The organism is Cyanobium sp. PCC 7001 (assembly GCF_000155635.1).
Classification (GTDB): Bacteria; Cyanobacteriota; Cyanobacteriia; order PCC-6307; family Cyanobiaceae; genus NIES-981.
Genome location: NZ_DS990556.1, coordinates 109,371 through 216,985, shown reverse-complemented (window position 1 = coordinate 216,985; position 107,615 = coordinate 109,371). Strand labels below are relative to the sequence as shown.

Here is a 107,615-nt window from a genome sequence, read left to right as displayed (position 1 = left end):
AGCTGCCAGCAGTGGCTGCAGCGCAGCGGCGCCGAGGAGCGCGGCGAGCGGGTGCTGATGGCCCGCAGCGTCTGGCGGCGCCAGGAGCTCCAGGCCCCGGCCCAGCTGGCCGCGCGGCGGCTCGAGGCCATGCTCGAGCAGTGGCAGCCGAAGCGGCGTCCCCTGCCCACACCGCTGGGGCCCCGCTAGGCATGGCCCGGCCCAGGCCTCGCTCGGTGCTGGCCCTGGATGTGGGCCGCCGGCGCATCGGTCTGGCGGGATGCGATCCCCTGGGCCTCACGGTGCGGCGGTTGCCCGCCCTGGCGCGGGGGCGCTTCCCGGCCGATCTGCAGCGGCTGCAGGAGCTGCTGGCCGAGCGGCGCGTGGAAGCCCTCGTGGTGGGCCTGCCCCTCGATCAGGCCGGGCAACCCACCGAACAGGCCCGCCACTGCCGCCGCTACGGCGAGCGGCTGGCCGTCGGCACCGGTCTGCCCCTGGCCTGGGTGAACGAGCACGGCAGCACCTGGAGCGCAGCGGAACGCCATGGCCTGCATGGCGACCGCTCCGGCGCCCTCGACAGCGCCGCCGCGGCCCTGCTGCTGGAGCAGTGGCTGCAGGAGGGCCCGGAGCCCCAGCTGCTGCCGCAGTCAGGGCCGCTGCCGGTGACGCTGGCGGCCATCGCCTGCGGCGGAACGGCGGGCTCTGCACCATCCTGAAATCATTGCTCCTCCGTTTCCGAGCACCGCTGCTTCTTTCATGACAGGCTCCGGCGAGATCCGTTCCGATGTGCCGACCGTGCTGGTGGGGGACCGGCAGGGCCGGCAGCTGCTCTGTTTTCTGGAGCAGTTGATTCCTCTGGACGGCAGCGACTACGGCTTGCTGACGCCCGTGGACACCCCGGTGTGCCTGTTCCACCTCCAAGACGACGCCGAGCCCGAACTGATCGCCACGGTGGAGGCCAGCGAGCCGATTCTGTCGGTGGCCGATGTGGTGCTGCAGGAGCATGAACTCACCCTGGTGCGCTCCGCGGCCACCCTCACCGTGAGCGGTGAACTCGACGAACCTGAGCCCGACGACTACGACGACGAGGACGACGATGACGACACCGAGTCGTATGAACTTCTGGTGAGTTTTCTGGTGGAAGGCGAGGAATACGGCCTCTACATCCCGCTGGACCCCTTCTTCGTGGTGGCGCGCATGGAGGGCAACGGCGCCGTGCTCGTGGAGGGCGAGGAGTTCGACCGGGTGCAGCCCCGCATCGAGGCCGAGCTGGAGGAGCGGGAGGGCCTGGCGTGAATCTGCGTCAGCTGCTGCGCCCCAACTGGCTGATCGACCGCACCCTGGCGGAGTTGCCCCTGCAGGATCTGCTCGACCAGGGCATCCGCGCCCTGGTGCTGGATGTGGACCGCACCCTGCTGCCACGGGGCAAAGCCGTGCTGCCGGAGAGCGCCGTGCGCTGGCTGGAGGCGGCCCGCGAACAGCTGCCGATCCACCTGCTCAGCAACAACCCCTCGCGCCAGCGGATCGGGGCCGTGGCGCAGCAGCTGGGTCTGCCGTTCACCACCTCGGCCGGCAAGCCGCGCCGCCGGGCCCTGCGGCGGGTGCTGCACCAGTTCGCCCTGCCCTACCACCAGGTGGCCCTGATCGGCGACCGCCTGTTCACCGACGTGATCGCCGGCAACCGGCTGGGGCTGTTCACCGTGCTGGTGAAACCGATCGACCCGCTGGGCCAGCCCTGTCAGCGGGATCGGCTGCAGAAGCTGGAGCTGCGCATGGCCCACTGGCTCGGCACCAGCCTCGGAGGATGACCATCAGACCATGACCACCCGAGGATGACCACCAAGCCCCTGCGCCGGGTTGTGAAGGTGGGCACCAGCCTGCTGCGCGGCACCCCCGAACGCCCCACTGCCGCCGTGATCGCCGATCTGGCCGCCAGCCTCAACCGGGCCAAGCGGCGCGGTGATGCGGTGGCCCTGGTCACCAGCGGCGCCGTGGGCCTGGGCTGCGCCACCCTGGCCATCGAGCGCCGTCCATCCGAGGTGGCCGCCCTCCAGGCGGCGGCCGCCATCGGCCAGGGGCAGCTGATGGCCCTCTACCAGGACGCCTTCGCGGTGCGCGGCCAGACCGTGGCCCAGGTGCTGCTCACCCGGGGGGACCTGGCCTCCCGGCGCCGCTACCAGAACGCCTGCCGCACCCTGGCCCAGCTGCTCGACTGGGGCGTGGTGCCGGTGGTGAACGAGAACGACACCCTGGCCACCGACGAGCTGCGCTTCGGCGACAACGACACCCTCTCGGCCCTGGTGGCGGTGGCGGTGGCGGCCGACGAGCTGATCCTGCTCACCGATGTGGATCGGCTCTACTCCGGCGATCCCCGCCACGACGCCACGGCGCGGCCCATCGACGAGGTGCGCGACCTGGGCGAGCTGGAGCGCCTCAGCGACGGGGCCAAAGGGGGCGGGCAGTGGGGCACCGGCGGCATGACCACCAAGCTGGCGGCGGCGCGGATCGCCACCTCCAGCGGCATCCGCGTGCATCTGGCCGATGGCCGCGATCCGGCCGTGCTCGACGCCCTGCTCGCCGGCGAACGGGTGGGCACCGTGTTCCAGCCCTCTGCCGCCCCCCTGCCCGACCGCAAGCGCTGGCTCGCCCATGCCCTGCTGCCCCAGGGCAGCCTGCGGCTGGATGGGGGAGCCGAACGGGCCCTGATGACGCGGGGCGCTTCCCTGCTGGCGGTGGGCGTGGTGGAGGTGAGCGGCGATTTCCGGCCCCGGGAGCCCGTGCGCCTGCTCAGCAGCGACGGCCGCGAGCTGGGGCGTGGCCTGGCCACCCACGGCAGCGACGAACTGCGGCAGCTGATCGGCCGGGCCGGCGTGGAGGTGGTGCACCGCGACCAGATGGCCCTCACCCCGCCGCCGCCTCAGCCCTGACACTCCTTGCCGGCAGGGCTGGGGCAGCGGCGGCGGCGCCCTCTACGATCCGCCCCAGACCACGGCAGCGGCCATGCGCTTCAGCGACCTGCTCGGCCTCCTGAGCGAAGTGCAGGCCGCCGGTGGGCCCCAGGCGGTGCCCCACGAGCTGGGGGGGGATGCCGAAATCGAGTCCGCCGCCGCCCTCGACCAGGCCGATCCCGGCCAGATCGCTTTTCTCGAGTCCGGCCATGCCCTCGGCAGCGTGCTGGACACCTGCAGGGCCTCCGCCCTGCTGCTGCCCGCCCGCGGCGAGGACAGCGCAGCATTGCAGCAGCTGGCCAGCAGCCGCGGCATGGCCTGGGTGGCCCTCCAGGATCCCCGCCTCGGATTCGCGGAGGTGCTCGAGCACCTGTTTCCCCCCACTCCTCTGCCAGCCGGCGTCCATCCCAGTGCGGTGGTGGATCCCTCCGCGGCCGTGGGCCAGGGCAGCCATCTCGGCGCCCACGTGGTGGTGGGAGCCAACGTGACCATCGCCGAGAACTGCTGCCTGCACCCGGGGGTGGTGCTCTACGACGGAGTGGCGCTGGCGGAGGGCTGCACCCTCCATGCCGGCGCCGTGGTGCACCCCGGCAGCAGCCTCGGCCGTGGCTGCGTGGTGCACTCCAACGCGGTGATCGGCAGCGAGGGCTTCGGCTTCGTGCCCACCGCCAACGGCTGGCGCAAGATGCCCCAGACCGGCCGGGTGGTGCTGGAAGACGGGGTGGAGGTGGGCTGCGGCAGCACCATCGACCGGCCGGCCGTGGGCGAGACCCGCATCGGTGCCGGCACCAAGATCGACAACCTGGTGCACATCGGCCATGGCGTCAGCACCGGCCGCGGCTGCGCCCTGGCGGCCCAGGTGGGCATCGCCGGCGGAGCCCGGCTCGGCAACGGCGTGATCCTTGCCGGCCAGGTGGGTCTGGCCAACCGGGCGGTGATGGGGGACGGGGCGATCGCCTCCTCCAAATCGGGCATCCACGGTGAAGTGGGCGCCGGTGAAGTGGTGAGCGGCTATCCGGCCATCCCCAACCGGCTCTGGCTGCGCTGCTCCGCCGCCTTCAGCAAGCTGCCGGAGCTCACCCGCCAGCTGCGCCAGCTGGAGAAGCGTCAAAACGCCCAGGAACAGCCCGGCTCCGGCGGCAAAGCCGCCACCTAACCTCGCGCTCGCGCCACTCGGTTGCCGCCTCCCCCACCATGACCTCCAGCCACCGGATCACCCTGCTCGCCGGCGACGGCATCGGTCCGGAAATCATGGGCGTGGCCCGCCAGCTGCTCGATGCGGTAGCGGCCCGCCACGGCTTCAGCCTCCACTACGACGAGCAGCCGATGGGGGGAGCGGCGATCGACGCCACCGGCGTTCCCCTGCCGGAAAGCACCCTGCAGGCCTGCCGGGCTTCCGATGCCGTGCTGCTGGCGGCGATCGGCTCACCCCAGTACGACACCCTGCCGCGGGAGCAACGGCCCGAATCGGGCCTGCTGGGGCTGCGGGGGGGCCTGGGCCTGTTCGCCAACCTGCGCCCGGTGAAGATCATCCCGGCCCTGATCGAGGCCAGCACGCTGCGGCGGGAGGTGATCGAAGGGGTGGATCTGATGGTGGTGCGGGAACTCACCGGCGGCATCTACTTCGGCACGCCCAAGGGCCGGGTCGAGACCGCCGACGGGGTGCGGGCCTTCAACACGATGGCCTACAGCGACACGGAGATCGACCGGATCGCCACGGTGGGCTTCGATCTGGCGCGCCAGCGCGGCGGCCGCCTCTGCAGCGTGGACAAGGCCAACGTGCTGGATGTGTCGCAGCTGTGGCGCGACCGGGTGGAGCGCCTCCACGCCAGCAGCTATCCGGACGTGGAGCTCAGCCACCTGTACGTGGACAACGCCGCCATGCAGCTGGTGCGCGATCCCCGCCAGTTCGACGTGCTGCTCACCGGCAACCTCTTCGGCGACATCCTCAGCGACGAGGCGGCGATGCTCAGCGGCTCGATCGGCATGCTGCCCTCCGCCTCGCTCGGGGCCGGCGGCCCCGGCCTGTTCGAGCCGATCCATGGCTCAGCCCCGGACATCGCCGGCCAGGACAAGGCCAACCCGATGGCGATGGTGCTCAGCGCCGCCATGATGCTGCGGGTGGGCCTCAAGCAGGACGCGGCCGCCGCCGACCTGGAGGCCGCCGTGGACCGGGTGCTGGCCAGGGGCTTCCGCACCGGCGATCTGATGGGACCCGGCTGCACCCTGGTGGGCTGCCGGGCCATGGGCGAGCAGCTGCTGGCCGCCCTCGAGGGCTGAGCCCACCGGGGGAAGGAGCCCGGACCGGCGACCTGCCAAACTCGCCCTGAGTTTCCCGAGTCCCCGCGCATGTCGAAGCGTCATCCGGTCGTGGCAGTCACCGGTTCCTCCGGCGCGGGGACCAGCACGGTGAAGCGTGCCTTCGAGCACATCTTCAAGCGCGAGGGCATCACCCCCGCCGTGGTGGAGGGTGACAGCTACCACCGCTACGAGCGTGGCCCCATGAAGGAAGCCATGGCGGCCGCCATGGCCAAGGGCGAGAACTTCTCCCACTTCGGCCCGGAAGCCAACCTGTTCGACAAGCTGGAGGAGCTGTTCCGCACCTACGGCGCGACCGGCGGCGGCCAGAAGCGCTACTACCTCCACTCGGTGGAGGAGGCCGCCGAGCACAACGAACGCCTGGGCACCAGCCTCGATCCCGGCCAGTTCACCCCCTGGGAGGAGATCCCCACCGGCACCGACCTGCTCTTCTACGAGGGCCTGCACGGTGGCGTGAAGGGCGACGGTTACGACGTGGCCGGCCTGGCCGATCTGCTGGTGGGCGTGGTGCCGATCGTGAACCTGGAGTGGATCCAGAAGATCTCCCGCGACAACGCCGAGCGCGGCTACTCGGCCGAAGCCACCGTGGACACGATCCTGCGGCGGATGCCCGATTACATCAACCACATCTGCCCGCAGTTCAGCCGCACCGACATCAACTTCCAGCGGGTGCCCACCGTGGACACCTCCAACCCGTTCATGATCCGGAACATCCCCACGCCGGACGAGAGCTTCGTGATCATTCACTTCCGCAAGGGAGCGCGGGAGAAGTGGGGGATCGACTTCACCTATCTGCTTGACATGATCCACGACTCCTTCATGTCCAGCCCCACCTCCATCGTTGTGAACGGCGGCAAGATGGGCTTCGCCATGGAACTGATCCTCACCCCGATCATCCATCGCATGATCCAGGACAAGAACACCTCCGGCTGAGGGTTACAGCGCCCCGTTCCAAACCACAGCGCCAACCCTTATGGTGGTGCGGTGATTCGGAGGCGGTGAGGCCATCACCAACGGCACACCCGGTCCATCCCATCCCTCCTTCCTGATCGCAGGAGCCTCTCCTTCTCCTGCCTTCAATCTGCGCCTTGATCGCGTCAACAGTCAGGTGGTGTTTCAACTGGCCCGCCAGGCGATGTACGCCTACATGGAGCGCTGCCCGATGGGACCCGATCCCTGCGGGGTGGTGCTGCAGGCGGGCCGGGGGCGGGTGGTGTTCGAACTGCCGGTGCTGCTGCCCGACGAGCAGTTCATCCCCATCGATCTGATCCGGGGGCGGACTCCCCGGGGCGGTTCCGCCCGCGTGCGCTGGGCCCGGCCCAGCTGACGTCCGACCCGGACCCTTCCTTTTCCTCCAGCCGGCCCGATGCCGCCCGACCTCCAGCCCCTCGCAGGCACGGCCGCCGCTCCCGCTGATTCGGCCCTGTGGCTCTGGATGGCCTGTGGGCTGGGCGCCTGCATCGGCAGTTTCCTCAACGTGGTGGCCTGGCGCCTGCCGCGCCAGGAGTCCCTGGTGCGCCCCCCCAGCCACTGCCCGCGCTGCGGCACCCGGCTGCGCTGGCACGAGAACATCCCGGTGCTGGGGTGGCTGCTCATCCGGGGCCGCTGCCGCCACTGCCAGGCGCCCGTCTCCCCGCGCTATCCCCTGGTGGAGCTCCTCACCGCCGGCCTCTGGGTGGCGGCGGTGGCGGCCCTGCCGCAGGCCATGGGGCCGGCCCCCTGGTCTGCGGGACTGGTGCTGGCGGGCTGGCTGCTGCTCAGCTGGCTGATTCCCCTCACCCTCATCGATCTCGACCGGCTGTGGCTGCCGGAGTCCCTCTGCCGGATCGGCCTGATCCTGGGGCTGGCCTGCACGGCCCTGCTGGGCTTTGCCCAGGGGCTTGAGGTGGGCCGGGCCCTGCTCTTCCACCATCTGGTGGCCGCCGGCGTGGGTCTGCTGGGGTTCGAGGCGGTGAGCGCCCTGGCCGAGCGCCTGATCGGCAAACCCGCCCTGGGCCTCGGTGACGCCAAGCTCGCGGCCCTGCTCGGTGCCTGGCTGGGGCTCACCGGACTGGGGCTCACGGTGGTGATCGCCGTGGCCTCCGGCGCCGCGGTGGGCGTGGTCGGGCGGCTGAGCGGCCGGCTGGGACGCCACGACCCGATGCCGTTCGGACCGTTCCTCGCCGCCGGCGGGGCCGGCGTGTGGCTGCTGGGTCACGACCCCTGGCTGCGGCTGCTGGCGTCGCTGGGGCTGCTGCCGGGGAGCTGAGGCGGCCGGGGCAGGCCCCCAGCTGGGCAGGCCCTTAAATGGAGCCGAGCCCGCCGATGTTCCTGCAGCCCAGCGATGTCCCTCTTCGATTGGTTCGCTGATCGCCGCAAGGCCGCACCCGTGGTGCGTGCCACCCAGGAGGTGGAGGAGGGGGATGGGCTCTGGAGCAAGTGTCCCGACTGCGGGCTGGTGGTGTACCGCAAGGACCTCATCGCCAACGCCAGCGTCTGCAAGGGCTGCGGCTACCACCACCGCATCGACAGCGGGGAGCGCATCCGGCTGATCGCCGATCCGGGCAGCTTCGAACCCCTCGACAGCGACGTGGCTCCCACCGATCCGCTGGCCTTCAAGGACCGGCGCAGCTACGCCGACCGCCTGCGCGACAGCCAGCAGAGCACGGGGCTGCGGGATGCGGTGGTCACCGGCCTCTGCCGCACCGGCGGCCTGCCCCTGGCCCTCGGCGTGATGGATTTCCGCTTCATGGGCGGCTCGATGGGCTCGGTCGTGGGGGAGAAACTCACCCGGCTGATCGAGGAGGCCACGGCCCGCCGTTACCCGGTGCTGATCGTGTGCGCCTCCGGCGGCGCCCGCATGCAGGAGGGCATGCTCAGCCTGATGCAGATGGCCAAGATCTCCGGCGCCCTGCAGCGCCACCGGGCCGCGGAGCTGCTCTACATCCCCCTGCTCACGCACCCCACCACCGGCGGGGTCACCGCCAGTTTCGCCATGCTGGGCGACCTGATCCTGGCCGAGCCCAAGGCTCTGATCGGCTTTGCCGGCCGCCGGGTGATCGAGCAGACCCTGCGGGAGAAGCTCCCCGATGGCTTCCAGACCGCCGAATACCTGCAGGACCACGGCTTCGTGGACGCGATCGTGACCCGTCCGGAGTTCCGCGACACCCTCGGCGAGCTGCTGCGGCTGCATGGCTGCCGGGAGCTCGTACCGGCATGACCCGCCCCGCCGGCAGCTCACACCCCGCCGGATGGGCGCCGCCACTGCTGAGCGAGCTGCTGAGCGAGCTGCTGAGCTGGCTGGCGCCCCTGCTGATCGCCTTGCTGCTGCTGGCCCCGGTTCCGGGCTGGCCCACCCCGCCAGCCCTGGCCGGTTCGGTGGACTGGCGGGAGGTGCCCGCCAACCGGGATGGCCGCCAGTGGTGGGATGCCGGCAGCCTCCGCCTGAGCAGGGGCGGCAACCTCTCGGTGCTCAGCCGCTTCCAGGCGGCCGCCGGGGATGACGAGCGTCCCCGGATGGGCGATCTCTATGTGATGGAGATCGACTGCGGCCAGCGGCTCTACCGCGACACCTCCGTGAATGGTCTGCCCCGGCTGGGTGCCGAATGGCAACCTGCCGCGGACGATGACCTGATCAGCGCCGTGATCGACGCCAGCTGTGCAGCGGGCGCGCCGCTGCTGCAGGCGGCCTGAATCTCTTCGCCGATCCTCCACCCTGCCGATCCTCCCCATGGTGCCCAGTGCCCCCTCCCCCAGCCAGCACCCCCTCCGCGTGGCGATCGCCGGGCTCGGCTTCGGCGAGAAGGTGCATCTGCCGGCGCTGCACGCCGCCAGCGGCACTGAGCCGGTGGCCCTCTGGCATCCCCGCCCCGAGCGCCTGGAGAGCGCCTGTGCGGCGGCCGAGCTGCCCGGCCACACCGACTTCACCGCCCTGCTGGAGCAGCCGGATGTGGAGGCGGTGGTGATCGCCACCCCGCCGGAGCCCCGCTTCGAGCTGGCCCGGCAGGCCCTCCTGGCGGACAAGCACCTGATGCTGGAGAAGCCCGTGGCCCTCAACGCCGCCCAGGTGGAGGAGCTGCAGCGGCTGGCCCTGGCCCGTGGACGCACCGTTGCCGTGGACTTCGAGTACCGGGCCGTGCCCCTGTTCCAGCAGCTGGCCGCCCTGCTTCAGAGCGGTGCCCTGGGGGACCTGGCGCTGGTGAAGCTCGACTGGCTGATGGGCAGCCGCGCCGATGCCTCCAGGCCCTGGAGCTGGTATTCCCAGGCGGCGGCCGGCGGGGGCGTGCTCGGGGCCCTCGGCACCCATGCCTTCGACATGCTGCACTGGCTGGTGGGCCCCAGCCACCGGGTGGCCGGACGGCTCGGCACCGCCATCCGCCAGCGTCCGCTGCCCGATGGCAGCGGGCGGATGGGAGCGGTGGATGCGGAGGACACGGCCCTGGTGCAGCTGGAGCTGGAGAGCGCCCATGGCGAGCCCGTACCGGCCCAGGTGTGCCTCTCCTCGGTGACCCGGCGCGGCCGTGGCTGCTGGCTGGAGATCTACGGGCGGGAGGGCACCGCCGTGCTCGGCTCCGACAACCAGAGCGATTACGTGCACGGGTTCCACCTGTGGTGGTCCCAGGCGGGGGAGCCGCTGCGCCGGCTGGAGCCCGAGCCCTCCCTGGCCTTTGCCCGCACCTGGGAGGACGGCCGCATCGCTCCGGTGGCCCGGTTGCACGGGTGGTGGAGCAGCGCCGTGCGGGAGGGGCGGCCGATGGTGCCGGGCCTGGCGGAGGCGGTGAGCAGCCAGCGCTGCTGCGACCAGGCCCGCGCCGAAGGACTGACTCGGATTCGGTAGCAACCGCTACGATTTGGCCACGTTGGCCGAGGGGCTCCGGCCCCGCTGGCGGAAGTAGGGATCCAACGGGGCCTCCCGCACACCCGAAGCAACGCGCCATCCAACCCGAGTCCGACTCTTACCGGAGGCACGTCCATGACCATCACCACAGCCAAGCAACTCGCCCGCCAGGCCGAAACGGCCCGCCGGGCCGCCAAGCAGTACGGGTACACCCTGCAGTCCCTGCGCAAGCAGTACCTGATCGACTGATCAGATCGACTGACCTGATCGATTCATCAGATTGGGCGCACGCTGCCGGCCCCGCGGTCCTCGCGATCGCGGGGCCTTTCTCGTGAGCCTGAGACCCGTGAGGCATCACCTAGACTCCGCCGCAGTCCTTTTCTCTGCCTGCGAGGTTTCCCATGGCGTTGGTTCCGCTTCGGCTGCTGCTCGATCACGCCGCTGAGAACGGTTACGGCATCCCGGCGTTCAACGTGAACAACCTGGAGCAGGTGCAGTCGATCATGGAGGCGGCCTACGAGACCGACTCTCCGGTGATTCTGCAGGCTTCCCGCGGCGCCCGCCAGTACGCCGGCGAAGCCTTCCTGCGCCACCTGATCCTGGCCGCCGTGGAAACCTATCCCGACATCCCGGTGGTGATGCACCAGGACCACGGAAACAGCCCGGCCACCTGCTACGGCGCTGCGGCCAACGGCTTCACCTCGGTGATGATGGACGGCTCCCTGCAGGCCGACGCCAAGACCCCCGCCAGCTACGAGTACAACGTGGCCGTCACCAAGGAAGTGGTGGACGTGGCCCATGCCATCGGCGTGAGCGTGGAGGGCGAACTGGGCTGCCTGGGCTCCCTGGAAACCGGCATGGGTGAGGCCGAGGACGGCCACGGCTTCGAGGGCAAGCTCGACCACAGCCAGCTGCTCACCGATCCCGCCGAGGCCGCCGACTTCGTGGCCAAGACCAAGGTGGACGCCCTGGCCATCGCCATCGGCACCAGCCACGGCGCCTACAAGTTCACCCGCAAGCCCACCGGCGAGGTGCTGGCCATCAGCCGCATCGCCGAGATCCACAAGGCCATCCCCAACACCCACCTGGTGATGCACGGCTCCTCCTCGGTGCCCCAGGAGTGGCTGGACATGATCAACAAGTACGGCGGTGCCATCCCCGAGACCTACGGCGTGCCCGTGGAGGAGATCCAGGAAGGCATCCGCAACGGCGTGCGCAAGGTGAACATCGACACCGACAACCGCCTCGCCTTCACCGCCGCCATCCGCGAGGCCGCCGCCAAGGATCCCGCCAACTTCGATCCCCGCCACTTCAACAAGCCCGCCCGGGCCTACATGAAGCAGGTCTGCCTGGATCGCTACCAGCAGTTCTGGTGCGCCGGCAACGCCAGCAAGATCAAGCAGCGCGACATCAACTACTACGCCACCCTCTACGCCAAGGGCGAGCTCGACCCCAAGACCGCCGTGGCGGCCTGAACCTGTCCGAGCCCCCCACCAGGGGGGCTTTTTTCTTGGCTCAGGTGGTGGCCGCAGGTGCGGCAGGCTCAGGAGCGGCAGGGGCAGGCTGGGTGATGGCCTCCTGGGAACGGCGTGGATCGAGCAGGGCCTCGATCGCCTCCCGCAGGCTCGGCTCCATGGCGATGCGGGAGCTGTCGCTCACCACCACCCGGGTGAGGGTGGGCAGCCCCCCGGCGCGGGCCCGCAGGTACACCGGCTCCACGTAGAGCAGGGCCTCGCCGATCGGCACCACCAGCAGATTGCCCTGGATCACCTGGGAGCCGGCCCGGTCCCACAGCCCGAACTGCTGGCTGATGCGGGGGTTCTGGTTGATCAGGGCCTGCACCTGTTCGGGGCCGTAGATGGGCAGCTGGCTGGGGAAGCGCAGCAGGGTGAGTTCGCCGTAGTGGGGGGCATCGCTGCGGGCCGCCAGCCAGCCCACCAGGTTGGGACGGGCCAGCGGTGTGAGCGGTTGCAGCAGCAGGAACTCCGGCTCCGGCTCGCCAGGCAGCTGGGCACTGATGTGATAGGGCTTCACGGGCACCTGATCCTGGCCGTAGAGCTCCTTGGGCACCTGCCACACGTCATCGCCGCTGTAGAAGATGCGGGGATCGGTCACGTGGTAGCGGAGCAGCTGCGTGGTCTGGATCTCGAACTGCCAGCGCGGGTACATGATGTGGGCCTGCAGCGCCGCGGGCATTGCCGAGAGGGGCTGGAACAGCTCCGGGAACAGGGTCTGCCAGGTGCGGATCAGGGGATCGGCGGGCTCCGCCACGTAGAGTACCATCTGGCCGGTGAAGGCATCCACCACCGCCTTCACGCTGTTGCGCAGGTAGCGGATGTCCGGCCGGCCCGGCACTGAGGCGCTGTAGGGGTAGAAGGCGCTGCTGGTGAAGCCGTCCACGATCCAGAACTGGTGCTGGTCGGATGGGAAGGGGGCTTCCCCCTGGAGGTTCACCGAGACGAGGTAGGGCTCCGCCTCGAAACGCACGAACGGGGCCAGGGTGCGCACCCGGTCGCGCACCTCCCGATGCAGCAGCAGGCGGGTGGAGGCATTGAGTTCCCCCCGCACCAGCAGCTTGGGCTCGCTCAGGTAGATGGCGGCGGCCAGGCGCTGCCAGAACCGGCCCAGGGGCACGCCGGCGCCACCGCTGTAGTGGATGTAGAAGTTGTTGTCCCCCTGCGGATAGTTGAACTCCTCCACCGCCGTGGGGGCCAGGGCATAGGGGGAAGGAAGGGAGCCGAAGTAGAGAAACGGGTCCTGGGTGGGCACCACCTGCTGCACCTCCTCCCGGCTGATCCCCAGCTGGGTATTGCCCTGCACCTTGGTGGAGGGGCCCAGATCGGAGATGAAGTACTCCGGCAGCCCCTCCGGTCCGCTCGTGTTCACCGGCGAGAGGGTGAAGCCGTTGCCGTGGGTGAACACCAGGTGGCGGTTCAGCCAGGTGCGGGCGGTACGGGGGAGGGACCCCTGGTCCAGCTCCCGGGCCGCCATGATCACCTGCTGCCGCCCCAGGCCGGCGTCGGGCTGGAGGGCATAGCGATCCACCGCCGGCTCGGAGAAGCGGTAGTACACCCGCAGCTGCTGCAGCTGGCGGTTGGTGGCCAGCAGGGGTTCGCTGTCCCAGAGGCGCACATTGCTCAAGGTTGCCTCCCCCTCGGCCAGGTCCTGGCGCGAGAGCCGGTCGTTGGGCACCCGATCGATGATCTCCATCGCATCGATCTGGAAGGCGCGCCGCGTGGCGTCGATGGAACGGGCCAGGTAGGGAATCTCCCGCTCCAGCTCCTGGGGGTTGACCAGCAGGTTCTGCAGCAGGGGATTGAGGCCGGCCTCCAGGAGCGGAAGGGCCAGCAGCAGCAGGGAGAGCCCCGCCAGCACCGGAGCGCGGTAGCCCTGCCGCGCCAGGGGCAGGGCCAGCACCACGGCCATCAGCAGCGCCACGGCCGTCGCCGCGGTCCGCAGCGGCAGCGCCAGGTGCACATCGAGCCAGCCGGCACCCGGCACGCTGCCGGTGGTGCTCAGCAGCAGCTGGTGCCGCCCCAGCCAGAAGGCGAGGGCCACCAGCAGCGCCAGAGCCGCCAGGGGCGGGCGCAGGGCCCGGAGCTGGGCGGGAGCGAAGCCGGCGAAGTGGCCGTCGCTGAGCTGGGAGCCACGGGCCATCAGGCCCCACAGGGCCAGGGCCAGGGTGGCCAGCAGCATGGCGATCGCCAGGGTGAGGGCCAGGGCCAGGGCGGGGAAGCGCAGCTGCACGAAACTCACATCCGCCCCCAGCAGGGGCTCCTGCAGCCGGGTGGGCTGGGCCATCACGGCCAGGCTCCACCGCCCCCAGCCACGGCCGAGCACCAGGGCGAGTCCCAATCCAGCCCCACCGTGCAGCCAGCGCGCCCCGCCCCGGGGACGGGCCAGCAGCAGCACCACGGCGGCCGCCATCAGCAACACCCAGGCCCCGGGGGGCAGGCTGGCCAGGGCGATCAGGCCGTGCAGAGGCGCCGGATCGAAGGGCTGGAGCGCCAGGCGCGCCACCACCCCCCAGATCAGGGACAGGGGCAGCAGCGCTGCCGCAAGAAGCCCCAGCAGCACCAGGGCATAGGGGCCGGTGCTGAGGGGACGGCGCCGCGTGCCCTGCTCCGCCGGCAGCGCCCACAGCCAGCGCAGCCAGCGCTGCAGCCCCGCCGTGATCGCCAGGCCCACCCCCAGCCCGAGCAGCTGCAGGGCCCAGCGGCGCGCCAGCACGGAGGTGAGCCTGAACTGGGAGAACCAGCTCCATTCCACCCAGAGGCGGGCCAGCAGCACCACGGCGGCCAGGGCCAGCACCAGCAGGCCCGGCAGCAACAGGGAGGGCCTGGTGGTGAGGCGAGCGCGGGGCAAGGAGCGTTCAAGGCTGCTCAGGCGCCGAGGCTAGACAGCCCCAGCCAGGCCACAAGTCCCGGGCGGGCTGAAACCGCAGCCCCAGCCCTTGAAATCAAATCCCGACCTCCCGAATCGGCTTTTGATCGAGGGTCCGGACAGCGCTGTTAGGGTTCGGGGCAACCCGGGCGATTGCTGTGACGGCCACCCTCTCGCGCTCCACCTTCACCGGCCTGCGCTGCAAGGAATGCGGCCATGCCTACGAAGCCGGAGCCCGCCACGTCTGCGAGGACGTGTGCTTCGGGCCCCTCGAAGTGGTGTACGACTACGAGGCGATCGGCAACCGGGTGAGCCGGGCCACCATCGAGGCCGGCCCCGCCTCGATCTGGCGCTACCGCGACTTCCTGCCCATCGAGGGGGATCCGATCGACGTGGGCACGGGTTTCACGCCCCTGCTCAAGGCCGACAATCTGGCCCGTCGCCTCGGTCTGCGCAGCCTCTACATCAAGAACGACGGGGTCAACATGCCCACCCTCTCCTTCAAGGACAGGGTGGTGTCGGTGGCCCTCACCCGGGCCCGGGAGCTCGGCTTCAAGACGGTGAGCTGCGCCTCCACCGGCAACCTGGCCAACTCCACCGCCGCCATCGCGGCCCACGCCGGCCTCGAGTGCTGCGTGTTCATCCCCAGCGATCTGGAACTGGGCAAGGTGCTCGGCACCCTGATCTACAACCCCACCCTGATGGCGGTGCACGGCAACTACGACCAGGTGAACCGCCTGTGCTCCGAAGTGGCCAACACCTTCGGCTGGGGCTTCGTGAACATCAATCTCCGTCCCTACTACTCCGAGGGTTCGAAGACCCTCGGCTACGAGGTGATCGAGCAGCTGGGCTGGCAGCTTCCCGACCACATCGTGGCGCCGCTGGCCTCCGGCTCCCTGTTCACCAAGATCCGCAAGGGCTTCGACGAGTTCATCAAGGTGGGCCTCGTGGACGAGAAGGCCGTGCGCTTCAGCGGTGCCCAGGCCGAGGGCTGCAGCCCCATCGCCCAGGCCTTCGCCGAAGGGCGTGACTTCATCACTCCGGTGAAGCCGAACACCATCGCCAAATCGATCGCCATCGGCAATCCCGCCGACGGCCCCTATGCCATCGACATCGCCAACCGCACCGGCGGCAGCATCGCCGCGGTGAACGACACCGAGATCGTGGAGGGCATCAAGCTGCTGGCCGAAACCGAGGGCGTGTTCACCGAAACCGCCGGCGGCACCACCATCGCCGTGCTCAAGAAGCTGGCGGAGCAGGGCAAGATCGATCCCCAGGAGACCACCGTGGCCTACATCACCGGCAACGGCCTCAAGACCACCGAGGCCGTGGTCGATGCGATCGGAGCCCCCTACACCATCGAAGCCCAGCTGGACAGCTTCAAGGCCGCCTGGCAGCAGGCCCAGGCCGACCACCGGGACTGAACCCCCAACCCTGGTCACGCCCCACTCCGTTCCCTTTTCCCCAACCCCTTCCCCCCGTCACGCCGATCCATGGGCATTCAGGTTCTGATCCCCACCCCCCTGCAGAAATTCACCAACGACCAGGCCAGCGTGGAGCTGGAGGCCTCCAGCATCGACGCTCTGATCGACGCCCTCGACGGCCAGTTCCCCGGGCTGAAGGCCCGCCTCTGCGATGAGAACGGAAAGCTGCGCCGCTTCCTCAACATCTACGTGAACAGCGAGGACATCCGCTTCCTGGAGAACCAGGCCACCGGCCTCAAGGACGGCGACGAGGTGTCGATCGTGCCGGCCGTGGCCGGTGGCTGAGGCCCCGCCCTGTGCGCGCAGGCACGTCAGCCCAGGCCCGGGCTGCATAGGCTCGGCCACCGATCGTCCGATGGCCTGAGCCATGACCCTTACGCCCGAGGCCCCTGCGCTGGGCACCAGCAAGGCCCAGCTGTTCGATTACCGCCAGGCCGCCAATCCGGTGCGGCGTGGTCTCACCGAGCCGATTCCGGAGGGCCGCTGGGGCCCTGAGCTGCACGGCCAGGGGCCCACGGCCATCCTGCCCCTCGACCTCAGCAGTGAACTGGGCTGCCAGGGGCCAGCCACCAGCCCGGCGCTGAGCGCCAACTTCGTGCGGATCCTGGCCGGCGAAGCGATCAGTGCCGGTGCCAACGCCACCAGTTCGCTGTTCTATGTGTGGCGGGGAGCGGGTCACTGCCTTCAGCCCGCCATCCCCCCGGCCCGCGAATTCCGCCAGAACTGGAGCCAGGGGGACCTCTTCGTGCTGCCCGCCGGCGGGGCCGCCGTGCTGGAGGCCTCCGAGGAGAGTGTTCTCTACTGGGTGCACGACGCGCCCCTGCTCAGCCACCTGGGCGTGCGTGCCGATCGCCCCCGCTTCGAGGCCACCCACTACCCCGGCGAGTGGTTGCGGCGGGAGTTGGCGGCCCTGGCGGCGGATCCGGGCGCCGCCCGCAGCAACAGGCTCAGCCTGCTGCTCGCCAACAGCGATCTGCCGGCCAGCCGCACCGTGACCCACACCCTCTGGGCGATGTACGGCCTGGTGCCGGCCGGGGCCGTGCAGCCTCCTCACCGGCACCAGTCGGTGGCCCTGGATCTGGTGATCGACTGCGCCCCGGGCTGCGCCACGCTCTCCGGCCCCGACCTGAACCCGGACGGGACGATCCGCAACCCGGTGCGGATGGAGTGGGAACCCGGCGCTGCCTTCGTGACGCCGCCGGGCCACTGGCACAGCCATGTGAACGAGAGTGGCCGCGACGCCCTGCTGCTGCCGATTCAGGACGCCGGGCTACACACCTACCTGCGCAGCCTCGACATCCGCTTCAGCAGCGGCCTGGCCGGCTGAGGTGGCTTCGCCACTGGTGGACTGCTCGTGGGCGTCCACCAGGCGGCGGAACTGGTCGCCCTCGATGGTCTCCTCGGCAATCAGGCGTTCCACCAACCGGTCCATCAGCTCGCGCCGGGGCTCCAGAAGAGCCACCGCCTGCTCCAGCGCCGCGCTGGCCAGCTGGCGCACCTGCTGATCGATGCGGGTGCCGGTCTCCTGGGAGTAGGGCGGCTCGGAGCGGAGCCAGTCGCGCCCCAGAAACACCTCCACACCATCGCCCTCCAGAGCCTGGGGACCCAGGCTGGAGAAGCCGTAGCGGGTCACCATCTCGCGGCAGATGCGGGCCACCATCTCCAGGTCGCCGGCGGCGCCCTGGGTCACCTCACTGGGGCCGAACACCACCAGCTCGGCGGCCCTGCCCCCCATCGCCACCACCAGCCGGGCCTGCAGGTAGGCCTTGCTGATCAGGCCGGAATCCAGCACGTCCTCATCCGGCATGGTGCGGGCGAATCCCCCCACGCCGCCGGCCCTGGGCAGCAGGGTCACCTTGTCGAGCCGATCGGCGTGGGGAACCAGGGTGGTGAGCAGGGCATGGCCCACTTCGTGGTAAGCGATCAGCCGCTTCTTGGCCGAATCCTGCAGGGGAGCCACCGCCAGGCCCATGGTGATCCGCTCGAGCGCATCCCCCAGGGCCTCCCCGTCGATGGCGGTGCGATGCCGGCGGGCGGTGAGGATGGCGGCCTCGTTGAGCAGATTGGAGAGATCCGCGCCGGAGAACCCGGGAGTGCGCCGCGCCCAGTCCGCCAGGGACACCCCCTCCGCCAGGGGACGGGTGCGGGCATGGACCGCCAGGATCTCCTCGCGGCCGCGCCGGTCCGGCAGATCCACCGTGATGCGGCGATCGAAGCGGCCGGGCCGCATCAGCGCCCGGTCGAGCACGTCGGGGCGGTTGGTGGCGGCCACCAGGATCACGCCGGAGTTCTCCTCGAAGCCATCCATCTCGGTGAGCAGCTGGTTGAGCGTCTGCTCGCGCTCGTCGTTGCCACCGCCGATGCCCGCCCCCCGCTGACGGCCCACGGCATCGATCTCGTCGATGAAGATGATGCAGGGGGCCTTGGCCTTCGCCTTGCGGAAGAGGTCCCGCACGCGGCTGGCACCCACGCCCACGAACATCTCCACGAATTCGGATGCGGCCATGGAGAAGAACGGCACACCGGCCTCGCCGGCGATGGCACGGGCCAGCAGGGTCTTGCCCGTGCCGGGAGGGCCGATCAGCAGTACCCCCTTGGGAATGCGGGCACCGATGGCGGTGTAGCGCTCCGGCGACTTCAGGAAGGTGACCACCTCCTGAAGTTCCTCCTTCGCCTCCGCGATGCCGGCCACATCCTCGAAGCGCACCGACACGGTGTTCTCGGGGGCGAGCCGGGGTTTGCTGCTGCCGAAGCCCATGGCCCGGTTGGCCACCTTGGCGCTGCGGCGGAGCAGCAGGGCCAGGCCCACCACCAGCATCGCCACCAGCAGACCGTTGGACACCAGCGAGGCCGTGGCCACCTCCCCCCGGTCATCCCGCACCGTGAGGGGCACATTGGCGGCCTCAGCGGTGCGCAGCAGCAGCTGGTCGTTGTTGAACACGGGCACCCGCGCCGTGCGGCCGTCCGTGAAGGTGACCTCCACATCGCGGCGGCGGGTCGAGAGCTCCAGCTCCTTCACCTTGCCGCCGCGCAGATCCGCCAGCAGCTGGCTGTAGGACGGGGCGGGCCGGCTGGCCCCGAGGCCATCCACCAGCGACTCCAGCCGCGGCTCGGCCCGGCTGTCCCGGGGTGCACCCGCCTCGGCCGCCGCAGGCCTGTCCGCGGGGCTGCCGGCGGGTTCAGAAGCGTTGGCAGCCGCCGGTGACGGGCTCTTGCTCACAGGGATCCGGCTTTCGGCCGAGCTTAGCGATTTGACGAAAGGCGAGATGGCAGCGGAAGATCGTTGTTTGGCCGTGAGAGTTCGGGGATGGCTGTTCCCAAGAAGAAAACGTCGAAAGGGAAGCGCAACCAGCGCCATGCCCACTGGAAGGCCAAGGCGGCCACGGCGGCCCAGAAGGCCCTCTCCGTCGGCAAGGCCGTGCTGAGCGGCCGCGCCCAGGGCTTCGTGTATCCCATGGACAGCGACGAGGAAGCGGACGACTGAGTCCGAGACTCCGTCCTTCAGGGCATCTAGAGCACCTAGAGGCAGCGGCGGCGGCTGTCGAGCGTCACCGCCGCCGCAACCCGACGGCCCCAGGACTGCGCCAGAGGCTCCTGGTACAGCATCGGCGGCAGGCTGCAGAGGCTGGCCCGCACCAGAGCCTCGAGCTGCTGGCCATTCAGCCATCCCCCCGCGCCCTCCGTCAGCCGCGCCCTGCGCCGCTGCTTGGCTTCGGCCTGGAACCGCCAGCGGCGCGGCCAGCGCCAGTCCGAGGGGCGCAGCACCGCGATGGCATCGAGCAGCTCCCACACCGGCTCGTAGCGCTTCAGCTCGGCGTCCCAGCGGGGCAGCCAGGCCAGTTCCTGGGCGGTGAGCGCCGGCGTCGCCGTTGCCAGGGCCTGGCGCCACCACGCCAGCTCACCGCTGCCGTCGCGATCGCCCTCGCACCCTTCACCTCGATCCAGGCTGCGGCAGCCCAGCAGCCAGCCCTCCAGCACCAGGGCATCGCAGCGCGCCGTCTCGATGGCCGCGCGATCGCCCTGGCCCTGCCGCAACACCTTGTCGAAACGGGGCCTGCGCCAGGCGTCTCCACCCCGCCAGGTCCGCAGGCTCTCCAGCAGCAGAGGCAGGTCATGGCTGCCGGGCGGCACCCGGCTGACGCCGAAGGGGTTGCCCGCCATCGCCTGCTGCCGCTGGCGCCAGGGCAGATAGAAGTCGTCGATGGAGGCCACGCCGAGCCTCACGCCGTCGCGGCGCGCCAGGGTCTGGAGCACCTGGGTCAGGGTGGTCTTGCCGGCTCCCACCGGACCATTGATGGCCAGCACCGGCCGGCGGCCCGCAGCCAGGAGCTGCTGCAGCCTGGCCAGCAGCGGCAGGGCCACCTGCTCCACCACGCTGGGATGCAGGCCCATCAGGTGCCCAGCTTGAAGGCTTCGAGCACCACCGCGTACACCAGCCCGATCCTGAGGTTGTCCGCCACCGCCCAGCCCAGGCCCGGCTGCTCCCGCACCAGTCGGCCCCGCAGCCGCACCACCACCTCGAGCAGCAGCACGGCCGCCAGCACGACCATCGGGCGCCCGCCCGGGAACACCAGCAGCACATAACTGGTGATGTTGCCTCCGGCGTAGAAGCCCAGCAGCAGCGCCAGCATCACCACGCTGCGGGATCGCCAGCTGCCCCGCAGCGATCCGAAGACAGCCTGGGTCAGGGCGTCGCTGAGCCGTTGGAAGCGCGTGGGCTGCAGGGGGCGCAGGGTCACGACGGGGGGTTCACGGCAGAGGGTTCACGACAGGGGGGTCATGGCAGGAGCGTCACAGCAGCCGCTCCAGGTAGGAGAGCGTGATCCCACCGGACTGGCAAGCCGGCCCCCGCAGCACCGAGGCGGAAGATCCGAGATCGGAGACCACGGCCCGGGCGGCATCGAACGCCGCCAACGGCAGCCCGCGGCTGTAGTGGCTCAGGGTGAGCAGGCAGGGCAACCCGGCCGCCACCGCCGCCGCCAGGCCCTGGGGGGAGTCCTCGAGCACCAGCACCTGGTCCGCCGGCAGGGCGAGACGCGCCAGGGCCAGGTGGTAGGCCTCCGGATCGGGCTTCTTGCAGGCCACGTCCTCGCCGCAGATCCTGAAGGCGAAGGCACTGGTCTGATTCGCCAGCAGCGCCCGCTCCAGGTTGGCCAGGGCCTGCCGCCCGCTGGTGGTCACCACGCCCTGCCGCAGCCCTGCCCGGGCGGCCTCGCCGATCAGCGCCTCCACCCCCGGCCGGAGGTGCAGGAGGCCCGACTCCACGAGCCTGCCGTAGTGGCGCTGCTTGCTCGCCTGCAGCGCCTGCACCCGCGCCGCCGCCGGTTCCTGGCCCTCGCAGGCCCGCAGGCAGGCCCGCAGGCGCTCGTGGCCGCCGCTGATCTCCAGCCAGCGGCCATAGCCATCCGCATCCCAGTGAATGGGCAGCTCATGCTCGCGGAACGCCCGGTTGAAGGCCACGCGGTGCCCATCCCGTTCCGTCTCCGCCAGGGTGCCATCCACATCCCAGAGCAGGGCGCGCAGGGGCATGGCTCCGGTCCAGGGCTCAGGGTGCCCCCAGAATGGCCCGGCCCCCGCCGCTGCAGCCGTTGCTCCCCCCGCTCCACGAGCAACGCTGGCAGCTGCCCGCACCCCTGGGACCGCTGGCCGACCCCGGACAGCTGGCGGCACTCAGCCCCCAGCAGCTCCCCCCCCTGCCCTCCCCGCTGCTGGCGGCGCTGGCGCGCCGCGGCTACGGCAGCCGTGAGGCGGTCGCCGCGCTGCTGCAGCCGCCCGAGGCCCCCGAGGCGTCACTGCACTTCGCCGCCCTCCCTCTGGCCGTGACCCGGCTGGAGCGTGCCTGCCGCCAGGGGGAGGCCGTGGCGATCTGCGGCGACTACGACGCCGACGGCATGACCAGCACGGCGCTGCTGCTGGGTGTGCTCGAACGGCTCGGGGCGCGGCCCGTGGCGGCCATTCCCAGCCGCATGGAGGAGGGGTATGGCCTCAACGCCGCCATGGTGGAGCGGCTGGAGCACCAGGGCGTGAAGCTGCTGGTGACCGTGGACAACGGCATCGCCGCCACGGACGCCCTGCTCCGGGCAGAGGCCCTGGCGGTGGAGGTGATCGTGACCGATCACCACAGCATCCCGGCCCAGCTGCCGCCGCTGCTGGCCCTGCTGCACCCCCAGCGCACCCCGGAGGATTCGCCCTTCCGAGGCCTGGCCGGGGTGGGTCTGGCCTACGTGCTGGCGGCGGCCCTCTGCCAGGCAATGGGACGACCCGACGCCCTGCAGATGGCCCGCGACCTGTTCTGCATCGGCACCATCGCCGACATGGCCCCCCTCAGCGGTGTGAACCGGCGCTGGCTGATCGACGGGCTGCCCCGGCTGGGCCAGTCGGGCCTGGCGGGGCTTCAGGCCCTGCAGCAGGTGGCGGGCGTGGAGGATCGGCCCCTCGATGCCCAGGCCGTGGGCTTTCAGATCGCTCCACGGATCAACGCGGTGGGCCGCCTCGGCGATCCCGCCCTGGTGGTGGAACTGCTCACCACGGCAGATCCCGAGAGAGCCCTGGAGCTGGCGGGGCAGTGCGAGGCGCTCAACCGGCAGCGCCGGGAGCTGTGCGAAGCGATCGAAGCCGAAGCCCTTGCCCTGCTGGAGGCCGATGGACCGCAGCGGCCCCGCTTCCTCCTGCTGGCCCAGGGCCACTGGCACCATGGCGTGATCGGCATCGTGGCCGCCAGGCTGGTGGAGCGGCTGGGCCTGCCCGCCGCCCTCCTGGCCGGGGAAGGCGGGGGCCTGATGCGGGCCTCGGTGCGGGCGCCCCGCGGGTTCGCCGTGGACGAGGCCCTTCACCACTGCGCCGACCTGCTGGAGCGGCACGGCGGCCATCCGGCCGCCGGCGGCTTCACCGTGCGGGCCGAACACGTGGCGCGGCTGCACGAGCGCCTGGATGCGCTGGCCGGCGACTGGCTGGACCGCCACGGAGGAGGCCATCCGGTGGAACCCGAGGCACTGCTGCGGCTCGAGCAGATCGACCGGGACTTCCTGCACCACCTGCAGCGCCTGGAGCCGTTCGGCATCGGCCATCCCCAGCCGGTGTTCTGGAGCGCAGGCTGCCGGGTGAAGCAGCAGAAACTCCTGCGCGGCGGCCACCTGCAGCTGGAGCTGAGCCAGGGCGAGCGCAGCGTTCGGGCCATGGGCTGGCGCTGGCAGGGGGGCGCCGACCTGCCGCTCTGGGTGGATGTGGCCTATCGCGTCAAGCTCGACCGCTGGCAGGGCCGGGAACGGCTGCAGCTGGAGCTGGTGGGGCTGCGCGGCAGCGAGTCCCCCGATGGGGAGCGGGAGGTGCGGCTGCAGCGCCGATCCCGCACCTACTGGTGCCGGCGCCAGGGCGAGGGGCTGGTGGTGCGCAATGCCGCCGGTGAGGAACTGCACAGCAGCAGCGCCCCCGAGCATCCCTACCTGCGGGCTCTGCTGCAGGATGCCGCCACGGCCCTCGGTCTCAGCGCCTGATGCCCCGTTCCCCCCTGCACCGCCGTGACCTGCGCAGCCTCGGCCGCCTGCTGGGACTGGGGGTGGTGGTGGGCCTGGCCTGCTGGCCGCTGAATCTGGTGGACGATGCCCAGGCCTTCCTGCAGACCAGGCTTCCCGGTTTCAGCGGTCAACCCTGGTCCCCGTGGACCGTCGCGATCGCCGCCTCACCGCTGCTGGTGATGCCGATCCTGCTGGTGCTTCAGGCGGGCCGGCTGGGGATCGGAGCCGGCTCCGGCATTCCCCAGACCCTGCGCAGCCTGGAGGAGGCGGATCAGGCCAACCGGCTGCTGGGGGCGGCCCCCACCACCGCCCGGCTGGGGCTCTGGACGGCGGCGAGCCTGGCCCTGATGCCCCTGGGACGGGAGGGTCCGGTGGTGCATCTGGGAGCCGCGATCGCCCAGGCTCTGCAGCGGCTCTTCCCCCGGCTGCTCTCCGGACTGCGCCGGGAGCACCTGGTGGCGATCGGCGCCGGTGCCGGACTGGCCGGCGGCTTCAACAGCCCGCTGATGGGCACCCTGTTCGTGATGGAGGAGCTCACCGGCAGCTACAGCAGCACCCTGGTGTGGCCATCGCTGGTGGCCTGCTCGGCGGCGGCCCTGATCAGCAACCTCGATGGCATTCCCCTCTTCCCCCTGGGCATGGTGCCCGCCACGGAGCCGGAATGGCAGCAGCTGCTGCTCTCCCTGCCGATCGGCGTTGGGGCCGGACTGCTGGGGGGGCTCTTCGCCAGGATCCTGCTGGTGTCGAGCCGCTGGCTGAAGCCGCGGGTGCTGCAACGGCCGTGGGGCTGGGGCCTGGCCCTTGGAGCTGGTCTGGCCCTGATGGCGCTGCTCAGCGGCGGCTGGAGCGGCGGGGACGGCGAGCCGCTGATGGAGCAACTGCTGGAGGGGCGGGGTCCGCTGCCGGTGGCCGGGGCTCCCCTGGGGCTGGTGGGCTGGGCGCTGGTGCTGGCGGCACGGGTGCTGGCGCCGGTGCTCGCCCTGGCGGCCGGTGTGCCGGGGGGCCTGATCGACCCTGCCTTCACCATCGGGGCGGTGTTCGGCAGCGGCGTGCTCACGGCCCTCGGCGGCAGCGCCCAGCTGGGGGTGGCGCTGGGGATGGCGGGTGGGCTGGCCGGCGCCACCCAGCTGCCGTTGATGACGGTGCTGTTCTCGATGCGCCTGGCGGGCGATCAGCAGTGGCTGTTCGGCATTCTCATGAGCGCCGTGATCGGGGCCTATGCCGGCCGCAGACTCCAGGGCGAGCCCATCTACCACGCCCTGTCCGATGTCCACCACGACAACCAGAGTGACAGGCAGAGCGAAAGCCCGGCGGCCCGGGCCTGACGGGAGCAGGCAGCGTCGGCGTGGCCGCGATGGTCCCGGCGTTCCGGATCAGAGGGCGCCGCGCCGGTAGAACAGAATGAAGATCACGGCCGGGCCGGCCAGGGTGATCAGGGCCAGGGCTCCGAAGTTGGCGATCAGGTGGAAATCGATGCCCATGGTGACCGGCGTCAGGGAGGTTCACTGGGCGCGATCGTAGGCGCCGCCCGGAGGCGCACTCCGGCTGCGCCTGCCTCTGTGACGGGTTGTCACAGCGTTTCCCACCCTGTTCTGAAGGGCTTCACGGCGGGCGGGCTGCCCAGGCCGGGGCCGCCAGCGGTCCTCACGAACGGCGGTTTCCCTAGAACGGGCCCGTGGTTCCAACCAGAGCACCCCCGTGGCGACCAGCCGAACGTCCCATTGGCAGTGCATCCAGGGCTGCGGAGCCTGCTGCCGCCTCGATCCGGCCCTGCGGGGTGAGGCGCTCGAGGCCCTCAGCCCCGACCAGCGGCAGCGCTACGTCGCACTGGTGGGAGAGGACGGCTGGTGCATCCACTACGACACCGGCGGCCGCCGCTGCCGCATCTACGACGAGCGGCCCGACTTCTGCCATGTGGAGAACCTGGTCGCCCTGTTCGCCGCTGCTCCTGGCCCCGACGACGAGCCCCTGCAGCAGGACCAGCTGGCCATCGCCTGCTGCCTGCAGCAGATCCGCACCGAATACGGGGGACGTGGCAGGGTGATGCGTCGTTTTCGGCAGGCGATCCGCCGCGCACCATGAGCAGCGCTCCCCAGCCCACGCCTGCCGAGCCAGGCCCGACTGCCGAAACCAGCGCCGACACCAGCGCGCCGCCCAGCCCCGCCGCCGCGGGCGGCAGCGAGGCGCCGGCACCACGGGGCTGGCTGGTGGCCTTCATCACCACCTTCACCACGGTGTTCCTGGCCGAGCTGGGCGACAAGACCCAGCTGGCGGCCCTGCTGCTGTCCGCCCAGTCCGGACGGCCGCTGCTGGTGTTCCTGGGCGCCTCCCTCGCCCTGATCTGCTCCAGCCTGGTGGGGGTCCTGCTGGGACGCTGGCTGGCCCGGGTGATGCCCGCCCAGCAGCTCGAACGGCTGGCCGGCGGTCTGATGGTGGCCCTGGGCCTGTGGCTGGGCCGCCAGGCCGTGCTGAACCTGGCGCCGATGCCGGACCTGCCCCCGCCGGCCTGAGCTGCCTTGACTGCATCCCGATTCCCCCGCCTCGCCCCATGGACCTCGCCCTGCTGGCCTCCACGTTCGCCACGGTGTTTCTGGCCGAGCTGGGTGACAAGACCCAGCTGGCCATCGTGACCATCAGCGGCACCTCCAGCCGCCCAGGGGCCGTGTTCGCCGGCAGTTCCGCGGCCCTGGTGCTGGCCAGCCTGCTGGGGGCCGCCGCCGGCGGGTCCCTCTCGACCGTGATCCCCACCAACACCCTGCAGCTGGCCGCATCGGTGGGGTTTCTGGTGCTGGGCCTGCGGCTCCTGCTCATGGCCCGCGCCGAGGAGGACACCGCAGCCCGGGAAACGGCGAACCTGATGGGCAGCGCGGGCAGCACCGCGGACGATCAGAGCGTCCCTTGAAGCTCCCCTGAGCCCTCACGCAGGCCAGCGGCAGGGCTGGATCGGGGCTGGAGCGGCCTCTGCCCCCCAGCTGCCTAAAGTCCCGATGCGGGATGTCAGGGTGACGCGGGCATCGCTTCGAGCCCGGTGCGCCCCCTTCCGCTGCCGCCGCTGCCGGCCCCCTGGGCTGTCCACGGGCGGACCAAGCCACACAGCTGCTGATTCGATGAAGTTCACGGTCGCCGACCTGCTCGACCAGCTTCCCGCCGGGGAACCTCTGCCGATCGCCAAACTGCAGAAGGCCCTCGGCCTGAGCGGCACGGACGACAAGACCACCCTGCAGATCGGCCTGGAGGCGCTCGGCAAGCTCGGCCTGGTCGCCCACTCCGACGACGGCATCCAGCGCTGCGACGTCCCGGAACTGATCCCGGCCCGGCTGCGCTGTTCGAGCAAGGGCTTCTGCTTCGCCCTGCGGGAGGACGGCGGCGAGGACATCTACATCCGCGACCACCAGCTCAACCACGCCTGGAACGGCGACCGGGTGCTGGTGAAGGTGACGCGGGAAGGGGGCCGGCGCCGCTCGCCGGAAGGGGGCGTGCAGTGCATCCTCGAGCGCCACACCACCTCGCTGCTCGCCCAGGTGGAACACCAGCGGGAACAGCTGGTGGCCCTGCCGCTGGACGATCGCCTGCTCACCGCGGTGCAGCTGCCCGAATCCGACGGGGAGTATCTCGATCCCGAGCACAACTCCGTGGTGGAGGTGGCGATCGACCGCTACCCCGTGGCCCAGTTCGCTCCCCAGGGGCATGTGGCCCGGCGCCTGCCGATCCACGGCGGTGAGGCGGCCGACCTGGATCTGGTGCTCACCAAGCACCGGCTGAACCAGCGGCCCGCGGCGCCCAGGGCCAGCCTCCGCAGCCCCGAGAGCAAGGACCGCACCGACCTCACCGGTCAGAACGCCCTGCTGCTCCGGGGTTGGCAGAGCAAGGAGGCGCCGGACCTGGCCGCCGTCTGCCTGGAGGCCCGCGAGGAGGGATGGACGCTGTGGGTCCATGCCCCGGCCGTGGCCGAACGGCTCCCCTTCGGCGGCAGCCTCGACCAATGGCTGCGCGATCAGGCCGAAGCCCACTGCGTCGGCCGGCAGTGGCTGCCCCTGCTCAGTCCGGCCCTGGGCAAGGCCATGGGCTGGACAACGGGCGAGCCGCAGGCCGCCCTCTCGGTGGCCCTCGAGCTCAGCGCCACCGGGACGCTGGAGCACTACCGCTTCTGCCGGTCGCTGGTGAAACCCGTGGCCGAGGTCGACGGCGCCGCCCTCGCCGCCCTGGCCGAGCGCAAGCCCAAGAGCCGCACCACGCCGGCGGCCCTCAAGCCGCTCAAAGCCCACCTCGAACAGCTGGAGCAGCTGCTCAGCCTCACCGCTCTGCTGCGCGAGCGGCGGCTGGAGCGGGGCTCGATCGATCTGCAGCTGCCGATGCCTCCCATCGAGAGCCTCGGAGATCTGGCAGTGCCCCCGCCGGATGCGGCCACGCAGGGCTGGATGGTGCAGCTGCCGGCCCACGCGCCGATGGCCGTTCTGCGGGAGGCCCTGCTGCTCGCCGATCGCGCCCTCGGAGAACACCTCGCCGCCCTGCAGCTGCCGGCGATCTTCGCGGTGAACCCTCCGGCCGAGGCTTCCGATCTCAACGATGTGGCCAAGGCGGCCCTCGCCCTGGAGATCCCCCTGGAGCTGGGCGAGGAGGGTCACGCCAGTGCCGGGGAACTCGCGGCCGCCTTTGCCGCCACCGATCGCTGCCGGCCCCTGCAGCAACAGCTCAGGGCCGTGCTGAAGCCCGTGAGCCTGGCCACTGAAACCGGCGAACACGCCGTGGCCGGCGTGACCGGGGAGGAGCCAGCCCTGGCGCCCTGGTGCTGCCCCGGCCTGCACTACGCCGACATCTGGAACCAGCACCTGCTCACCCTGCTGCTCACCGAGGGCAAGGACCGGCCCAGCGTGCGCCACAAGATCGGAGTGGACCTGGCCTCCGACGCCTGCCACGGGGCCATTGACTGGCCGCTGCTGCCGAACAGTGCCATCGCCCCCTTCCAGGAGGGGTTGGCCCACGGTCTGGTGCAGCGCCTGAACGGCAGGCGGCGGTTCGGGACCGAACTGGAGGGCGACCTGCTGGCCATGGCCCAGGCCCGCCAGGCCGAGCCCCTGGTGGGCCAGGTGCTGCCGGGCATCATCAGTGGCGTGCAGAGCTACGGCTTCTTCGTGGAGGTGCCGCCCTCCAACGTGGAGGGGCTGGTGCACGTGAGCTCGCTCAAGGACGACTGGTACGAGTACCGCTCCCGCCAGAACCGCCTGGTGGGCCGCAAGAACCGTCGCACCTACATGCTCGGGGATGCGGTGGAGGTGGAGATCCAGAAGGTGGATGCGCTGCGGCACCAGATCGACCTGGCCGTGCAGCTGCCGGAGGGTTACGACGAACTGGCCGGCGACAACGACGCCCCGTCCACCGCAGACGACACCTTCACGCCCGTCGCCGTGCTCAACGAGGCCTGAGGCGATGGATCCGGTGGTTCTGGCCGTTTCCGGAGCCTCGGCTCAACCCCTGGCCCGCCGGGCCCTCCAGCTGCTGCTGGAGGCGGACGAAGCGGTGGAAATGGTCACGAGCCGCGGGGCGATCGGGGTCTGGCAGGCGGAACTCGGGCTGCGGGTGCCCAGCGAGCCGGAGGCGCAGGAGCGGTTCTGGCGCCAGGAGACCGGCTGCGCCACCGGCCAGCTGCGCTGCCATCGCTGGAACGACCAGGCCGCCGGCATCGCCAGCGGCAGCTTCCGCACCCGGGGGATGGTGATCCTGCCGGCCTCGATGGGAACGGTGGGGCGGATCGCCTCCGGGGTGGCCCTCGATCTGGTGGAGCGGGCCGCCGACGTGCATCTCAAGGAGGGGCGCCCCCTGGTGATCTGTCCCCGCGAAACGCCCTGGAGCCTGGTGCACCTCCGCAACCTCACCGCCCTCGCCGAGGCCGGAGCCCGCATCGCGCCCCCGGTGCCGGCCTGGTACCACCAGCCCCGCGACATCGACGACATGGTGGATTTCCTCGTGATCCGCGTCTTTGATGTGCTGGGGTTCGAGCTGGGCGAACTGCGGCGTTGGCGGGGCCCTGTCCAGGCGGATCGGCCCGAACCCGGCCGGGGTTCCGGCATCCTTTCCACCGAATCCTGAGCCTTGCCCCCCCTGGTGCGACAGCTGCTTCTGCTACCGCTGCTGGCACCGCTGCTGGCCGTGGTGCTGATCGGCGCCGTGAACCCGCGGCCGGCCGTGGCCTTGCGCCTGCTCACCTGGACCTCCCCGGCGCTGCCGATCGGGGTGTGGCTGATGCTGGCGGCGGCCGGGGGAGCGGGCATCAGCGCCGTGGGCACCGCCCTTGCCCTCTCCACCGGCGGCGAGCGGGAGCTTCAGCGGCAGGTGCGGCGTCCCGTCACCCCCCGCACCGACGTCGGCCGGCCCGAACCCGGCGCTGACACGGGCACTGACTTTGACCTCGGCTGGGAGCCCCCCAGGCCCGAGCACCGCAGCGCAGCCGGCGCTGGCCCTGCGGCCGCGGGCCCCACCAGGGCCGCCGGCGAGAGCAGCCCCACCGTGGCCGTTCCCTACCGCGTGATCCGCCGGCCCGCAGCCGGTGCCGCTCCGCCTCCTGCCGCCGCGCCCACCGCTGCGCCCCCGACCGCGGCTCCTGCCGAAGCCGGCGTGGCCGCCGGGGAGGGCTGGGGCACTCCGCTGGGCGAGGGCTGGTGAGGGCCGTTGCGGGGAGCTGATCGTTGCGGAGAACTGGGTGTACCCGGCGCACACGCCACCCGGCTTAGAGTCGGCGTGCTGACGGTTCGAGGCCAGAATTTCGGTGAGTGAGGCCACCAATCCAGCTGCGGGCGGCGGCCCAGAGCAGGCTGAAGCATCCAGCCCCGCCAAGGCGGCCGCGACCAAGCCCCCGGCCAAGCCGGCGAAACCGCCGGCCCCGGAGGACCAGCCCTTCGCCACCTTCGTGCCCGAGCTGCTGATCCCCGCCCTGAGCAAGGAGATCCAGGCCTACGGAGGCCCAGCTCCCGAGCTCTCCTTCCAGCAGGCACCGATGCCGGTGATCGGCAACCCCTGCTGGATGGTGGTGGGCGTGCTGCCGGGTGAGCGGCGCTTCTGGCTCTGCTTCACCGAGGAGAGCCTCACGGCGCCCAAGGTGGTGATCGTGGCTGAGGCGGGTGCGGAGCCGAGCCTTGTGGAATCGTTCCTGATCGACGAGCGTAAGATCACCCTGGCCCTGCTGGTGTCCCGGCTGGTGCAGCGGCTCAACGGGCAGAAGTGGCTCGGAGCCAACTGACCCCTCGCGGCCGTTACATCCCGGCCGCCCCAGCGCCCGGGCCACTTACGATGGCTCAACGCTCTGTGCTGCCAGCCTGATGGTGCCTCCAACCGCTGTCGCCAACCCCGCCGCTCCCGGCTCCAGCCTGGACGGGGCTCAGACCATCGGCACCCCGGAGTCCCCCGCCATCAAGGATCCGGTTAAGGACACCATCCTCACGCCGCGGTTCTACACCACCGACTTCGAGGCGATGGCGGCCATGGATCTCCGCCCCAACGAAGTGGAGCTGGAGGCCATCTGCGAGGAATTCCGCAAGGACTACAACCGCCACCACTTCGTGCGGAATGGGGAATTCGAAGGAGCGGCCGACAAGCTGGATCCCGAGACCCGCCGGGTCTTCGTGGAATTCCTGGAGCAGAGCTGCACATCGGAATTCTCCGGCTTCCTCCTCTACAAGGAACTGAGCCGTCGCATCAAGGAGAAGAATCCGCTTCTGGCTGAGTGCTTCGCCCACATGGCCCGGGATGAAGCCCGCCATGCCGGCTTCCTCAACAAGTCCATGGCCGATTTCGGGCTCCAGCTCGACCTGGGCTTCCTCACGGCCAACAAGGCCTACACCTACTTCAAGCCCAAGTTCATCTTCTACGCCACCTATCTGAGCGAAAAGATCGGCTATTGGCGCTACATCGCCATCTACAGGCACCTGGAGAAGAATCCTGAAAGCAAGATCTTCCCGATCTTCAATTTCTTTGAGAACTGGTGTCAGGATGAGAACCGCCACGGCGATTTCTTCGACGCCCTGATGAAGGCCCAGCCCGACACGGTGCGCGGCCTGCAGGCTCGTCTCTGGTGCCGTTTCTTCCTGCTGGCGGTGTTCGCCACCATGTACGTGCGCGATGTGGCCCGCAAGGAGTTCTACGAAGCCCTCGGCCTCGACGCCCGCACCTACGACCGCTACGTGATCGACAAGACCAACGAGACCTCCGCCCGGGTGTTCCCGGTGGTGCTGGATGTGCACAATCCCAAGTTCTGGGAGCGGCTGGAGCGGCTGGTGACCAACAACGCCGCCCTCACCGAGGCTGACCAAAGCGGCGCTCCCGCTGCCGTCAGGGCCCTGCGCAAGCTGCCCTACTGGATCGGCAATGCCGCCGAGATGGCGAAGCTGTTCCTGATGAAGCCCATCCGCAGCGACCGCTTTCAGCCCGCCGTGCGCTGACGGCGCCCGCCCCGCCTGTCCGCAGAGCCCCTGGGCTCCGGCCTCCGGCGCCGGGGCCCTTTTGCTAGGACCTCCCAAGCAACCCCTCCATCCCGTACCTCGTGGTTCTTTCCGCAGCGCCACCAGCGCCCGAGCATCTCGATCAGGGATGGATCCCCCGGCTGGAGCCGCTTCTGGCCGCAGGGCGGGCCGCCGGGGCCGACCTCGTGGAAGTGTTCCTCGAGCGCACCGACCACCTCGGCATGCTGGCCGAGCAGGATGCCATCACCAGCGTCAGCCCCTCCTTCGGCAGGGGGGCGGGCATCCGGGTGTTCCGGGGAGTCCGCGACGGCTTCGTGAGCACGAACGACCTCTCCGAAACCGGACTGCTGCGGGCCCTCGAGCAGGCCCTGGGCATGCTCGGCCTGGAACTCTCGGCCCGGAGCGCCAGCCCGTTCGAGGGACTCGGCAGCCTCAAGGATTACGGCGCCGCCAAGCACGATTGGCTGCCGCGCTGTCCTGCCATGGGCGAGGCCGGAGCCAGGCTCCTCGAGGCCACGGCCCTGTTGCAGCGCCATGGTCGGCACCTGCAGGCCCGCCGCAGCCAGTACGCCCGTGACTGGCAGGAAATCCTGGTTGCGGCGAGCGATGGCACCGTCGCCCGCGACATCCGGCTGCACCAGTCCCTGGGACTGAACGTGCTGGCGGCCGATGGCGACCACCGCGCCGGACTCGGCCGCCGCTACGGCACCTCGGGTCGCCCTGACGATCTGCGCCACTGGGACGCCGACGCCAGCGCCCAGGATGTGTGCGGCAGTGCCGCCACCATGCTCTACGCCGGCTATGTGGAGGCCGGCCAGATGCCGGCGGTGCTCGCCAACCGGTTCGGCGGCGTGATCTTCCACGAGGCCTGCGGCCACCTGCTGGAAACCACCCAGGTGGAGCGGGGCACCACCCCCTTCGCCGAGAAGATCGGCGAGCCGATCGCCCACAGTGCCGTGACGGCCATCGATGAAGGCCTGAGCGATGGCGCCTTCGGCTCCCTGTCGATCGACGACGAGGGGATGGAGGCCCAGCGCACGGTGCTGATCGAGAACGGTGTGCTCAAGCGCTTCCTCAGTGACCGTGCCGGGGAGATGCGCACCGGACATCCGCGCACCGGCAGCGGTCGCCGTCAGAGTCACAGCTTCGCGGCCGCCAGCCGCATGCGGAACACCTACATCGCCCCGGGGCCCCACACCCCGGAGGAGCTGATCGCCTCGGTGGACCGCGGCCTCTACTGCAAATCGATGGGCGGCGGCAGCGTCGGGCCCACCGGGCAGTTCAACTTCGCCGTGGAGGAGGGGTACCTGATCGAGAACGGAGCCCTCACCAAGCCCGTGAAGGGGGCCACCCTGATCGGGGAGGCCAAGGAGGTGATGCCGCGGATCTCCATGTGCGCCAACGACCTCGACCTGGCGGCCGGCTTCTGCGGTTCCGTGAGCGGCAGCATCTTCGTCACCGTGGGCCAGCCCCACATCAAGGTCGACAGCATCACCGTGGGGGGCCGCTGAGCATGACGACCGGAACCGCTCACAATCCCAGGCCCGATTCCGAGCCCAGCCAGGGTCTGGATGCCCCCGCCCTGCAGGAACGTCTCACCTCCCTTGCTGCCCGTCAGGGCATCCGCCAATGGGATCTGGGGGCCTCCTGCAGCACCGACACCTCGGTGCAGGTGGACCGTGGCGAGGCCAAGCAGATGAAGGGGGCCCAGCGCAGCGCCATCACGGTGCGCGTATGGAACAGCGACGGCCTGGTGGGGATCACCAGCACCTCCGACCTCTCCGACTCCGGGCTGCAGAAAGCCCTTGCCGGTGCCCAGGCCGCCTCAGCCTTCGGCAACCCGGAGGACACCCCTGGCTTCTCTCCCCTCGCCACGGCGCCACTGGCGTCGCTGGATCAGCCCAGCCATCCTCCCCAGCCGATCCTCGAGCTGCTCAGCACGCTGCAGCAGGCCGAGCGCACCCTGCTGGACAGCCACCCGGCGATCGGCACCGTGCCTTACAACGGCCTGGCCCAGCGCAGCAGCGAGCGCCTCTACCTCAACAGTGACGGCGCCTGCCGGCACCAACGGCTCACCACAGCCAGCGTCTACCTCTACGCCCGCGCCGAGGAAGAGGGCCGCAAGCCCCGCAGCGCCGGGGCCATGCGCCTGGCCTACGGCGCCAGCGATCTCGACATCGACGGCTGCATCAGCGAAGCGGCCGAACGCACCATCAGCCACCTCCACTACGCCCCCATCCCCACCGGCCGCTACACCTGCGTGTTCAGCCCGGAGGCGTTCCTCGATCTGATCGGCGCCTTCAGCAGCCTGTTCAACGCCCGGGCCGTGCTCGATGGGGTGAGCCTCAGCAACCGCTCGTCCCTGGGCGAAGCCCTGGCCGTGCCCTTTCTCTCCATCCACGACAACGGCCTGCATCCCGGCAACGTCGGCGCTTCGGCCTTCGATGGCGAGGGCACCCCGACCCGGCGCCTCGCCCTGGTGGAGGGCGGCGTGCTGCGCAACTTCCTGCACTCGGAGGCCACGGCCCGGGCCTTCGGGGTGGCGCCCACCGGCCACGCGGGCATGGGGGCCAAGGTGTCGGTCGGTCCCGACTGGTTCGAGATCGGGCCCAGCGCCGGCAGCGACGGCGGCCAGCAGGGGCTGGACCGCTTCAACACCGACGAGCCGCTGGTGTGGATCGATTCCCTCTCCGCTCTCCATGCCGGGGTGAAGGCAAGCCAGGGGGCCTTCTCCCTGCCCTTTGATGGCTGGCTGGTGCGCAACGGCCAGGCACGCTCGATCGAGGCCGCCACGGTGGCCGGCGACATCCGCCAGGTGCTCCAGGGGATCATCGGCTTCGAAGGGGAGGCCAAGGTCACCCCTGACGGTCTCTGCCCGCACGTGTGGGTCGAAGGGCTGTCCATCACCGGCGACGCCTGACCGCTCGCCGAGCCTGCTGCCATGCGGATTCTGTTCTGGGGGACACCGGCCTATGCCGTTCCCAGCCTCGAGGCCCTGGTGGAGGCCGGCCACACCGTGGTGGGGGTGGTGAGCCAGCCCGACCGGCGCCGGGGCCGCGGCAGCCAGCTGGTGGCCTCACCGGTGAAACAGCGGGCCGAAGCCCTCGGACTGCCCGTGTTCACCCCAGGCCGGATCCGACAGGATCCCGGCACCCAGGCGGAGCTGGCCGCCCTCGATGCTGAGATGTCGGTGGTGGTGGCCTTCGGCCAGATCCTGCCGCCGGAGGTGCTGGCCCAGCCCCCGCTGGGCTGCTGGAACGGCCATGGCTCGCTGCTGCCGCGCTGGCGCGGTGCCGCCCCGATCCAGTGGAGCCTGCTGGCCGGCGATCCGGAGACCGGCGTGGGCATCATGGCGATGGAGGCCGGGCTGGACACGGGGCCGGTGCTGCTGGAGCGCAGGCTGACCATCGGGCTGCTCGAGAACGCCGAGGATCTGGCAGGTCGGCTGGCCGCCCTCACCGCCGACCTGCTGCTGGAGGCCCTGCCGCGCATCGCCGCCGCGGGCCCTGGCCCCGAAGCCGAGCGCTGGCGGCGCCTGGGGGTCCGGCCCCAGAGCGAGGACGGCATGACCTACGCCCGCCAGCTGCGCAAGGAGGATGCGGTGGTCGACTGGAGCCTCCCTGCCCTGGAGATCCACCGGCGGGTGATGGCCCTCTACCCCGGAGCCCACACCCTCTGGAATGGTCGGCGTCTGAAGCTGCTGGCCACGGAACCGCTTGTGGAGCGCCTGCGGGGCGAGCTGTCTCCCGAGGCGGCGGCCCTGTGTGGTCGCTGGGGCGCTGGCGGCGGCGGTGCAGAAGCGGGAGAGGTGCTGGCGGTGGCCCCCGGCGAGGGACTGGTGCTCGCCACCGGCGGCTGTCCCCTGCTGCTGCGGGACGCCCAGCTTGAGGGCAAACGCCCCTGCCAGGGGCAGGCGCTGATCCAGCAGTTGAACGCCCGACCGGGCGACCGGATGGGTCTGGGCGCAAGCAGCTGAGCCTTGGCCGTGGGCACCGCCGGGACCGCAGCGCGACCGCGTCGGTCGGGGCGGCTCAGGACGGACATCAGCGCAGAGGTCCGTGCAGAGGTGCCTGCTGGGATGCGTGCGGAGATGCGTGCGGAGCTGGTTGCGGATAAGTTGTGTGTGGTTAGGAAATGCTCACGCCTGCGCTCCCGGCGAAGACGCTAGATCGGAGGAAGCGGTCGAGGCAGGTCCATGGGCATCAGCGTGCCAGCTGGCAGGCCATCACGCCCTTCGGGTGGCCCTGAGGCCGGGGTGGCCTCAGCCACCACCCTCACCTTCGTGGCCGAAGCGGGGGTCCACTGTCAGATCTTCCGCGACACGGCCGGCGGCTATCTGGTGGGCCACCGGGCCGTTGTCGGCGACGGGGGCAACAGAGAACTGAGGAGGGTGGCCACCCTGCCCTGCGCCTACAGCCTCTGCCGCGAACTGGAGGAACAGCGCACCCGGCCCTAGGGGTTGCTGCGCTACGGGTTGCTGCGGCGGTAGAGCGCGTGCAGTCCCTCCAGCTGGTTGTGCACCGAGCGCAGCTGGTCGCGGATGTGGGCGCTGTTCTCAATGCGATCCAGGGCCAGCAGCATCGACTCGATCTGGCTCTTGCAGTCGATCAGCACTCGGCATTCGGGGGATCCGGGCTCGTAGGGCATGGGGACGTTCGTTGCGGCCCTATCCGAGCCGAGGGCCGCGTCCGCGGTTGTGTCGCTTGTTGCCGTTTGCCGACCCCCGCGCCTCCGGCCTGGATGGCCGGCTGCTGCCGCCGCGGCCGGCACTGCCACGGCCCGGGCCGCTTCGCCCTCCCCGGCCCCGGCCGCCGCTGAGGTCGAGCGCCGCGGCGCGCAGCACCGTGGGCTCGAAGCCCGGCACGGTCTCAGAGGGCAGGGAGGTGCCGATCAGACGCTCGATGGCACCCAGCAGCTCGTGCTCCTCAGCGGCCACCAGGGAGATCGCGTGGCCGGGATGGCCCGCCCGGCCGGTGCGACCGATGCGGTGCACGTAGTCCTCCGCCTGATTGGGCAGATCCAGATTCACCACATGGGGAAGCTGATGAATGTCGATGCCCCGGGCCGCCAGGTCGGTGGCCACGAGCACGCGCACCTCACCGGTCTTGAAGCCGGCGAGCGCCCGGGTGCGGGCCCCCTGGCTCTTGTTGCCATGGATGGCAGCAGCCTCCAGGCCGGCCGCACAGAGCCGATCCGCCATCCGGTTGGCCCCGTGCTTGGTGCGCGAGAACACGAGCACCTGCTGCCAGTCGTTGCTGGCGATCAGGTGGGTGAGCAGCTCCGGCTTGCGCGCCATGTCGCAGGGATGGAGCAGATGCTCCACGGTGGGGGCGGCCTGGTTCTCAGGGGTGGCCTGCAGCTGCACCGGCTGGTGCAGCAGGCCGTGGGCCAGCTTGCGGATCGAGGGGCTGAAGGTGGCAGAGAACAGTAGGTTCTGGCGCTTCGGCGGCAGCAGTGCCAGCAGCTTCTGGATGTCGCGGATGAAGCCCATGTCGAGCATCCGGTCCGCCTCATCCAGCACCAGCACCTCCACGCGATCCAGCCGGATGGCCCGCTGCTGCTGCAGATCCAGCAGCCGTCCGGGTGTGGCCACCAGGATGTCGGCACCGGCCCGCAGCCGGTTGATCTGGGGGTTGATCTTGACCCCGCCGAACACCACGTCACTGCGCAGGTCGAGGTAACGGCCGTAAGCCGCCACGTTCTCGGCCACCTGGGCGGCCAGCTCCCGGGTGGGCGTGAGCACGAGGGCCCGCACCACGCCGCCACGGGCATGGGGCCCGTGCCGCAGCCGCTCCAGCATTGGCAGAGTGAAGCCGGCGGTCTTGCCGGTGCCGGTCTGGGCGGCCGCCATCACATCGTGACCCGCCAGCACGGTGGGGATGCACTCCAGTTGGATGGGGGATGGGGTGGTGTAGCCCTTCTCCGCCACGGCCTTGAGGATCGGCAGACCGAGGCCCAGGGCCGCGAACCCGGATGGCACGGGCTCCTGCGCCTCCCCGCGGACCGAGCGCGTGGGAACCGGTTGGGGAGCCGAACGGGGGGAGGGAGTGATGGGAAAACGGGTGGAGCGGTAGCCCCTTCACCCTACGGGCGCCGCCCCGGGCCCGCTCAATCCACGTAGAGCCGACGGGCCGTGGCCAGCACGGCCAGCAGATCGTCGTCATCCAGGCGATCGAACTCCCTCACCCCGAGGCCATGGAGCCATTCCCGCAGCCGGGCGGCGGCGGGGCCGACCGGTTTGGCGGCGTTGGCTTCGGCGGTGGGGTCGTGGTTGGCGGGTGCTTCATTGGCAGGCTGCCCTTCCCCGAAGCCGGTGAAGAACGCCTCCTGGGCGGCCAGCACCCGGAACTTGAGGAACTCGAGCAGGCGGCCCCGCAGGCGACTCCGCTCAGCAGCGCCGCGCTCGGGCCCAGGCGCCGCGGGACACGCTGCCATCAGCCGGCGGGTTCGAAGTGGGCGCAGCGGTCACAGGGGCCTTCGGGGAGCACGGCGCAGCGCAGCAGGGGGCTGCGGGCGTTGTAGCGGCAGAGGGGATCGCCGATCACCCAGCCCGAACCCCAGCGCCTGGCATCGCTGGGCCGCTCCTCGGCCTTCACCTGCAGCGCCACGGCCGCCAGCGCATAGCGCCCGTTGCGGAGGCGGTAACGATGGCGACGCTGCAGCACCAGGAAGCTGCGCTGGCCGATCTCCAGCCAGCGGCCGGGCTGGGGGATCTGGGTCGGCTGCTCCACCGTGAAGGTGTCGAGCAGGTCATCACTGCCGATGTCCCGAAGTTCCACCTGCATCGCCCCTCCGCCCTCAATCCATCTGAGCCGCCGCATCAGCCGGGGGCTGACGGACGGAAAAGCCCCAGAGGAACAGCCCCGCCACCAGGGCCAGCAGGAACCATTCCGGTGGCACCAGCGCGGGCCAGGCCAGCCGCAGCACCAGCCGCAGACCCACCAGGCCCACGGCCAGGTAACCGGCGGTCTCCAGGTGCCGGAAGATCTCCAGCCAGCGGATGAACAGTTCGGCGGTGAGCCGCAGGGCGATCACCCCGATCACGCCACCCGCCATCACCAGCACGAGCCGATCACTCACCGCCACCGCCGCCGCCACGCTGTCGATCGAGAAGGCCAGATCGGTGATCGCCAGGGTGGCCACCACACTCGCGAGCTTCACCTCGGGATGGGGACCGGCGGCGGAGAGACCCCCCGGGTGATGGATCCCGGAGCCGGACGCTGAACCGGGATCCAGGGAGTGGGCATCGGCTGGGTCATCCAGGCCGGACTCCGCCTGAAGCAGGCCGGCCAGATGGCGGCCGCACAGCCAGAGCAGGTAGGCCGCCGCGGCCAGCTGCAGCGGCCAGAAGTTGAGAACCCACTGGGCGGCCAGGATCAGGCCGAGGCGGAACACCAGGGCCAGCAGCAGGCCGAGGTTGAGGGCCGTCTCCTGGCGGGCGCGATCGTGCAGACGCCGGGAGATGGCCGCCAGGGCGATGGCGTTGTCGGCCGAAAGGACCGCTTCGAGGGCCACCAGCAGCGGCAGCAGCAGCAGGGCTTCATGCCAGCGGTCCACCTCCTGGAGCAGAGGCGTGAGGGACTGAATCGACTCGGCTTCCATCGAACCCCGCGGAGGCATCACTCTAGGAAGGCCATTCCCGGCTCCGACTCCACCGATGCAGCTGCAGGCCCGCCTGGTTCATGCGGAGCCCGGATCCCGGGTGGTGGAGGTGTCGGCCCACCGCGATGGCGCGCTGCTGGCCAGCGCCCTGGGCGAAGGTCCCACCGCCGAGGCGGCGGAGGACCGGGCCCTCGAACGGCTGCAGCGGCGGCTCCGAGAGGCTCCGCTCGCGCCCACCCGGGCCAGCTCAGCCGAAGGGCCGGCGGCAGAGGCGAGGCCAGGGGGTGCCTCAGAGGGGCGGCCAGAGGGGCGGCGAGAGGGGCGGCCAGAGGCGCGCCCGAGGGAGTCCGATGTGCCGAAATCACCGCCACAGCGGCCGGAGGCGGGGGCACCGGTGCTGCCCAACGTGGCGGCTCCAGGTCATGACCCAGGCCATGGGGCCGGCCAGGAAGCACCGCCGGAACCGCCGCCCGATCCCGAGGATTGGAGCGGTGAACTGGCCCAGATCGATCTGCAGCTGCGCCGTCTGGACTGGCAGCGGGAGCAGGAGGGCCAGTACCTCCTGCGGGCCTTCGGTCATCCCAGCCGCAGCCGGCTCACCACCTATGCCGATCTGCTGGCCTACCTGCAGGCCCTCACGGCCCTGCCCGGCGGCAGCAATCCCGATGAAGCACCCGTGCCCCTCCGCCGCCGCGACCTGCTGGCCCAGTGCGACCAGCTGCTGGCCCAGCTGGGCTGGGACGCCCAGCGCGGACGGCGCTGCCTGGAGGAGCACTTCGGCCAGAGCAGCCGTCAGCAGTTGAGCGATGCCCAGCTGCTGCAGTTCAACATGGTGCTGGAGGAGGCCGTGCTGGCCCTCAGCGGGAGCCGCGGGGGGTAAGGCTCACGGACCTGGACCTGGCGGATTCCGCCAGCCGGCAGTGCTGCCGCACCAGCCGGGCACCCAGGTCGAGCTGATGCTGGTTGGCGTAGGCCTCGCGCTCCAGCAGCTTCACCTCGGGGCTGGCGCTGGCATACACCGCCTCGGCAAGCACCCGGTTGAGATGGGGCGGCAGGCTGGTGTTCAGACCCAGCAGCCGGGGCGCGGCCCGCACGTTGCCACGGCTGCAGCTCTGGGCCACATGGATGGCCTCGTGGTTGAGCACCTGGGCGAACTCGCTGCTGCCTGAGGCCATCACCTTGGGCTTGATCCGCAGGGTGCGTGCCCCGGGATCCCACTCGGCCGCGGCTCCGCTCTTGCGGGGCTGGGCCAGCTGGATGCGCACCCCGGCCTGGCCCAACACGCCGATGAGCTGGCTGATGGCCGCCTGCTCGGAGTGGAAGCGGGGGGGATCGGCGATCCGTCGGCGGATCTCCGCCAGGGAGAGCTGGGGCTCCCCCACCCGCCGCTGGTAGTGGTAGCGGGTGCGTCCGTCGGGGAGCCGCTCGGCCCGGGGAATCCAGGCCGCATCGGCCACCTCGAGCTCCCGCAGCAGGCTGGCCTCGTCGATGCCCACCAGCCCGGTCGGCCCCTGCCGTGCCGTGAGCGGTTCCGTGGCCTGCAGCAGCCGCGCAGGCACCCCGGCGGCCAGCGGCTCCGGGATGAGACGCCGCAGCGGCAGCAGCGCGACCCCCAGCCCCACCGCCACGGCGAGACCGGCGATGGCGGAGAGCGGGCGCACCAGCGGCACCCGCTGCAGGGGGTCACCGCAGCGGGCGCAGATCCACACCCCGTCGCTGCGGCGGAACATCGCCAGCGGCCGGGGACGGCAGTAGGGGCAGACGTAGCGCGCCACCTCCGCATTGTGGCAACGTCCACCGCCCCGGTGGACCGGTTGGCAAGATCAGGGATTCTGGAAGTACGGCCGCCATGCCCCTCTCCGCCCTGGTGCGCCAGCTGCAGCAGGCCTCCCTGACCGGAGAGGTGCTGGAGCGCAGCCGCCGTGGCGATCGTCTGCGCTTGAGCGGCGCGGGACGGGCGGCACGGGCCCTGATCAGCAGTGCCCTGGCCGGAGCTGCCCATGCCCCGCTGCTGGTGATCGTGCCCACCCTCGAGGAGGCCGGGCGCTGGGCGGCGCTGCTCGAGCTGATGGGCTGGCCGAGCAGCCAGCTCTATCCCACCAGTGAGGGCAGTCCCTACGAGGGGTTCGATCCCACCAGCGAGATCACCTGGGGCCAGCTGCAGGTGCTCAGCGAGCTGCTCGATCGGAGCGAGGACGGCGCCTCCCGGAACCGGCTGGCGATCGTGGCCACCGAACGGGCGCTGCAGCCCCATCTCCCCCCGCCCGCAGCCCTGGAGGCCCGCTGCCTCAGCCTCCGCAAGGGCCAGAGCGTCGATCTGGAGGAGCTGGCCGGCACCCTCACCCAGCTGGGCTACGCCCGTGTGCCCAGCATCGATCAGGAGGGAACCTGGAGCCGCCGCGGCGACATCGTGGATGTGTTCCCGGTGAGCGCCGAGCTGCCGGTGCGGCTGGAGTTCTTCGGGGAGGAGCTCGAGAAGCTGCGGGAGTTCGACCCCACCAGCCAGCGCTCCCTCGATGCCACCGAGGTGGTGCGCCTCACCCCCACCGGCTACACCCCCCTGATCGCTGACGCCCTGCGGGAGTCGATGCCCGAGGGGCTGGAGCAGCTGCTCAGCCCCGAGGCCCAGGAGCAGCTGCTGGAGGGCGGCACGCCGGAAGGCCTGCGGCGGCTGATGGGCCTGGCCTGGGCCGAGCCGGCCTCCCTGCTGGACTACCTGCCGGCCGGCACCGTGATCGCGGTGGACGAGCGCCGCCACTGCCTGGCCCACGGCCAGCAGTGGTATGAGCACGCCGTCGAGCACCATGCCGAGGTGACACGGGAGCTTGGCGCCGCCCTGCCTGCCGTGCTGCACCGCCCCGCCAGCGCGGTGCTCGCGGCGGTCGAGGCGTTCCCGGGCTTCGATCTGGCCGAACTGCACGAGAGCGACAGCCACCCCAACAGCTTCGATCTGGCCTCCCGCTCCGTGCCGGCCCACCCCAACGCCTTCGGCAAGCTGGCCGCCCTGATCAAGGGGTTCCAGCAGGAGAGGGCACGGGTGTGGCTGCTCTCCGCCCAGCCGTCGCGGGCCGTGGCCCTGCTCGAGGAGCACGACTGCATCACCCGCTTCGTGCCCAACCCGGCGGACACCCCGGCGATCGAGCGGCTGATCGAGCAGAACACCCCGGTGGCCCTGAAAACCAGGGGCACCGCCGAGCTGGAGGGCCTGCAGCTGCCGGCCTGGAAGCTGGTGCTGATCACCGACCGGGAATTCTTCGGTCAGCACAGCCTCGCCGCCACGGGCTACGTGCGCCGCCGCCGCAAGGCGGCCAGTCGCACGGTGGATCCGAACAAGATGCAGCCGGGTGACTTCGTGGTGCACCGCAACCACGGCATCGGCCGCTTCCTCAGGCTCGAGAAGCTCGCCATCGGCGGCGAGGAGCGCGACTACCTGGTGGTGCAGTACGCCGATGGGCTGCTGCGGGTGGCCGCCGACCAGCTGGGCAGCCTGGGCCGCTACCGCGCCACCAGCGACAGCCCGCCGGACCTCAACCGCATGGGCGGCACGGCCTGGAGCAAGGCCAAGGAGCGGGCCCGCAAGGCGGTGCGCAGGGTGGCGCTCGACCTGGTGAAGCTCTACGCCGAGCGGCACAAGACGCCTGGCTTCCCGTTCCCCCCCGATGGCCCCTGGCAGAACGAGCTGGAGGACTCCTTCCCCTATGAGCCCACCCCGGATCAGGTGAAGGCGATCGCCGACGTGAAGCGCGACATGGAACAGGCCCAGCCCATGGACCGGCTGGTGTGCGGCGACGTGGGCTTCGGCAAGACCGAGGTGGCCATCCGCGCCATCTTCAAGGCCGTCACCGCCGGCCGGCAGGTGGCGATGCTCGCCCCCACCACCGTGCTGGCCCAGCAGCACTGGCGCTCCCTCTCCGAGCGCTTCGCGCCCTACCCGGTGAAGGTGAGCCTGCTGAACCGCTTCCGCACCGCGGCGGAGCGCAAGCTGATCCAGGAGGGCCTGGCGGCGGGCACGGTGGACGTGGTGGTGGGCACCCACCAGCTGCTGGGCAAGGGCACCCGCTTCAAACAGCTGGGCCTGCTGGTGGTGGACGAGGAGCAGCGCTTCGGCGTGAACCAGAAGGAGAAGATCAAGGCCCTGCGCAAGGACGTGGACGTGCTGACCCTCAGCGCCACGCCGATTCCCCGCACCCTCTACATGAGCCTTTCGGGGGTGCGGGAGATGAGCCTGATCACCACGCCGCCTCCCCTGCGCCGGCCGATCAAGACCCACCTGGCGGCCCTGGATGAGGAGGCGGTGCGCAGCGCCATCCGCCAGGAGCTCGACCGGGGTGGCCAGATCTTCTATGTGGTGCCTCGGGTTGAGGGGATCGAGGAGGTGGCCGAGCGCCTGCGGCAGATGTTGCCGGGGCTGCAGCTGCTGGTGGCCCACGGGCAGATGGCCGAGGGCGAGCTGGAGAGCGCCATGGTGGCTTTCAACGCCGGTGAGGCCGACCTGATGCTCTGCACCACGATCGTGGAGAGCGGCCTCGACATCCCCCGGGTGAACACGATCCTGATCGAGGACGCCCACAGGTTCGGTCTGGCCCAGCTCTACCAGCTGCGCGGCCGGGTGGGCCGCAGCGGCATCCAGGCCCACGCCTGGCTCTTCTATCCGGGTGATGCCTCCCTGAGCGAGGCGGCACGGCAGCGGCTGCGGGCGATCCAGGAGTTCGCCCAGCTGGGCAGCGGCTACCAGCTGGCCATGCGCGACATGGAGATCCGCGGCGTGGGCAACCTGCTGGGGGTGGAGCAGAGCGGCCAGATGGAGGCCATCGGCTTCGACCTCTACATGGAGATGCTGCAGGAATCGCTGGCCGAGATCCAGGGTCAGGACATCCCCAAGGTGGACGACACCCAGATCGACCTGCCGATCACCGCCTTCATCCCCGGCGACTGGATCACCGAGAACGACGAGAAGATGGCCGCCTACCGGGCCGCCGCCGACTGCACCAGCAAGGAGGCCCTGGTGGAGCTGGCCGCGGCCTGGGTGGATCGCTACGGCGCCATCCCCGCCCCCGTGACGGCCCTGCTGCAGCTGATGGAGCTGAAGCTGGTGGCCAGGCGCTGCGGCTTCTCACGGATCAAACCGGAGAAACCCAACATCGCCCTGGACACCCCCATGGAGGAACCCGCCTTCCGGCTGCTGCGCCAGGGCCTGCCCCAGCATCTGCACGGCCGGCTCGTGTACCAGGCCGGCAGCGGCAGCACCGCCAAGGTGCTGGCCCGGGGCCTGGGGGTGCTGCCGGTGGAGCGGCAGCTGGAGGAGCTGATGGGGTGGCTGAACCAGATGGCCGATCAGATCCCCGGCGCCGACGGCCTCACCGAGGCCCAGCGGGCCGAAGCGCAGCGGGCCCGGAATGCCGAGGTGCTCAGGGTCTGAGGCCCTGCGGGTCTGCGACGGGGCGGGGGCGGGAGGCAGGGCCTGGCTGCCGGAAACGGCCCACACCCGCAAAACCTTGTTACGATACTGAGAGTTTTGTAAATAAGGTCGGAGCTGCATGGGGGACGTGATGAGTGTCGGGACTGGCGCTGGCGCCGATCTGAGCCTGATGTCGGCCGTCATCAGTGCCGCCGCCCTCGGCCTCTTCGCCGTGCTCCAGGCCCCCAACGAGAACAACGACGACGACGACTCCGGTCCCGGTGGCGGCCTGATGCAGCCGGTCGCCTGATCGCAGCGCCGTCGTCAGCTCTGCCCGGAAGTTCCCGCAGCGATCCTGCAGCCATCCCCTGAAAGGCCCTGAACTCCCCTGTCAGCCGGCGTCATCGGGTGGCGGTGCAGTGCGAGGCGGATCAGTGCTGCGTGGCGGCTCCACTGTTCCAGCTGCCTCCTGCGCCACGACCGACTGTGTGTAGCCGGCCGGTACCAGCACCAGGAACAGCCACCACCACGCCAGCACCGCGGCCGCCACCGGCGCCGTGATCCACCAGCGGTGCAGCAGCCACCAGGAGCCGATGGACACAGCCACTCCCGTGAGCACGATGCTCCAGGGCTGACACCACCACGGCTTGAGCGCCCAGATCGAGGCGGGTGGAGTCACGCTGTGGGGGGGGATCCGCAGGGGTGGCGATCAGGGACGGGAGCCCGCCGAAGCGCCCAGGGCCGCCGGCACGTTGGCGCTGCCGGGGTTGAAGGTGCCTCCCACGGAATTCGCCATCTGCAGGCGCTTGCGCAGGGTGGACTCCGCGACCCGGTACTGGCTGTCCTTGGCCGTGCCGAGATCCTGCAGCTGCAGGCGCTGGGCTTCCTGCTCGGTCATCTTGGCCTGCACGTCCGGATCGATGCCGTACTTGTGAATGTCGCGCCCCTTGGGCGTCATGTACTTGGCGATGGTCACGGTCATGCCGGAACCGTCGGAGAGGCCCCGCACCGACTGCACAAGCCCCTTGCCGAAGGTCTTCTGGCCCACCAGCACGGCACGGTTGTTGTCCTGGAGGGCGCCGGAGAGGATCTCGCTGGCACTGGCCGAACCCTCGTTCACCATCACCACCAGGGGTTTGTCGGTGAGGGCGCGGCCGGTGGCCTTCTTCACATCGGTGATGCCGTTGCGGGTCTTGGTGGACACGATCGTGCCCTCATTGAGCCACTGGCGGGCAATCTCCACGCTGGCCCCCAGCAGCCCGCCCGGATTGCTGCGCAGGTCGAGCACGTAGCCCTGAACGTTCTGCCCTTCCAGCTCGCGCAGGGCGACGCGCATGTCCTTGGTGGCGTTGGCGTTGAACTGCTTCAGCCGGATGTAACCCACCTTCACCCCGTCGGGGGTGACGTTGATCTGGTGATCCACGGCGTGCAGTTCGATCCGATCCCGCACCAGGGGCACATCCAGGCTCTGTCCCTTGCGGCGCAGGGTGAGGGTCACCGTGGTGCCGGCCTGGCCGCGGATCAGCTTCACCGCATCCTCGGTGGTCATGCCCTTGGTGCTCTTGCCGTCGATGGCGGTGATCACGTCCTTGGGCAGCACCCCGGCCCGCGAGGCCGGAGACCCCTCGATCGGCGCCACCACCACCAGGTCCTTGGTGTCCTTGTCGAGACTCAGCTGAATGCCCACCCCGGAGAGTTCACCGGAGGTGTCGATCTGCATCTCCTTGAACTCACGGGGGTCCAGGAAACGGGTGTAGGGATCATCCAGAGTGGCGAGCATGCCCCGGATCGCCTCATAGGCTTCCTTCGGGGTGCCATAGCTCTTGGCCAGCACATCGCGACGCAGCTGTCTCCACTGCTCCGGGGTGTACTTGCCGTTGATATCCAGATAGTCGCGGAAGACGATCTGCCAGGTCTGGTCGATCACCTCCTTGGGACTGTCGGTGATGCTCCCCGCCCCTCCCGGCGGGGTGACGGCTTCACGGGCCATGACCGCCGTTGCCGCACAGGCACCCACGCTGACCAGCACGATCAGACTGGTGCGTGCGCTGCCCATGGAAGGAACCCTGCGGGGGCGGGATACAGATCGTCAACCTAGCGCCGAACCACGGTCAGGCCGGGGACGGATGACCGGATCGTGAAGGGGCATCCAAAGGGGCATCCAGCTGAGCGGCCGGGCCGCTCAGGGATCCACCCAGCGACCGTCCTCCTTGATCAGGGCAATCAGGGCATCCACACCCTCGGCCTCCGGAACACGGCGGATCTCTTCACGGCCGCGGTACAGGGAGATGGTGCCGGGGGTCTTGCCCACGTAGCCGTAGTCGGCATCGGCCATCTCGCCCGGGCCGTTGACGATGCAGCCCATCACGGCGATGTCCAGACCGGTGAGGTGGGCGGTGGCGGAGCGCACCGTGTGAAGCACCTCCTCCAGGTTGAACAGCGTGCGGCCGCAGCTGGGGCAGGCCACGTACTCCACCATCGTCTTGCGCAGCCCCAGGGCCTGCAGGATCGAGTAGCACACAGGAATCTCTTTCTCCGGTGCCTCGGTGAGCGACACCCGGATCGTGTCCCCCAGGCCCTCGGCCAGCAGGGTGGCGATGCCGGCGGTGCTCTTGATGCGGCCGTAGTCGCCGTCGCCCGCCTCGGTCACCCCCAGATGCAGGGGGTAAGGGAAGCCATCCGCGTCCATGCGGTCGGCCATCATCCTGTAGGCAGCCAGCATCACCGGCGCCCGCGAGGCCTTCATCGACACCACGATGTTGTGGAAGTCGAGGCGGTCGCAGATGTGGATGAACTCCATGGCGCTCTCCACCATCCCCAGGGGGGTGTCGCCGTAGGTGAACAGCATGCGCTCCGCCAGGGAACCGTGGTTCACGCCGATGCGCAGGCCCTTGTCCTGCTCCTTCAGCAGGCTCACCAGCGGCTCGAGCGTGGTCTGGATCCGCTCCCCGATCGCCGCCACCTCCTCGGCGGTGAACTCGGTGCGGTTCGGATCGGGCTTGTCGAACACATACAGGCCCGGATTGATGCGCACCTTGTCCACGTGCTGCGCCACCTCCAGGGCGATCTTCATGCCATTGTGGTGCACGTCGGCCACCAGCGGCACCGGGCGGTAGGTGTCCTCCAGACGCCTGCGGATCTCGCCCACCGCCTTCGCATGGGCCAGGCTCGGCACCGTGAGCCGCACGATCTCGCAGCCGGCCTCATGCAGACGGCGGATGCCCGCCGTGGCCCCCTCCACGTCCAGGGTGTCCTCGTTGATCATCGACTGCACCACCACCGGGTGGTCGCTGCCCACCCACACATCGCCCACCCGCACGCTGCGGGTCTTGCGGCGCCGGATGACGGTGTCGTAGCGGGGGTTGCTGGCCCAGTCGGCGGGGAGCCCCGCTGGAGAGCTGGCGGCGGAGTCGGGGCGAGCCAGGGTACCGGTCATGGCAGGGGGCCGGAGATTGGCCAAAGCCTGTCACAAACCGCCGCCGGATCGGCGGGTTCCGCCCTGGTCCAGCCGGCGCCGCACATCCTGGAGGTCCTGCCAGGTGAGCCACTTGGGACTGCCGGACTGGCGCGAGGGATTGCGCAGCAGATAGGAGGGGTGAAAGATCGGCATCAGCCAGCGACCGGCCAGCACCGGGCCGGACCCCTGACGCCACTGGCCGCGCAGTCGGGTGATGCCGCCCTTCACCCCCAGCACGCCCTCCATGGCCGTGGCACCCGCCAGCAGGATCACGGCGGGATCATTCAGCTGGATCTGACGGTCCAGCCAGGGGCGGCAGGCCGCCATCTCCGCCGGGGTGGGCTTGCGGTTCTCCGGCGGACGGCACTTCACCACGTTGCAGATGTAGGCATCGCGGTTGGAGTCGATCCCCACGCTGGCCAGCATCTGATCCAGCAGCTGGCCGGCCCGGCCCACGAAGGGCTGGCCGCTGGCATCCTCCTGGGCACCAGGCCCCTCGCCGATCACCATCAGGCGGGCGGCGGGGTCGCCGCGGCTCACCACCACGTGCTGCCGGGTCGCCGCCAGCCCGCAGCGGCGGCAGGCGGCGCAGGCCGCCGCCACGCCGGCGAGGTCGAGATCGGGCTCCACAGCTGGCAACCCGGAGCCTGAAGCGGGCCCAGCGGAAGGCCCTGCAGAAGGGGTGAGGGGGCCGAACAGATCGGGCTGCCCGGTCTCGCCGGTGGTGGGCGGCGGCGGCATCGGAGGGGAATGGACGGCAACGCAGTGCGCCATCCTGTGACAGAGCTGGGCGGAACGGCGGCTTTCGTGCCAGTCGAACCCCGTCAGGGGCCAGGCGTGGTGCAGGATGGCGAAGACGCCTGAGCCGCGCTGTCTCCACGCCGGCCCCCTGCCAATGCCGGATCTAGGGATGGTGGCCACTGCCGCAACCACCAGCGCAAGCCACGACATCAGTGCCATGGCGAGCGGGAACAGCCTGCCGACGGCCAAGCCGGTCCTGATGGGCGCGGGAGGATCCGGCCAGCCCCAGCCCCGGTGCGGGGCCGATCTCCTCTCCCAGCGGGCCCGGGCTCTGCGCCCCTCCCTCACCCTGGGGATCGCCGCCCGCGCCAAGCAGCTGAAGGCCGAGGGCCGCGACATCTGCAGCCTCAGCGCCGGGGAACCGGATTTCGACACCCCCGCCTTCATCCGCCAGGCCGCCACGGCGGCGCTGGAGGCGGGGCACACCCGCTACGGCCCGGCCGCGGGCGAGCCGGCCCTGCGCGATGCGATCGCCGCCAAGCTCTCGCTGGAGAACGGGGTGCCCACCAGCCGCGAGCAGGTGGTGGTGACCAACGGGGGCAAGCAGGCCCTCTACAACCTCTTCCAGGTGCTGCTCGACCCGGGCGACACCGTGCTGCTGCCGGCCCCCTACTGGCTGAGCTATCCGGAGATCGCCCGCCTGGCGGGCGCTTCGGTGACCCTGCTGCCCTGTGAGGCCTCCCGGGGATTCCGCCTCGACGCGGATCAGCTGGAGCGGGCGATCACCCCGGCCACCAAGCTGCTGGTGCTGAACAGCCCCAGCAATCCCACCGGCATCGTGCTCTCCCGCCGCGAGTTGGAGGCCGTGGCCGCGGTGCTCCGCCGCCACCCGCACGTGGCCGTGGTGTGCGACGAGATCTACGAGTTCCTGCTCGCCCCCGGCCATCAGCACCACAGCCTGGCCGCTGTCGCGCCAGACCTCGCCGGGCGGGTGTTCACGGTCAACGGCTTCGCCAAGGGCTGGGCGATGACCGGCTGGCGCATCGGCTGGCTGACGGGTGCCGAACCGGTGATGGCGGCGGCGGCGGCGCTGCAGAGCCAGTCCACCAGCAACGTCTGCAGCTTTGCCCAGTACGGCGCGGTGGCGGCCCTGGAGGGGTCGCGCGACTGCGTGCGGGCCATGGCCGGAGAGTTCAACCACCGGCGGGCGCTGCTGAGCGCCGGGTTGCAGGCAATTCCAGGCGTCGCCCTGCCCACGCCGGAGGGGGCCTTCTACGCCTTCCCGGATGTGAGTGCCTACGGACTCGACTCCATGACCCTGTGTGAGCGCCTGATCGATGAGGTGGGCCTGGCGGTGGTGCCCGGCGTGGCCTTCGGCGACGACCGCTGCATCCGCCTGTCCTGCGCCGCCGCGCCGCCCACGATCGAAGACGGCCTGGCGCGCCTGGGGCGGTTCCTCGCTTCGCTCTGAGAACCGTTCGGGCAGGATCGTCGGGTCGTCAGTTTCCGGACCCTTGACCCCACGAGAACGCTGGGCCGTTGCGCTCGCCGGCCTGCTCCTGATCGGCCTGCTGCCAACGGCCTGTTCCCCCCGCCCCGACGGTGCCTCGGCCCCGGATGGCAGCAGCAGCGAGGCCGCCCGACCCAACGAGAAGCGGGTGCTGCGCCTGGGTGCCATCCCCGACCAGAACCCCGAGAAACTCAACCGCCTCTACGGCCTGGTGGCCGAGGAGCTGAGCGAGCAGCTGAAGGTGCCCGTGCGCTTCGTGCCGGTCACCGACTACACCGCCGCCGTGAGCGCCTTCCGCACCGGCGATCTTGACCTGGTGTGGTTCGGCGGCCTCACCGGCGTGCAGGCCTGGCTGCAGAAACCCGGTGCCCGCGCCCTGGCCCAGCGGGACATCGACCGCTCCTTCCACAGCGTGTTCATCGCCAACCCGAAGAGCGGCCTCAAGCCCATCAGCGATCAGGACGGGCTGCGACAGTTGAAGGGCAAGCGCTTCACCTTCGGCTCGGAGAGTTCCACCTCCGGCCGCCTCATGCCCCAGTACTACCTCAACCAGGCCGGCGTGCAGCTGCGCGATTTCGCCGGCGGCAATCCGGGATTCAGCGGCAGCCACGATGCCCTCATCGCCCTGGTGGAGAGCGGCACCTACGACGCCGGAGTGGTGAACGAGCAGGTGTGGCGCAGCCGGATCGAGGAGGGCAAGGTGGACACCACCAAGGTGGTGGAGCTGTGGCGCACGCCCGGCTACGCCAACTACACCTGGGTGGTGCAGCCCGGCCTGGACAAGGACTACGGCCAGGGGTTCACCCAACGGCTGGAACAGGCCTTCACCGGGCTGACGTCCAGCGATCCGCGCCAGGCCCAGATCCTGGAGCTCTTCGGCGCCGACAGCTTCGTGCCCGCCAGCAACAAGCAGTACGAGGCGATCGAGGCGGTGGGGCGCCAGGTGGGCAAGATCCGCTGATGGATCCGGCCTCGGTGCTGGAGCTGGAGGAGATCCACGTGCGCGGCCGCGGCCAGCCCCGCCTGGACGGGGTGAGCCTGCGGCTGCGGGCGGGAGAGCGGGTGGCCCTGCTCGGTCCGAGCGGCGCCGGCAAGAGCACCCTGCTGGCGGTGGCCAACGGGGTGATCACGCCGGAGCGGGGGCGGCTGCGCTGGCAGGGTCGCGAGCGGGCCCGCTCCGCGCGGGCCCGGCGGCGCCAGCAGGCGCGCATCGGCACCCTCTGGCAGGACCTCCGCCTGATCGAGGAGCTGAGCGTGCAGCAGAACCTCAATGCCGGCCTGCTCGGCCGGTGGGGATGGCCGCGGGCCCTGCTCAACCTGCTGCTGCCGCTCGAGAGCGACGCCTGCACCGCCATCCTGCGACGGCTCGATCTGGATCCGGCCCTGCTCGATCGGCCCGTGGCCGCCCTCTCGGGCGGTCAGCGCCAGCGGGTGGCCCTGGGCCGGCTGCTGCGCCAGGAGCCCGTGCTGCTGCTGGCCGATGAACCCCTGGCGAGCCTGGATCCCCGCCTGGCCGCCGAGCTGCTGCAGCTGCTGCTGGAGGAGGGCCGTGCCCCCCGGGCCCTGCTGCTGAGCCTGCACCGGCCCGACCTGCTCGACGGCTTCGACCGGGTGGTGGGGCTGCGGGGCGGCCGGCTGCAGTTCGACCGGCCCCGCCAGGAGGTGGACAGCGGCCTGCTGGCATCCCTCTACGCCGGCTCGGAGCCCATGGCGTCAGAGGCGTGAGGACCCTGTGAGAGCCCGGCGATGATCGACACGGCGGCCAACGGAGCCTGGTGGTGGCGCTGCAGGCCGGCGGCTCCCCTGTGGGTGCTGCTGCCGGCCCTGGTGCTGCTGCCCCTGGCAATGCTGCTGCCTGCCATCGGCCACGGCGGCGGCTGGAGCCTGGTGGGGCGGTTCGCCCTGGCGGTGCTGCGCCCATCGCTGGATCCGCTGGTGGTGAGTTCTGTGCTCGCCGGCCTGGGGGTCACCGTGGGCATGGCCCTGCTGGGGTGGGCCCTGAGCCTGGCGCTGGGACTGGTGCTGGGGGTGCTGAGCTCGCGCCTGGTGTGGCAGCGCTGCAGCGGCCGAGAGTGGCCGGCGGAGCTGATCCGTCGCCTGCTGGCCCTGCCCCGCTCCATCCACGAGCTGCTCTGGGGCCTGCTGCTGCTGCAGGTGGTGGGCCTGCAGCCGGCGGTGGCCGTGCTGGCGATCGCCATCCCCTTCGGAGCCCTGGTGGCCCGGGTGGTGAGCGATCAGCTCGACGCCCTGCCCACCGTGAGCCTGGAGGCCCTCACGGCCGCCGGCGTCGGGGCACCGGCGGCCCTGCTCACCGCCATGGGGCCGCCGCTGCTGCCCCAGCTGCTGAGCTACGGCGGTTACCGGCTGGAATGCGCCCTGCGCAGCGCCACCCTGCTGGGGGTGTTCGGCCTGGGGGGGCTGGGAACGGAGCTGCGGCTCACCCTGCAGTCGCTGGCCTTCAGGGACCTGTGGACCGGCCTGTGGCTGTTGCTGGCGGCCATGCTGCTGCTGGAGTGGCTGGTGGGCCTGTTGCGACGGCGCTGGACGATGCCGTCGCGGCTCAACCTCATTCCGCAGGTCGATGCGAGACCGGGTGACGGCAGCGTGGGCCGCAGCGGGCGGGAACTGGTGCTGGCGGGCACCCTGCTGCTGCCCGTGCTCGCGTTGGTGGCCTGGGCCCTGCAGGTGGATCCCCGCGGCCTGCTGCGCTGGCAACCGCTGCCGCCCATGCCCCCCGCCGACTGGGCCGCCGTGGCGGCGCTTCCATGGCCGAGCCTGGTGGGCCACACGCTCGGGCTCACCCTGCTGGCCGCGGCCCTCGCGGTGGGGCTGGCGCCGCTGCTGCTGCTGATGGTGCGGCCCTGGCCCCTGGGGCAGATCGCCGTGCGGGGTGTGTGGGCCCTGGGCCGGCTATGGCCACCACCGCTGATCGCGCTGCTGCTGCTGTTCGTGCTCGAGCCGGGCGTGGTCACCGGCGCCCTCGCCCTGGGACTGCACAACCTGGGGGTGCTGGGCCGGCTGCTGCTGGAGAGTGCCGAGCACCGCGGCGAGGGGGCGGAGCAGGCCCTGGCCGGTGCCGGCAGCGGGCCGCGTCTGGCCTTGCTCTACGGGCGTTTCAGCGCCCTGGCGCGGCCCTACCTGGCCTACGGCGCCTACCGGGCCGATGTGATCCTGCGCGAATCCGTGGTGGTGGGTCTGGTGGGAGCCACGGGCCTGGGCAGCCAGCTGCTGGAGGCGCTCAGCAGCTTCGCCTACGACGAACTGGCGGCGCTGATGCTGGCCTACGCCGGGCTCACCCTGCTGGGTGAAGACCTCAGCGACCGCCTGCGCCGCCGCATGCTGGCTGGCTGAGGGCAGCGCCGCCTGCGGAGGACGCCCGTTGCACCAGCCCCCGCTGCAGCAGCAGCTCGGCCGCGGCAGCGGCCGGGAGGTCCTCCAGCTCCACCGGCCGGCTGCTGTGGCCATCCAGCTCATGGTCGTAGCAGCGGTCGTAGTACTCGAGCATCTGCAGGCAGGCGGAGGGCCAGTCGCCGGCGGCAATGGCCTCCAGGGCCACGGCGGTGCGCTGGGGGCCGAGCCGGCGGCCGATGCGGCGGGTGGCCTCCGCCAGCGCTTCCGGCTCCTGTACCCCGTAGATCCGCACCAGCTGGTTCACCCGTTCCTCGAGCGGACGGCGCACCTCCAGCACGGGTGCCTGTTGCATCTGGCGCCAGAGGGCTCCGGGGATGCGGCAGCGGCCCACCTGGGCGCTTTCGGCCTCCAGCCAGATCTGGACAGCCCCCTGCCGGGCGGTGAGGGCGGTGGCCAGGCGGTTCTCGAAGTGTTCGCTGCTGGGCTGGGGCGGCAGCCCCAGCCCCCCGAAACTGCTGCCGCGGTGATGTGCCAGCCCCTCCAGATCCACCACGGCCGCACCCCGCCGCTCCAGCTCCAGCAACAGGTCGGTCTTGCCGGTGCCGGTGCGGCCGCCCAGCAGGCGCAGGGGCCAGGGGCGCTCGAAGCGGCTGAGCACCCAGTGGCGGAAGGCCTTGTAGCCGCCTTCCAGCAGCAGGGTGGGCAGGGCGAGCTGCTCGGCCAGCCAGGCCACGCTGGCACTGCGCATGCCGCCCCGCCAGCAGGTGAGGCGCAGGGGCAGTCCCGGCGAGACCGTGGCGACGGCGGCCAGCTCCCGGGCCATGGCCTCCAGCCGTGGACCCACCAGGGCCAGGCCCCTCAGCACGGCGGCCTCGCGGCCGGCCTCCTTGTAGAGGGTGCCGATCTCGGCCCGCTCCTCATCGCTGAACAGGGGCAGGTTGCGGGCGCCGGGGATGTGCCCCTGCCGGAATTCCGCCGGGCTGCGCACATCGAGCAGGGGCCCCGGCTCGGCCAGGAAGGCATCGACCGGCTGCCGCAGGGCCATGGTGCTCGGAGATCGCATCTGGCCAATCCTCCCTGGCCGGCCGGGATCGGGCGTGCAGCAGGATCGCGTCGGTTCAGCTCCCGGCAACCGCCCATGGGTCTTCAGGTTCCGCGCAAGTTGATCGTGATCGGCGACAGCGGGGTGTACGGCTGGGGCGATCACGAACAGGGCGGCTGGTGCGAGCGGCTGCGGCGCCACTGGATGGCCCTTGGCGATGGCCCGGTGGTGTACGGCCTGGGCGTGCGCGGCGATGGCCTGGCCCGGGTGGCGGCACGCCTGGAGCGGGAGGTGGGGTGCCGCGGCGAACTGCGCCGCCAGAGCCCCCAGGGCATCCTGCTGGCGGTGGGGGTGAACGACACCGCCCGGGTGGGGCGCCCGGACGGTCGCCCCCAGCTCGATGCCGATGGCTTCCTGTTCGGCCTGCAGCAGCTGCTGCAGCGGGCCGGGGCGCTGGCACCGGTGCTGGTGCTGGGGCTGACCCCCGTGCTGGAGGAGCGCATGCCCTTCGCGGAGGTGCTCTGGTACTCCCTCGACCAGCTCCGCCGCTACGAGGCCCTGCTGGAGCAGGCCTGCCTCGAGGCCGATGTGCCCTTCCTGCCCCTGCTGCGGCCGATGCTGGCCGATCCCGGCTGGCGGCACTGGCTGTGCCCGGATGGCCTGCACCTCAACAGCGGCGGCCACGGCGAGGTCTACCGCAGGGTCCGGAGCTGGCCCGCCCTGTGCGCCTGGGCAGGCCAGTGCCCGCCGGGCTCACCCGATCGGGTGAACGCGGCTCACCCAAGGGAGTGAGGGTGCGGCCGGGCGGCCCGCAGAGCGTGGAAGTGGATCCCCATCCCCGTCCATGCACCCCCGTTCGGTTCCCCCTGCCCCGCCCCCACCCGGTGATCCAGGCCCCGATCCCGGCCCTGATCCCGGCCGGATCCGCTCCAGGAACCGGGCCCTGCTCAACCGGCTGGACCGGTCCCGCCAGAAGCAGGCGCGGCTGCGCTGGCGCAACGCCCTGGTGGAGAACAACCTGGCCCTGGTGCGCATGGTGGCCCAGCGGGAGAGCCGTCGCACCGGGCAGCCCTTCGATGAGCTCTGCTCGGTGGGGTTCGAGGCCCTGGTCCACGCCGTGGAGGGCTTCGACATCCGCCGCGGGGTGAGCCTGAGCAGCTATGTCGTGCCGTGCGTTCGCGGAGCGATGCTGCAGGACCGCCGGGATCGCCAGCAGCCTCTCCAGACGCCTCGACGGCTGCGGGAGCTGCACCAGAGGGCCGAGCGCTGGCTGGAGCAGCGCCGGGCCGCGGGTCTGTCCGCCCCGGATGGCCCGCGGCTGGCCCGGGCCCTGGGCTGCAGCCTCAGCCAGCTGGAGGAGTCGGGACGGGTGCACCGCGCCCTCCAGCTCTGCAGCCTCGATGCACCAGCAGCCGCTGGGGACGGCGGGGAGGCCGGCAGCCGTCTGGACCAGCTCGCCGATCCCGCCACGGCCCTGCGCGGCCAGGCCGAAGCCGGCCAGGATCCCCATCTGGCCTGGTTGCGCGAGCAGCTTGACCAGCTCGATGCCCACGACCGTCGCCTGGTGGAGGGCCACTGGCTGGACGGCCTCGGCTGGAGCGAGCTGGCGCGGGAGCTGGCCAGGCCTGCCCACCTCTGCCGGCTGCAGGGGGTTGCCCTGCTGGCGCAGCTTCAGGCGGCGGCGATGGCCAGCCGGGTCGCCATGGCCAGCGCCGCGGCGAGCACGGTCTGAACGCCGTTCACCATCTCGTTGGTCAGCCAGCCGCAACGGGGCTGCACCGTGGCACCGATCACGCTCTCCAGCAGGGTGGCCACCAGGCCCACGCCGGTCACCAGCAGCCCATCCCCCCAGCCCTGCAGCAGCCCCAGACCCGCCATCCAGGCCGCCATCAGGGCACTGCCGGCCAGGCTGGCGGCCGTGCCCTCCAGGCTCACGGCCCCTTCGGTGCCTGGAGGCACGGGGCGCAGGCTGGTGATCAGCAGGGTGTGGCGGCCCCAGCGCTTGCCGATCTCGCTGCCGAAGGTGTCAGCCAGCTTGGCGGCGAAGCTGGCCGCGAAGCCCACCAGCAGCAGCGGCCGCCACACCGGGGCCACCAGCACGCTCAGCACGGCCAGCGCTGCACCCGCGGCGGCGGACCCCCACACGTTCTCCGGTCCGCGCCGTCCGCCGCGCGCCTCCGCCAGCCCCGCCTCCTGTTTCCGCCGGAAGCCCAGCCGCGTGACCAGGGAGCCCAGGGCCAGGTAGCCCACCACCGCCAGCCACCCCCGGGCACCCAACGTCCCCCACAGGAGCGTGCCCAGGGCACCGGCATGGGCCCATCCCGCGGCGGTGAGCAGGGGAAGCCGCTGGGCCGCGCCGATCAGCACGGCATTGAGAGCCAGGGCGATCAGCCAGGTGGACAGGAGCTGCGGGGGCGGGGCGAACACGGGCGGCTCCGGCCTGGAACGGCCCTCCCAGTGTGTTGCACTGCCCTAAGGCCAGCGCCCCTGGAGCCTCTGCCGGCGGATAATCACCCCACGACGTTGCCGCCACAGCCGCGATGGTGTTCAAGCGCAAGGGCTTCTTTCTCGACCTGAGTGGGGGCGACGGCGGCAAGGAGTCCAAGCCGGCCAAGGTGGCGATCGCCCAGCAAGCCGCACCGGAAGCGGCCCCAGCGCCCGCCAAGGGCAAGGCCGGAGCCAATGCGGCCAGCAAGGCTCAGGCGCCGGCACCCGCCGCCACAGAAGCCGCCACAGAAGCCGTGACGCCGGTGGTCGCGGCGGCCGTGGCCCTCACCACCGCCGAGGCGATCGCCGCGGAGCTGCGGGCGGCCCAGGAAGCCCTGCCGCCCCCGTCCCAGGTGACCTTCGCGCCGGACTGCCTCAACCCCGCCAATGCCCTGCCGATGAAGCGGCGGCGTCCGGGCGCCAACCTCGGCGCCTTCAAGGCGATGGCCGACCAGATGTTCCGGAGCTGAGCGGCCGCTGCCGGCCCTGGCGCCATGCACTCAGCAGGGTGACGCCGGCCACCGCTGCCGTGGAGGTGCGCAGGATTCCGTCCCCCAGGGACACGGCCAGCCAGCCCCGTTCCAGCGCCTGCTCCTGCTCCAGGGGCGACCACCCCCCCTCCGGTCCCACCGCCAGGGTGACGGTGCTCGAATCCGGCGAAGCGACCTTGGAGCCCTCACGCTCGAGCACCTCCAGCAGCGGAGCGGCGTCGCTGCAGCGGGTGGTGGCCAGCAGCAGCAACTGATCCTCCGGCTGGCGGGCGAACCAGGCAGCCGCCGGCTCGGGCCCAGAACTCCGGGGCAACCAGAGCCGCTCGCACTGCTCCAGGGCCTCCCGCAGCACCGACCGCTGCCGTTCTTCCCGGGGCGGCGCATCGACCACGCTGCGCTCGGCACTGAGCCACTGGATCTGATCGATGCCCAGCTCGCAGGCCATCCGCAGCAGCACCTCCCCATCCCGCCTCGGCGGGGCGATGGCTAGGCGCAGGGGCGGGGCGGGGCGGGGCCCCTGCTCCAGGGGTCGCTCGAAAGGCTGCTCCAGCAGCGCCGCCCCCTCCTGCCGCGCCGGATCGGTCTGGAGGTTCGCCGACCACAGCCTGCCCAGGCCATCCACCACGGCAAAGCGATCGCCCTGCCGCAGCCGCAGCACGCGGCGCAGGTAGTGCAGTTCCCCGCGCTCCAGCGGCAGCAGCCCACCGGCCTCCGTCAGCCGCAGCGGATCCACCAGCAACCGGCGCAGCTCCCGGCCCACTGCGACGCTCAGCTCTCCGAGAGGCCGCCCAGCATCGGCAGCATCGCCTCAGGCTGTTCCTCGATCGGCCAGTCCTCGTTGAGCCCCCCCACCAGCAGCTCGGTGATCTCCACCACGTCGTTGTCCAGCTGGCGCAGGGTGTTGATCAGCACGTCGAGGCCGAAGGCGTCGCTGGTGCCGAGATCCACCCAGCAGCGGGCCCACTCCCCCTGGTATTCCATCGGACCCATGTTGTGCATCAGGGCCGGCAGAGCGCCGTCGGCGGCTTCGGTGTCGTAGGCCATCCAGCTGAGCTCCGCCCCCTCCTCGTGGGCCTGGAGGTTCTCGGCATTGAAGCCGCCGAGCTTGCCCAGAAAGAACCAGCTGTCGAAGGCCGTCTCCACGTAGCCCCGCTCCCCCTGGCCGGGTGGATGGGAAAAGCGCAGCCAGATCCAGCAGTTGAAGGGATCGAAGTCGCGGAAGCGCACCTCCATGGCAGACCGTGCGGCCAGGCCGCAGCGCGAACGTCACGCCACTATCCGACACGGCCCCCTCCAGGCATGCTGGGGCGATGCTCGAACTGCGCGGCATCCGCTACCAACCGGCCACGGCCAGCAGTCCGGTGCTGCGCGAGGTGGACCTGCAGCTCGCGCCCGGAGCCATCGGCCTGGTGGCCGGCCGCAGCGGCGGGGGCAAGACCACCCTGCTGGAGGTGATCAGTGGTCTGGCGGAACCCGACCGCGGCTCGATCCACTGGAATGGCGATCCCCTCTCATCCCGCCAGCGCCGCTGGCTGTGCGGCCTGGTGTTTCAGTTTCCCGAGCGCCACTTCCTCGGGCTCACCGTGGGCCAGGAGCTGCGGCTGGGCCACCGCCGACTGGACCAGGACAAGGTGGCGGCGGTAATGGAGCTGGTGGGACTGGCGGGCCTGAGCCTGCAGCACCTGCCCGAGCAACTGAGTGGCGGCCAGCAGCGGCGCCTGGCGCTGGCGGTGCAGCTGCTGCGCAACCCCGGGGTGCTGCTGCTGGACGAGCCCACCGCCGGTCTGGACTGGGCCGTGCGCGACGACATCGTGGCCCTCCTGCAGGCCCTGGCCCGGGACCGGGCCGTGCTGGTGGTGACCCACGAACCCGAACTGTTCCAGGGGGCGGCGGCCAGTCGCTGGCGCCTGCAGAACGGCAGCCTGACGGACCTGTCGGCAGAGGCGACGCCGCCAGCCGCGCTCCTTACGATGCGCTGAGCCGAAGCCTCCCCCCGTGCCTGTCCAGCCTGGAGGCGACCAGTTGGTGCGGGCCACCGCCGCCGGCGGCGGCATCCGGCTGGTGGCGGTGTCCACCACCGGGGCCAGCCGGGCCGCGGCCAGCCGCCACCAGCTCTCCTTTCTCACCACGGCCCTGCTGGGGCGGGCGATGGGGGCGGGGCTGCTGCTGGCCAGTTCGATGAAGATCGCCCATGGACGGGTGAATCTGCGCATTTCCTCCGACAGCGCCCTGCGGGGGCTGATGGTGGATGCGGGCCGCGACGGCACCGTGCGGGGGTACGTGGGAAACCCCGGCCTGGAACTCGATCTGGTGCAGGATTCCGGCGGCGCCTGCCAGTTCGACTTCCGCACGGCCACCGGCACGGGCTATCTGCACGTGGTGCGCGACTGGGGACGCGGCGAACCGTTCAGTTCCACGGTGGAGCTGGTGAGCGGTGGGATCGGCGATGACGTGGCCTCTTACCTGCTGCACTCGGAGCAGACCCCTTCGGCGGTGTTCGTGGGCGAGCGGATCGACAGCCAGGGCGTCCATTGCAGTGGCGGCGTGCTCGTTCAGGTGCTGCCCAAGGCGGCCCGGGAGCCGGCGCTGGTGGCCCTGCTGGAGGAGCGCTGCCGCGAGGTGGAATCGTTCAGCGCGGAGCTGGAGGCCTGCGAGGGCGACCTGATCAGCCTGTTGCAGGCCATCTTTCCCGATCTCGACCCCCTGCCCATCGGCGAGCGCGCCGAGGCGCAGCCGGTGGATTTCCGCTGCCGCTGCAGCCGTGACCGCAGCCTGGCCGCCCTGAAACTGCTGGGGCGCGAGGAACTCAGCGCGATGCTGGAGGAGGACGGGGCAGCTGAACTCACCTGCCACTTCTGCAGCACGGTGTATGGGGTGAGCGGCGTTGAACTCGGCGATCTGATCGCCGAGTTCCCGGCGCCCTGATTCAGGCGACGAACAGGGCAGCCAGAAGCAGCAGGAGCAGGGTGGGGATGCTCTGCAGCTGTTGCGCGTTGAGCGGCAGACCCGCAGGTGCGCCGGAGGCCAGGGCACCCATCAGCAGTCCGCCGATCACCAGGCCCAGGGTGAGCAGGCCGAACCCCCAGCCCACGGCAGCCAGAAAGCGGCGGCGGCGGCGCTGCAGGCACACCACCGTGAGGCCCGTGGCCAGGGCGAGGAGAAACTCCGGGGCCACCGAAGGCACCAGCAGCAACAGGCCCAGCAGGAGGCCGAAGCCCCCGAGGGCAAGGGCCAGGTCGCTGCCCTGGGCCAGCTCCAGGGTGGGGAGGCCCAGGGCGGGCCTGGCCACCTTGGGCAGGGAGAGCTGGGGCAGGGCCGGCATCGCCACCCGCGGCGGCGGCGGGGCCAACTGTTCACGGGCGGAGGCGGTGCGGGCCGCCGTGCTCACCCGGCCCTGCTGACGCTGCTTCAGGCGTTCCATCAGCAGGGCGTCGTAAGCCGCCTCGATCCTCGAGCGGGCCATGGGGTCGTCGCCGGCTTCATCGAGGCGCAGCTGCTTGGCGGCCTGCACCTCCTCGAAGCTGGATTCCGGGGTCACCCCCAGACGCTCATAGGGTCCGAGGGGCTCAGCCGCCGGGGGTTGGGGATCGGAAGGATCTGGCATCACCATCGCCGGCGAACAGCACGCCTGCAGAGAGCGTATCGAGGCCAGGCCGCAAGAGGGGAAAGCGACACCTAGAAGAGGGGATCGCTGAAACGGAATCCACCTTCCTGCTCCAGCCGCACACGGCAGCGCTCCGCCTCGTCGGGATCGAGCCGGTGGCGCCGCTTCAGCAGGGGCATCTGGGGGGGGAGATGGCTGCCCTCGCGCATCTCCACACAGCCGGTCAGGGCAGAGCCGCTGACCCCATCGAATTGAAAGCTGACGTAGTCGCAGCCCCCGTCCGGGCGGGGACGCACCAGCCAGAGCGGCTTGAGCATCGCCGTGATGGTTCGTTACACGAAGTCTGGCTCGGCCGGCGGGCGAGTGTGGCTGCCGGCCTAATGGGCGCCGGCCGGCTCTCCGCCCCGGCCGCCCGCTTCCTCCGCCACCCCGATGCGGGAGAAGAGATCGGTGCTGGCGGGGTTGAGGTGCACCACCTCCACCGTGCTGCCGCCCAGCTTGATGCGGCGGATCACCTGGTCGAGGGCCGTGACGCCGCTCTGATCCCAGATGTGGGCCTCGCCCATGTCGATGGTCACCCGGGGCGGGTGTTCGTGCACGTCGAAGCCCTGGCGGAAGTAGATGCTGCTCACGAAGAAGAGCTGGCCCCGCACGGTGTACACGCGGTGGTCGTCGCTCACCAGGCGGGATTCCACCGCGATCACCTTGGCCACCTTGCGGCTGAACAGGATGCCGGCGAGGGCCACCCCGGCCAGCAGGCCGATCGCCAGGTTGTGGGTGAGCACCGTGATCACCACGGTGACGAGCATCACGGCGGTGTCGCTGCGGGGGATGCGGCGAATGGCGCTGATGGAGCGGCGGTTGGCGGTGTTGATCGCGATCATGATCATCACCCCCACCAGCGTGGCCATGGGGATCCGGTTCACCCAGTCACGGGCCAGGAGAATCATCCCCAGCAGGCTCACCCCGGAGATCAGGGTGGAGAGGCGGGTGCTGCCGCCGTAGCCCACGTTCATCACCGACTGGCCCACCAGGGCACAACCGGGCATCCCCCCGAACAGGGAGCTCACGATGTTGCCGATGCCCTGGCCGCGGGCCTCCACGTTCTTGTGGCTGGTCTGGTCGGTGAGGTCATCGAGGATGTCCTGGGTGAGGAAGGTCTCCATCAACCCCACCAGGGAGATGGCCAGCGCCGTGGGCAGGATCAACCCCAGGGTGTTGAGATCGAAGGGCACCTGGGGCAGGCCGAACGCCGGCAGACCCGCAGGCAACGTCCCCAGGGAGGCCACGGTGGGCACATCCAGCTGCAGCCCGATCGCCAGTGCGGTTGTGAGCACGATGGCCACCAGGGCGGAGGGAATCGCCCGGGTCAGCCGCGGCAGCAGGTAGATCACCGCCAGGGTGAGCAGGGTGAGCAGCCACACCGCCGGCACCTGGTCGGCACGCACCGCCACCTTCTCCGGATGGAACACATCGAGGCCGAGCTGGGGCAGCTGGGCCAGCAGGATCAGGATGGCCAGCGCATTGACGAATCCCGCCATCACCGGCTGGGGCACGAACCGCATCTGGTGCGCCAGGCGCAGATAGCCCCAGGCGATCTGGAACAGACCGGTGAGCACCCCCGCCGCCAGCAGGTACTGCAGTCCCAGGCCCTGCCCCAGGGCCTCGCCCTGGGCCACCAGGCCCGTCATCAGCAGCGCGGTGGAGCCGGTGGCGGAGGTGATCATCGCGACGCGGCCGCCCACGATCGCCAGGGTCACGGCCAGGCAGAAGGCGCCGAACAGGCCCACCTGCGGGTCCACCCCGGCGATGCCCGAGAAGGCGATGGCCTCCGGGATCATGGCGAAGGCCACCACCAGGCCCGAGAGGATGTCGCGATGGGGTCGTTGCCACCACTCGCGCAACGAGAAGCGCTGGGGGAAGACCATCGGGAGCACAGTGGGGGATGGTGCGGGGGAAGGGGAGGACGGGGAACAGGGCATCAGCCGACCCTGCCGAGCCAGGTCACCGTGCTGGCCACCTTCTCAGACCGAGGGGCTCCCGACCGGATACCCCAGACGCCGCGCCCCGGCCGGGCGATTCTGGAGACTCTTCGCCAGGCACCGGATGTCCCGTTTTTCGGAGCTGTTGCGGGCGGCGAACAACCTGAAGCTGCTGGTGGCGATCGGCCGCAGCGGTGGCGATCTGGGGTCAGTGGCCGATCTCGTGGACAACATGCTGGCCACGCCCCAGATGGACGCCTGCCTCCAGCGCTTCCGCGCCCAGCCCGGTGCGGCCGCGATGCTGGAGGCGCGCTACCCACCCCTGCAGCCCGACCTGGCGCGGCTGGCGTCCCTGCCGGAGGGGAGCCTGGGCCGCTGCTATGCCGAGCTGATCCACCGGCTCCACTACGACCCTGCGTTCTTCCGGCCCCGGCCGATCGACACGGAGGCCCTCTGGCTGACGCAGCGCATCGCCACCACCCACGACATCCACCACGTGGTGTGCGGCTTCGGAACACTCCCGGAGGGTGAGACGGGCGTGCTGGCGGTGACGGCCACCCAGATCGGGTTCCCGGCCTACGTGCTGCTCACCACCGCGGCCCAGCTGTCCACGTTCAGGCTCCAGCCTCAGCGCTTTCCGCGGATGAGTGCCGCCGCCGCCCACGGCATCAGCCTGGGCCGCCAGGCCTCCTGCCTTGCGGCGGTGTGCTGGGAGGAGGCCTGGGACCGCCCGGTGAGCGAGTGGAGAGCGGAGCTCGGCATCCTGGAGCCCGCCGATAACGAGCCCTACGGGCTTACTTCGGCCTAAACCGGGGAGGCGGCCGGTTGGGTGGCTGCCCCGAGGCCTTCGACGGCGCGCTGCAGCGCGGAAGAACGGCTGAGGCTGGCGTGGTCAGCCGGCAGCTTCGCGAACAGTCCCAGCTTCTCGAGCCGCTGACGGGTGGTGCCGCTGGCGCCGACCACATAAACCTGGCGGCCCTTCTCGATCGCCTCCTCCACGGCGTTCTCCACCGCCAGGGCGGCGGTGACGCCGAGGTGGGACACCTCGGTGAGGTCGAACACCACGGCGCTGCAGTCACCGATGGCGTTGTGCTCGCGGCCGATGGCCTTGGCCACCCCGAAGATCATGGCGCCGGTGAGCTGAAACAGCAGCACCTGACCCTGACCCCGATCGAGCAGGCTCCTCTCCTCCGGCTCGAGCAGAAGGTCACCGTCACCGGTGGAGATCGACTTCACCGCCTGGCTCTGCAGGGCGCTCATCTTGTCGATGGTGACGATGTTGGCGATGAACACGCCGATCCCCACGGCGGCGATCAGATCCACCAGCACCGTGAGAGCGATCACCAGATACATGATCAGCGCGCCGGTGATCGAGATCCGGTGAGCGCGCTTGAGGAAGCTCCAGTCCACGATGTCGAAGCCCACCTTGAGGGCGATGCCGGCGAGCACGGCCTGGGGGATCTGGGCGGCCAGAGGCCCGCCCACCAGGATCACCAGCATCAGGATCAGGGCGCGGCTGAGGCCGGAGAGGGCGCTGCGGCCCCCGGCCTGGATGTTCACCACCGTGCCCATGGTGGCGCCGGCTCCGGCGATGCCACCGAACAGGCCGGAGACGAGGTTGCCGAGGCCCTGGCCGATCAGTTCCTTGTTGGAATCGTGCTCGGTGCGGGTGATGCTGTCGGCGATCACAGCCGTGAGCAGGGCATCGATGCAGCCGAGCATGCCCAGCACGGCACCGTTCACCAGCATCAGCTGCAGCTGGGAGGCCTCGAAGGTGGGCACCTGCAGCCTGGGCAGGCCGGCGGTGATGGCCCCGATGCGGCGGATGCCCTCCACCTCGGCGGAGGCATCGGCGCCGCTGAGCAGGGTGAGGGAGAGGATCGTGCCGGCGATGAGCGCGATCAGCTGGGGCGGGGCCAGCTTCCGGATCCGGCCGGGGGTGAACCAGAGGATGGCCAGGGTCACCACCGCCAGGGTCACTTCCGCCGGTCGGGCACCGGCGATGAGGCCCGGCAGGTTGGTGAGGGTGCCCAGCACCCCTCCCCTGGGGATGGCCTGGCCGAGGAAGGGCCCGATCTGCAGCACCATCAGGATGATGCCGATGCCGCTCATGAAGCCCGAGATCACCGTGTAGGGCATCTGGGTGACATAGCGGCCCAGGCGCAGCACTCCGAAGAGGATCTGGAACACTCCGGCCAGCATCACCACGGTGAAGGCCATGGCCAGGCCGTTCTCCGGATCCTGGGCCGTGAGGCTGGCGATCACGGCGGTCATCACCACGGTCATCGGGCCGGTGGGCTCCGAGATCAGGGTGGGGGTGCCGCCGAACAGGGCGGCGAACAGACCCACCAGCACGGCCCCCCAGAGGCCCGCGGTGGCACCGGCTCCTGAGGCCACCCCGAAGGCCAGGGCCATCGGCAGGGCGATCACCGCTGCGGTGACGCCACCGAAGAGGTCGCCGCGGATGTTGCCGGTGCTGAAGTGATTCAGCACCCGGAAGGCTGGACGAGCTGGTGATGCCTTGACTGTGGCCATGCAACGCACCTGCTCCTCAGGAGCCCTCCGGGGTAGCGAACATTAGAGACCAGCTCGGCTGCAACACGGCCCGCCCGCAATGGTTGTTGTGGGAGCGTGTTGCGGAGTCCGGTTCACGCCGGATCGGCTGGAGCAGGAGCTGCCGTTCCGGCCGCACCAGCCGTCCCTAGGGTGAGCGGCAGGAACGGCGCTCACGATGGCGATCTACGCCGACAACAGCCTCAGCATCGGCAAAACCCCGTTGGTGCGCCTCAACCGCGTCACCCGGGGCTGCGGCGCCACCGTTCTGGCCAAGATCGAAGGCCGCAACCCGGCCTACTCGGTGAAGTGCCGCATCGGGGCGGCCATGATCTGGCAGGCGGAGCGCGATGGCCTGCTGGGTCCGGGCAAGGAGCTGATCGAGCCCACCAGCGGCAACACCGGCATCGCCCTGGCCTTCGTGGCGGCCTCCCGGGGCATTCCGCTCACGCTCACCATGCCCGAAACCATGAGCCTGGAGCGCCGCAAGCTGCTCACGGCCTACGGAGCGCGGCTGCTGCTCACCGAGGGCCGGCTGGGCATGCCCGGCGCCATCGGCGCCGCCCAGGAGCTGGCCGCCTCGGAGCCGGATCGCTACGTGCTGCTGCAGCAGTTCGCCAACCCCGCCAATCCGCGCATCCACCACGACACCACCGGCCCCGAGATCTGGGAGGACGCCGAAGGCCACGTTGACGTGCTCGTGGCCGGGGTCGGCACCGGCGGCACCATCACCGGCGTGAGCCGCTACATCAAGCACACCCTGGGCAAGCCGCTGGAATCGGTGGCGGTGGAACCGGTCACCAGCCCGGTGATCACCCAGGCCAAGGCCGGCGAGGAGCTCAGGCCGGGGCCCCACAAGATCCAGGGCATCGGCGCCGGCTTCGTGCCGGCCAACCTCGACCTCGACCTGGTCGACCGGGTGGAGACGGTGAACGATGCCGAGGCCGTGGAGATGGCACGCCGGCTGATGCGGGAGGAGGGGATCCTGGCCGGCATCTCCTGCGGCGCCGCCACCTGCGCAGCCCTACGGCTGGCCGCCGATCCGGCCTACGCCGGCAAGACCATCGTGGTGGTGCTGCCCGATTCGGGCGAGCGCTACCTCAGCTCGGTGCTGTTCGAGGGCGTGTTCAACGAGAGGGGCCTGGCCCTGGTGTGAGCGGGGACAGTGCGTCGACCGACCAGCCGGGGGCTGGGGTGAGGATGAGCCGCACACGCCTCCTGCCGGCCTGCCGGAGCCATGGCCCGACCCCACCGCATCTGGGTCGTCGATGACGATCCCGAACTCCGCCAGATGCTGCAGCGCTATCTCGGCGATCAGGGCTACGAGGTGCGCTGCCTGGCCAACGGCCAGCAGCTCACCGCCCGGCTCGAGAGCCAGCGGCCCGATCTGGTGGTGCTCGATCTGATGCTCCCCGGCGATGACGGGCTCTGCCTGCTGCGGCGGCTCCGGGACGGCGGCGACGACCTGCCGGTGCTGATGCTCACGGGCAAGGGCGATGCGGTGGACCGCATCATCGGCCTGGAGCAGGGCGCCGACGACTACCTGGCCAAACCGTTCCTGCCCCGGGAACTCACGGCCCGCATCGAGGCGGTGCTGCGCCGGCGCGGCAGCGGCCCGGCCGGAGCGCCCCAGGCGGAGGCCAGTCCGATCCCCTTCGGCGCCTGGGTGCTGCACCCCAGCAGCCGCCAGCTGGAGCGGCAGGGCCAGCCGGTGAGCATCACCAGCGGCGAGTTCAGCCTGTTGCTGGCGTTTGCCCAGCACCCCCACCGGCCCCTGTCGCGGGAGCGGCTGATCGAACTGTCCCGCGGCCCCACCAGCGACACCGATGCCCGCAGCATGGATGTGCAGGTGTCCCGGCTGCGGCGGCTGGTGGAAGACGATCCCTCCCAGCCCCGCCACATCCAGACCGTGTGGGGTTATGGCTATGTCTTCGTCCCCGATGGCCAGCCGCGGGTCTAGGCGCCACCGCGGCCTGCGGGTGCTCGCCTATGCCGGCTGCGGGCTGCTGCTGTGGCTGCTGTGCCTGGTGGCGGTGCAGTCGCTGCTGAGCCGTCGTCTGGCCCGCAGCCAGATGGCTCAGCTCGGCTCGGAAGTGGCCTTCAGCCTGCGGCTGGGGGAACTGGCCCTGGAGCAGTACCCGATGGAGGCGGTGGCCGAGCTCAGCGGGCTGGAGCTGGCGGAATCACCGCCGCCAGAGGGATCCCATGGCCAGGCCGAGGCGGAGGCCCTGCACGAGGAGCTCTGCGACCAGCTCGGCTACTGCCGCGACGTGGTGGCTGCCGGGGGAGGCCTGTGGGTGGAGATGGTGTCACCGATCGAGCCGATCTGGCTGTCGGTGTCGGTGCCCGCCCTGCGTCGCTGGCCGCCCGACCCCCTCTCCCTGGTGCTCTCCCTGGTGGCCAGCGGCCTCGGCCTCTCCACCCTGGTGCTGAGCCTGGAGGTGCAGAGGCCGCTGCGGCAGCTGGAAACTTCGCTGCAGCAGCTCGGCAGCGGCCAGAACCCCGAGCCGCTGAGCGAGCGCGGCACCCGGGCCGTGCGCCAGATCACCCGCCGCTTCAATGCCCTGCTGCAGCGCCTGGAGGACGGGAGGCGCGAGCGGGCCACCATGCTCGCCGGAATCGGCCACGACCTGAACAGTCCGATCACCCGGCTGCGGCTGCGGCTGCACCTGGCGGAGAGCCAGCCGATGACGGCGGAGGACTCGGCCAAGGCCCAGGCCGACCTCGATGCGCTCGAGCGCATCACCCGGCAATTCATCTCCTTCGCCCGGGGGGATGCCGATGAGGCTCCGGTGGAGGTGGAGCTTGATGCCCTGCTGGCGGAGGTGGCGGGCCAGAGCGGCGTGCGGGGGCTCACCCTGCGCCTGCGGCCCCTGCGGGCCTGGGTCCGCCCGACCAGCCTGAGCCGGGCCGTGGGCAACCTGCTCAGCAACGCTGCGAGCCATGGGCAACCACCGATCGAGCTGGCACTGGAGCCCTGGAACGGAGACGGATTCTCCATCACCGTGACGGATACAGGCAGCGGCATCCCCGATCCGCTCTGGGAGCAGGCCCTTCAGCCGTTCCGACGGCTCGACGAAGCCCGCGGCGGCGACGGCCATTGCGGCCTGGGCCTGGCGATCGCCCAGAGAACCGCCACGGCCCACGGAGGAGAGCTCTTCCACCGGCATCCTCCCCAGGGCGGCTACACCCTTGGACTGCGCGGACGGTCCCTCGGCAGGGCGGCGTTGTCAGATCTGGTCACATCTTCAGGGGCCTCGGTCAGACCTGAGGCAGATGGTTCGCCCAGGATCAACGGTGTCGCTCCCGATTGAGCCCATGGCCCTGCGTTCCCCTCTGCCCACCACCCTGCCCCGCCTGCTGATCAGCGGAGGCTGCCTCACCGCCGCCACCCTGGCGCTGGCCCTCGGCAGCTTCACTCCGGCCATCGGCCAGACCTCCGCCCCTCCGGAGCGGCTCACCCCGGCCCAGAAGGAGAAGATCTTCCCCGAAGTGAAGGCCCTGATGGTCAAGAAGCAGCAGCAGAGCATCAAGATCCAGGAGGATTACCTCCGCTGCACCAGGGCAGCCAGCAACCAGGAGGCCCTGCGCAGCTGCAAGAAGGCCGACGGCCAGTCCCGCAGGAAGCTGCGGGCCGAGACCCGTGAGGAGCGGCGCAAGATCTACGCCCGCAACGGCATTGAGGTTCCTGTGGGCGGCCCCGGCAAGGGCCGCAAGGGTGCGAAGCGCTCCGGCGGTGGCGGGGCCTGAGCCTCGGCACCCCGCCCCCCAGGCCCCAGAGCCGTCGACCCAGAGCCGTCACAGGCGCTCACATCTTGTGATGCAGCACGGGTAGTCGGGAGATCGGGGGCTGCCTACGGTTGAGACAGCCGTCAAGGGAGCCCCCATGCACACCCACGACCTGGAAAACCACGACAACCTCTACGCCGATGAGATCCAGGCGGTGGTCGGGGAATCCCCCAGCGACGCCCGCTCCCATGCCCTGTGGGCCGTGGCCGTGATCGCCGCCATGGTCGTCGGCCTCGGCGCCTCCCTCGCCGTCTTCTGATTCCGTCGCCTGATCGCCGTCGGCGGGTCGCGGCATCATGCAGCCAACCCGCCTTCGGATTCCGATGCCCCCCGCTCGCCGGCCCTTGCTCCGCCGGCAGTTCCTCCAGCTGGGTGCCGTCGGCGCCGCAGCGCTCGCGGCCCGGAGCTTCGACTCCAGGCCTGTCCTCTCCGGGCCAGTGGCCGGCACTCCGGGCCCCATGCAAGCCCCGTTGCGGCTGGCCCTGATCAGTGATCTCAACAGCAGCTACGGCTCCACCAGCTACGTGCCCCAGGTGCAACGCGGGGTGGACCTGCTCCAGAGCCTGGCGCCCGATCTGGTGATCTGCGCCGGGGACATGGTGGCCGGCCAGAAAGCAGGGCTCGACGCAGGGCAGCTCGATGCCATGTGGCGCAGCTTCGGCCGGCAGGTTCTCGATCCCCTGCTGAACAGGGGCATCCCCTTCGTGCCTGCCATGGGCAACCACGATGCCTCCAGCAGCCAGAGCCAGGGGAGGTACCTGTTCGCACTGGATCGGCAGCGGGCCGAGCGGTTCTGGACCGCCCAGCGCACGCGGCTGGGGCTGAATCTGCAGGCCGGCGCCGCTTTCCCCTTCCGCTACAGCCTGGTGCACGGGGACGTGTTCATTCTGGTGCTGGATGCCTCGTCGGCCTCGCTCGGCGCCGACCAGAGGCGTTGGGCCCAGCAGCAACTGGCCAGTGCCGCGGCCCGGCAGGCCCGGCTGCGTCTGGTGATCGGCCATCTGCCGCTCTACGCCGTGAGCCAGGGCCGGGACCGCCCCGGCGAGGTGCTGCATCGCCCCGGCGAGGTGCTGCAGCTGCTGGAGAACGGGCAGGTGAATCTCTACGTGAGCGGCCACCATCACGCCTATTTCCCCAGCCGCGTCGGCAGGCTGAACCTGCTGAGCCTGGGAGCGATGGGCAGCGGTCCGCGGCGGCTGCTCCAGAGCAGCCAGAGCCAGGGTCAGACCCTCACCCTGCTGGAGCTGCCCGCAGGCGGCTCGGAGCTGATCGACACCACCTACAGCCTCAACAGCCTCAGCCCCCTGGATCCAGCCGTGCTGCCCGGCCAGCTGCAGCCCAGTGCCGGGCCCAGCCTGCCCCGCCGCTCGCCGCGGATCCCCCTGGCCTAGGTCCCTGGGGCCAGACGATCAAGCAGGTTGTCGATCAGGCGGCGCCCCTGGCGGCGACAACGCTCCCCCCAGTGGTGGGCCTCGAGCCTGATCCGCTCGGCCCCGCCGGGGCCGAGGGCCGCCTCCACATAGGCGCCATCCTCAAGGAGCCAGCGATCCAGATCGCCGGGCAGCACTTCCACATGGCACTGCAGGCCATAGGCCCGCGGCCCCAAGCGGAAGATCTGCTCCGGGCAGAGCAGGGTCGAAGCGAGCAACTGGGCCGTGGATGGCAGGCGCACCCGGTCGCCATGCCAGTGCAGCATCACCTCACTCGGATCGAGACCGCGGACCAGCGGTTCCTGCTCAGAGCCACGGTGAAGGACACCGCCCCCCAGCCCACCTCGCGGATCGCCACCGGCGGCTCACCGGCACTGAGGGGTTCCACAACCCCACCGGCGGCATGCACCAGCAGCTGCGCTCCCAGGCAGATGCCAACCACCGGATGGCGGCGTTCCAGCACGCGGCGCAGCAGCTCCACTTCCGCCGCAAGCCAGGGATAGGCGGGATCGCCGATCTGGGCTACCCCCATCGGTCCACCCAGCACCAGCAGCACATCGCCGGCGCCCGGATCGGGCAACGGATCACCACGGTCAGGGCGCGACACCCGCAGCTCCCAGCCCCGGGCGGCGGCGGCCTCGGCGAACAGGCCCGGCCCCTCGCGGTCGAGGTGCTGGATGGCGAGCAGGCAGGGCATGGCAGGCAACTGCTGGAGCCCATCCTCCCCCCTGGCGGCCGCGCACCCCCGATGCATGCATCTGTGCCATTGGCTGCCCGCCCCCGTCGCATCGATCAGCCCCAGGTCAGCACAGCGGCAGCAGGCTGGAGCGAGCCGCCCGACCCCCCGTGCTTCGTGTTCACGGCAACCGCCTCAGCCTGCTGGCCGCCCTCGCCGCCCACTGGGCGCAGCAGCAACTGGATCTCCCCGCGCTGGGGGCTCCCTTGCCCGGACGCCGGGTGCCGGCAGCCTCCCCCATCCATAGCCTGAAGAGACTCCACCGCCAGGATCCCGGACCCCTGTGAATCAGCTCACCCAAGCCATCAACCGGCATCTGGAATCGGAATTCCAGGCCAGCCACACCTACCTGGCCATGTCGATCTGGCTGCGGGAGAGGGATCTGGCGGGCTTCTCGCAGTACATGCACGCCAAGAGCGATGAGGAGCGGACCCATGCGGCCCGGATGATCGCCTACCTGGTGGACTGCGATGACGAGGTGATCCTTCCCACCATTCAGGCCCCTCCGCGCCACTGGGATTCGGTTCAGCAGCTGTTCGACCGGGTCTACGAGATGGAGAAGGAGGTGACCGCCTCGATCAACCAGCTCTACAGCCTCGCCGATGAGCGCGCCGAGCGCAGTGCCGCGGCGATGCTCGACTGGTTCGTGGAGGAACAGATCAAGGAGGAGGCCGAGGCCCGGTTCGTGCGCAAACGCCTCAGGCTGGCGGGGGACAATGCCGCGGCGCTGTTGCTGCTGGATCAGCAGTTTCTCGAAGGCACCGCCCTGGCCCACGTGAAAGCCACGATGATGGGCTTCAGCAACCAGGGGGCCTGAGGCCAGGCAACAATGCCAGCAGCGCCGCAACCGGGTTCATGAGTCATCTGCGCGACATCATGCAGCGACTCGCCAGCCGGCAGAGCCCCACGACGGACCACGCCCCACAGGTCCTGTTCCAGGACGAGCTGGAACGGTGCACCGATGCCATGCTCCAGTACGAGTGGGCCTGGCTGGAGCGGCACCGGGAAGACCTGGAGCAGTGCCGCTTCAATCCCACCATGCTCGAAGCCAGCGGCGGCAGCACCCATCTCGAGCTGCTGATCGCCCAGGCCAGCCAGTACGCAATCCAGCTGGAGGAGCTCTTCCGCCAGCGGGGCCTGGTGCCCAGCCGCCACTCCCACACCGTTGCGGCGGCGGAACATGCCTGGGAGCTGAGCAACCCCGGGCTCCGGGCCCAGTGGGGCATAAAAGCCCCCTAGGGGGCCCCTAGTTCGGCATGGTCACGAACTCCTCGGCCACCGAGGGGTGCAGGGCCATGGTGCGGTCGAAATCAGCCTTGGTGGCTCCCATCCCGATGGCGATCGCCGCCATCTGAATGATCTCGGCGGCGTGTTCGCCCACCATGTGGCAGCCAAGCACGCGGTCCGAAGCGATCTCCACGATCAGCTTGAGCAGCACGCGCGGGCCCCGGCCAGGCAGGGCCTGGCTCATCGGGCGGAACCGGGCCCGGTGGACCCGGATGGCTTCCGCGCCGTGGCGGGCGATGGCCTGCTCCTCAGTGAGACCCACCCCCGCCAGTTCGGGCTGGGAAAACACAGCGCTGGCCACCAGGTCGTGGTCCACCTGCCTCGGCCGGTGCCCGTACACCGTGTCGGCGAAGGCGCGACCCTCATCCACCGCCACCGGTGTGAGGTTCACCTGATCGGTGACATCGCCCACGGCATAGATGTGGGGCACGTTGGTGCGTTGATCGGCGTCCACCGGGATGGCATCCCCCTCCACGGCCACCCCCGCAGCCTCGAGGTTGAGCCCACCGAGGAAGGGCTTGCGCCCGGTGGCCAGCAGCACGCCGCCGCAGGTGATCTGCTCCCCGCTCTGGGTGGTGAGCGTCAGTTCCCCGGGAGCGCAGTCGCCGGTGATGGCCGCCGGGGTATGGGCGAAGCGCAGGTCGATGCCCTTCTCCTGCATGGCCTCCTGAACCGCGCGGCTGGCCTCGCGATCAAAGCCGCGCAGCAGATGATCGCCCCGCACCAACTGGGTGACGGCCACGCCGAGCCCATGGAGGATGCAGGCGAACTCGCAGGCGATGAAGCCGCCGCCCACCACCACCACATGCTCCGGCAACCGTTCCAGCAGGAACATGTCGTCGCTCACCCAGGCCAGATCGGCGCCCAGGATGGCGGGGCGGTGGGGCCGGCCCCCCACGGCGATCAGGATGCGGGGGGCCCGCAGCTCCCGGCTGGAACCATCGGCTGCCTTCACCATCACGCTCTCAGGCCCCGAGAAGCTCCCCCACCCCCGCACCAGCTCCACGCCGGCCTTCTCCAGGAAGCCGATGTGCAACTGATTGAGGCGATCCACCTCGGCACGCACATTGGCCAGAAGCCGGGAAGGCTCGCAGCGGATGGCGTCCACCGACCAGCCGAAGCTGGCGGCGTCATCGAGCAGGTGGCTGTAGGCGGAGCCGTAGACCAGCAGTTTCTTGGGCACACAGCCGCGGATCACGCAGGTGCCGCCCACCCGATCCCCCTCCACGATCGCCACCCGGGCTCCGTAGGAAGCTGCCCGCTTGGCGGCGGCGAGCCCGCCGGAACCGGCACCCAGCACGATCAGATCGAAGCAGTCGGTCATCGGAACAGCATCAGAACAGCGACCACCGGCATCCTGCCCGGGGCGCCATCGGGGTCCTGGGCAGCGTAGGCAGCAAAAAGCCCACGGCGGACCGTGGGCTCAGGATCCGGAAACTGCTGGACTCGCAGCACCGGATGGGAGGCCCATCACCCCGTGATGGGGAATGGGCCCAGAACAGGGTTGGGAAGCGTCCTACTTGGCGCTGGCGGCGAAGTCGGGATAGGCCTCCATCCCATGCTCGCCGATGTCCAGGCCCTCGATCTCTTCCTTCTCGGTCACACGAATGCCACCGAAGATGGCGCCGATGATCGACCAGGTGATCAGCGAGGCCACGATCGCGAAGACGGCAAAGGCCAGGATGCCGACGATCTGGATGCCCAGCTGGGCGGGACCGTTGCCGGTGAGGAGACCCTTGTCCATGTTGAACAGGCCGACGGCCAGGGTGCCCCAGATGCCGCAGGTGCCGTGCACGGAGAAGGCGCCCACCGGATCATCGATCTTGAGGCCATCGATGAAGGCCACGGAGAGCACAACGAGCACCCCGCCGATGAATCCCACAACCCAGGCCGCGGGCATCGAAAAACCGTCGCAACCGGCGGTCACCGCCACCAGGCCGGCCAAGATGCCGTTGATGGTCATGGTGAGGTCGGGCTTGCCTCCGGTGAACTGGCTCATCAGGGTGGCGGCGATGCCACCACCGGCTGCGCCCAGGGTGGTGGTGACGGCCACATAGGGAACGGTTTCGTTCATCGCCAGCACGGAACCGGGGTTGAAGCCGTACCAGCCGATCCAGAGGATCAGGCAGCCCAGGGTGGCGATGGAGAGGTTGTGACCGGGAATGGCCTGGGGCTTGCCTTCGACGAACTTGCCGATCCGCGGTCCGAGCAGCATGGCGCCGATCAGACCGGCCCAGGCACCGAAGGAGTGCACCACCGTGGAGCCGGCGAAATCAATGAAGCCGAGAGTGGCCAGCCAGCCACCACCCACACCGGCATCGTCGGGAAAGTTCCACTGCCAGGAGCCGGAGATCGGGTAGAGGATGCCGCAGAGCACCAGTGAGAAGATCACGAACTCGCCGAACTTGATGCGCTCGGCCACCAGACCGGAAACGATCGTGGCAGCCGTGCCCACGAAGCGGCCTGGAAGAGGAAGTCAATGCTGGGAACCAAAGCCGCATCGGTCACCATCTCAGGGGTGACGGTGGGATCGAAGAAGATGCCGCCGAACTTGAACCAACCGGGAATCACCCAGTCGGCGTTGTACATGATCTTGTAGCCGATGAACCAGTAGGCCGTCACAGCCAGGGCGAAGACGATCAGGTTCTTGGCCAGGATGTTGACCGCGTTCTTCTGGCGGCAGAGCCCGGCTTCCACCATGGCGAAGCCGGCATTCATGAAGATCACCAGAACGGCGGCGATCAGCAGGAACATGTTGTTGGCCAGGAAGGCGGCCGTGAGTTCCGGTAGCTCAGCTGCGTGGGCGGAAAGGTTGAACACACCCAGGCCAAAAAGGGCGAGGGGAATGCAGGCCAACCAGACAATGCTGCGCTGAGAGGAGAGGCCTCGGATCCCGCGCAGCAGCAAGGAGGGGGCCTCCAGCAGACTTGCCTCCTGCAGGCGCTTCGGGCGCCTGGGAGGGTGGGAAGCAATGGTCATGGGCAGATCAGAAAGACGGCTGCTCGATGGGGTTGGACGCCCATGGGACGCCCATTGCGAACGACAATGCGCCGTAGCCGCACCCTTCGGTGTTCGTTTTGATACCAAAAGCACCCGGACTCCGGCCCTGACTGGCTTCGGTGCGGAAACGCAGGCACAGCCCGGGGAGCAGACCCCGTCCACCCTGTCCACTGCAAACTTTTGCTTCCAAAGACTGCCTATGTTCACCATGAACAGCCAAAGGCCCTAGAACTGTGTTGCAGGACACAACGTTGGGCCTTTGTCCCTTCTGAGTTCAGTCCAGGCCAGCTCCACCGCTCCGGTGGAGTCGGCAGGGACGACCACCCGAAAGGGGACTGCTGGAAGTAGCCCGGTCGCAGGCAACCCTCAGGGCTGCCGCGAAGCGGGTGAAGCAACGCTCGTCTGCTCCACATCGGTCGCCCTGGGCGCACCGCTTGCTTTCAATCCCAACACGGTCGGAATCATGGCCACCAGCAAACTCCGTTATCGCGGCATTCCCTACGACGCCAGCCAGCACGAACATCCCTCCAGCGAGGCTGTCGAGCACACCTACAGAGGTCGGCACTACGTGGCACCCCTGAAGCACGAACCCGCACCCGTGGATCCTTCCCTCGAACTCCACTACCGCGGCGCGGTGTACCACCACAGCGCCGGGCAGGCCGCCTGAACGGCAGCCCCGCCCCGCGTCGCAACCCATCACGGCCCATCGCTCCTCCACCAGAGGAGGGGTGGGCTTTTCAGCTGGCAGCAATCAGTGGCAGCAGCTCGCGGGCAGCAGCGGGCAGGGATTCGCAACCGCTGCAAGCGCTGCCCCGCGGAAGCCGCCGCGGAAGGGACCACGGTGAACGATGCCACCGGTTTCGAGCGGATAGCTGTCGTTGCTACAGAAGCCGGCGCACCCAGCCCTTAAATCTGCAGCCGTGCATCCGGTATTGCGTGAAACAGATTCAAGCCATCGTGCGCCCTGAGAAGCTCGATGCCGTCAAGGACGCCCTTGTGGAGATCGGCATCAACGGCATCACGGTGACGGCCGTTCAGGGCTTCGGCAAACAGATGGGCCACACCGAGGTCTATCGCGGCGTGAAGGTTGAAGCGAAGCTGCTCACCAAGATGCAGATCACCTCAGTGGTGACCGATCAGGCCGTGGATCAGGTGGTGCAAGCCATCCTCACAGCAGCCCGCACAGGGGAGATCGGCGACGGCAAGATCGTCATCACTCCGGTGGAGAACGCCATCCGCATCCGCACCGGTGAATCCGGTGATTCCACGCTCGCCTGATTGATCCGGATGAGGTTCAGCTGAACTTGTTACGATCAACCGTCCCGGACAACGCTCTGTCGTCCGAGACAACGTTCTGTGACATCCGTCTATTACACACGTCTGTGACATCTGTGGGGCCCTGTGACATCCGTTGGGCCCATGACGACAGTTGCTCACTCCACCTGCTGATTCCAGCTGGAGGTCTGCGGCGACCTGAAGTTTTCAGGTCGCCTTTTTGATGGGACCCCCATCGGGGGCATCGAACGGGGCTCGACGCCCAGGGGCCGCCGATCAGCCGACAGCGGCGGCAGCGCGGTCGAAGTAGGTGCCGACTTCGCTCATGAGAGCGGAGCAGTCGCCGGGGGTGATGCCGTTGCGGTCGTTGGCGATGGCGATGGCGGCGTCCTTCATCTTGCGGATGCCTTCTGCCACGGAAGCGCCAGGGACGCCGAGGGCGAGATAGGTTTCACGGAGGCCATTGAGGCAGCGGTCTTCCAGGACGGAGGCGTCGCCGGTGAAGATGGCGTAGGTGACGTAGCGGAGAACGATCTCCATGTCGCGCAGGCAGGCGGCCATGCGGCGATGGGTGTAGGCGTTACCGCCAGGGGCGATCAGAGCGGGCTGCGAATCGAAGAGATCGCGAGCGGCGTTGGTGACGATTTTGGAGGCATTGGAGGTGATGCGGTTCACCGTGTCCATGCGCTTGAAGCTGTCGCCGACCATCGCCGAGAGGGCGTCAATCTGACCGGCATTGATGAATTCGCCGCGGGCATCAGCCTGGGCTACAACCTTGGTGAAGGCGTCGAACATGCGAACGAGAACTCTCGTTCCGAACCTAGGCAGGCCCAGGCCCCGAGCGTGAGCCGCGCGTCCGTGAGCGCCCCCACCCCGAGATGAACGGCCAGTGTCTCCTAGAACGGGCCTTCCTGGAACGCGAGCGACCCTGTGATGGAGCCCTTGGCCTGGGATGCGCTGGCCAGCCGGGCAGCGGCCCCGGCGGACCGGGTGAACGGCCCCACCAACGCCCAGGCCCGGCTGCGCCTGTTCGGCCACAGCGAGGCGGACATCCGCGTGACCCTCTACAGGGACCACCACGCCTGGTGCCCCTACTGCCAGAAGGTGTGGCTCTGGCTGGAGGAGCGGCGGATTCCCTACCGGATCCGCAAGGTCACGATGGTCTGCTACGGCGACAAGGAGGCCTGGTACCGCCAGCGGGTGCCCTCGGGCATGCTGCCCGCCCTGGAGCTCGATGGGCGGCTGATCACCGAGAGCGATCGGATCCTCGAAGCCCTCGAGCGAGCGTTCGGCCCCCTGCAGGCCAGCCTCCTGGCAGCGGAGGTGATGCCGCTGCGGCAGCTGGAGAGGCTGCTGTTCCGCACCTGGTGCAGCTGGCTGTGCCAGCCCCATCGGGATCTGGCGTCCGACCGGCAGTCCCAGCTGCAGTTCCAGCGCACGGCCGCCGCCATGGAAGCGGAGCTGGAGCGCAGCGGCGGCCCCTGGCTGCTGGAGAGCTTTAGCAGCGCCGACCTGGTGTTCGTGCCCTATGTGGAGCGGATGAACGCCTCGCTGGCCTACTACAAGGGCTTTCTGCTGCGGCAGGAGCACCCGGCTCTGCACCGCTGGTTCACGGCCCTGGAGCAACGCCGCACCTATCGGGGAACCCAGGGGGATTTCCATACCCACGCCCACGATCTGCCACCCCAGATGGGGGGATGTTTCGCCAACGGCAGCGACAGCCAGCGGGCCCTGGCCCAGCGCATCGACACCGGCCCCTGGCCTCTCACCATGGCCAGCGGTGCCGACCCCGAAACCTCGGAGCCTGAGCCCGAGGATGCCGCCAGCGTGGCCCTGGCACGGATGCTGCGGCACCGCAAGGTGCTGCAGCAGCGCCCGGCCCTGGCCGGAGAGGCCATGGATCAGGCCCTGCGCTGTGCCCTCACCACGCTGATCGGAGCCGGCTCCTGTCCGCCGCCGCCGGGAACCGCCGCCGGCCTGCGGAACCTGCGTGATCGGATCAGCGTGCCGCGGGACATGCCCCTGCAGGCGGCGCGACGCCTGCGGCAGGCCCTGGAAGCCACCGCCCTGCTGGATCCCACCGCCCCCCGCGTCCAGGCCCCGGCACTGCCGCTGCGCCACCGCCGCGACCAGGATCCCCGTCCGTTCCTGGAGTCCTGCCTAGGCTGAACCAGCCAACACCCTGGTTCGGGTTCAGCCATGGAATCGCCCCAGCCCGTGCGGCGAAGCGTGCGAACCGGAACCCGGCTGCGGCATCCCGCCCGGGTCCTGAGCTCCATCGCCACAGCCCTGCTGGCCGCGGGTCCGCTGCTGAGCACAGTTCCCCCGTTCAGCCAGCCGGGCCAGGCCCTGGAGCTGCGCGGCGCCACCTACTTCCAACGTGCTCCCTGGAAGGTGGATCTGGTGAGCTACAACTCCATCGTGGGCCAGCCCTCGGCCCGGTATTACTTCACTGTGGAATTGCCGCAGGATGCCGGCGCCTCCCTGGCTGGGCTCACGATCCGTCAGTCCCGCGGGGTGGACAACCAGTTCCGCTTCAGTCCGGAACGGACGGAAGCCTTCGTGGGGCGCCCCCGCCAGGAAGGGCAGGCCATCGCCGTGGAGGCCAGCTTCGATCAGCGGCAGCGGGAGGTGCGGGTGACCTTTCCGGAGCCGGTGGCTCCCGGCACCACCCTCACCGTGATGCTCAAGCCCTGGGCCAATCCCTCGGTGTCGGACACCTACATGTTCCAGGTGCAGGCCTTCCCGGCCGGTCCCAACCCCTCGCCCGCCTCGCTGGGGTTCGCCACCCTGCGGATCTACGACCCCGACTGGCGCTGAGGCGGTCGACGGGCCTCGCCCCAACAGCAAAAGCCCCGGGACGGCCGAAGCCGCCCCGGGGGAGCGTCACGGAACCGGAAGGGGATCAACCGGCGCCGCCCGGGAAACGGAGCGTGCGCCAGTCACCGCTGGCGGTGCTCACCTCCACCCCGATCTCCACAGGGCCCTGACTGGCACCGAACTGGTCCTGCCACCAGCCCATCGCCTCAGCCCAGGCGGCATCCAACGACTCATAGAGGTCGTCGAGCACCGGATGGGGCGCACCCTGTTGGTCCACAAGACGGTAGTGACGCACATGCTGGGCATGAACGGGAGCCATCTCTCACAACACGAGATCCAAAGAGGATCATGGCCCTTGTGACAGCCAGAAACTGTCACCTTCACAACATCTTCGGCTGGCCGCCGCGACCTACGTGAGGTAACGCCGGATGCAGGGACGGCACCAGTACACCAGCACCGCCGCATTCACCGCCCACACCAGGGCGGCGATCACGGCGGTGAGCACGCGGCCCTCGCTGAACACGGCGAGGCGCACGATGCCGTAGGGCAGACCCACGGCCAGGCTCATCGAGAGGGCCACGATCGCCACGATCTGTCCCCAGGCCCGCCACTTCAGCAGGCCCGTGGTGGCCACCAGACCCACCACGGCCGTGGGCAGCACAGCGCTGGAGCCCAGCACGATGTGCACCGTGCGCCAGGTGGGATCCTGCAGGATCACCCAGAGGGTGAGGGGCAGCAGCAGGGCGTTGGCCACCAGGCCCAGCCAACTGAGCGTGAGGTAGCCGCGCGGGGGCTGAAGCATCGCGAGCTGGAGGTCCAAGGGAACGGGCGACCGGAGCACCATGCTCGGACATGGTCAGCGCAGGGCGAACAGGAGCAGATCGGCCCCGCTGGGACCTGCCACGAAAGCAGGCAAGGCGCCGGCGGAGAACCCGAGCCCATCGCCCCGCTGCAGCCCCCTGCCGCCAATCTCCCCCTCGCCATCGATCAGCTGCAGCCAGCCCTGGCTGCCAGGGGCGATGGCCAGGTCAAGGGCATCTCCTGGCCGGGGCTGGGCGCGCCAGAGCTGCACCGGGCGCTGGATCGCCAGGGTGTCACCGGCGGCATCGGGACTGAGCAGCGGCGTCCAGCCCGGACCGATCGCAAAGGGCTTCTGGCCATACCCCGGCGGCAGTCCCCTGCGGACGGGTTCGATCCAGATCTGCAGCAGCCGGCAGGGCCGATCACCGAGGTTCATCTCGCTGTGCACCACCCCGGTGCCGGCGCTCATCGCCTGCACCTCGCCTTCGCGGAGCACCGCCGTGTGGCCCATGGAATCGCGGTGGTTCAGCTGACCCTCCACCATCACCGTCACGATCTCCATGTCGCGGTGGGGATGGAGGCCGAAGCCCTTCCCCGCCGCGATGGTGTCGTCATTGATCACCCGCAGCGGGCCGAAGCCCATCCAGGCGGGGTCGTGGTGATGGGAGAACGAGAAGGAATGCCAGCTGTCCAGCCAGTCCAGCTGGCTGTGGAAGCGCTCGGCGGCGGGACGGAACACCAGGGTGTCGGCCCCGGCGGAGGTGAGGGAGGTCATGGTCGGGGACTGTCGAGGGAAAGCAGCCGATCCACCAGGTCGGCGATGCTGCTGTCCTTGGCGGGATGGGTGGCGTTGCTCACCAGCTGGCGGCCCACCACATGGGCGCCGAGATGGGCGAGCTGCAGCCGCAGCGCCGCCATCACGGTGTGGCCGCCGCCGCCGGAGTGGGTGGCGATGACGATCGGACGCTGGTTGAACAGGGCACGGAAATCGTCGCCCTGCACCGACAGCCAGGCGATGGCACTGGTGAGCACCGGCGGAATCGAGCCGTTGTACTCCGGTGCGCAGATCACCCAGCGGGGTGTCGCCGCCAGGCGGCGATGCAGATCGGCCACGGCGGCCGGCAGGCCAGCCTCCAGGGCCCGGGGGGTGAACAGCGGCAGCGGCAGGGTGGTGAGATCCAGCACCTCGGCGCTGAGATCACGGGCCCTCGCCGCCGCCGCGAAGCGCTCAGCCAGGCGCAGATTTTCGCCGTTGCTGGCGGCCAGCACGAGCAGATCGGTCATGGGGACAGGATCACGGAAGCCGGCCCGGAGGATGCCGGAGATGGGCAGACCGATCGTGCGGCAGCCTCCCCCCTCGGCACAAGCAGGTACGCCAAAGTGGGTCGGTGACCTCGACGTAACCCATGGACGGGCAGGGGGCCGAGCAGCCGCAGGAATCCCGGCCGGGATTCCGGCACAGCCATGACCATGCCGACTGCAAGGCCCAGCTGGCCCTGCGGGTGATTCAGGGCCGCTGGAAGCTGCTCATTCTGCGGGAACTCATCGAGGCGGTGCGCCGCTTCTCCGATCTCCAGCGGGCCCTCCCCGGCGTCAGCCAGAAGGTGCTCACCGCCCAGCTGCGCGAACTGGAGGCGGACGGCGTCGTGCAGCGCACCGTGTATGCCCAGGTGCCGCCCCGGGTCGACTACGCCATCACTCCGCTGGGGTGTGAGCTGCTCCCGGTGCTGGATGAACTGCATGCCTGGGGCGAGAAGGTGAGTCCGCAGGGGCAGGGTGTGGTGGGATCGAGCCAGAGCAGTTAACTTGCGCTCACAGTGCAGGGCCGTCGGAGGCGCTCCCCACCCAGCCGATGCCCCCCGACCGCTCTGACTACGACCCGGAGTACCGGCCACGCAAGGAAACCCGTCGGATCGTGCCTGCGATCAGCATGTCGATCCGGGTGGATTTCCATGCCTCCCATCCCACAGCTGAACCGGCCTTCATCGGTCGCCTCTGGGACATCAGTTCCTCAGGAGCCTGCCTGCTCTTTCCTCCCGAAGTTCCCATCGACGTCGGCCACGCGGGGCCGATCACGTTCCACCACCCGAGCATCGGCGATGCGATCCAATCCCACTACCACGTGGCCTGGGTCGATCGCCTCAGCCATGCCTTCTACTGCGGTGGTGTCTTCGTCAATGCGGTGAACTTCGAATCCACGTTTCTCGCCACCCTGATGCGGCGGGGCGATGACGCCCAGGGCCGCCGACTCACCGATCTGCGCCAGGACCTCCGGAACTTCCCCGGCTTTCGTTGATGCGTCTCCGGCTGGTGAACCTGCTGGTGCTGGCAGGCCTGGCTGCGACCCCCGCCAGCAACGCCATTCAGCAGCCCCAGCTGCCGGTGGCCGTGTGCGTGGTGGCGCCGCGGGTGGAGCCGGTGGAGGAGGCGGACGCCCTCGGCATCGTGCCGGTGGACCGGCCCCGGCTGGTGGTGGTGGAACCGTTGCTGGAGCTGCGGATCGCCCGCGCGCGGGCCACCACCTGGCGCCTGGTGGGCAGCCCCGGCGAGCCGATCCGCACCCCGCTCGACTGGCCCACGGCGCCGATCCTTCCGGGAGAGCTGGTGCTGCTGCAACTCCGCCCCCAGGATGCCCCCGTCGACGCCTTCGCCCATGTCCATCTGGTGGGCGCCGCCACCGGCCGGATGGAGTCCTCCCGCCGGTTGATCGAGGGGCTGCCGGGCAGTGGCCCGGCGTGGATCAGCGCCATCGACACAGCGCTGCGGGCGGGTGACGTGCCGCTGGCCTGGTCGCTGCTGTTCGCGCCCCAGGCCCCGGCCGATGCCGACCTGGCGGCCCTGCAGGAGGAGGTGGTGCGGCGGGGGTGCGGCGGCTGAGGGGCAGCGGCCGAACGCCAGCGCACCGGCGCGATGCAGTACAAATGTACGCAGCGTCGTGGTTCGAGCCGCATGCAGCGCCTTCGCCGTGAGTCCCCCGGAGGCGAGCTCACCTGGCTCGGCCCCATCGACACGGCCGCGGCCGGCACCGGTCTTCCCCTCGCCACGGAGACCGTGGCCGCGGGATTCCCCAGCCCGGCTGACGATTACGTCGAAGCCTCGATCGATCTCAACGCCGCCCTGATCCCACGGCCCACCTCCACGTTCCTGATGCGGGTGGAGGGCGATGCCATGCGGGCTGCCGGCATCCACCACGGTGACCTGCTGGTGATCGACCGCAGCGTGAACGCCCGACCCGGCTGCACGGTGGTGGTCGTGCACGACGGTCGCTTTCTGCTGCGTCAGCTGCGCGGCCAACGGCCGCCCTGGCAGCTGGTGGCCAGCGACCCCGCCATTGCCCCCATGGTCCTGCAGGACGACGACGCCCTGATCTGGGGGGTGGTGATCCATGCGGTGCACCATCTGCTGCCGCGGCGGCGGCAGCACGGCGCCATCACCAGAACCCCTGGGACCGCAGCCACACCGCCAGCAGGGCCATGGGAAGAAACACGGCCGCGATGATCTGCAGCTTCACCACCACGGGGGAAGCGGGCGGGGATGGGGGCATGGGACAGGCGCGCGACGGGACGGAGCCACCATGGCAAGGCTGGTGCCCTGCTATCACGAACCTGTCATCACGAACCTGCCATCACAAAAGCCCCCTGACAGAGCCAGGGGGCCACGGGAAGGGCGATGGTGCCCGATCCTCAGCCGAGACCCACCTGGGCGAGGATGCCCTGGCCGGTGAGGATCTCGGTGGCCAGGCCGATCACGAAGCCCATCATGGCCAGACGGCCATTCCAGGTTTCCGCGAAGGCAACGAAACCGAAGCGGGAGGCGCTGTCAGCCATGGGAGGGAAGCAACGAAAGACTGGGTGAATTGTAAAGGAACATGAACGATCGTGACGGGTCGGGGCGTGGGGAAAGCCGCACCTCCGGCCGAGACGATGTGCCCCTGGTGCTGGTGCATGGGCTCTGGGACACCCCGCGCATCTTCGATCCACTGAGGCGTCACCTGGCCGGCCGCCGGCCGCTGCTGGCCCCCCACCTGCCCCATGGGCTGGGCCAGGTGCCCCTGGACACCCTGGCCCAGCAGCTGGGCGCGCAGGTGGCGGCAACGATCCCGCCCGAGCAGCCGCTCGATCTGCTGGGCTTCTCGATGGGGGGCGTGGTGGGCAGGATCTGGCTGCAGTGCCTGGGAGGGCACCGGCGGACGCGCCGCTTCATCAGCGTGGGGAGTCCCCATCAGGGCTCGCTCAATGCCCTGCCCTGGCCGAGTCGGCTGCTGCCCGGCATCGCCGACATGCGCTGCGGCAGCAGGCTGCTGCGGCAGCTGAACCAGGAGCTCGGCACCCTGGAGCAGGTGGAGTGCACCAGCTTCTACACCCCGATGGATCTGATGGTCACACCGGGGTGGCGGGCCGTGCTGCCCTGCGGCCGACGGGAAAGCCTGCCGGTGTGGACCCATGAGCAGCTGATCCGCTCGCCGATCGCCCTGGAGCGGTTGAGCCGGGAGCTGCTGAGGCCCTGAACAGCCCGCCCCGTGACCTACCCCGTGACCTGGCCCGTGGGGCTGGGGCGAGGCTGCCTGGGGAGCGCAAATCCTGGGAAATGCTGAAGGGCCTGCCATGGGGAATGGGCCACCCCCAGAATGGCGCGATGGCCGAGCCCAACCCCGAAGGTCGTTACCCCGAAGGTCGTTACCGCGTCCGTCCCCGCGTGGAGCGGGAACAGAGCGTGCCCCAGCAGGTGCTGGCGGCCCGGTTCCACTACCGCGACGAAGCCGAGAGCTTTGCCCAGGCCCTGGCCCTGCGGCAGCAGCAGGGGGTGGTGGTGGAGAAGCTGGCCCCCGGTGGATGCTGGCTGCAGCTCAGCACGGTGGCCTCACGCCCCTGAGGCCCCAGGCGGAACGTCGCGCCGCAAGGTGATCAGCTCCGGGGCGAACACGAAGGTGACCTCATCGAGGCACTCCGCCTGACCATCCATGGCGCTGACGCCGCCGGCCACGAAGTCGATCAGGCGCTGGGCCTCGCTGCGATCCATGGAGCCGGCATGCACCACGGCGGTCTTGAGCTCGCGCACCGCCTGGACGATCTCCTGGGCGTCTTCGAAGCGGAGGGGGTGAAACACCACCACCTCGGGCAACCAATCACCAAAAGGGGTCTGCATGGACGCGGCGCGTGGGCGCAGGCTAGTCGCAGCGGAGCTGCCGGCCAAGCAAAAGGGGCCCCGCAGGGCCCCGTCTCGGAAAACATCCCCAGGGACGTGGGGACATCGTCCACCTCGACCCTTCGACGGTACCCACCCAGGCGCTCAATCTGACGAACCGGAGTCCGGCGCATCGCCGTCCAGGACTTCGCAGGCGAAGCGCACCTGGTCGCCGCGCCGCAGGCGCAGATCAGGCCGCTCGGGATCCTCCAGGCTCCACCACCAGCGGCCGTCGGTGAAACTGGGGGGACCCGCGTTGTTGGTGCGGGGGAGCTGCAGGTGCAGATCGCGCCAGTCGATCACCACGAACGCTCCCGGCAGCGTGCCCGCGATCGTGTTGGGAACCGCCAGGGCATCCACGGCACCGTTCTCGATCCGGGCCACCAGCAGGTCGCCGTCACAGCGGTAACGGCTGGCTGCAGCGGGGGCATCCAGCGGCAGGGCGGCTGGAACAAGGCCGCCCCACAGAAGCCACAGCAACGAGGCCATGCCGATGGCGACGCCCAGGGCCCTGCCCAGAGCCGCCCTCCGTTGCCACTCGACCAGGGGCTTCGATCCGTCTTCAACCATGGCCCCATCTCTCCCAGTCATCACGTGAGTCCGTTCGTCAGGTCCGGGAGTCCAGCCCGGCCTGCAGCAGCGCGCCGGCGAGATGCTCGGCGCTGCGCAGCGCCCCCTCGATCCGGCCGAACCCCTGCCCCGCGAGATAGTCCCCGCAGAAGCCCACCCGGCTGCGGGGGCAGAGCATGAGGGCCTGCGGCAGACCCGGCGCCACGGGGAAGGCCGCACCCCAGCGCATCAGCTGGGGGGAGGCCCGCTCCAGGCTGGCCGCATCGATCCAGGGGGCCAGACACTGGAGCACCGCCTGGGACAGGGCCTCGATCACTTCCTCTTCCCGCCCGGAGTCGGGGGGAAGGGCCAGGAGCCGGGCCACGGCGGAGCGGGAGCCGTACACATCCAGATGGTCGGCGGCGAAGGCATCGCTGGAGTGGGCCACCACAGCGCAGCGGCCATCGGCGAGGGGCTGGATGCTGATCCGCCGCAGCCCCCAGCACTGCTGGGCGGCGGCATCGAAGTTGACCAGGGTGAAGGGCAGCGCCCGCCAGAGCAGAGCATCGTCCTCCGGCACGATCAACAGCAGGTTGCTGCGGGCTTCGGCGCGGATGCCGGCGATCGTGGTGAGGGCGTGGTCGAGCTGCAGATCGGCGAGCTTGGCGGCCGCTTCGGCCATCGGCACCGCGGGCCAGTCGAACAGCAGGCAGCTGCGGGGGTGGGCCAGCAGCGTGCTGCTCAACACCAGCCAGTCCGCCTGCCCCAACAGCCCGCCTGTCCCATCCCAGAGCCGCCAGGTGCCCGTGTCTGAGACATCCAGGGAGCGGATCAGGGTGCGGTAGTGGGGGCTGATGGCGGACCCCTCGCCCTGGGCAGCCAGGTCCAGCAGGCCCCGGCACAGACCGTCCATCCCGCCGACGCCGACATAGAGGTCGCCCTGGCCGAGCATGTCCGGACGGCCGATGTGGAGCTTCGATTCCCCTTCCAGCAGGGCCATCAGGCCGCTCCAGGGGGCGATCCACCCCCCCGCCAGGAGGGGCTCCAGGAGCGCCGGGGCTGGATCGGCGGTGATGTTGAGCAGCGGCGCCCCATGGTCGATCGCCAGCTCCTCATCAGCCCGGGAGCGCCTGGTGCTGGCGCGACCTCCGGGCCCCCGACCCACCTCCCAGAGGCTGATGGGGCCGGAGAACCCCTGCCGCCGCAGCTGGGCCGCGCAGGCACAGCCGGCCACCCCGGCCCCGATGACGGCGATGGATCCCTGAACGGATCGGGGTCTCAACGGGCCTCACCCCACACAGCCAACAGGATGGCAGGGGTGGCAGTGGCGCGCAGGGACAGAAACCCCGCCCGAAGCGCGGTAGCGTCTACGACCAAGCTGAGGTCCATGGCGCGGTTTCTCCTGGTGCTCAAGCCCGAAGGCCATCCGGAGTCCGCAGCGATTCTGCGGGCCCTGGATCCGGTGCTGAGGGCGCTCAATGCCGAGGTCGATCACCGCACCTCCGCTCACCTGGGCGCCATGGTGAAGGAGGGCGGCGAAAGCCAGCGGATGCAGCTCTTCGCCGACGTCCAGTCCAAGGCGGATGGCAAGGTGCTGGAGCTGGTGCTGCTGAGCCGGGAGGCCATGGGACTGCGGGCACCCCAGACCCATCAGATGTTCGAGAAGCTGGTGCAGCTGGTGCAGCAGCACCTCGAAGGCATGACGCTGCAGTTCCGCTCGGATCGGGATGGCCCGCTGCCGGCGGAACGCCGCACGCCAGCGGGCTGATCGTCCGGCGCAGCCGGTCAACCCGGCAGGATCACCCGGTCGATCACGTGCACCACGCCGTTGTCGCACACCACATCGGCGGCCACCACGGTGGCGTTCTTCACCTCGAACGGATCGGCCCGACGGATGGCGATCGGAGCCCCTTCCAGGCTCTCCCATTCCGGCTGGGCCACCAGGGCCTCGCGGCGATGGTCACCGGCCAGCACATGGAATTTGAGGATGCGGGCCAGCTGGGGCGGGTTGTCCACCAGGGTCTGCACCGTTCCCGGCGGCAGGGCCGCGAAGGCGTCATCCACCGGGGCGAACACCGTGAACGGACCGTCTCCCTCCAGGGCGCCGCGCAGTCCCGCGGCATCCACGGCGGCAAGGAGCGTGTTGAAGCTGCCGGCGGAGGCAGCGGTTTCCAGGATCGTGGCCATGCTTCAGCGGTGGTGGAGAGAGGAGATCAGCGGTAGTCCTGGCTCTGGATCGCCGGCAGCCGGGCCTCCGGCCTGAGGAAGCGGTCCATCTGCGCTTCGAAGAAGCGGCGGTTGGCCATCAGGTGCTCCGGATCGGTGTCGTCGAGCGGGTAGAGCAGGGCACAGCGCAGGGCCTGGATCACCGCCGATGTCACGTTGTACATCGAGCGCTGGAAGGTGATGCCCAGCTGAATCAGCTGATCCTCTTCACCGCGCTTGTGGTGGCGGTACATCTCCTGCAGGTAGGGAGGCAGGAAGTGGAGCATGTCCTGCATCAGCAGGGTGGGAGGGATCCCGGCCGAACCCACCGGAAACACATCGGCGTAGAGAATGCCGTAGTGGAAATCGGCCTGGTCGGCCGGCACCTGGAGCGCCTGGGCGTTGTAGCTCTTGGTGCCGCGGAACGGCGCCGTGCGGTAGAACACCGCCTCGACATAGGGCAGGGCCGCCTCGTAGAGCCAGGTGAATCCGGCGCTCTTGGGAATGATTTCAAAACACTCATCCCCGATGAACACGTGGTGGTAGATGGGCCGGCCCGCCACCGCGAAGATGCCGTTCACCAGGAAGTCCATCGCCGCGGGCACCGAGGTGAGCTTGCCCTCGTCGTAGAGGTCGCTCATCTCGAAGAACACCGGGGCCATCACCTCCCAGAAGAGGCCGAGATTGGCGTAATAGGAGAGCTTCCGCACCTGCTCCAGGAACATGTCCGGAAACAGCTTGTACAGCCCAAGCATCAGGGGGTTGCCCTTGAAGTAGGCCTTGATCGCCTTGTCGGCTTCGATGCGGTAGGGCTCTGAATCGAGATAGTCGTTGAAGCGGCCGCCCATGCCCTGGTGCCAGAACATGGCATCCATGCACGCCTCGGCGAACTCCATGTTCACCCGGTCATGCCAGAGGTGATGGAAGAGCTTGGACATGGGGCGGGTTTCGCCCCTGGCCATGAACTCCAGCAGCTCCGGATGGGCCTTTTCCCCTCCGCGCCAGATGCGCAGCTGGGACTGATCGCCGGCATAGCTGTTGGGCCGGTCGAGGTACTCCTGCGAGATGAAATACTTGAAGGCCGGAATCGGATTCAGGAAAACCCGCTCGGCGATGTAGAGAAGGTCCCGCCAGTAGAAGTCCATCGGCACGGCGTAGGCCTTGTAGATGCCGATGATCTGCATCAGGTTCTCCGGCGTATCAGGCAGCATCGAGCCGCCGGCCTCGAGCCGATGAATGATGTCGGCGTAGCGATGGGTTGAGGGCGGAATCCGGGAGGTGCCGCTGGCGGGCAGTGTTGCTGAGGAAGTGGGGGTCATGCCAGAGGCTCCATGGCGTGGGTGGAGGACGGAATGGTCCGGGCGACCAGCTGGGTGTCAGCAGGGAGGGGATGGGGCAGGGCCAGGGCTGCGGTGTCGGGTTCGCTCCAGCCGGTGAGGAGGCTCGGCCAGATGCCGGCCAGCAGCACCAGGGTGGTGAGCACCATGGCGGGAGCCCGCTCACCCCAGGTGGTGGCCTGCCAGTCAGCTCGCGCGTTGTCGAGGCGACCGAAGCCGACGCGGTTGAACAGCCTCACCGCATAGACAGCCGTGAAGCCCGACGCCACCAGGCACACCAGGGTGGCCCTGGGGAAGGTGAGCCAGCTCCCCTCGAACACCAGCAGCTCGGCGGGGAAGCCGGCCAGCCCGGGGATTCCGGCCGCGGCCATCAGGGCCAGCAGCAACATGCCCATGGTGAAGGGAAGCCCGCGGATCGGATTCATCAGACCGGAGAGATCCGGGATGGCGGTGGTGCCGGTCTTGCGCTCGATCAGGCCCACGCAGGAGAACAGCAGGGCGGAGATCAGGCCATGGGCGATCACCTGGGCCACCGCCCCCTGGAGGCTCAGCGGTGTGGCCGCCGCCAGGGCCAGCGTGAGCAGACCCATGTGACCCAGCGAGCTGTAGGCCATCAGCCGGCGGATGTCGGTCTGGGCGATGGCGGTCATGGCCCCGTACACCGCGCTGATGGCGGCGATGGCGGCAATCCAGGGCGAGAGGTTGGCCCAGGCCTCGGGCAGGAACCCCACCCCGAAGCGAAGCAGACCGTAGGCCGCCAGCTTGGACACGGCCCCGCTCAGCAGCATGACCACCGGAATGGGCGCCTCGGCGTAGCTGATCGGCTGCCAGCCGTGCAGCGGAACCACCGGCAGCTTCAACCCGAAGCTGAGCACCAGCAGCCCAAGGATCACGGTGCCCACGCCGGAGGGGATCTCGGCCGCCTCCAGGGTCTGGTAGCTGAACAGGGTGAGGGCCGAGCCATCGCTGGCCATGGCGATGCCCGAGGGGCTCTGGGCCGAGTACCAGCCGATCGCCAGCACGCCGGCAAGCAGGGCCAGCCCGGACACGGCGCCGTAGAGGAGGTAGCGGACCGCGGCGGCGGCGCGTCTCTCCTTGCCCCAGGTCGCCACCAGCAGGGTGGTGGGGATCAGCACCAGCTCGAAGGCGAGCAGGAACAGAAGGGCGTTGGTGGCCAGGAACGCCCCCACCAGGCCCAGGTTGGTGGCGAGGATCAGGGCGAAGTACAGCCGCGGGCGACTCTGGTTCACCGGGGAGGCCAGCACCGACAGGGCCGTGAGCAGGCTGGTGAGCACCATCAGCGGCAGGGAGAGGCCGTCGAGGCCCAGCTCAAGCCCGAGCCCCAGCTTCGGCAGCCAGGCCAGGTGGAGGGGTTCGGGCGGATAGCGCCAGCAGAGCAGGACCAGCGCCAGCTGGATCAAGGCGGCCGCCAGGGCGGTGGGCCGTGGCCTGAGGGTGCCTTCCGGTGGCAGCACGGACACCAGAAGCCCCGCCAGCAGGGGAACGACGAACAGGAGGATCAGGAACGACATGGCCGCGGATCAGGGCAGGGTCTGGGGAACGGGCTGGCCGCCGCCGGCGATCAGCCAGGCCGCCATCAGCAGCACGCCGAGCACCAGGGTGAGGGCATAGGCCTGGGAACGGCCTGAGGTGGTGAAGCTGAGGCGCCGGGCCCCCGCCATGGCAGCCGCACCGGTGCCGCTGCTGAAGCCATCCACCAGCCGGGCATCGCTCCAGGCCCCGAACCGGGCGAGGGCCAGCACCATGGCCACCACGGTGCGGTGGTAGAAGCGCTCGGTCTGCATGTCCTCGGCGAGCCAGGCCTGGAGGCCGCCGAGCATGGCGGGAAGCTTGGCGAGGGGATGGGGCCGCAGATAGAACACGGCCGACAGCCCTCCGCCCACCAGGGTGCTGATCAGCAGCAGCACACCCGTGGGGCCCCAGTCCAGGATCGGGTTGAGGGGGAACACATGGTTCAGAGCCAGGAGCACGGGCAGGTGCAGCACCATGCCCATCAGCACTGTGGTCGGCAGCACCATCAGCCAGAGCACCTCGGCCGAACGGATCGTGAACACCGAGGGCTCTCCGGCCCAGATCAGCCCGAACACCCGGATCAGGCCACCGGCGATCAGAGCATTGGTGACCAGCACCAGGCTCGAGAGCAGCACGGGGTGATTGCTGGCGGCGGTGAGATCGAGCAGCTCCCGCAGGGCCGAGAAGCCTCCGAACGGGGGCAGGCCCACAAGACCGGCCGCGCCCACCAGGAAGGCGATGCCCATCACCGGACGCCGGCTCCACAGTCCGCCCAGCTGGGTGAGGTCTTGGGTGATGTTGCTCACGATCACCGTGCCCAGGGCCATCAGCATCAGGGCCATCGGCAGCGGGTACACCAGCAGCAGGTGGTCGGCCACGCTCGTTCCCGCCAGCCCCACCGCAACGAACAGAAGGCCCAGCCAGCTGCTCACCAGGAAGGAGAGGGCCCGTTTGATGTCCACCTGGGCGAGGGCGATCAGGGAGCTCACCACGGCGGTGGAGCCCCCCACCACCACCAGCACGGCCCGCACGAAGGGGCTGAGCTCCAGCAGAGGTTCGAGGCGAAGCAGCACCCAGGCACCGCCCGTCACCACCACGGAATTGCGCAGCACCGTGGAAGGCAGGGGACTTTCCATGGCCTCGTCCAGCCACAGGTGGAGAGGGATCTGGGCGCACTTGCCCATCGGTCCGGCGATCAGGGCCAGCAGGATCAGGGTCTGGCCCAGGGGCAGGGGGCTGGGGTTGCCGGGGGCAGCCGCCATCTGCTGGGCCGCCCAGGCCTGCAGGCCGTGGAAGTTCCAGGTGCCCGTCACCGGCAGCAGGGCGATCACGCCGGCCAGCAGGATGAGGTCACCGATCCGCTTGGTGAGGAAGGCATCCCGCGCCCCCTTGACCACGAGGGGCTGGTTGTACCAGGTGCCCACGATCAGGTAGGTGCCGAGGGTGAGCAGCTCGAGAATCACGTAGCTGAAGAACAGCGAATCGGTGATCACCAGGGCGCACAGACCGGCCTCGAAGAAGCTGAGGGAGCCGAAGAACCGGGCCCAGCCCCAGTCCCTCTCCATGTAGCCGATCGAATAGAGCTGAACGAGAATGTGGAGACCGGTGATCACGGTCATCGCGATCAGTGCCGGTTCGGTGATCAGGCCGTCGACCCCGATCCTGAGGCCAGCGGTGTTCAGCCAGGTCCAGCTGAATGTGATGGGGGCGTACAGCGCCGCTGCACCGGCCTTGGCATTGCTGTGCAGGGTGATCAGAGCCAGCACGCTGTGCACGAAGGACACGGTGACCAGCAGCAGATTCATGTAGCCGCAGGGGCGTGGGCCGGTGCGGGAGATCACCCCGGGAGACCAGGCAAGGGAGAGGATGGCGGCAACCAGCGGGTAGACGGGTACCAGCCAGGCTGTCTCCAGAAACAGGACATTCATGGGTTCAGCAACTGTGACAGTGACTGTGAAGACGTGAACGGCAACGTCATCCGAACAGACGACCTCACGCGCCGTTCGACCACTGCATGGGTGGGCGTTCTCGCCGTGGGCAGGGGAACAGAACGCCTGGGCCGTCCCCGCTCAGGGAATGAAAGGCGGAGACGGGTCCCCGGCGCGGCAATCATGGGGTCTCTCTGAGTGTGAGCGAAACCTTAAGCGTGGCCCCAGGGGTTCTGAAGCGGCCCGCGAAAGGAATGTCCTATGACTCGATCAAGCAGGGGTGATCAGCCAGGCTGGCGGCCGGCACGCACGGCCCGCAGCAGCAGCACCAGCACGCCGAGACCCAGGGCCGCCACCAGGGCCAGCTTCAGGGCCTGGGCGTAGGGCTCCAGCCAGGGCTGCACCCGCCGGTAGCCCTCCCCCAGGGCCCGGCCCACCAGGATCAGCGCCGTGGTCCAGATCAGGCTCCCCGCCGTGGTCCAGGCGAGGAAAACCGGCTGGGGCATGCGCTCGAGCCCCGCCGGCACGGAGATCAACGTGCGCAGGCCAGGCACCATCCGCCCCCAGAACACCAGCGCAGCTCCGTGCCGCAGGAACCAGCGGCGGCTGCGGGCGAGGTCGTCCACCACCAGACCCAGCCGCCGGCCATGGCGCTGCAGCCACTGCTCCAGCCGTCGGGGGTGCACCAGCCGACCGATCCAGTACCAGAACCAGGCGCCCGTCACCGTGCCCAGCAGGGCCGCCGCCACGGTGGGCACCAGCAGGAGCTGGCCGCGCCACACGAGGTAGCCGGCCATCGGCAGCAGCACCTCGGAAGGCACCGGCGGGATCACGTTCTCCAGCAGCATGGCGGTGGCGATGGCGCCGTAGCCGAGCCAGGGGTTGGTGTCCACCGCGTTCACCACCGCGTTGAGGATCCAGGCCGGCAGGTCGTCCATCAAGGTGCCGGCTCGGTGCCGTTGAGGTGACGTTGAGGTGACGTTGAGGTGCTGAGCGGGCACCGTCCGGGTGCCGTCCGGGGGATGGTGGGGGGAGCCATCCCTGGGGGCCGGGATGCCAGATCCCACTGGGGACATGGGGTCTAGGTTACCCACCCCCGGCACGGCCGCTGCCGCGATGCAGCCTCCCGACATTCACCGCTCGAACATCCCGTCCGCTGGCGGCCGTGCGCGCCGTGCCGCTCCTTCCCGGGCCTGGGAGGCCCTGCAGCGCTGGCGTCACCGGCTCACGGTGCCCCAGTTCACCGTGATCACCGGTGCCCTCGTGATCGCCGCCGGCACGCTGGTGCTCTCCACACCGCTGTGCTCCACCGAAACGGTGGGACTGTGGGAGGCCCTGTTCACCGTCACCTCGGCCATCACCGTCACGGGGTTGTCGGTGATCGACATCGGCACGGAACTCACCCCCTTCGGCCAGGTGGCGCTGGCGGGGCTGATCATCACCGGCGGTCTCGGCCTGATGGCGATCACCACCTTCCTGCAGGGCTTCGTGCAGGGCCATTCGGGCCTGCGGGCCAGGCTCGACAAGGGGCGGGCCCTCGATGACTTCGGCGTGGGGGGCATCGGCCCCACCTTCAACAGCATCCTGGTGGCCGGCAGCTGGATGATGGGCCTGGGCACCGCGGTGCTCTATTTCTTCGGCTTCACCGACATCAGCGATCCGCTGGAGCGGCTCTGGGCTTCCCTGTTCCACGCGATCAGCGCCTACAACAATGCCGGCTTCGGCCTCTGGAGCGACAGCCTGGAGCGCTACCGCGACAACGCGGTGGTGAACACCGTGATCGCCTCCATGATCGTGGTGGGGGGCATCGGCTGGCGCGTGATCAACGACCTGTGGGCCAACCGCCGCAGCAGCAAGCCGTTCCGCAAGCTGAGCCTCCATTCGCGGCTGGTGATCCGCTCCACCGTGCTGCTGATCCTGTTCGGCAGCCTGGGACTGCTCTTCACCGAGCACTTCGCCATCGGCGGTGTGATCGAACCCCTGGCCGGGATCCAGAAGCTGCAGGTCACCCTGTTCCAGTCGATCACCACCCGCACCGCCGGCTTCAACACCGTGCCCCTCTCGGCTGCCACCTTCTCGGATGCGGGGCTGCTGCTGGTGATCGTGCTCATGTTCATCGGCGCCAGCCCGGGCGGCACGGGCGGCGGGATCAAGACCACCACCTTCGCCACCTTGATGGCCACCACCCGCTCCACCCTCAAGGGCCGGGAGGACGTGGTGATCCACAACCGTCAGATCCCCGACCGGGTGGTGCTGCGCGCCATCGGCGTGACGATCGCCTCCCTGATCTTCGTGCTGCTGATGGCGCTGCTGCTCGGTCTGGGGCCGACGGCCTCGGGTGAGTCAAGCCAGCTCAAGTTCAGCTTCCTGGAGAAGCTGTTCACCTGCATGTCGGCCTTCGGCACCGTGGGGCTCGACCTCGGGGTCACCGACAAGCTGAACCGCTGGGGGCAGCTGGTGCTGATGGTGGGCATGTTCGTGGGGCGGCTCGGCATCCTGCTGCTGCTCTCGGCGCTCTACGGCAACCGGCCCCCGACCCGGGTGGGCTACCCCCGCGAGGAGCTCTATATCTGAGGAGCCTCCCGGAGAACCCTCCCGGCCGCCTGTCTGGGAAGCTGCACCGGTTGCTCCCGGCCCCTGACCGGGAGGTCGACCCCGCCCCACTCCCGCATCTCTCTCATTCCTCTGTCCAGCAACGATGAGCAACTGGTGGAACTGGAATCCCCCCGAGAACCGGGCCCTGGGCAGCTTCGCCGTGATCGGCGTGGGCCGCTTCGGCACCGCGCTGTGCCTGGAGCTGAGCAAGGCGGGCGCGGATGTGCTGGCCATCGACAATGACCCCGGCGCCGTGGACCGGCTCAACAAGCTGGATCCCTCGATCACGGCCCGCAAGGTGGACAGCACCGACGAAGAGGCCCTGCGGGAGGCGGGCGTGCTCGATGTGCACACCGTGGTGGTGGCCATGAGCGAGCCGATCGAGGTGAGCATCACGGTGACCCTGATCGCCAAGGACAGCAGCGGCAGCCGGGTGGAGCGGGTGATCGCCCGGGCCACCAACGACCTCCACATGAAGATGCTGCAGCGGGTGGGCGCCGACCGGGTGATCTTTCCCTCCAAGATGCAGGGTCAGCGGCTGGGCCAGGAACTGGTGCGGCCCAACCTGCTCGACCGGCTGCGGCTGGACGACCGCACCAGCATCGAGGAGATCCGGGTGCCCGAGGAGTTCATCGGCAAGTCCCTGCGGGACATCAACCTGCGCAAGAGCTTCCATGTGAGCGTGCTGGCCGCCGGACCGGACAACCAGCTCACGGTGAACCCCCCCGCCACCCATGTGGTGCAGCGCGATGAGCTGCTGGTGGTGATGGGGGCCAGCGAGGATCTGGCCAAACTGCCCGGCCGCTGAGGCGGCACCCCCCTCGGCACGCCCCCCCTCAGCACGCCCCCGTAAATTCGGCCCTGATTCGCGGCCAGGCCCTTGTCGCCCCTGCTTGAGGCTGTGCTCGCTCCGCAGCCCCTCATCACCCTGGGGGTGATGGCCCTGTCGGTGGTGCTGTTCATCGGCGGCTGGCTGCCGCCGGAGATCACGGGACTGCTGGCCATGGGCCTGCTGATGGCCTCGGGGGTGCTCAAGCCCGCCGAGGCCGTCGAGGGCTTCGGCAGCCCCGCGCTGCTCACGCTGATGGGACTGTTTGCCCTCTCGGCCGGCCTGTTCCGCTCCGGCGGGCTGGATCGGCTGCGGGGCCTGATCGGTTCCGACGCCATCCGCACACCGCGGCGCATGATCCTGCTGCTCACCGCCCTGGTGGGGCCCGTGTCGGCCTTTGTGCCCAACACGCCGATCGTGGCCTCCCTGCTGCCGGTGATCGAGGGCTGGTGCCACCGCCGCCGCATCTCCCCGTCCAAGGTGCTGCTGCCCCTGTCCTTCGCCACGGTGCTCGGCGGCACCCTCACCCTGCTGGGCAGTTCGGTGAACCTGCTGGCCAGTGAGGTGAGCAACAAGCTCGGCTACGGCGCCTTCGATCTGTTCGCCTTCACTCCGATCGGCCTCGGGGTGTGGATCGCCGGCAGCCTGGTGATGGTGCTGCTCTCGGATCGCTGGCTGCCGGATCGCGGCACCAACGACGACGACCTGGTGCGCAGCTTCTCCAACAGCGGTTACCTCACGGAGGTGGAGATTCCGCCCCGCTCCGAGCTGGTGGGGCAGTCGCTGCACCGGAGCCGGCTGCAGCGACGCTTCGATGTGGACGTGCTGGAGCTGCACCGGGGGCGGGAGCGGTTCCTGCCGCCCCTGGCGGATCGTCGCCTCGAGCTGGGGGACCGGCTGGTGCTGCGCTGCACCCGGGAGGACCTGCTGCGGCTGCAGCAGGAGCACACGGTGGTGCTGGCCCCCACCCCCGAGGAGGACCCCGACCTGCCGAGCGGCAGCGAGGTGGGCAACGGCCAGCCGATGGTGGAGGTGCTGCTGCCCTCGGGCTCCACCCTGGCGGGCAGCTGCCTGCGGGATCTGCGCTTCCGCCAGCGCTACAACGCCACCGTGCTGGCCCTGCGCCGTGGCAACGCCGTGCTGCGGGAGCGCCTGGGCAAGGCCACGCTGCAGGAGGGCGATGTGCTGCTGCTGCAGGGACCGAAGGATGCCATCCGCGGTCTGCAGGCCAGCAACGATCTGGTGGTGCTCGAGCAGCTCGAGGACGACCTGCCCACCATGAGCCGCAAGCGCCTGGCCGTCGTCATCGCCGTGCTGGCGATTCTGCTGCCCAGCTTCAAGGTGCTGCCGCTGGTGGCCGCCGTGCTGCTGGGCACCGTGGCGATGGTGGCCAGCGGCTGCCTGCGGCCGGGGGAGCTGCAGCGCTCGATCCGGCTGGATGTGATTCTGCTGCTGGGTTCGCTGGCCAGCTTCAGTGTGGCCCTGGAGAAGACCGGGGTGGCCGAGGCCCTGGCCCAGGCCCTGATCAGCGGTCTGGACAGCTGGCCTCTGTACTGGGCCCTGGCCATCGTGTTTCTGTTCACCACGCTGCTCACCGAGGTGATGAGCAACGCGGCCACCCTGGCGATCGTGATCCCGATCGCCGCCAAGCTGGCCCTGGGGCTGGGCATGCCCCCCATGGCCGGCATCTTCACCGTGCTGTTCGGCGCCAGCCAGAGCTTCCTCAGCCCGGTGGGCTACCAGACCAACCTGATGGTGTTCGGGCCGGGGCGGTACCGCTTCCTGGATGTGACCCGCTACGGATTCCCCCTCACCGTGGTGATGACCCTGCTGGTGCCCTGGCTGGTGTGCCGCCAGTTCGGGATCTGAGCCGGCATCCGGCTCACCAACCGAATCCAGTTCAGGTGCGGCGCTGCTGCCACCAGCGCACGGTCTGCCACACCAGCACCATCAGCACCAGCGGCAGCACCAGCGTGAGGGTGACCAGGCGGAAGTCCTCCGTGAGGGAGGGCAGGGTGTTGGTGAGCACCTGTTCCGCCAGGTAGAGGCCGTAGAGCGTCACCAGGATGCCCCCCTCCAGCCGTGTGATCTGGCCATGGCTCCAGAAAATCGGCAGGCAGGCCATGGTGGTGGCCACCATGATCGGCAGATCCCGGCTCACCAGGGTGGGGTCCACCTCGAGCCCCCGCGCCCCGGAGGCCACGGCGCACAGCCCGAGGATGACGAACAGATTGAGCAGGTTGCTGCCCACCACGTTGCCGATGGCCAGGTCCACCCGGCCCCGGTAGGTCGCCACCAGCGAGGTGACCAGCTCGGGCATGGAGGTGCCCGCCGCCACGATGGTGAGACCCACCACCGTCTGGCTCACCCCGAGGGCAAGGGCGGCGGTGGTGGCACCCCGCACCAGCACCTGGGACCCCAGCACCAACAGCACCAGACCGGCCAGGAGGCGAAGGCCGGCCGGCAGCGGTGCCAGCCGCTCGCTGGCATCGAAGCCCTCCACCTCATCGGGATTCTCCCCGGCCGTGCGGATCTCCCACACCAGGTTGATCCCTAGGCCCACCAGCAACGCCAGCCCGGCCTGCCAGGTGAGCCGGCTTCCCGAGGCCATGCCCCATACCGCCATCGACACCGCCAGCAGCAGCGGCACATCGCGCCGCACCAGGCGGCTGCGGACACTCAGGGGCACCACCAGGGCACTCATGCCGAGCACCACAAGCACGTTGAAGATGTTGCTGCCCACCACGTTGCTGAGGGCGATCGCGTCGTTTCCCTGAAGGGTGGAGATCAGGCTCACGAACAGCTCCGGCGCACTGGTGCCGAGGGACACCACCGTGAGACCGATGACGATCTGGGGAATGCCCAGAAGCAGCGCCACCGCGGTGGATCCCGTCACGAACAGCTCCCCTCCGCCGAACAGCAGCAGGATGCCCAGCACGATCTGGAGGGCGCTGGGGAGGAGGGAGGTCACGCGCGACTGGCATCGGGGCTCGAGCCGATTCTGAACCGATGCAAGAGGATGACTCCGAGCCCTTGCATCCGGTTGCACCATGACGAACCTGGCCCTTCCCGCCCTGGTGACGCTCGCCGCCGTGACGCTCTACCAGGGCACCGGACTCAACGTGGGCCGGGCCCGGGCGCGGCACCAGGTGAAGCCGCCGGCCATGACCGGACCGGAACCGTTCGAACGGGCCGTGCGGGTGCAGCAGAACACCCTGGAGCAGCTGGTGTTCTTCCTGCCTTGCTTCTGGCTGGCCAACCTGTGGGGGGCCTCGGGTTGGGCCAACGGCCTGGGAATCGTGTGGGTAGCGGGCCGCATCGCCTATGCGGTGGGCTACCTGCAGGCCCCCGAACGGCGGGGGCCTGGGTTCGGCATCAGCCTTCTCAGCAGTGCCGCGCTGCTCGTGCTGGCCCTGGTGGGGGCGATCCGGGAGCTGGGCTGAGGCCGGAGCGGCCTCAACGCTGCCCCAGCAGCTCTTCCCAGGTGAGGGGCTGGGCCGGCGTGGCCTGGGCCGAGCCCTGACGGCCACCTCCCGGCAGGGGGCAGCTGGGATAGGCCAGGGTCCGGCCACGGCCGCTGCCCTGGAAGTGGTGCTGACGGTTGGAGCGGAACGATGGGGTGATGGACATGGTGTGGTCTGATCGCTTGAGTGGGAGATATGAACGACGCACCCAGGACTGCCATCCCGGCCAAGAGCGGGAATCGCACAGGCCGAGTCCATTCAGGACAAGTGAGCAGATGAGGAGTTCCCAGGAAGCACAGGGAACGGCTTGGTGCTGGTGCTCGGCGTGCGCGGATCTTCGGATCCGCCAGCTTCTGCCGGCTCCCGCACTATAGATCAGAACCTGGGGAAAACAACGGCTGCACCCCTGGGGGTGTGGCGCAGGCATCGGGTTCCCGTATGGCCGATCACCTCCGTTCTGGCCCGGTCGCGCCAGGGTGGTGGGAGGAGGTCACAGGACCCATGCGCGAGATCGTGTTCCGGGTACTCAGCGAGCAACCCGGCCTCCTGGAGGCTCGGGCGGATGACCCCGTGCTCACGATCACGGCACCCTCCCGTGAGGAGCTCCACCACGAGGCGCGGGAGGCGCTGATTCAGCACTTCGGCCACGCCCACGCCTCCTGGCGTGTGCGCATCCGCTCCGGAGCGGCGTTGGAAGCGGGCAGCCGCAGCAGCCGCAGACTGGGCTGCAAACCCCAGCCGATCGGCTGCGGCTGAGGGCCATGGCACCACCTGCCACGCCACCTCCCACGCCAGGGGCCGACGACGACGCCGATGCGGTGCTTCGCTTCTGGTTCGAGACCACGGCACCGGGGCAGTGGTTCCGGAAGGATCCGGACTTCGACGCGGAGGTTCGGCGCCGTTTCCTCACGCTCACCCACAAGGCTCTGGCAGGCCAGCTGAGCCCATGGTCCAACCATCCGAGCCCAGGCCTGGCTCTCGTGCTGCTGCTCGACCAGATGCCCCGCCAGATCTGGCGGGACGACCCCCGGGCGTTTGCGGGTGACCCTGCCGCCCTGGCCCTCAGTCTCCGGGCGACAGCCGAAGGATGGGTGGAGCAGGAAACGGAGCAGGCCCGGCGCCAGTTCTGGCTGATGCCCCAGATGCACAGTGAAGACGTTCAGGTGCAGCGCGCCGCGGTGCCACTGTTCGAACGCCTGTGCGATCCCCGCACGGCGGCCTACGCCCGCAGGCACAGGGATGTGATCGAGCGGTTCGGCCGGTTCCCCCACCGCAACGCCGTGCTGGGCCGCCCCTCGACACCGGAGGAGCTGAGCTTCCTCCAGGAGCCCGGATCCCAGTTCTGAGCCCCGCCAGCCTCAGGCTCGGGCAGCGTCCTGGTCATACCGCTGCAGGGCACAGAGCAGCGAGGCGGCCAGCGAGCGATGCTGCAGCAGGCGGGGACTCCAGAGCCTGCCACCGCGCAGCTCCTCCGGACTGGCCAGCACCATGTCCTGCCCCTCCTGCAGCGCCAGCTCGGTCAGAGGGAGGGGCAGGGGCGAGCGGAAGACATGGGCCACCCGCTGGGCGTTGGTGTGCCGGAACCAGAGGGGCAGGGGAGTGGGGGGCCACCAGCGGATCTCCTCCAGCAGCTCCCGGCGCACGGCCTGTTGGGGGCTTTCGCCCGGATCGAGATGGCCGCCGAAGAGCCCCCAGGCCCCTGGCGCCACGATGCCAGGCACGTCGTCGCGCAGCTGCAGCAGCCAGCGCCCCTGCCGCTCCAGCACCGCCAGGGCCACCTCCACCGATGGTGCCGACATCAGCCGAAGGTGCGGCCGTTCCAGCCCCAGAGGTAGCCCTCGGCGGCGCCGAACTCGATGTAGGTGCGCTGGGGCGGCACCCCCAGACTGGCCTCGATCAGGCCACAGAGGTCGGCACTGACCGCCGCCGTGGTGGCCGGCGAGAAACCGCCCACACTTTTGAGTTCCAGGTAGCAGACCGGTTCGTCCCGGCTGCCGGCGAAGGTCATCGGCACGTCGGCCTCGAAGGCCGTCATCACATAGGCCTCCGGCTTGCCGAGGTGGCGGGCCACCCGGGCCGAGAGGTCGAGCAGGAGGGCGTCCACCGTGGCGGCGGGCGGGGCCGGGCAGGAGGTGCGCACCGAGATCAGGGGCATGGGAACGCTGGTATGGAACGGGCTGGAGGCGGGCTCAGGGCTGAACCCCCCAGGGCGTCCAGCCTGACTGGCGGAAGATCGCGTAGGCCACGCTGCTGTTCACCACCGGATCGAGGAGCTCCTCGGGGCTGCGGATTCCCATCGAGGCCAGGAGGCCGCGGTTGGCGGCGTAATGGATCTGGAACAGGCCGAAGCAGTCGCCACCGCAGCCCCGGGCCATGGGTTTGAGACCACTCTCGAGGTGGGCCAGCCGGATGGCGCTGTCCTCATGCTCATCCGGCCACACCTGACGGATGGCCTCCAGAGCATCGCTGCGGGGGGTCTCCCGGGCCACCACGGGCCGCGGTGTGCCGCTGGCGCCCACGGCGAGCGAGAGCAGCAGCGCCACCAGCAGGCCCCCGCCGGATCGGCGCGGGAGGTCTGGGGAGCGGACCGCAGGGGTGGACATGGCCGCAGGCCTGGAGCTCGCCGGAACGGTATCGGTCCGCCGGGAGGCCCGCCAGGGTCAGAGGCCCGGGCCGGCAGCCGGTGGCGGAATGCTGCTGTCGGCGGGCTGCTTCACCTGCTCGCAGAGGTCCAGCACGATCTGCTGGGCCACCGAGCGGGGTTCGGGCACGCTCCACTCCTGCCAGGCTCCATCCACGCGCCAGGTCTGGCGCAGGGTGCTGCACTGCACGGCCACGGCCGTGGCCTTGGCCCGCACCACGCCCACGTCCTCCGGGGAGGGCTGCACCACCGTGACCCTCAGACCGCCGGGGTGGAGCTTCCAGCCCCCCCAGTCCACCAGGGTGTTGCCGAAGTAGCGCCAGCGGCCGGCCGAGGGCTGGGCCGGATCGGCGGTGGCGGCCGCCGGCGTCTCGCTGGGCTGCGGGGCAGGTTGCTGGGCAGGCTGTGGGTCGGGTGTGTCGGCGGGTTGGTCGGCCGGCTTCGACTCCGGCTGGGTGGCGGGCTTGGTGGAGGGCTTGGGCGAGGTCTGCTGCGCCGGCTTCTGAGCAGGCTGTTGAGCAGGCTTCTGAGCGGGCTTCGTCGCAGGTTTGGCCTCCGCCGCCTTGGGCTTGGAGGCCGGCGGCAGCTTGAGCACCTGGTCGATCTGGAGGGCACGGGGATCGGTGATGCCGTTGAGCTTCTGCAGAGCTTCCACCGATACGCCGTAGCGTCCGGCGAGCACCTCCAGGGTGTCGCCCTCCTTCACCGTGACGGTGCGAGCCTTGGCCGCCGGCTGTGCCTGACCCAACGCGGGGGCGTGGAGCACGCCCTCGAGCACAACCCCGCTCGCCGTGGTGATGGCCAGCAGAGCCATCGCCGTCAGAGCCCGTGGGCCGCGGACCGCAGCCCGGAAAGCCGCGGCTGAACCGGCACCCCCTGAGGAGACGAAGGCTGGCTTCTGGACTGGGATTCTCTGCATCACGACGGACTGCCTGGGCTTGTCTTCGACCCTAGTGGGAGCGACCGGCCGGGTCCATGCAGCGTGAACCAGAGGAGGTGTGGTGGGGGCAGGGGGACTTGAACCCCCACAACCTCGCGGTCTGCGGATTTTAAGTCCGCTGCGTCTACCTATTCCGCCATACCCCCGGCCCGGGCACTTTAGATTTGCCTCACCCCCGCCACTGCGGCTGTGCTCCACCCCGCTGTCTTCGGCGCCCTCCTCGGTTCCATCTCCCCTGAAAGCCTCCTGGTGCTCGGTCTTTACCTCGCCCTGGCCGGGGCCTATCTGGTGGCCATCCCCCTAGCCCTCTACGCCTGGATGGTCAAGCGCTGGACCGTGATGGGCAAGGTCGAGCGGTTCGGGGTCTACGGACTGGTGTTTCTCTTCTTCCCGGGGCTGATTCTTTTTGCCCCGTTCATCAACCTGCGCATGGCCGGCCAGGCCACCCGATGACAAAGGGGCAATCCCTGCTGCTGGGTCTGGCGGTTCTGGGGCTGGGGGCCATCGGCTATGCCGTGTTCCAGGCCAACGGCTTCGAGGGCTTGTCCGCCGGCATCGGCGCCTCGGCACTGCTCATGGTGCTGGTGGTGGGCTGGACGGCCAGCTACCTCTTCCGTGCCCTGAGCGGCAACATGACCTACATGCAGCAGCGCCGCACCTATCGCGCCGCCTACGACGCCGCCACCACAGAGGAACTGGAGCGGAAATTCGAGGCCCTAAGTCCGGACGAGCAGCTGCGGCTGCTGCGCGAAACCGGCCAGCTGCCGGCCGAGCCTGAGGGCAGCCCCGCCCAGGGCGAGGCATAGGCTCACTGGCCGAAGCCCATCCGCCGCTGTGTCCGCCGCTCCCACCCCGATCCAAGAGCGTTTCAACCAGCTGCGGGGGCAGGGCCGCTGTGCCCTGATGCCCTTCCTGATGGCGGGCGATCCCGACCTGGCCACCACCCGATCCACCCTGCTGGCCCTGCAGGCCGCCGGAGCCGACCTGGTGGAGCTGGGCATTCCCTACAGCGACCCGCTCGCTGATGGGCCCGTGATCCAGGCCGCCGCCAGCCGGGCTCTGGCCGCCGCCACCACCCCGGCCGGGGTCCTGGAGATGCTGGCGGGGCTTCGGGGGGAACTCACGCTGCCTGTGGTGCTGTTCACCTACAGCAATCCCCTGCTCAACCGGGGCATGGAGGCCTTCTGCCGCGACGCTGCCGCCGCCGGGGCCGCCGGACTGGTGGTGCCGGATCTGCCCCTGGAGGAGGCGGAGAAACTCTCCGGCATCGCCACCGCGGAAGGGCTGGATCTGGTGCTGCTGGTGGCCCCCACCACGCCCGCCGAGCGCATGGTGCGGATTCACCATGCCAGCCGAGGCTTCACCTATCTGGTGAGTGTCACCGGCGTGACGGGCGTGCGCAGCAGCCTGGAATCCCGCGTGGGGCCCCTGGTGCAGCAGCTCAAGGCCCAGGGGGATACGCCGGTGGCGGTGGGCTTCGGAATCTCGGGACCCGAGCAGGCACGGCAGGTGCGCGACTGGGGCGCCGACGGCGCCATCGTGGGCAGCGCCCTGGTGAAGGTGATGGCCGCAGCCCATGCCGATGGGAACGATGTGGGCGCCGCCGCCGGCCGGTTCTGCTCCACGCTGCGGAGCGGACTGGACGGCTGAAGCCGCCCCCCTCTCAACCACGGCGATGCTGTTCTCTCCGGCCTGTGAACGCAACCGGGAACCGATCCTGGCGGTGCTGCGCCAGTGGTTGCCAGCCGGAAGCCCCCCAGCCGGGATCACCGTGCTGGAGGTCGGTTCCGGCAGCGGTCAGCATGGCGTGTTCTTCACCCAGCAGCTGCCTGGGCTCACCTGGCAGCCGAGCGACCAGGCCGCCGGCCTGGATCCCCTGCAGGAGCGGATCGCGCTGGAGGGGGCGTTACGGCCCGCCCCCGGGTCCCGGCTGCTGCCGGCCCTGACCCTCAGCGTGGACGACGACCACGCCTGGCCGGCCGGCCCCTACGACGCGGTGTTCAGCGCCAACACCGCCCACATCATGGCTGAAACCGCCGTGGCGGCCCTCATCGCCGGCAGTGCCCGGGTGCTGGGCCCGGGCGGCCTGCTGCTGCTCTACGGCCCCTTCTGCGACAACGGCGTGCACACGGCGGAGAGCAATGCGGCCTTCGACGCCCATCTGCGCAGCCTGGATCCGGCCATGGGGGTCCGCGACACGGTGGACCTGCACGGCCTGGCAGGCGAGCACGGATTGGAGTCACGGGCAGATGTGGCGATGCCGGCCAACAACCGGATCCTGATCTGGGAGCGCCGCGGATGAGCCAGCCCAGCGATCCGAGCGCAGTGTTCGGGGCGGGGGCGGCGGCTTATGCGCGCTATCGCATCAGCTACCCCCCCGCTTTTTAGACGCTTTCGCCGCACGCCTGCCCGCCGGGGCCGTGGTGTGGGACTGCGGCTGCGGCAGCGGCCAGGCCGCTCTTGATCTGGCCGCCGGGAACCTCGCCGTGATCGCCACCGATGCCAGCGCCGATCAGCTCGCGGCCGCCCGCGCCCATCCCTTGGTGCGCTATCGCCAGGCCAGGGCCGAGGCCAGCGGCCTCGCGCCGGCCAGCGTCGACGCGGTGGTTGTGGCGGCGGCGCTGCACTGGTTTGACCTGAGCGCTTCAACGTCGAGGTGCGGCGCGTGGCCAGACCGGGAGCCCTGCTGGCCTGGATCGGCTACCTACCGCTCACGCTGGCGCATCCGGACCTGCAGCAGGCCCTCGAGCACTTCCGCACCGTCACCCTGGCCCCCTGGTGGGCCCCGTCCTGCGCCTGGGTGGACACCGCCTACCGCACTCTGCCCTTCCCGGCCCGGGAAGAGCCCTTCCCCTCCGACCTCTGGATCGAGCGCCACTGGACGCTCCCCGAGCTGATAGCCCATCTCGGCACCACCTCCGCGGTGCAGCGCAGCCGCGGCGATGGCCTCGACCTGCTCAGCCCCCTTCAGGAGAGCCTGGAGCCGCTGTGGCCAGGCCAGGGCAGCGAGGCCCTCGTTCTGCGCTGGCCGTTCATGGGACGGTGGGGCACGCTGCCCCCAGCCGCCCCGGCGGCATGAAGCCCTCGGCCTCCATGCCCCACCACCAGGACCGCCCCACCAAGCTCTGCGCCTTCTGCGGCCGCCCCTTCCAGTGGCG

The 107,615-nt window shown here is 70.1% G+C and carries 122 protein-coding genes, 1 tRNA gene and 2 pseudogenes (2 of these 125 cut by a window edge); 76 read left to right on the top strand and 49 right to left on the bottom strand.

Annotated features, from left to right (window positions below):
• The 14 genes from CPCC7001_RS01145 to fba form a co-directional block, all read left to right on the top strand.
• Positions 1-189 carry the 3' end of a hypothetical protein gene (locus tag CPCC7001_RS01145; protein WP_006911233.1) on the top strand. 1,026 nt of this gene lie to the left of the window's left edge, so the window shows 189 of its 1,215 coding nt (coding positions 1,027-1,215); the start codon falls outside the window, past its left edge; its stop codon occupies positions 187-189.
• Positions 190-191: 2 nt separating this feature from the next.
• Positions 192-695 carry a Holliday junction resolvase RuvX gene (gene ruvX, locus CPCC7001_RS01140; RefSeq protein ID WP_006911695.1) on the top strand — a complete coding sequence of 168 codons (504 nt, stop codon included), beginning with the start codon at positions 192-194 and terminating at the stop codon, positions 693-695.
• Between the two features lie 40 nt (positions 696-735).
• Positions 736-1,275, top strand: coding sequence for a DUF3727 domain-containing protein (locus tag CPCC7001_RS01135; RefSeq protein WP_043368446.1), 540 nt, complete (start codon positions 736-738; stop codon positions 1,273-1,275).
• Positions 1,272-1,787, top strand: a complete 516-nt coding sequence (locus tag CPCC7001_RS01130; RefSeq protein ID WP_006911269.1) for a YqeG family HAD IIIA-type phosphatase — start codon at positions 1,272-1,274, stop codon at positions 1,785-1,787. The genes CPCC7001_RS01135 and CPCC7001_RS01130 overlap by 4 nt, the downstream gene beginning before the upstream one ends.
• A 24-nt stretch (positions 1,788-1,811) precedes the next feature.
• Positions 1,812-2,906, top strand: coding sequence for a glutamate 5-kinase (proB, locus tag CPCC7001_RS01125; protein ID WP_006910041.1), 1,095 nt, complete (start codon positions 1,812-1,814; stop codon positions 2,904-2,906).
• Between the two features lie 73 nt (positions 2,907-2,979).
• Entirely contained in the window at positions 2,980-4,083 is a 1,104-nt protein-coding gene (lpxD, locus tag CPCC7001_RS01120) for a UDP-3-O-(3-hydroxymyristoyl)glucosamine N-acyltransferase (protein ID WP_006911667.1), read from the top strand.
• A gap of 38 nt (positions 4,084-4,121) precedes the next feature.
• The gene (leuB, locus tag CPCC7001_RS01115; RefSeq protein WP_006910190.1) at positions 4,122-5,207 is read left to right on the top strand and encodes a 3-isopropylmalate dehydrogenase; all 1,086 of its coding nucleotides are present in this window, start codon (positions 4,122-4,124) and stop codon (positions 5,205-5,207) included.
• Between the two features lie 69 nt (positions 5,208-5,276).
• Positions 5,277-6,179 (top strand): phosphoribulokinase, encoded by a 903-nt coding sequence (locus CPCC7001_RS01110; RefSeq protein WP_043368445.1) that lies wholly within the window; start codon positions 5,277-5,279, stop codon positions 6,177-6,179.
• A 175-nt stretch (positions 6,180-6,354) separates the two neighbouring features.
• Entirely contained in the window at positions 6,355-6,573 is a 219-nt protein-coding gene (locus CPCC7001_RS01105) for a hypothetical protein (RefSeq protein WP_006909165.1), read from the top strand.
• 39 nt (positions 6,574-6,612) lie between these two features.
• Positions 6,613-7,494, top strand: coding sequence for an A24 family peptidase (locus CPCC7001_RS01100; protein ID WP_006911071.1), 882 nt, complete (start codon positions 6,613-6,615; stop codon positions 7,492-7,494).
• 75 nt (positions 7,495-7,569) lie between these two features.
• The gene (gene accD, locus CPCC7001_RS01095; protein ID WP_006911251.1) at positions 7,570-8,445 is read left to right on the top strand and encodes an acetyl-CoA carboxylase, carboxyltransferase subunit beta; all 876 of its coding nucleotides are present in this window, start codon (positions 7,570-7,572) and stop codon (positions 8,443-8,445) included.
• Positions 8,442-8,918 carry a hypothetical protein gene (locus CPCC7001_RS01090; protein WP_006911459.1) on the top strand — a complete coding sequence of 159 codons (477 nt, stop codon included), beginning with the start codon at positions 8,442-8,444 and terminating at the stop codon, positions 8,916-8,918. The genes accD and CPCC7001_RS01090 overlap by 4 nt, the downstream gene beginning before the upstream one ends.
• 37 nt (positions 8,919-8,955) lie before the next feature.
• Positions 8,956-10,062, top strand: a complete 1,107-nt coding sequence (locus CPCC7001_RS01085) for a Gfo/Idh/MocA family protein (RefSeq protein WP_006909920.1) — start codon at positions 8,956-8,958, stop codon at positions 10,060-10,062.
• 401 nt (positions 10,063-10,463) lie between these two features.
• Entirely contained in the window at positions 10,464-11,537 is a 1,074-nt protein-coding gene (fba, locus tag CPCC7001_RS01080) for a class II fructose-bisphosphate aldolase (RefSeq protein WP_006910602.1), read from the top strand.
• 40 nt (positions 11,538-11,577) lie between these two features.
• Here fba and CPCC7001_RS01075 read toward each other — a convergent pair whose 3' ends face one another.
• A complete protein-coding gene (locus tag CPCC7001_RS01075) occupies positions 11,578-14,427 on the bottom strand; it encodes a UPF0182 family protein (protein ID WP_006910968.1) in 2,850 nt (949 codons plus the stop codon).
• 176 nt (positions 14,428-14,603) lie between these two features.
• Here CPCC7001_RS01075 and thrC point away from each other — a divergent pair, with 176 nt between their 5' ends.
• The 3 genes from thrC (at position 14,604) to CPCC7001_RS01060 (ending at position 17,256) form a co-directional block, all read left to right on the top strand.
• Positions 14,604-15,869, top strand: a complete 1,266-nt coding sequence (thrC, locus tag CPCC7001_RS01070; protein WP_006909502.1) for a threonine synthase — start codon at positions 14,604-14,606, stop codon at positions 15,867-15,869.
• A gap of 69 nt (positions 15,870-15,938) precedes the next feature.
• Positions 15,939-16,214 (top strand): MoaD/ThiS family protein, encoded by a 276-nt coding sequence (locus tag CPCC7001_RS01065; RefSeq protein ID WP_006910446.1) that lies wholly within the window; start codon positions 15,939-15,941, stop codon positions 16,212-16,214.
• An 82-nt stretch (positions 16,215-16,296) separates the two neighbouring features.
• Positions 16,297-17,256, top strand: coding sequence for a cupin (locus CPCC7001_RS01060; protein WP_043368441.1), 960 nt, complete (start codon positions 16,297-16,299; stop codon positions 17,254-17,256).
• On the opposite strand, the gene ftsH is transcribed toward CPCC7001_RS01060, so the two are convergent.
• Complete coding sequence (ftsH, locus tag CPCC7001_RS01055) at positions 17,200-19,149, bottom strand: ATP-dependent zinc metalloprotease FtsH (RefSeq protein WP_006910928.1); 1,950 nt, start codon at positions 19,147-19,149, stop codon at positions 17,200-17,202. The two genes, CPCC7001_RS01060 and ftsH, sit on opposite strands and share 57 nt — an antisense overlap.
• A gap of 87 nt (positions 19,150-19,236) precedes the next feature.
• On the opposite strand from ftsH, the gene rpmF reads away from it, so the two are divergent.
• Positions 19,237-19,413, top strand: a complete 177-nt coding sequence (gene rpmF, locus CPCC7001_RS01050; protein WP_006910293.1) for a 50S ribosomal protein L32 — start codon at positions 19,237-19,239, stop codon at positions 19,411-19,413.
• A gap of 35 nt (positions 19,414-19,448) precedes the next feature.
• On the opposite strand, the gene CPCC7001_RS13890 is transcribed toward rpmF, so the two are convergent.
• Genes CPCC7001_RS13890 through CPCC7001_RS01035 form a run of 3 tightly spaced genes read right to left on the bottom strand, consistent with a single transcriptional unit; the run spans position 19,449 to position 21,458 of the window.
• Positions 19,449-20,321: a hypothetical protein gene (locus CPCC7001_RS13890; protein WP_006911216.1), complete on the bottom strand. Its 873-nt coding sequence runs from the start codon at positions 20,319-20,321 to the stop codon at positions 19,449-19,451.
• Entirely contained in the window at positions 20,321-20,668 is a 348-nt protein-coding gene (locus tag CPCC7001_RS01040; protein ID WP_006911399.1) for a DUF565 domain-containing protein, read from the bottom strand. The genes CPCC7001_RS13890 and CPCC7001_RS01040 overlap by 1 nt, the downstream gene beginning before the upstream one ends.
• Positions 20,669-20,720: 52 nt before the next feature.
• A complete protein-coding gene (locus tag CPCC7001_RS01035) occupies positions 20,721-21,458 on the bottom strand; it encodes an HAD-IA family hydrolase (protein ID WP_006911671.1) in 738 nt (245 codons plus the stop codon).
• Positions 21,459-21,490: 32 nt separating this feature from the next.
• Between CPCC7001_RS01035 and recJ the strand changes: the two genes are divergently transcribed.
• Positions 21,491-23,422, top strand: coding sequence for a single-stranded-DNA-specific exonuclease RecJ (recJ, locus tag CPCC7001_RS01030; RefSeq protein ID WP_006909857.1), 1,932 nt, complete (start codon positions 21,491-21,493; stop codon positions 23,420-23,422).
• Complete coding sequence (locus CPCC7001_RS01025; protein WP_006911004.1) at positions 23,422-24,768, top strand: chloride channel protein; 1,347 nt, start codon at positions 23,422-23,424, stop codon at positions 24,766-24,768. Before recJ ends, CPCC7001_RS01025 begins: the two co-directional genes overlap by 1 nt.
• 48 nt (positions 24,769-24,816) lie before the next feature.
• Here CPCC7001_RS01025 and psb30 read toward each other — a convergent pair whose 3' ends face one another.
• Positions 24,817-24,924 carry a photosystem II reaction center protein Ycf12/Psb30 gene (gene psb30, locus CPCC7001_RS01020; RefSeq protein ID WP_006041509.1) on the bottom strand — a complete coding sequence of 36 codons (108 nt, stop codon included), beginning with the start codon at positions 24,922-24,924 and terminating at the stop codon, positions 24,817-24,819.
• A 217-nt stretch (positions 24,925-25,141) separates the two neighbouring features.
• Between psb30 and CPCC7001_RS01015 the strand changes: the two genes are divergently transcribed.
• The 12 genes from CPCC7001_RS01015 to CPCC7001_RS00960 all read left to right on the top strand — a co-directional run bounded on the left by CPCC7001_RS01015 (position 25,142) and on the right by CPCC7001_RS00960 (position 36,352).
• Positions 25,142-25,525 carry a YkgJ family cysteine cluster protein gene (locus CPCC7001_RS01015; protein ID WP_006911197.1) on the top strand — a complete coding sequence of 128 codons (384 nt, stop codon included), beginning with the start codon at positions 25,142-25,144 and terminating at the stop codon, positions 25,523-25,525.
• Entirely contained in the window at positions 25,522-25,953 is a 432-nt protein-coding gene (locus CPCC7001_RS01010; RefSeq protein ID WP_006911275.1) for a TMEM165/GDT1 family protein, read from the top strand. The genes CPCC7001_RS01015 and CPCC7001_RS01010 overlap by 4 nt, the downstream gene beginning before the upstream one ends.
• A gap of 38 nt (positions 25,954-25,991) precedes the next feature.
• Positions 25,992-26,345 carry a TMEM165/GDT1 family protein gene (locus tag CPCC7001_RS01005; protein WP_006910800.1) on the top strand — a complete coding sequence of 118 codons (354 nt, stop codon included), beginning with the start codon at positions 25,992-25,994 and terminating at the stop codon, positions 26,343-26,345.
• Positions 26,346-26,550: 205 nt separating this feature from the next.
• Positions 26,551-28,866, top strand: coding sequence for an RNB domain-containing ribonuclease (locus tag CPCC7001_RS01000; RefSeq protein WP_006909851.1), 2,316 nt, complete (start codon positions 26,551-26,553; stop codon positions 28,864-28,866).
• 4 nt (positions 28,867-28,870) lie between these two features.
• Complete coding sequence (locus CPCC7001_RS00995; protein ID WP_006910652.1) at positions 28,871-29,530, top strand: flavin prenyltransferase UbiX; 660 nt, start codon at positions 28,871-28,873, stop codon at positions 29,528-29,530.
• 15 nt (positions 29,531-29,545) lie between these two features.
• On the top strand, positions 29,546-30,103 hold the full coding sequence (locus tag CPCC7001_RS13885) for a hypothetical protein (protein WP_006910034.1): 558 nt from the start codon (positions 29,546-29,548) through the stop codon (positions 30,101-30,103).
• Between the two features lie 103 nt (positions 30,104-30,206).
• Positions 30,207-30,677 carry a DUF2996 domain-containing protein gene (locus tag CPCC7001_RS00985; protein WP_006911327.1) on the top strand — a complete coding sequence of 157 codons (471 nt, stop codon included), beginning with the start codon at positions 30,207-30,209 and terminating at the stop codon, positions 30,675-30,677.
• Between the two features lie 79 nt (positions 30,678-30,756).
• The gene (acsF, locus tag CPCC7001_RS00980; RefSeq protein ID WP_006909932.1) at positions 30,757-31,875 is read left to right on the top strand and encodes a magnesium-protoporphyrin IX monomethyl ester (oxidative) cyclase; all 1,119 of its coding nucleotides are present in this window, start codon (positions 30,757-30,759) and stop codon (positions 31,873-31,875) included.
• 101 nt (positions 31,876-31,976) lie between these two features.
• Entirely contained in the window at positions 31,977-33,407 is a 1,431-nt protein-coding gene (locus CPCC7001_RS00975) for a TldD/PmbA family protein (protein WP_006910517.1), read from the top strand.
• 2 nt (positions 33,408-33,409) lie between these two features.
• Entirely contained in the window at positions 33,410-34,816 is a 1,407-nt protein-coding gene (locus CPCC7001_RS00970; RefSeq protein ID WP_006909898.1) for a TldD/PmbA family protein, read from the top strand.
• Between the two features lie 21 nt (positions 34,817-34,837).
• The gene (fmt, locus tag CPCC7001_RS00965) at positions 34,838-35,872 is read left to right on the top strand and encodes a methionyl-tRNA formyltransferase (RefSeq protein ID WP_006910512.1); all 1,035 of its coding nucleotides are present in this window, start codon (positions 34,838-34,840) and stop codon (positions 35,870-35,872) included.
• Between the two features lie 279 nt (positions 35,873-36,151).
• Positions 36,152-36,352 carry a hypothetical protein gene (locus tag CPCC7001_RS00960; protein ID WP_043368440.1) on the top strand — a complete coding sequence of 67 codons (201 nt, stop codon included), beginning with the start codon at positions 36,152-36,154 and terminating at the stop codon, positions 36,350-36,352.
• 11 nt (positions 36,353-36,363) lie between these two features.
• On the opposite strand, the gene CPCC7001_RS00955 is transcribed toward CPCC7001_RS00960, so the two are convergent.
• The 5 genes from CPCC7001_RS00955 to CPCC7001_RS00935 form a co-directional block, all read right to left on the bottom strand.
• Complete coding sequence (locus CPCC7001_RS00955) at positions 36,364-36,543, bottom strand: hypothetical protein (protein WP_006910670.1); 180 nt, start codon at positions 36,541-36,543, stop codon at positions 36,364-36,366.
• Between the two features lie 19 nt (positions 36,544-36,562).
• Positions 36,563-37,876: a DEAD/DEAH box helicase gene (locus tag CPCC7001_RS00950; RefSeq protein ID WP_006910544.1), complete on the bottom strand. Its 1,314-nt coding sequence runs from the start codon at positions 37,874-37,876 to the stop codon at positions 36,563-36,565.
• A 128-nt stretch (positions 37,877-38,004) separates the two neighbouring features.
• Positions 38,005-38,331: a hypothetical protein gene (locus tag CPCC7001_RS00945; RefSeq protein ID WP_006909632.1), complete on the bottom strand. Its 327-nt coding sequence runs from the start codon at positions 38,329-38,331 to the stop codon at positions 38,005-38,007.
• Positions 38,331-38,681 (bottom strand): DUF6464 family protein, encoded by a 351-nt coding sequence (locus CPCC7001_RS00940; protein WP_006909063.1) that lies wholly within the window; start codon positions 38,679-38,681, stop codon positions 38,331-38,333. Before CPCC7001_RS00940 ends, CPCC7001_RS00945 begins: the two co-directional genes overlap by 1 nt.
• 13 nt (positions 38,682-38,694) lie before the next feature.
• Positions 38,695-39,498, bottom strand: a complete 804-nt coding sequence (locus CPCC7001_RS00935) for a membrane protein (protein ID WP_006910906.1) — start codon at positions 39,496-39,498, stop codon at positions 38,695-38,697.
• A gap of 55 nt (positions 39,499-39,553) precedes the next feature.
• Here CPCC7001_RS00935 and CPCC7001_RS00930 point away from each other — a divergent pair, with 55 nt between their 5' ends.
• The gene (locus CPCC7001_RS00930) at positions 39,554-40,378 is read left to right on the top strand and encodes a hypothetical protein (protein WP_006910557.1); all 825 of its coding nucleotides are present in this window, start codon (positions 39,554-39,556) and stop codon (positions 40,376-40,378) included.
• Here CPCC7001_RS00930 and CPCC7001_RS00925 read toward each other — a convergent pair.
• Positions 40,356-41,273: a hypothetical protein gene (locus CPCC7001_RS00925; RefSeq protein WP_006910932.1), complete on the bottom strand. Its 918-nt coding sequence runs from the start codon at positions 41,271-41,273 to the stop codon at positions 40,356-40,358. The two genes, CPCC7001_RS00930 and CPCC7001_RS00925, sit on opposite strands and share 23 nt — an antisense overlap.
• Before the next feature lie 74 nt (positions 41,274-41,347).
• On the opposite strand from CPCC7001_RS00925, the gene mfd reads away from it, so the two are divergent.
• Positions 41,348-44,917, top strand: a complete 3,570-nt coding sequence (gene mfd / locus CPCC7001_RS00920; protein WP_006909070.1) for a transcription-repair coupling factor — start codon at positions 41,348-41,350, stop codon at positions 44,915-44,917.
• Between the two features lie 370 nt (positions 44,918-45,287).
• Here mfd and CPCC7001_RS00915 read toward each other — a convergent pair whose 3' ends face one another.
• The 4 genes from CPCC7001_RS00915 to CPCC7001_RS00900 all read right to left on the bottom strand — a co-directional run bounded on the left by CPCC7001_RS00915 (position 45,288) and on the right by CPCC7001_RS00900 (position 49,094).
• The gene (locus CPCC7001_RS00915) at positions 45,288-45,575 is read right to left on the bottom strand and encodes a DUF6737 family protein (RefSeq protein WP_006909206.1); all 288 of its coding nucleotides are present in this window, start codon (positions 45,573-45,575) and stop codon (positions 45,288-45,290) included.
• 30 nt (positions 45,576-45,605) lie between these two features.
• Positions 45,606-46,952 carry a S41 family peptidase gene (locus CPCC7001_RS00910; RefSeq protein WP_006909374.1) on the bottom strand — a complete coding sequence of 449 codons (1,347 nt, stop codon included), beginning with the start codon at positions 46,950-46,952 and terminating at the stop codon, positions 45,606-45,608.
• A gap of 126 nt (positions 46,953-47,078) precedes the next feature.
• Positions 47,079-48,332 (bottom strand): (E)-4-hydroxy-3-methylbut-2-enyl-diphosphate synthase, encoded by a 1,254-nt coding sequence (ispG, locus tag CPCC7001_RS00905; protein ID WP_006911154.1) that lies wholly within the window; start codon positions 48,330-48,332, stop codon positions 47,079-47,081.
• A 30-nt stretch (positions 48,333-48,362) separates the two neighbouring features.
• The gene (locus tag CPCC7001_RS00900; RefSeq protein ID WP_006911622.1) at positions 48,363-49,094 is read right to left on the bottom strand and encodes a uracil-DNA glycosylase; all 732 of its coding nucleotides are present in this window, start codon (positions 49,092-49,094) and stop codon (positions 48,363-48,365) included.
• 259 nt (positions 49,095-49,353) lie between these two features.
• On the opposite strand from CPCC7001_RS00900, the gene CPCC7001_RS00895 reads away from it, so the two are divergent.
• Genes CPCC7001_RS00895 through CPCC7001_RS00880 form a run of 4 tightly spaced genes read left to right on the top strand, consistent with a single transcriptional unit; the run spans position 49,354 to position 53,955 of the window.
• The gene (locus tag CPCC7001_RS00895; protein WP_156796807.1) at positions 49,354-50,565 is read left to right on the top strand and encodes a pyridoxal phosphate-dependent aminotransferase; all 1,212 of its coding nucleotides are present in this window, start codon (positions 49,354-49,356) and stop codon (positions 50,563-50,565) included.
• A gap of 43 nt (positions 50,566-50,608) precedes the next feature.
• Positions 50,609-51,565 carry a putative selenate ABC transporter substrate-binding protein gene (locus CPCC7001_RS00890; RefSeq protein ID WP_006909843.1) on the top strand — a complete coding sequence of 319 codons (957 nt, stop codon included), beginning with the start codon at positions 50,609-50,611 and terminating at the stop codon, positions 51,563-51,565.
• Complete coding sequence (locus CPCC7001_RS00885; RefSeq protein ID WP_006909328.1) at positions 51,565-52,329, top strand: ATP-binding cassette domain-containing protein; 765 nt, start codon at positions 51,565-51,567, stop codon at positions 52,327-52,329. Before CPCC7001_RS00890 ends, CPCC7001_RS00885 begins: the two co-directional genes overlap by 1 nt.
• Before the next feature lie 21 nt (positions 52,330-52,350).
• Positions 52,351-53,955 carry an ABC transporter permease gene (locus tag CPCC7001_RS00880; protein ID WP_006910217.1) on the top strand — a complete coding sequence of 535 codons (1,605 nt, stop codon included), beginning with the start codon at positions 52,351-52,353 and terminating at the stop codon, positions 53,953-53,955.
• Here CPCC7001_RS00880 and mnmH read toward each other — a convergent pair.
• Positions 53,918-55,000, bottom strand: coding sequence for a tRNA 2-selenouridine(34) synthase MnmH (mnmH, locus tag CPCC7001_RS00875; protein WP_006909537.1), 1,083 nt, complete (start codon positions 54,998-55,000; stop codon positions 53,918-53,920). The two genes, CPCC7001_RS00880 and mnmH, sit on opposite strands and share 38 nt — an antisense overlap.
• Before the next feature lie 93 nt (positions 55,001-55,093).
• Between mnmH and CPCC7001_RS00870 the strand changes: the two genes are divergently transcribed.
• Positions 55,094-55,789, top strand: a complete 696-nt coding sequence (locus tag CPCC7001_RS00870) for a GDSL-type esterase/lipase family protein (RefSeq protein ID WP_006911119.1) — start codon at positions 55,094-55,096, stop codon at positions 55,787-55,789.
• A 52-nt stretch (positions 55,790-55,841) separates the two neighbouring features.
• Complete coding sequence (locus CPCC7001_RS13880) at positions 55,842-56,729, top strand: sigma-70 family RNA polymerase sigma factor (RefSeq protein ID WP_050757016.1); 888 nt, start codon at positions 55,842-55,844, stop codon at positions 56,727-56,729.
• Here the strand turns inward: CPCC7001_RS13880 and CPCC7001_RS00860 are convergent.
• The gene (locus tag CPCC7001_RS00860) at positions 56,669-57,424 is read right to left on the bottom strand and encodes a DUF92 domain-containing protein (RefSeq protein ID WP_006910022.1); all 756 of its coding nucleotides are present in this window, start codon (positions 57,422-57,424) and stop codon (positions 56,669-56,671) included. The two genes, CPCC7001_RS13880 and CPCC7001_RS00860, sit on opposite strands and share 61 nt — an antisense overlap.
• Before the next feature lie 113 nt (positions 57,425-57,537).
• Here CPCC7001_RS00860 and CPCC7001_RS00855 point away from each other — a divergent pair, with 113 nt between their 5' ends.
• Positions 57,538-57,954, top strand: a complete 417-nt coding sequence (locus CPCC7001_RS00855) for a hypothetical protein (RefSeq protein WP_006910582.1) — start codon at positions 57,538-57,540, stop codon at positions 57,952-57,954.
• On the opposite strand, the gene CPCC7001_RS00850 is transcribed toward CPCC7001_RS00855, so the two are convergent.
• Entirely contained in the window at positions 57,920-58,735 is an 816-nt protein-coding gene (locus CPCC7001_RS00850; RefSeq protein WP_006911311.1) for a 16S rRNA (uracil(1498)-N(3))-methyltransferase, read from the bottom strand. The two genes, CPCC7001_RS00855 and CPCC7001_RS00850, sit on opposite strands and share 35 nt — an antisense overlap.
• A gap of 8 nt (positions 58,736-58,743) precedes the next feature.
• Positions 58,744-59,208, bottom strand: a complete 465-nt coding sequence (locus CPCC7001_RS00845) for a DUF3531 family protein (protein ID WP_006910770.1) — start codon at positions 59,206-59,208, stop codon at positions 58,744-58,746.
• A gap of 77 nt (positions 59,209-59,285) precedes the next feature.
• Here CPCC7001_RS00845 and CPCC7001_RS00840 point away from each other — a divergent pair, with 77 nt between their 5' ends.
• Together CPCC7001_RS00840 and hslO are read left to right on the top strand one after the other, a co-directional pair.
• Positions 59,286-59,954 (top strand): ABC transporter ATP-binding protein, encoded by a 669-nt coding sequence (locus CPCC7001_RS00840; RefSeq protein WP_006910021.1) that lies wholly within the window; start codon positions 59,286-59,288, stop codon positions 59,952-59,954.
• Between the two features lie 16 nt (positions 59,955-59,970).
• Complete coding sequence (hslO, locus tag CPCC7001_RS00835) at positions 59,971-60,900, top strand: Hsp33 family molecular chaperone HslO (RefSeq protein WP_006910216.1); 930 nt, start codon at positions 59,971-59,973, stop codon at positions 60,898-60,900.
• A 1-nt stretch (position 60,901) separates the two neighbouring features.
• Here hslO and CPCC7001_RS00830 read toward each other — a convergent pair whose 3' ends face one another.
• From CPCC7001_RS00830 to CPCC7001_RS00820, 3 genes are all read right to left on the bottom strand, one after another.
• A complete protein-coding gene (locus tag CPCC7001_RS00830) occupies positions 60,902-61,579 on the bottom strand; it encodes a CPP1-like family protein (protein WP_043369241.1) in 678 nt (225 codons plus the stop codon).
• A 71-nt stretch (positions 61,580-61,650) separates the two neighbouring features.
• Positions 61,651-61,896 (bottom strand): hypothetical protein, encoded by a 246-nt coding sequence (locus tag CPCC7001_RS00825; RefSeq protein WP_006911256.1) that lies wholly within the window; start codon positions 61,894-61,896, stop codon positions 61,651-61,653.
• A 60-nt stretch (positions 61,897-61,956) separates the two neighbouring features.
• Positions 61,957-63,507 (bottom strand): SulP family inorganic anion transporter, encoded by a 1,551-nt coding sequence (locus tag CPCC7001_RS00820; RefSeq protein WP_006911180.1) that lies wholly within the window; start codon positions 63,505-63,507, stop codon positions 61,957-61,959.
• Between the two features lie 178 nt (positions 63,508-63,685).
• Here CPCC7001_RS00820 and CPCC7001_RS00815 point away from each other — a divergent pair, with 178 nt between their 5' ends.
• Positions 63,686-64,369 carry a Coq4 family protein gene (locus CPCC7001_RS00815; protein WP_006910443.1) on the top strand — a complete coding sequence of 228 codons (684 nt, stop codon included), beginning with the start codon at positions 63,686-63,688 and terminating at the stop codon, positions 64,367-64,369.
• Here the strand turns inward: CPCC7001_RS00815 and CPCC7001_RS00810 are convergent.
• Entirely contained in the window at positions 64,366-66,096 is a 1,731-nt protein-coding gene (locus CPCC7001_RS00810) for a SulP family inorganic anion transporter (RefSeq protein ID WP_006910111.1), read from the bottom strand. The genes CPCC7001_RS00815 and CPCC7001_RS00810 overlap by 4 nt on opposite strands.
• 196 nt (positions 66,097-66,292) lie before the next feature.
• On the opposite strand from CPCC7001_RS00810, the gene cysK reads away from it, so the two are divergent.
• The 6 genes from cysK (at position 66,293) to CPCC7001_RS00785 (ending at position 71,294) form a co-directional block, all read left to right on the top strand.
• Positions 66,293-67,270 (top strand): cysteine synthase A, encoded by a 978-nt coding sequence (gene cysK / locus CPCC7001_RS00805; RefSeq protein WP_006909290.1) that lies wholly within the window; start codon positions 66,293-66,295, stop codon positions 67,268-67,270.
• 81 nt (positions 67,271-67,351) lie between these two features.
• Complete coding sequence (locus CPCC7001_RS00800) at positions 67,352-68,074, top strand: response regulator (RefSeq protein WP_006911691.1); 723 nt, start codon at positions 67,352-67,354, stop codon at positions 68,072-68,074.
• Positions 68,055-69,428 carry an ATP-binding protein gene (locus CPCC7001_RS00795; RefSeq protein WP_006909065.1) on the top strand — a complete coding sequence of 458 codons (1,374 nt, stop codon included), beginning with the start codon at positions 68,055-68,057 and terminating at the stop codon, positions 69,426-69,428. The genes CPCC7001_RS00800 and CPCC7001_RS00795 overlap by 20 nt, the downstream gene beginning before the upstream one ends.
• Positions 69,429-69,432: 4 nt before the next feature.
• Positions 69,433-69,864: a hypothetical protein gene (locus CPCC7001_RS00790; RefSeq protein WP_006910340.1), complete on the top strand. Its 432-nt coding sequence runs from the start codon at positions 69,433-69,435 to the stop codon at positions 69,862-69,864.
• Between the two features lie 136 nt (positions 69,865-70,000).
• Entirely contained in the window at positions 70,001-70,162 is a 162-nt protein-coding gene (locus CPCC7001_RS15425) for a hypothetical protein (protein ID WP_006910891.1), read from the top strand.
• 64 nt (positions 70,163-70,226) lie between these two features.
• Positions 70,227-71,294 carry a metallophosphoesterase gene (locus tag CPCC7001_RS00785; protein WP_043369238.1) on the top strand — a complete coding sequence of 356 codons (1,068 nt, stop codon included), beginning with the start codon at positions 70,227-70,229 and terminating at the stop codon, positions 71,292-71,294.
• On the opposite strand, the gene CPCC7001_RS14705 is transcribed toward CPCC7001_RS00785, so the two are convergent.
• A complete protein-coding gene (locus tag CPCC7001_RS14705) occupies positions 71,291-71,599 on the bottom strand; it encodes a hypothetical protein (RefSeq protein ID WP_006910010.1) in 309 nt (102 codons plus the stop codon). The genes CPCC7001_RS00785 and CPCC7001_RS14705 overlap by 4 nt on opposite strands.
• Complete coding sequence (locus CPCC7001_RS14700; RefSeq protein WP_006911455.1) at positions 71,599-72,030, bottom strand: type 1 glutamine amidotransferase; 432 nt, start codon at positions 72,028-72,030, stop codon at positions 71,599-71,601. The genes CPCC7001_RS14705 and CPCC7001_RS14700 overlap by 1 nt, the downstream gene beginning before the upstream one ends.
• A 322-nt stretch (positions 72,031-72,352) precedes the next feature.
• On the opposite strand from CPCC7001_RS14700, the gene CPCC7001_RS00770 reads away from it, so the two are divergent.
• Positions 72,353-72,886, top strand: a complete 534-nt coding sequence (locus CPCC7001_RS00770; protein WP_006909443.1) for a ferritin — start codon at positions 72,353-72,355, stop codon at positions 72,884-72,886.
• Positions 72,887-72,924: 38 nt separating this feature from the next.
• Complete coding sequence (locus CPCC7001_RS00765) at positions 72,925-73,308, top strand: hypothetical protein (RefSeq protein WP_006910837.1); 384 nt, start codon at positions 72,925-72,927, stop codon at positions 73,306-73,308.
• Between the two features lie 7 nt (positions 73,309-73,315).
• Here CPCC7001_RS00765 and gorA read toward each other — a convergent pair whose 3' ends face one another.
• The gene (gene gorA, locus CPCC7001_RS00760) at positions 73,316-74,680 is read right to left on the bottom strand and encodes a glutathione-disulfide reductase (RefSeq protein ID WP_006910068.1); all 1,365 of its coding nucleotides are present in this window, start codon (positions 74,678-74,680) and stop codon (positions 73,316-73,318) included.
• Between the two features lie 192 nt (positions 74,681-74,872).
• Positions 74,873-76,335, bottom strand: a pseudogene (locus tag CPCC7001_RS00755) (ammonium transporter).
• Positions 76,336-76,819: 484 nt separating this feature from the next.
• On the opposite strand from CPCC7001_RS00755, the gene CPCC7001_RS00750 reads away from it, so the two are divergent.
• Together CPCC7001_RS00750 and CPCC7001_RS00745 are read left to right on the top strand one after the other, a co-directional pair.
• Positions 76,820-77,023, top strand: a complete 204-nt coding sequence (locus CPCC7001_RS00750) for a DUF4278 domain-containing protein (protein ID WP_006909491.1) — start codon at positions 76,820-76,822, stop codon at positions 77,021-77,023.
• Between the two features lie 269 nt (positions 77,024-77,292).
• Positions 77,293-77,634, top strand: coding sequence for a P-II family nitrogen regulator (locus CPCC7001_RS00745; protein ID WP_006909605.1), 342 nt, complete (start codon positions 77,293-77,295; stop codon positions 77,632-77,634).
• Between the two features lie 273 nt (positions 77,635-77,907).
• Here the strand turns inward: CPCC7001_RS00745 and CPCC7001_RS00740 are convergent, their stop codons facing one another.
• Positions 77,908-78,426, bottom strand: coding sequence for a phycocyanin subunit beta (locus tag CPCC7001_RS00740; RefSeq protein WP_006909676.1), 519 nt, complete (start codon positions 78,424-78,426; stop codon positions 77,908-77,910).
• A gap of 138 nt (positions 78,427-78,564) precedes the next feature.
• On the opposite strand from CPCC7001_RS00740, the gene CPCC7001_RS00735 reads away from it, so the two are divergent.
• Both CPCC7001_RS00735 and CPCC7001_RS00730 read left to right on the top strand, forming a co-directional pair.
• Positions 78,565-79,800: a glutathione S-transferase family protein gene (locus CPCC7001_RS00735; protein ID WP_043368432.1), complete on the top strand. Its 1,236-nt coding sequence runs from the start codon at positions 78,565-78,567 to the stop codon at positions 79,798-79,800.
• Between the two features lie 60 nt (positions 79,801-79,860).
• Positions 79,861-80,451: a DUF2808 domain-containing protein gene (locus CPCC7001_RS00730; RefSeq protein ID WP_225867131.1), complete on the top strand. Its 591-nt coding sequence runs from the start codon at positions 79,861-79,863 to the stop codon at positions 80,449-80,451.
• An 85-nt stretch (positions 80,452-80,536) separates the two neighbouring features.
• On the opposite strand, the gene CPCC7001_RS00725 is transcribed toward CPCC7001_RS00730, so the two are convergent.
• The 4 genes from CPCC7001_RS00725 to CPCC7001_RS00710 all read right to left on the bottom strand — a co-directional run bounded on the left by CPCC7001_RS00725 (position 80,537) and on the right by CPCC7001_RS00710 (position 82,536).
• Positions 80,537-80,770 carry a hypothetical protein gene (locus CPCC7001_RS00725; RefSeq protein WP_006911805.1) on the bottom strand — a complete coding sequence of 78 codons (234 nt, stop codon included), beginning with the start codon at positions 80,768-80,770 and terminating at the stop codon, positions 80,537-80,539.
• 90 nt (positions 80,771-80,860) lie between these two features.
• A complete protein-coding gene (locus CPCC7001_RS00720; RefSeq protein ID WP_225867130.1) occupies positions 80,861-81,271 on the bottom strand; it encodes a Hepatitis C virus core protein in 411 nt (136 codons plus the stop codon).
• A 36-nt stretch (positions 81,272-81,307) separates the two neighbouring features.
• Positions 81,308-82,027, bottom strand: coding sequence for a pirin-like bicupin family protein (locus CPCC7001_RS00715; RefSeq protein WP_006911019.1), 720 nt, complete (start codon positions 82,025-82,027; stop codon positions 81,308-81,310).
• Positions 82,024-82,536 carry an NADPH-dependent FMN reductase gene (locus CPCC7001_RS00710; protein WP_006909520.1) on the bottom strand — a complete coding sequence of 171 codons (513 nt, stop codon included), beginning with the start codon at positions 82,534-82,536 and terminating at the stop codon, positions 82,024-82,026. The genes CPCC7001_RS00715 and CPCC7001_RS00710 overlap by 4 nt, the downstream gene beginning before the upstream one ends.
• A 122-nt stretch (positions 82,537-82,658) precedes the next feature.
• Here CPCC7001_RS00710 and CPCC7001_RS00705 point away from each other — a divergent pair, with 122 nt between their 5' ends.
• The 4 genes from CPCC7001_RS00705 (at position 82,659) to CPCC7001_RS00690 (ending at position 84,750) form a co-directional block, all read left to right on the top strand.
• The gene (locus tag CPCC7001_RS00705) at positions 82,659-83,057 is read left to right on the top strand and encodes a helix-turn-helix domain-containing protein (protein WP_006911318.1); all 399 of its coding nucleotides are present in this window, start codon (positions 82,659-82,661) and stop codon (positions 83,055-83,057) included.
• A 47-nt stretch (positions 83,058-83,104) separates the two neighbouring features.
• Positions 83,105-83,548 carry a PilZ domain-containing protein gene (locus CPCC7001_RS00700; RefSeq protein WP_043368431.1) on the top strand — a complete coding sequence of 148 codons (444 nt, stop codon included), beginning with the start codon at positions 83,105-83,107 and terminating at the stop codon, positions 83,546-83,548.
• Positions 83,548-84,129 carry a hypothetical protein gene (locus CPCC7001_RS00695; RefSeq protein WP_006909946.1) on the top strand — a complete coding sequence of 194 codons (582 nt, stop codon included), beginning with the start codon at positions 83,548-83,550 and terminating at the stop codon, positions 84,127-84,129. Before CPCC7001_RS00700 ends, CPCC7001_RS00695 begins: the two co-directional genes overlap by 1 nt.
• Before the next feature lie 72 nt (positions 84,130-84,201).
• On the top strand, positions 84,202-84,750 hold the full coding sequence (locus CPCC7001_RS00690; RefSeq protein ID WP_006909953.1) for a LexA family transcriptional regulator: 549 nt from the start codon (positions 84,202-84,204) through the stop codon (positions 84,748-84,750).
• Positions 84,751-84,935: 185 nt separating this feature from the next.
• On the opposite strand, the gene CPCC7001_RS00685 is transcribed toward CPCC7001_RS00690, so the two are convergent.
• Positions 84,936-85,079, bottom strand: coding sequence for a chlorophyll a/b-binding protein (locus CPCC7001_RS00685; RefSeq protein ID WP_006911422.1), 144 nt, complete (start codon positions 85,077-85,079; stop codon positions 84,936-84,938).
• A gap of 41 nt (positions 85,080-85,120) precedes the next feature.
• On the opposite strand from CPCC7001_RS00685, the gene CPCC7001_RS00680 reads away from it, so the two are divergent.
• Both CPCC7001_RS00680 and CPCC7001_RS00675 read left to right on the top strand, forming a co-directional pair.
• Entirely contained in the window at positions 85,121-85,759 is a 639-nt protein-coding gene (locus CPCC7001_RS00680; protein WP_050757015.1) for a triacylglycerol lipase, read from the top strand.
• Positions 85,760-85,863: 104 nt separating this feature from the next.
• Positions 85,864-86,124 (top strand): hypothetical protein, encoded by a 261-nt coding sequence (locus CPCC7001_RS00675; RefSeq protein ID WP_043368429.1) that lies wholly within the window; start codon positions 85,864-85,866, stop codon positions 86,122-86,124.
• On the opposite strand, the gene sepF is transcribed toward CPCC7001_RS00675, so the two are convergent.
• The 3 genes from sepF to CPCC7001_RS00660 all read right to left on the bottom strand — a co-directional run bounded on the left by sepF (position 86,113) and on the right by CPCC7001_RS00660 (position 88,267).
• Positions 86,113-86,397, bottom strand: a complete 285-nt coding sequence (sepF, locus tag CPCC7001_RS00670) for a cell division protein SepF (protein WP_006909338.1) — start codon at positions 86,395-86,397, stop codon at positions 86,113-86,115. The two genes, CPCC7001_RS00675 and sepF, sit on opposite strands and share 12 nt — an antisense overlap.
• Positions 86,398-86,541: 144 nt before the next feature.
• Positions 86,542-87,006 carry a hypothetical protein gene (locus CPCC7001_RS00665; RefSeq protein ID WP_006911571.1) on the bottom strand — a complete coding sequence of 155 codons (465 nt, stop codon included), beginning with the start codon at positions 87,004-87,006 and terminating at the stop codon, positions 86,542-86,544.
• Positions 87,007-87,043: 37 nt separating this feature from the next.
• On the bottom strand, positions 87,044-88,267 hold the full coding sequence (locus CPCC7001_RS00660; RefSeq protein ID WP_198006433.1) for an NAD(P)-binding protein: 1,224 nt from the start codon (positions 88,265-88,267) through the stop codon (positions 87,044-87,046).
• A gap of 105 nt (positions 88,268-88,372) precedes the next feature.
• Between CPCC7001_RS00660 and CPCC7001_RS00655 the strand changes: the two genes are divergently transcribed.
• Entirely contained in the window at positions 88,373-88,753 is a 381-nt protein-coding gene (locus tag CPCC7001_RS00655) for a hypothetical protein (protein ID WP_006910212.1), read from the top strand.
• Positions 88,754-88,770: 17 nt separating this feature from the next.
• On the opposite strand, the gene CPCC7001_RS00650 is transcribed toward CPCC7001_RS00655, so the two are convergent.
• The 5 genes from CPCC7001_RS00650 to CPCC7001_RS00630 all read right to left on the bottom strand — a co-directional run bounded on the left by CPCC7001_RS00650 (position 88,771) and on the right by CPCC7001_RS00630 (position 94,926).
• On the bottom strand, positions 88,771-89,172 hold the full coding sequence (locus tag CPCC7001_RS00650; protein ID WP_006909957.1) for a fasciclin domain-containing protein: 402 nt from the start codon (positions 89,170-89,172) through the stop codon (positions 88,771-88,773).
• Positions 89,173-89,198: 26 nt separating this feature from the next.
• Positions 89,199-90,509, bottom strand: a complete 1,311-nt coding sequence (locus tag CPCC7001_RS00645; protein ID WP_006909457.1) for a CO2 hydration protein — start codon at positions 90,507-90,509, stop codon at positions 89,199-89,201.
• Positions 90,506-92,059, bottom strand: coding sequence for an NADH-quinone oxidoreductase subunit M (locus CPCC7001_RS00640; RefSeq protein WP_006910153.1), 1,554 nt, complete (start codon positions 92,057-92,059; stop codon positions 90,506-90,508). The genes CPCC7001_RS00645 and CPCC7001_RS00640 overlap by 4 nt, the downstream gene beginning before the upstream one ends.
• Positions 92,060-92,068: 9 nt before the next feature.
• Positions 92,069-93,988 carry an NAD(P)H-quinone oxidoreductase subunit F gene (locus CPCC7001_RS00635; RefSeq protein WP_006909705.1) on the bottom strand — a complete coding sequence of 640 codons (1,920 nt, stop codon included), beginning with the start codon at positions 93,986-93,988 and terminating at the stop codon, positions 92,069-92,071.
• 284 nt (positions 93,989-94,272) lie between these two features.
• A complete protein-coding gene (locus CPCC7001_RS00630) occupies positions 94,273-94,926 on the bottom strand; it encodes a DedA family protein (protein WP_006911046.1) in 654 nt (217 codons plus the stop codon).
• Between the two features lie 178 nt (positions 94,927-95,104).
• Between CPCC7001_RS00630 and CPCC7001_RS00625 the strand changes: the two genes are divergently transcribed.
• The 3 genes from CPCC7001_RS00625 (at position 95,105) to CPCC7001_RS00615 (ending at position 99,281) form a co-directional block, all read left to right on the top strand.
• The gene (locus CPCC7001_RS00625) at positions 95,105-96,562 is read left to right on the top strand and encodes a TrkH family potassium uptake protein (RefSeq protein WP_006910108.1); all 1,458 of its coding nucleotides are present in this window, start codon (positions 95,105-95,107) and stop codon (positions 96,560-96,562) included.
• 124 nt (positions 96,563-96,686) lie between these two features.
• Positions 96,687-97,391 (top strand): TrkA family potassium uptake protein, encoded by a 705-nt coding sequence (locus CPCC7001_RS00620; RefSeq protein ID WP_006911392.1) that lies wholly within the window; start codon positions 96,687-96,689, stop codon positions 97,389-97,391.
• 72 nt (positions 97,392-97,463) lie between these two features.
• Positions 97,464-99,281: an SLC13 family permease gene (locus tag CPCC7001_RS00615; protein WP_043368426.1), complete on the top strand. Its 1,818-nt coding sequence runs from the start codon at positions 97,464-97,466 to the stop codon at positions 99,279-99,281.
• Between the two features lie 31 nt (positions 99,282-99,312).
• Here CPCC7001_RS00615 and CPCC7001_RS00610 read toward each other — a convergent pair whose 3' ends face one another.
• Positions 99,313-100,383, bottom strand: a complete 1,071-nt coding sequence (locus CPCC7001_RS00610) for a calcium/sodium antiporter (RefSeq protein WP_006909545.1) — start codon at positions 100,381-100,383, stop codon at positions 99,313-99,315.
• A 79-nt stretch (positions 100,384-100,462) separates the two neighbouring features.
• On the opposite strand from CPCC7001_RS00610, the gene CPCC7001_RS00605 reads away from it, so the two are divergent.
• A complete protein-coding gene (locus CPCC7001_RS00605; RefSeq protein ID WP_006910016.1) occupies positions 100,463-100,855 on the top strand; it encodes an MAPEG family protein in 393 nt (130 codons plus the stop codon).
• Positions 100,856-100,868: 13 nt separating this feature from the next.
• On the opposite strand, the gene CPCC7001_RS14895 is transcribed toward CPCC7001_RS00605, so the two are convergent.
• Positions 100,869-101,042 carry a hypothetical protein gene (locus CPCC7001_RS14895; RefSeq protein WP_006910203.1) on the bottom strand — a complete coding sequence of 58 codons (174 nt, stop codon included), beginning with the start codon at positions 101,040-101,042 and terminating at the stop codon, positions 100,869-100,871.
• Between the two features lie 335 nt (positions 101,043-101,377).
• On the opposite strand from CPCC7001_RS14895, the gene CPCC7001_RS00600 reads away from it, so the two are divergent.
• Together CPCC7001_RS00600 and CPCC7001_RS00595 are read left to right on the top strand one after the other, a co-directional pair.
• Complete coding sequence (locus CPCC7001_RS00600; protein ID WP_006911759.1) at positions 101,378-101,632, top strand: hypothetical protein; 255 nt, start codon at positions 101,378-101,380, stop codon at positions 101,630-101,632.
• 5 nt (positions 101,633-101,637) lie between these two features.
• Positions 101,638-102,222, top strand: coding sequence for a DUF924 family protein (locus tag CPCC7001_RS00595; RefSeq protein WP_006911245.1), 585 nt, complete (start codon positions 101,638-101,640; stop codon positions 102,220-102,222).
• A gap of 12 nt (positions 102,223-102,234) precedes the next feature.
• Here CPCC7001_RS00595 and CPCC7001_RS00590 read toward each other — a convergent pair whose 3' ends face one another.
• The 5 genes from CPCC7001_RS00590 to CPCC7001_RS00570 form a co-directional block, all read right to left on the bottom strand.
• On the bottom strand, positions 102,235-102,675 hold the full coding sequence (locus tag CPCC7001_RS00590) for an NUDIX hydrolase (RefSeq protein WP_006909125.1): 441 nt from the start codon (positions 102,673-102,675) through the stop codon (positions 102,235-102,237).
• Complete coding sequence (locus CPCC7001_RS00585) at positions 102,675-103,031, bottom strand: phenylpyruvate tautomerase MIF-related protein (RefSeq protein ID WP_006909446.1); 357 nt, start codon at positions 103,029-103,031, stop codon at positions 102,675-102,677. The genes CPCC7001_RS00590 and CPCC7001_RS00585 overlap by 1 nt, the downstream gene beginning before the upstream one ends.
• 34 nt (positions 103,032-103,065) lie before the next feature.
• Positions 103,066-103,479 carry a transglycosylase SLT domain-containing protein gene (locus CPCC7001_RS00580; protein ID WP_156796623.1) on the bottom strand — a complete coding sequence of 138 codons (414 nt, stop codon included), beginning with the start codon at positions 103,477-103,479 and terminating at the stop codon, positions 103,066-103,068.
• Positions 103,480-103,536: 57 nt separating this feature from the next.
• On the bottom strand, positions 103,537-104,331 hold the full coding sequence (locus CPCC7001_RS00575) for a LysM domain-containing protein (RefSeq protein ID WP_006911104.1): 795 nt from the start codon (positions 104,329-104,331) through the stop codon (positions 103,537-103,539).
• Positions 104,332-104,516: 185 nt separating this feature from the next.
• Positions 104,517-104,603 (bottom strand) — tRNA-Leu (locus CPCC7001_RS00570).
• Between the two features lie 43 nt (positions 104,604-104,646).
• On the opposite strand from CPCC7001_RS00570, the gene CPCC7001_RS00565 reads away from it, so the two are divergent.
• The 7 genes and pseudogenes from CPCC7001_RS00565 to CPCC7001_RS15960 all read left to right on the top strand — a co-directional run.
• Positions 104,647-104,910 (top strand): NAD(P)H-quinone oxidoreductase subunit L, encoded by a 264-nt coding sequence (locus tag CPCC7001_RS00565; protein WP_043368424.1) that lies wholly within the window; start codon positions 104,647-104,649, stop codon positions 104,908-104,910.
• The gene (locus tag CPCC7001_RS00560; RefSeq protein ID WP_006909867.1) at positions 104,907-105,263 is read left to right on the top strand and encodes a DUF3007 family protein; all 357 of its coding nucleotides are present in this window, start codon (positions 104,907-104,909) and stop codon (positions 105,261-105,263) included. The genes CPCC7001_RS00565 and CPCC7001_RS00560 overlap by 4 nt, the downstream gene beginning before the upstream one ends.
• A gap of 28 nt (positions 105,264-105,291) precedes the next feature.
• A complete protein-coding gene (gene trpA / locus CPCC7001_RS00555; RefSeq protein ID WP_006911650.1) occupies positions 105,292-106,107 on the top strand; it encodes a tryptophan synthase subunit alpha in 816 nt (271 codons plus the stop codon).
• A gap of 25 nt (positions 106,108-106,132) precedes the next feature.
• Complete coding sequence (locus CPCC7001_RS00550; protein ID WP_006910381.1) at positions 106,133-106,759, top strand: DUF938 domain-containing protein; 627 nt, start codon at positions 106,133-106,135, stop codon at positions 106,757-106,759.
• Between the two features lie 118 nt (positions 106,760-106,877).
• Positions 106,878-107,081, top strand: a pseudogene (locus tag CPCC7001_RS15965) (methyltransferase domain-containing protein); the annotation flags it as partial.
• 41 nt (positions 107,082-107,122) lie between these two features.
• Entirely contained in the window at positions 107,123-107,536 is a 414-nt protein-coding gene (locus CPCC7001_RS15650) for a hypothetical protein (protein ID WP_006909310.1), read from the top strand.
• Positions 107,533-107,615 carry the start of a DUF2256 domain-containing protein gene (locus tag CPCC7001_RS15960; protein ID WP_369699351.1) on the top strand. 127 nt of this gene lie beyond the right edge of the window, so 83 of the gene's 210 nt are visible here — the first part of the coding sequence; the start codon lies at positions 107,533-107,535; the stop codon falls past the right edge of the window. The genes CPCC7001_RS15650 and CPCC7001_RS15960 overlap by 4 nt, the downstream gene beginning before the upstream one ends.

Bases quoted from the DNA above. Each gene is read 5' to 3' on its own strand.
- CPCC7001_RS00575 (WP_006911104.1), bottom strand. From the start codon at position 104,331: ATGGCTCTGCTGGCCATCACCACGGCGAGCGGGGTTGTGCTCGAGGGC.
- CPCC7001_RS13880 (WP_050757016.1), top strand. From the start codon at position 55,842: ATGCACCCCCGTTCGGTTCCCCCTGCCCCGCCCCCACCCGGTGATCCA.
- CPCC7001_RS00880 (WP_006910217.1), top strand. From the start codon at position 52,351: ATGATCGACACGGCGGCCAACGGAGCCTGGTGGTGGCGCTGCAGGCCG.
- CPCC7001_RS00840 (WP_006910021.1), top strand. From the start codon at position 59,286: ATGCTCGAACTGCGCGGCATCCGCTACCAACCGGCCACGGCCAGCAGT.
- CPCC7001_RS00625 (WP_006910108.1), top strand. From the start codon at position 95,105: ATGCAGCCTCCCGACATTCACCGCTCGAACATCCCGTCCGCTGGCGGC.
- CPCC7001_RS00740 (WP_006909676.1), bottom strand. From the start codon at position 78,426: ATGTTCGACGCCTTCACCAAGGTTGTAGCCCAGGCTGATGCCCGCGGC.
- CPCC7001_RS00710 (WP_006909520.1), bottom strand. From the start codon at position 82,536: ATGACCGATCTGCTCGTGCTGGCCGCCAGCAACGGCGAAAATCTGCGC.
- fmt (WP_006910512.1), top strand. From the start codon at position 34,838: ATGCGGATTCTGTTCTGGGGGACACCGGCCTATGCCGTTCCCAGCCTC.
- CPCC7001_RS00580 (WP_156796623.1), bottom strand. From the start codon at position 103,479: ATGTCCACCCCTGCGGTCCGCTCCCCAGACCTCCCGCGCCGATCCGGC.
- mfd (WP_006909070.1), top strand. From the start codon at position 41,348: ATGCCCCTCTCCGCCCTGGTGCGCCAGCTGCAGCAGGCCTCCCTGACC.
- CPCC7001_RS00870 (WP_006911119.1), top strand. From the start codon at position 55,094: ATGGGTCTTCAGGTTCCGCGCAAGTTGATCGTGATCGGCGACAGCGGG.
- CPCC7001_RS00655 (WP_006910212.1), top strand. From the start codon at position 88,373: ATGGCGCGGTTTCTCCTGGTGCTCAAGCCCGAAGGCCATCCGGAGTCC.
- CPCC7001_RS01025 (WP_006911004.1), top strand. From the start codon at position 23,422: ATGCCCCGTTCCCCCCTGCACCGCCGTGACCTGCGCAGCCTCGGCCGC.
- CPCC7001_RS00715 (WP_006911019.1), bottom strand. From the start codon at position 82,027: ATGACCTCCCTCACCTCCGCCGGGGCCGACACCCTGGTGTTCCGTCCC.
- CPCC7001_RS00630 (WP_006911046.1), bottom strand. From the start codon at position 94,926: ATGGACGACCTGCCGGCCTGGATCCTCAACGCGGTGGTGAACGCGGTG.
- gorA (WP_006910068.1), bottom strand. From the start codon at position 74,680: ATGACCGACTGCTTCGATCTGATCGTGCTGGGTGCCGGTTCCGGCGGG.
- recJ (WP_006909857.1), top strand. From the start codon at position 21,491: ATGGCCCGGCCCCCGCCGCTGCAGCCGTTGCTCCCCCCGCTCCACGAG.
- CPCC7001_RS00665 (WP_006911571.1), bottom strand. From the start codon at position 87,006: ATGGTTGAAGACGGATCGAAGCCCCTGGTCGAGTGGCAACGGAGGGCG.
- CPCC7001_RS00640 (WP_006910153.1), bottom strand. From the start codon at position 92,059: ATGTCGTTCCTGATCCTCCTGTTCGTCGTTCCCCTGCTGGCGGGGCTT.
- CPCC7001_RS01005 (WP_006910800.1), top strand. From the start codon at position 25,992: ATGGACCTCGCCCTGCTGGCCTCCACGTTCGCCACGGTGTTTCTGGCC.
- rpmF (WP_006910293.1), top strand. From the start codon at position 19,237: ATGGCTGTTCCCAAGAAGAAAACGTCGAAAGGGAAGCGCAACCAGCGC.
- CPCC7001_RS00735 (WP_043368432.1), top strand. From the start codon at position 78,565: ATGGAGCCCTTGGCCTGGGATGCGCTGGCCAGCCGGGCAGCGGCCCCG.
- CPCC7001_RS00810 (WP_006910111.1), bottom strand. From the start codon at position 66,096: ATGGCCACAGTCAAGGCATCACCAGCTCGTCCAGCCTTCCGGGTGCTG.
- CPCC7001_RS01085 (WP_006909920.1), top strand. From the start codon at position 8,956: ATGGTGCCCAGTGCCCCCTCCCCCAGCCAGCACCCCCTCCGCGTGGCG.
- CPCC7001_RS00690 (WP_006909953.1), top strand. From the start codon at position 84,202: ATGCAGCGCCTTCGCCGTGAGTCCCCCGGAGGCGAGCTCACCTGGCTC.
- CPCC7001_RS00560 (WP_006909867.1), top strand. From the start codon at position 104,907: ATGACAAAGGGGCAATCCCTGCTGCTGGGTCTGGCGGTTCTGGGGCTG.
- CPCC7001_RS01110 (WP_043368445.1), top strand. From the start codon at position 5,277: ATGTCGAAGCGTCATCCGGTCGTGGCAGTCACCGGTTCCTCCGGCGCG.
- CPCC7001_RS01065 (WP_006910446.1), top strand. From the start codon at position 15,939: ATGGGCATTCAGGTTCTGATCCCCACCCCCCTGCAGAAATTCACCAAC.
- CPCC7001_RS00955 (WP_006910670.1), bottom strand. From the start codon at position 36,543: ATGCCCTACGAGCCCGGATCCCCCGAATGCCGAGTGCTGATCGACTGC.
- CPCC7001_RS00830 (WP_043369241.1), bottom strand. From the start codon at position 61,579: ATGCCAGATCCTTCCGATCCCCAACCCCCGGCGGCTGAGCCCCTCGGA.
- CPCC7001_RS01000 (WP_006909851.1), top strand. From the start codon at position 26,551: ATGAAGTTCACGGTCGCCGACCTGCTCGACCAGCTTCCCGCCGGGGAA.
- CPCC7001_RS00685 (WP_006911422.1), bottom strand. From the start codon at position 85,079: ATGGCTGACAGCGCCTCCCGCTTCGGTTTCGTTGCCTTCGCGGAAACC.
- CPCC7001_RS00650 (WP_006909957.1), bottom strand. From the start codon at position 89,172: ATGGCCACGATCCTGGAAACCGCTGCCTCCGCCGGCAGCTTCAACACG.
- CPCC7001_RS00765 (WP_006910837.1), top strand. From the start codon at position 72,925: ATGAGTCATCTGCGCGACATCATGCAGCGACTCGCCAGCCGGCAGAGC.
- CPCC7001_RS00845 (WP_006910770.1), bottom strand. From the start codon at position 59,208: ATGGAGGTGCGCTTCCGCGACTTCGATCCCTTCAACTGCTGGATCTGG.
- CPCC7001_RS00825 (WP_006911256.1), bottom strand. From the start codon at position 61,896: ATGCTCAAGCCGCTCTGGCTGGTGCGTCCCCGCCCGGACGGGGGCTGC.
- CPCC7001_RS00600 (WP_006911759.1), top strand. From the start codon at position 101,378: ATGCGCGAGATCGTGTTCCGGGTACTCAGCGAGCAACCCGGCCTCCTG.
- CPCC7001_RS00930 (WP_006910557.1), top strand. From the start codon at position 39,554: ATGCAGCTGCAGGCCCGCCTGGTTCATGCGGAGCCCGGATCCCGGGTG.
- CPCC7001_RS01090 (WP_006911459.1), top strand. From the start codon at position 8,442: ATGACCCGCCCCGCCGGCAGCTCACACCCCGCCGGATGGGCGCCGCCA.
- psb30 (WP_006041509.1), bottom strand. From the start codon at position 24,924: ATGGGCATCGATTTCCACCTGATCGCCAACTTCGGAGCCCTGGCCCTG.
- CPCC7001_RS00795 (WP_006909065.1), top strand. From the start codon at position 68,055: ATGGCCAGCCGCGGGTCTAGGCGCCACCGCGGCCTGCGGGTGCTCGCC.
- CPCC7001_RS14705 (WP_006910010.1), bottom strand. From the start codon at position 71,599: ATGCTGCACTGGCATGGCGACCGGGTGCGCCTGCCATCCACGGCCCAG.
- CPCC7001_RS00675 (WP_043368429.1), top strand. From the start codon at position 85,864: ATGGGCCACCCCCAGAATGGCGCGATGGCCGAGCCCAACCCCGAAGGT.
- CPCC7001_RS00725 (WP_006911805.1), bottom strand. From the start codon at position 80,770: ATGGCTCCCGTTCATGCCCAGCATGTGCGTCACTACCGTCTTGTGGAC.
- proB (WP_006910041.1), top strand. From the start codon at position 1,812: ATGACCACCAAGCCCCTGCGCCGGGTTGTGAAGGTGGGCACCAGCCTG.
- CPCC7001_RS00595 (WP_006911245.1), top strand. From the start codon at position 101,638: ATGGCACCACCTGCCACGCCACCTCCCACGCCAGGGGCCGACGACGAC.
- sepF (WP_006909338.1), bottom strand. From the start codon at position 86,397: ATGCAGACCCCTTTTGGTGATTGGTTGCCCGAGGTGGTGGTGTTTCAC.
- CPCC7001_RS00790 (WP_006910340.1), top strand. From the start codon at position 69,433: ATGGCCCTGCGTTCCCCTCTGCCCACCACCCTGCCCCGCCTGCTGATC.
- CPCC7001_RS00970 (WP_006909898.1), top strand. From the start codon at position 33,410: ATGACGACCGGAACCGCTCACAATCCCAGGCCCGATTCCGAGCCCAGC.
- CPCC7001_RS00605 (WP_006910016.1), top strand. From the start codon at position 100,463: ATGACGAACCTGGCCCTTCCCGCCCTGGTGACGCTCGCCGCCGTGACG.
- CPCC7001_RS00800 (WP_006911691.1), top strand. From the start codon at position 67,352: ATGGCCCGACCCCACCGCATCTGGGTCGTCGATGACGATCCCGAACTC.
- CPCC7001_RS00940 (WP_006909063.1), bottom strand. From the start codon at position 38,681: ATGCAGGTGGAACTTCGGGACATCGGCAGTGATGACCTGCTCGACACC.
- CPCC7001_RS14895 (WP_006910203.1), bottom strand. From the start codon at position 101,042: ATGTCCATCACCCCATCGTTCCGCTCCAACCGTCAGCACCACTTCCAG.
- CPCC7001_RS00620 (WP_006911392.1), top strand. From the start codon at position 96,687: ATGAGCAACTGGTGGAACTGGAATCCCCCCGAGAACCGGGCCCTGGGC.
- CPCC7001_RS00680 (WP_050757015.1), top strand. From the start codon at position 85,121: ATGAACGATCGTGACGGGTCGGGGCGTGGGGAAAGCCGCACCTCCGGC.
- cysK (WP_006909290.1), top strand. From the start codon at position 66,293: ATGGCGATCTACGCCGACAACAGCCTCAGCATCGGCAAAACCCCGTTG.
- CPCC7001_RS01135 (WP_043368446.1), top strand. From the start codon at position 736: ATGACAGGCTCCGGCGAGATCCGTTCCGATGTGCCGACCGTGCTGGTG.
- CPCC7001_RS00995 (WP_006910652.1), top strand. From the start codon at position 28,871: ATGGATCCGGTGGTTCTGGCCGTTTCCGGAGCCTCGGCTCAACCCCTG.
- CPCC7001_RS00885 (WP_006909328.1), top strand. From the start codon at position 51,565: ATGGATCCGGCCTCGGTGCTGGAGCTGGAGGAGATCCACGTGCGCGGC.
- leuB (WP_006910190.1), top strand. From the start codon at position 4,122: ATGACCTCCAGCCACCGGATCACCCTGCTCGCCGGCGACGGCATCGGT.
- CPCC7001_RS00910 (WP_006909374.1), bottom strand. From the start codon at position 46,952: ATGGGCAGCGCACGCACCAGTCTGATCGTGCTGGTCAGCGTGGGTGCC.
- CPCC7001_RS00705 (WP_006911318.1), top strand. From the start codon at position 82,659: ATGGACGGGCAGGGGGCCGAGCAGCCGCAGGAATCCCGGCCGGGATTC.
- ruvX (WP_006911695.1), top strand. From the start codon at position 192: ATGGCCCGGCCCAGGCCTCGCTCGGTGCTGGCCCTGGATGTGGGCCGC.
- CPCC7001_RS14700 (WP_006911455.1), bottom strand. From the start codon at position 72,030: ATGCCCTGCCTGCTCGCCATCCAGCACCTCGACCGCGAGGGGCCGGGC.
- CPCC7001_RS00900 (WP_006911622.1), bottom strand. From the start codon at position 49,094: ATGCCGCCGCCGCCCACCACCGGCGAGACCGGGCAGCCCGATCTGTTC.
- accD (WP_006911251.1), top strand. From the start codon at position 7,570: ATGTCCCTCTTCGATTGGTTCGCTGATCGCCGCAAGGCCGCACCCGTG.
- CPCC7001_RS00585 (WP_006909446.1), bottom strand. From the start codon at position 103,031: ATGCCCCTGATCTCGGTGCGCACCTCCTGCCCGGCCCCGCCCGCCGCC.
- CPCC7001_RS00815 (WP_006910443.1), top strand. From the start codon at position 63,686: ATGTCCCGTTTTTCGGAGCTGTTGCGGGCGGCGAACAACCTGAAGCTG.
- lpxD (WP_006911667.1), top strand. From the start codon at position 2,980: ATGCGCTTCAGCGACCTGCTCGGCCTCCTGAGCGAAGTGCAGGCCGCC.
- CPCC7001_RS13890 (WP_006911216.1), bottom strand. From the start codon at position 20,321: ATGGGCCTGCATCCCAGCGTGGTGGAGCAGGTGGCCCTGCCGCTGCTG.
- CPCC7001_RS00895 (WP_156796807.1), top strand. From the start codon at position 49,354: ATGGGCGCGGGAGGATCCGGCCAGCCCCAGCCCCGGTGCGGGGCCGAT.
- ispG (WP_006911154.1), bottom strand. From the start codon at position 48,332: ATGACCGGTACCCTGGCTCGCCCCGACTCCGCCGCCAGCTCTCCAGCG.
- CPCC7001_RS01100 (WP_006911071.1), top strand. From the start codon at position 6,613: ATGCCGCCCGACCTCCAGCCCCTCGCAGGCACGGCCGCCGCTCCCGCT.
- fba (WP_006910602.1), top strand. From the start codon at position 10,464: ATGGCGTTGGTTCCGCTTCGGCTGCTGCTCGATCACGCCGCTGAGAAC.
- CPCC7001_RS01035 (WP_006911671.1), bottom strand. From the start codon at position 21,458: ATGCCCCTGCGCGCCCTGCTCTGGGATGTGGATGGCACCCTGGCGGAG.
- CPCC7001_RS15425 (WP_006910891.1), top strand. From the start codon at position 70,001: ATGCACACCCACGACCTGGAAAACCACGACAACCTCTACGCCGATGAG.
- CPCC7001_RS00855 (WP_006910582.1), top strand. From the start codon at position 57,538: ATGGTGTTCAAGCGCAAGGGCTTCTTTCTCGACCTGAGTGGGGGCGAC.
- CPCC7001_RS01010 (WP_006911275.1), top strand. From the start codon at position 25,522: ATGAGCAGCGCTCCCCAGCCCACGCCTGCCGAGCCAGGCCCGACTGCC.
- CPCC7001_RS00820 (WP_006911180.1), bottom strand. From the start codon at position 63,507: ATGGTCTTCCCCCAGCGCTTCTCGTTGCGCGAGTGGTGGCAACGACCC.
- CPCC7001_RS00785 (WP_043369238.1), top strand. From the start codon at position 70,227: ATGCCCCCCGCTCGCCGGCCCTTGCTCCGCCGGCAGTTCCTCCAGCTG.
- CPCC7001_RS01060 (WP_043368441.1), top strand. From the start codon at position 16,297: ATGACCCTTACGCCCGAGGCCCCTGCGCTGGGCACCAGCAAGGCCCAG.
- CPCC7001_RS00590 (WP_006909125.1), bottom strand. From the start codon at position 102,675: ATGTCGGCACCATCGGTGGAGGTGGCCCTGGCGGTGCTGGAGCGGCAG.
- CPCC7001_RS00695 (WP_006909946.1), top strand. From the start codon at position 83,548: ATGCGTCTCCGGCTGGTGAACCTGCTGGTGCTGGCAGGCCTGGCTGCG.
- mnmH (WP_006909537.1), bottom strand. From the start codon at position 55,000: ATGGCCCTGCGGCAGCCGGTCGATGCCTTCCTGGCCGAGCCGGGGCCC.
- acsF (WP_006909932.1), top strand. From the start codon at position 30,757: ATGGTGCCTCCAACCGCTGTCGCCAACCCCGCCGCTCCCGGCTCCAGC.
- CPCC7001_RS00550 (WP_006910381.1), top strand. From the start codon at position 106,133: ATGCTGTTCTCTCCGGCCTGTGAACGCAACCGGGAACCGATCCTGGCG.
- CPCC7001_RS00635 (WP_006909705.1), bottom strand. From the start codon at position 93,988: ATGAATGTCCTGTTTCTGGAGACAGCCTGGCTGGTACCCGTCTACCCG.
- CPCC7001_RS00645 (WP_006909457.1), bottom strand. From the start codon at position 90,509: ATGACCCCCACTTCCTCAGCAACACTGCCCGCCAGCGGCACCTCCCGG.
- CPCC7001_RS00935 (WP_006910906.1), bottom strand. From the start codon at position 39,498: ATGGAAGCCGAGTCGATTCAGTCCCTCACGCCTCTGCTCCAGGAGGTG.
- CPCC7001_RS00750 (WP_006909491.1), top strand. From the start codon at position 76,820: ATGGCCACCAGCAAACTCCGTTATCGCGGCATTCCCTACGACGCCAGC.
- CPCC7001_RS00945 (WP_006909632.1), bottom strand. From the start codon at position 38,331: ATGGCAGCGTGTCCCGCGGCGCCTGGGCCCGAGCGCGGCGCTGCTGAG.
- CPCC7001_RS00700 (WP_043368431.1), top strand. From the start codon at position 83,105: ATGCCCCCCGACCGCTCTGACTACGACCCGGAGTACCGGCCACGCAAG.